We start from the raw sequence: 115,343 nt of genomic DNA on the forward strand, positions 1-115,343 counted from the left end.
TTTTATATTCAAACTACATCAAATGATAGCGCGTTAGTTACTAATGGATTTAGTTTAGCTCCGGAAGTTACTTCTGATGGTTACCAAAAGATTGGTATTTATATAAATCAGAACTCTAATCAAGTTGGTTTGGTTTTTAATGGGGTAAATAAAGGGTATTTTGCAACATTCCCTTCTAAACTAGATAACCTGTATTTTTCATTAACCTCTAATTTTTATGATTTAGCAGCAACTGATGCGAACAAAGATGTCTCTATCGAGTTCCTACTTGATAGATCGAAAATTACACAAAGTTATCCAACTGGTACCAAAGATATTTGTGGAGTAGCTTTGTAAAAAGTCCATCAAATTAAAAGACTCCTCGCCAGCCACTTTCGAGTGGCTTTTTTATGTCTAAACGAAAAGTGAAATGAACAGAAAAAAATAATATAAAAAAGTTATTCCTTTGTGTAAAAGCCCTCTGATGAGGGCTTTATTATTTTCTTAAAAATTAGAAGATCAGATCGTTTGTCGAGTGATTTATCAACTTTTAATCTATTGATAAACATTATTTTCCTTTTCAAGCCATGTGAGTTTTGACAAAATGCAACACGTCACAATGGTCAATTCAATTCTGACAATAATTTATAGTTTTGTTAGGATTTTGCATGCACCATATTTATTTCTATTTAATTCAAATGTTTGGAAGTAATTTCTAATGGAAACACAATATAAGGTGTTATGTGTCTGTTTAGGAAATATTTGCCGTTCTCCTACGGCTGAAGTGGTTTTTAGACATTATTGTGATGCACATCAACTTAATGTAATTGTCGATTCTGCTGGAACGAGTAATTATCATCCAAATAAAGCACCAGATCAGCGTAGTCAGCTGCACGCTAAAAAAAGAGGCTATGACTTATCCTCTTTACGTGCAAGACAGCTTTCAACTCAAGACTTTTTAGAATTTGATTTGATTTTGGCAATGGATCATCAAAACTTTGATGATATTCATGACATGCTACAAAGTGCGGTTTCTCAGTTTGGGACTCATCAAATTCGTGCAAAAGTAGCTTTAATGAGCGAGCATGATCCCCAATATCTGCAACAAGCCTTACCTGACCCTTATTATGGCGGAGCTGAGGGCTTTGAACGTGTACTCAATCAATGCGAGTCCAGTAGTTTGGCGTGGATTAATATTTTAAAAAAACAATTGAATGTTTAAGAGTAGGTTTTTCAATACAATGCAAATTCAAAATCAGGTACAGCTTAAGCCATTCAATACTTTGAGTTTAGATGCAACAGCGTCTCACTATACCAAAGTCCAAACTATTCAGGATATTGAGAAAGCTCTGGGTTTTGCTGAAGAGCATAATTTAAATGTACTTGTATTATCGGGCGGTAGTAATATGCTACTGCCGCAACAGATCAATGCGTTGGTTATTCATCTAGATATTCAAGGTATCGAAGTTTTATCGAACGATGATGACTTTGTTCGAGTTAATGTTGGTGCAGGCCAAGTCTGGCATGATTTCGTTTTATACAGTACTCAGCAAAATTGGTTTGGCTTGCAAAATCTCGCACTTATTCCAGGCTTAGTCGGTGCTTCACCAGTACAAAATATTGGTGCTTATGGGGTAGAAGTAGGTGAGTTTATTGAATCGGTACAAGTATATGACCGTAAACTTAAACAAACTCAGACAATTTTAGAAGCAGATTGCCATTTCGCCTATCGTCATAGCATTTTTAAAGATGATCCGAACCGTTACATCATTACGCATGTGACTTTTAAATTGCTTAAACATCCCCATTTAAAGCTTAACTATGGTGATTTGAAGCAAGCAGTTGGAGATAATCAGACTGCCGAGAACTTACAAAATCAAGTCATTCATATTCGTCAAAGTAAGCTCCCTGATCCAAAAGAATATCCAAATGTGGGAAGTTTCTTTAAAAATCCAATAGTTAATCCTCAAGAATTTGAGCGCTTAGTCACACAATTCTCAACAATTCCACATTATCCTCAAGCGAGTGGAAACGTTAAAATTGCAGCAGGATGGTTAATTGATCAGGTGGGTTGGAAAGGTAAACAACTTGATATGGTGGGTATGTTTCACAAACAGGCATTGGTTTTGGTCAATTATGCCAATGCATCTCTTACTGATGTAAAGAAAACTTATCAGGCTGTACAACATGATGTTGATCAGCGTTTCCATATTATGTTAGAACCAGAGCCTGTGCTTTATAACAATTTAGGTTTAATTGAAAATCATACGGAATAGTTTTATGCCACAAGTACACTTAATGGTACGTTTAGTACAAGTAGTCACCGTGCTATTTTTACTATTGGGCTGTTTCGTGGTTTTTTTATATTCGCCGTTTTATTCAAAATTAATTGTAGCTGGACTTAATTATTTTGTACCGGTTGATGTTAATCAAGTCGCTGCTGAAAGCCAGAGACAGGCTGCATTAAGTGAGCATGACAATTTAGAACCAGGCTCAAATCTATGGATTGCTCGTCAAGCATATTTAAAGCTGACTGAAAAAGCTTTACGTGAAAAAAAGACAACAGATCTGACCTATCTTCAAGAAAACTATAAGGCTTTGCAGCAAATTATTCTTTTAGAAGAAAAGGAACAAGATTCAGAGGCAGCCGCTTCCGTAACTGTTCCTTTAGTGGTTAGAAACTCAGAAATTGATGCGGCAGATGAAGCAAGCAGCCCAGTTGACGAGTCACTTTTGATTAGTAGCTCTGAAAATAAGGCACTTACAGAACAATATACAGAGTTCTTGGCAAGAAAGCCTGAAGTACCAGAGCATCAAAAAGCTGTCAGTGAACCTGAACAGAAAATTGAGTATGTCCGTAAAAACCCAATACCAGTCCAGTCTAAAAAGTTATCAGAACCTTATGCAATTGTTGTATTGGGTGGCGGATTAACCTTAGATAAAAATGGTAAAGATATTGTGGTTAATGGCTACACGCGCTTACGCTTGGAAAAAACTTTAGAAATTGAAAAACAAAGTCATCTTCCTATTGTGCTTAGCGGTGTTGAAGCGCCTTATATGCAAACTTGGTTAAAAGAGCGCGGTGTGGAAGCAAAACTATTAGAAAAACGTAGTATGAATACATGTGAAAATACACGATTTAGCTCTCTGTTGCTTCAGAAGAAAGGAGGCGCTCCGACGGTTATGTTGGTTACTGATGAATATCATATGCCGCGTACACGTCGACTATTTGCCTTAAATGGTATAGAAACGATTCCTGTTGTAGCTCCAATGCCAACACCACTTACACGCTGGCAACCAAGTGTGCAAAATTACGATCATAGCCGCCGTGCGAATTATGAATTACTTGCGACAATTCGCGACATGTTGTTTGGTTCAAGCGATTGTCGAGAGGTACCTTAATGTCAGATATCCCGTTTCTCAATCCTGCTGTATTAAAACAATTAGATTTACCGGTCCCGAACCGTGATCTCACACCACAGGTTTTAAGTCCACTCAATTTAAATACACTAGAAGAACCATCTCGCGATTTACTGGCCTATCGCAAGTTGTATGGCTTACATTTACTTGAATGTGACCATTGGCAAGGCTATGTTCAAATGCCACTATTTCGCTTACATGTGCAGGTTTTCAAACCTAAAATAGACAAAATACAAGGTACTGTCTGTTTATTACATGGTTATCTTGAGCATAGCGGTATTTATCAGCCAATCATCCGTGAAATTCTTGAACAAGGTTTCAGTGTAATTACCTATGACTTACCTGGTCATGGCCTCAGTAATGGTTCACCGGCAAGCATTCAAAATTTTGACCACTATCAACAAGTACTGATGGCGGTTTACCAATATGTGAAACATGCAGATCAGTTGCCTAAACCTTGGGTTGGAATTGGGCAAAGCACGGGCGGGGCAATTTGGATGCATCATTTATTAGAATATGCTGAAAAACGCCAAGATCCGATTGTAGATAGAGTCTTATTACTTTCTCCTCTGATTCGCCCAGCAAAAACCGCATGGTGGCATAACCCAGTCGGGTTAGGCATTATTCGTCGTATTAAAAGACAGGTTCCGAGACACTTTAGACGCAATAATCATAATCCGGAATTTTTGCGTTTCATTCGTTTAAAAGATCCGTTGCAACCTCGGATGATGGGGATGGACTGGATTTTGGCAATGTCAAAATGGATGCAAGAAATGGAAGAACGACCCGCTTGCCGTATCCCTGTTTGGCTTGCACAAGGTGCTCTTGATCAGACGGTTGATTGGCGTTACAACATTGAATTTATTCGTCGTAAATTTAGGCTTCAAACACTATTAATGCTTGAAGAAGGTTCACATCAATTAATTAATGAACGTGCAGATATACGTGCGGCTTTAACAGGATTGATTCCAGCCTTTTTACATGCGAAACCAAAACATTTTTATTATTAAAAAATAATGCATCTATCCAATAATTTTGGATAGATGCATGACTTAATCTATGTGCCTTATTTTGAATTTTGGTAAAGCTGCATGAAGTTTTTATAAACTGAAGATTGCTTTTGTGGACTATACATATTGCGTTCAATCGTTCCTTTATCCGTTTTTATTAAAACGTTTACATTTTGAGCATTTTTAAACTCTTGTAAGAATTGGCTTGGAATAATAAAGAACGTAGTTGAATGTTTAGGCACTAATCGACTTACATTCGTTTTTTCAGTCGCTTGAGCGGGTTGATAAGTAAATCGTTTGCCATCAATATCAAATATTAACTCGTTAATATCATAAAAGTTATAACTACTACTTAAATGAACATCTACGCGCAGCTGATCTTTTTGATTCTCGTTCCATTTAACGAGCAAGCTAGGACATAATTCAGTTGGTAAACAGTTGAGCTGACCAGCTGTCTTTACTACTGTAGGAGCTGTTGCTTTATCTGTACCAAATTGTGTGGTGCTGCAAGCCGTTGTAAGTAGACAAGAACCCAATAAAAGTAGAGATTTCTTCATCATATAAATTCCAAGATAGTATGTTTAATATTATTTATGTTAAGGCCAATAATTTTGACATAAATTAACGTGTAGTTGGGCTTAAAAATACAAATGGTTTTGCAACTTTAAAAGAAGAAGTAGCATCACCTGCATAGATATGGCTTTGATCGGGCCCTAAATCAAGTCTACGCGTTTTACCATCTTTAAAATTAATCTTTTTTAAATCAACCCAAAATACATTTGGTGATAGGGCAGATTCGAAAAATAGAGCATCTGTTTATGATCGGCCACAGTTCGCCAACGAGTCGAAGAGATATTAGGTTCTTCTTGAGTATTTAGTCCATAGGGAACAGACGCATTTCGAATCACACTAAATACAGAGGCTTGAGCCTGTTTACTATCATCATTTTTGGGAATTGCATTAATATAAAATGATGCGCGTGCAAAGCGATCAGATGCTCGGTTTGTACCAGGAAGCATGATCGTTCCACCAATTTGTTTCCAATATTCGGCAAGTGCGAGTTGCTTATCGAAAGTAGGTGAGTTAGTCATGACTTGATAGTTGCGACTATGGTGAATAATCTGCTTTCCACCAATATATTCAATAATTGCACTATCACCTGTTTTATCAGAAATGGATAAATGTAAAGTGGTAAGCCTTGATTCACCTGGAACATTGTCGGTAACAATGGTGTAAGGTTCTTTTTCTAAAGCTTTGACAGCCTCATCTACAGTTGCAAAATTATCGAGCACATATTGTGCCCAAGCAGCAATGCTTAGTAATGGTTTATTAGATTTTTTTACATCTGGATATTGAGATTCTACTAACCATAAAATATTGGCAACCAATCCAGCTTCATTCATGCCATCTGTTGTGGAAACTTCATAACCTGTAGCAATCACACTTCCATATTTAGACGTCCATTTTATTGAGTTGGAGCCTGCACTACCATCACGCGTAATCCCGCTTGGCATAATCCATAAATTTGTACCCGTATCAACTTTCCAGTCCATCGAACGAGCAGTAATAATATGTTGGTCATTGCCTAAATATACAGCGCGTGTACAAGCAACAGCATAGCTACTTAAGCCTACCGCCAGTGCAACAAAAGAAGAGATGAATGTTTTTTTCAACATGATGAGATACCTTCTTGTTATAAGCATTAAAAAGTTTTTATTAAATAAAATTAAAATGTGTACGTTATTTATACTTTTATATTAGGTGAAAAATCAATTAAATACAAATTAAAAGGAGAGTGAAATTTAATTAAAAATCACATATTAGTTTTAATCATGGAAGAGCATCACACTATAAATGTAATGCTCAAATTATAGGATTAATATAAATTAGAAATGATTGGCATCAGCCATATTCCACATCCGATAATAAAAATTATCATCGTCATTATTAAGTTCAGATTGTAAAAGTTCACCTTCTTTTAAGAAAAAATGCAATTGAGCATAGTTCTTAATTTCACGATCATTTACTCGCTGAGCCAAATGATGGGCTTTAATATCCGAAGGATGACGTAAACCTGCGGCAGCAATCATTTCAGATAATGCATGCAAGGTATTTTTATGAAAATTAAATACCCGTTCTGATTTAGTTGGTACATCAATTGCTTTTTGGCGGTCTTTATCTTGGGTTGCAACACCTACAGGGCACTGGTTAGTGTGACAGCTTTGTGCCTGAATACACCCAACAGCAAACATGAAACCACGTGCTGAGTTAACCCAATCTGCACCTAGTGCAAAAGTACTGGCGATATCGAATGCACTAATAATTTTACCACTCGCACCAATCTTAACTTGATCTCTTAGTCCCGCACCGACAAGTGTGTTATGGACAAAGCGCAAGCCCTCACGTAATGGCGTACCAATATTATCGCTAAACTCAATTGGTGCTGCACCTGTACCGCCTTCAGAACCATCAACCACAATAAAGTCAGGAACAATTTTTGTTTCAAGCATTGCTTTAACAATACTCATAAATTGCCAAGGTTGACCAATACACAGTTTAAAACCAACTGGTTTACCGCCAGATAATGTGCGCAACTTCTGTAAGAAATGCATCATTTCAATTGGGGTAGAAAAGCTAGAATGCTTTGCAGGAGAAATACAATCATGATCGCGAGAAACGCCGCGGATTTCGGCAATTTCTGCGGTAATTTTATGTTTAGGTAAAATACCGCCGTGGCCTGGTTTAGCACCTTGTGAAAGCTTCAGCTCAATCATTTTGATCTGTGGTAATTGGGATTGTTTGGCAAACTTTTGCTCGTCAAATTTCCCATCTACGGTACGGCACCCAAAATAACCACTGGCAATTTGCCAAACAATATCACCGCCATTTTCTAGATGATAAGGGCTTAAACTACCTTCGCCAGTATCATGATAAAACCCACCTAGCTGCGCTCCTTTATTTAATGCACGAATTGCATTGGCACTTAAACTACCAAAGCTCATGGCAGAAATGTTCATGATTGACGCGCTATAGGGTTGAAGGCATTGAGCATTACCAACCTGAATACGGAAACTCTTTGGATCTGCTGGTGGGCACGGGCTTATTGAGTGGACAATAAAGCGATAGTTTTCTTGATAAACGTCAATAATTGAACCAAAAGGTTTATCTGCATTTTCATTTTTAGCGCGTTGATAAACTAGACTTCGTTGCATACGCGAAAAAGGTAGAGCATCTTGATCCGCTTCAATAAAGTATTGACGAATTTCTGGGCGTATATCTTCAAACAAAAAACGGAAATGCCCCATAATTGGGTAGTTTCTTAAAATTGAATGTTTATTCTGCAAAACATCATAAAGGCCTAATAGGCTTAGTGCACCCGTGAGTACCCATAAACCGTTAAGTAGAGTATCTGAAATAAAATAATAGATACTATGAGGTGTATATACCGTACGAAACCATGTAATGCTGAGTGCAGTAAAAATACATAAGAACCAGAGAGAATGGCGTGAAAAGAATGTATTGAGAAATTTATGTCGAATGATTTGTGCTGGACTCGCCATATTGGAACAAATTCCTAATGTTTTACTGGCACATACCTTGCCAAGAAGCAAGTAAAACTACAAGTATGGAATTGTTAGTTTTAGGGGGCAAAAAAGAGTACATTCAAAGGTTCGCTCGGTTTAGAAATATATTTTTAAATAGAAAGTATTTTGACTATAAATAATATTTAATCTGAAGCTATTGGAGTTAAGGTAAGTTATCAAATTTTTAATTATAAAGTTAATGGTTTTTTTTAATGTTTAGTTATACTGAAAAATATATTTTGTTAAATTAACTTCTAAAAAGCTATATATAAACTAAATGTAAATTTAGATTTATTTAAAAATGGAAAAATTGTTTGAATGCTATTTGTACATTTTTGGTTTAATTAAGACTGTGCTATTTAATTATTCTTTGCTAATATAAATAAATTGAAATAATATTTTTTAATAGACATTACTACAACTATATAAGATTCTAAAAATTATTTAAGGACTGAAATGAATTGGAAATTATTAATATACTCTATTCTTCTAACAGGAGTCTTTTTCTTAACTTTAATGTTCTATTTAGGTTTTGATTTAGATACTTTTAAAAAAGTCGCTCTAATACAAAGTTTGTTAGTAGCTGCGGCTATCATATTTGACTCTATGGAACGAAAGAATAATCCAATTTTTCCAGGATGTATCGTTTATCCCTTAATTGGTATTGTATTCGTTTTAGGGTTTACGCCTATTTTAGAGTTTTTTGCTGAAAGACCAAAAGGATTTCATAGTTGGGATATTAGGAATATGTTTGTGATCAACTCTAGCGGTGCAGACTATCAATTTGGGGAACTGGCTTGGTATGGCAAAGCTTATATACAGTTAGGTTTTGCTATGGTTGGTGGATTTCTTGGCTTATTTTTTCATCTAATTTTTAGAAATAGTTAAGCTAATGCTAACCTCTTCTGGTATGTGAAAAGTTGTTTTAATTACTGAAAATTCTTAAAAAATCCTAGAACTGTTATAAGTTACTTAGATTTCTTATTCATAAAATATTGTTTTCTTATTCATTTAAAATATATAGGATAATCAATAGCTTATTTTTTGTTCTTATTTTTTTGACCAATAGTTAAAAAATTATAAAAGACTAAAAGTGATGGTAAATTTTAACTAATGAAAAGCTATCATTTTTTTAGTAAAACTAATAAAAGATAAATAAAAGTATCGAAAATTCATATAAAAAGTGTAATAAACCATAAAAATTTTTCTAATTGAGAAATTCATCAGAAGTTGAATTATTAATTGATATTTAAAATGAAACTTATGTTAGTATTTTTGTTGTTTTTTTGTATTATGCGCGGTCAGTAGAGTAAAAAAATAACGCTTTGAAAAAACAATCAGAAAAGCTAGTGATTGTGATGGGGAAGGCTAGTTTTTACATCTATTAATTTTATTGGCGTAATGTAAAAAAGGTTTTTTACCATGAAAAAGTCTCTCATTTGTTTACCAGCAATTGCTATGGGTTTAATGTCTATCACTGCAGCAAATGCTGCAACAGCAACAGGCACCTTGACTGTTAAAGCAACAATTACAAATAGCTGTGTATTGAATACTTCAGCTACAGGTACAACAGCTAACGCAGTTTTAGATTTTGGTACTTTAAGTTCTCTTGCTAGCAACGTCGATGCAGATACTACAACGACAGGTGGTACGGCCATCAAAGTTTTATGTAACAACACTGTGCCATGGACTTTGGCTTTTGATGCCGGCAAAAATGCTCAAACAACTCAACGTCGTATGATTGGTGGCGCAACAAGCAACGAATTTATTCCTTACAACCTCTTCTCTGACACTAACCGTGCAACAGCAATTGGTATTTCAAGTACTGCATATAGTGGTACTGGTACTGGTGCTCCACAAGCAATTAACGTCTATGGTCGTATCCCTGCTGGCTCAACTTTGCCAAGTGCAGGTAGCTATGTTGACACTGTAACTGTAACAGTGACTTATTAATTTTTAATAAGTTTTATTGTGTCATTGCTAGCTCTTGATTGAGAGAGCTAGCCTAATTTGAGAAAAGTAGTTCTGGGCAAATCATGAGAAAAAATATCTTTGCTATTACAAGTTTATTGTTATTTTTGCCTAGTATGCTGAACGCTGCATCAATTCGTCTTTCGCCTGTAAGTGTTGAAATATTAAATGATCAATCGGCGTCCTCAATTAGTTTATATAATCAGTCAAATGAAAGCACTGATTTGCAGGTACGTGTATTTGAATGGCGCCAAAATGCCGGGCAAGATCAATTAATACCTACAGATGAGATCGCGGTTAGTCCACCGTTTTTAAAATTACAACCTAATGATTCTTATAATTTACGTGTAGTTAGAATTAATCCAGCACCAGTTTCTGGTGAGCAAACATACCGTATTATTATTGATGAACTACCAAAACCGATTGATAACCGTAAAGCGGATCAAGGGATTAATGTACTACTACGTTCGTCATTGCCACTATTTGTCGTAAATAAAGATGCAATTACTAAACTTACTTGGTCAATTCAACAAGAGCAAAATATTTCTTCTCTTATGATTAGCAATGTTGGCAATCGACATGCACTTTTAAATAATTTAATGCTTGTTGATGTGACAGCAAATAAAAGCTATGCCATTAAAGTAAATACGGTGAATGGTTATATTCTTGCTGGCAAAGCAAGAAATTTTAATATTAGCCCTGATTTTAAATTTCAAACGGATCATAAATATAATATTTCATTGAATATTAACGGTAAGCAAACATCTCTTTAAAGAGGCACACATGAAATATCTCGTAAGTGCCTTATGTGTTATGTATTTGCCGATTCATGCTTTTGCTGAATCATTGCAAGATAACACCAATATTGCTTTACCAAGTATTCCGGAAGTTACAAACTCTTCTCATCAGGTATTCAGTTCTGATAAGGCGTACACACAGCTTTTTTTAAAGATTTCTATTAACTCGAATATTTCAACAGATTTAATCTCGGTACACCAAGATCAAGATGGAAAGCTGTATATTCGTGCTCGTGACTTAAAAGTTTTAAGGGTAAAAATGGATGAACACACTCCAGATAGCCAACGGGTGTGTATTAATGAGCTAAAAGGAATTCAGTTTAAATATCTTGAGAATGAGCAAGCTTTAAACTTACAAGTTCCGTCGAACATGTTGACGGATTATTCAGTTGACTTAAATGGCCAGCAGATTACCAGTCCTCATTTACTAAAAATGAAGCCTTTAAACGCAGCCATTTTGAACTATAGCCTGTATCACACCCTGACCAATGACGAGAATGTTTTCTCCGGTTCGGCAGAAGGGATCTTTAACAGCGCAATCGGTAATTTTTCATCAGGGGTTTTATACAACGGCAGTAATGAAACTAGTTATAGCCATGAAAAGTGGGTGCGTCTGGAAAGTAAGTGGCAGTATGTAGACCCTGAAAAGATCAGGATATATACCTTAGGAGACTTTATTTCCAATAGTTCTGATTGGGGGAATAGTGTACGTCTTGCTGGTTTCCAGTGGTCGAGTGCTTACACCCAACGTGGTGATATTGTCACTTCGGCATTACCACAATTTTCTGGCTCGGCTGCACTGCCTTCGACATTAGATTTATATGTTAACCAACAAAAGATTTATTCAGGACTTGTTCCCTCAGGTCCGTTTGATATTAAGCAGCTACCGTTTATTTCCGGAAATGAAGTCACGCTTGTGACCACCGATGCAACGGGTCAGCAGAGCATTACCAAACAAGCTTACTATTTTTCATCTAAAATTTTAGCAAAAGGCATTAATGAATTTTCAGTAGATGTCGGTGTTCCACGTTATAACTATGGGCTGTATTCGAACGATTATGATGATGCCACCTTTGCTTCGGGTGCGATTCGATACGGCTATAGCAACTCACTAACCTTAAGTGGTGGTGCAGAGGCTTCTACAGATGGGCTATCAAATCTGGGCACTGGTTTTGCCAAGAACCTGTTTGGTTTTGGGGTAATTAATGCTGACATTGCAGCGAGCCAGTATAAAGATGAAAACGGTTATTCTGCCTTGGTTGGTTTAGAAGGACGGATTAGTAAGAATATTTCGTTTAATACCAGTTACCGTAAAGTCTTCGATAACTATTTTGACCTTGCCCGTGTCTCTCAAATTCGATATTTAAAAGATAATCAAACAGATGCTGAACCCAAAAACTATCTAAGCTACAGTGCGCTGGCAGATGAGATTTTTAGGGCAGGAATTAACTATAATTTTTATGAGGGGTATGGAGCTTATCTGGGTTATAACCAGATTAAATTTAGCGACAACTCTTATAGGTTAGTCTCTGCCAATTTAAGTGGAAGTCTGAACAAGAACTGGGGATTTTATACCTCAGCGTATAAAGATTATGAAAATCACAAAGACTATGGCATTTACTTTGCGCTGCGTTACACACCGTCTACCCGAGTTAATGCGATTACAAGTATTTCTAATGAAAGTGGTAAAACAACATATAGACAAGAAATAAATGGATTTAGTGACCCACAAATCGGTGCATTTGGATGGGGAGGCTACGTTGAGCACGATCAGGATGCCAATCAAAACAATGCATCTATCTATGCATCTTACCGTGCCCGTGCTGCTTATCTGACAGGTCGATATAACCGAATTGGAGATAACGATCAGGTTGCACTTTCAGCGACAGGATCGTTGGTTGTGGCAGCAGGGCGGATTTTTGCAGCTAATGAAATTGGAGACGGCTACGCGGTCGTGACCAATGCTGGACCACAAAGCCAAATTCTAAATGGTGGAGTCAACCTAGGAGCGACTGATCGAACCGGTCGATTCTTAATTTCAAATTTAAGACCTTATCAGCTTCATCATATCTATCTAGACCCATCATATTTACCTTTAGAATGGGATGTCACATCAACTAACCAAACAGCATTCGTAGGTTATCGCCAAGGAACCTTGGTTGACTTTGGCGCTCATCAGGTCATTTCAGGATTAGTCAAACTTGTTGATTCGAATAACTCAGCGTTATTGCCAGGTTATAGCGTTCGAATTAATGGACAGCAAGATGGGGTAGTTGGCTACGATGGTGAAGTATTTATTCCAAATCTATTAAAACAAAACAAACTTGAAGTAGATCTTCTGGATCATGGTTCATGCCAAGTTAATTTTGCGTATGAAAATAAGCAATACAGTGCTAAAAAGTTGGGGCCTTATGTATGTCGATAACTACTGTCAGTCATAGTTTTTGGATGAAGGGTAAAAAGCTTTCATTGGCCATAAAGTATATTTTAGCAATTGTTCTGTCTTTTATATTATATGCATTTTTTAGCTCTGCACATGCGGCTTGTACGGTAACTGGAACGACTAATAGTACGTATACCTATACGGCTGCCACAATTAATAGTGATGCAAACATCAACTTTTCTGGCACGATTAGCTGTCTTGGTGGGCGTACTACTCCTGAAATTTCAGCTTATATGTGTATGAAAACCGTATTTACGGGAAACACGAACGCCAATAATAGCGTTTCATTACCTTATACGGTCACTGCAAATGTAGGTGGCGCAGGTTCTTTTACCACAAATCAGACCTCAAATGTTTGGTATGGACCAGTGAGGACAGTCGCTTCAAATAATATTATTAATTACTCTGTAAATGTAAAAGTCCCAGCCCGCATTGGTTCGCTCATTGCATATCCTAAAGGTACATATACTGGTACGGTTCAGCTTTTTTGGGACATGCAGGCAAGCTCTAGTAGTGTCTGTGAAGGTAATAGCGGAGGCGGTTGGGATTCAGGTAATACCACTATAACGGCTAATTATGTTGTACCGAGTTTATGTCAATTAGATTCAACATCAAATGTTGATTTTGGCAATATTAATGATATTGGTTCGACTAGTCGTGATTACACTGCGCAAGGTGCTGTGAATACGACTTGTAACAATGGAACGCCATATAGTATTTACTTGGGGGATGGAAATAACCGTATTGCTGGAGGTTTTAGACGTATGACAAATGGTAGTAGTCAATATATTCCCTATCAGCTATATCAGAACTCGACTTATAGTACGGTATGGGATACTACAGGTGGTGTAACCGCGGTTGGAGGTTCTGGAGGTGTTTCCAAAACAGGCTCGGGCAATGCTCAAAGTACAAATGTGTATGGAAAAATTCCGCAGGGCACAACTATTTCAACGACTCCTGGTAACTACTCAGATACGATAGTTGTTACAGTAACTTATTAATTATCTGTTGGAATTTGATATTGAGTATCTTTCTGGTGCTGGGTTGGTAATGTGAATATCCGTGAGTTTGATATTAGATATTTAAGCTAAACTTAATTTGAAAATTTAGTTCTATCTAAATAGTGATCTCTATAAATTTGATGTTTAATTGTTCTAATTTAAAGGAAGTAGAAAAGCTTTTACAGAAAAGATAGTTGAAAAAAAGACGGTTAACGGTAATGTTGTTTTAGGATAAGTAAAAACAGAAAAAGACAAATTAAAAAAATAAGAAAAAACATCTGATGAATAAATACCTTATGAATATTAAATGTATTTTTACACAAGTTAACACATTGTACAAATTAAATTACAGTTCTCTTAGCTTTATTTAATCTTTCTTATCAATAAAAAAGCTTTTAGGGTAAAGCTGGTTATTAATAAATTAGTTATTTGTACTGCAAAACAAAGTGTTAGAATTGTAGGGTTGGGATGTTTTGATATATACAATTATCTCGAATTTTAACCTATTGAAAATACAAGGGTTTACCACTTGTTCCAACCACTTACAATCCAAACTAGACTCGGCGGATTCTACTTTTTCTATTATTCCATTGTTGGCACATTTATGCCTTACTGGAATTTATATCTTCAAGATCAAGGGTTTAATTATCAAGAAATTGGTGTTTTATCGTCAATTGCTATTGTAACGCGTTTCTTTGCACCATTGGTATGGGGATGGATTGCTGACAAATCTGGTAAGCGAATGCTATTAGTACGGTTGGCGACTTGGATGGAATCATGTATATGGTTGGCTATTTTTATAGTTCCCAATACGTTTCAATCCATTGCTTTACTCATGCTTATTTTTAGCTTCTTTCAAAATGCTATTTTAGCTCAATTTGAAGGGGTTACTTTATTTTGGTTGGGCGATCAAAAAGCTAAACTTTACGGCAAAATCCGTAAGTGGGGATCTGTTGGATTCATTGTGGGTGTTTTCGTTATTGGTGCACTTCTAGAAATAGTACCTATTTCGATGCTTCCGATTTTATTATTAATTATTGCTTCATTGGCATTTATTTGGTCTTTCACAATTCGAGAACCGGATGGTGCGCCTACCTCACAAAAGCAGTTAGAGCCTTTACTTCCCGTACTTAAGCATCCGACAGTAGCTGCATTTTTTTCCATTGAATTTATTTTACTTTTTTCGCATGCGCCTTTTTATAGTTTTTATAGTAATTTTCTAAAATCTTTGAATTTCAGTACCACTGAAATTGGATTTTTATGGGCTATGGGTGTTTGTGCAGAAATTTTTATGTTTTCAATTGCTCCAAAGATTTTTCAACGTTTTTCGTGGCGTAGTTTAGTGATTGTGTGTTTACTAGTGACGAGCATACGCTGGATGTTAGTTGCACTATTTTCACATTATTTTGTTGGTCAACTTTTTACACAATGTTTGCATGCTTTTAGTTTTGGTCTATTTCACTTAATTGCGATGCGAGTTATTTTTCAAAATTTCTCGGCTGGACAACAAGGGCGTGGACAAGCGCTTTACAGCACCATGTGGGGCTTAGGTGTGGCTTTTGGCAGTGTTCTGGCTGGACATTTTTGGAAAATTCTTTCCGGTGAAATCATCTTTATGTGTGCCAGCTTGGTTGTACTCTTAGGCTTATGCTTTGTAATGTGGCTTCCTAAACAAATTGATTCCTCAACGGCATAAGCTCGAAATAATGAAAAAATAAGGTATTTATATTGAAAAAAGCAAGTAAATATAAAATTGTTTGATGACTTGTTGTAGAACGTTACAGTTGAAAAATATTGTTTTTATATGGTTATGAACCAGTGAATTTGTCAAAAAATATGCTAACTTAAGTTCATGCGTTTAATGATTAATAAATCTATGAAAAATATTTATATTATTGGATTATTGTGGGCTTGTTCTGGTTTAGCTGTGGCAGAAACGGCGACTCAGCAGCCAGCCGAACAACCCGTTCGGACAGCAAGTAATCCTAATGCTATACGTATTGTTACGCGTCCTGAAATTATGGGATTATGGGGGATGGAAATTCCAAATAATAAGAAATGTGTGGAATATTATAATTTCCGTAGCAGTAATGATGTAGTGATCAAAAGTGGTCAAGAATGGTCATATGGCTTATATGAATATCAACCGTCAGATGATCCTAAAGAGCAGTTAGCTGCTTTAGTCATGCAAATTAAATTTGATAATAATAAAATGGATTGTTCTGGACAGAAACAAGATCAAACAGGTGATGTTTCTCAATATTTTGTACAGTGGAAAAATGATCATACTATTAACTTCTGTTCAACCGCTAAGGGGGAGCAGTGTTTTGCGACTTTGCGTAGAGTACTACCATAAAGTAATAGATATAAAAAAAAGCCTCTTATTTATAAGAGGCTTTTTTTTATTATGCAGTTTCAGCTTTCTTCTTTTCTTCCAATTGCTTTAGCAAGTGTTTTTCAAGATAATGGATGTCCATTGCTTGAGAGCAGAAGCTCTTATCTTGCAAAATAAGATCTTTATGCAGAGGAATATTGGTTTTAATTCCTGTAAGGATCATTTCATCTAAAGCTTGACGCATACGTGCAATTGACGTTTCACGGTCTTTACCATGAGAAATCAGTTTGGCAATCATAGAGTCATAGTAAGGTGGAATGCTATATTCTGGATAGATATGAGAGTCTAAACGAATACCCGCACCGCCTGGCGCATAGAAACTTTCAATTTTACCCGGTGAAGGTAAGAAAGTTGTTGGATCTTCTGCATTGATACGACATTCGATGGCATGTCCTTGAACTTTGATATCTTCTTGTTGAAGTTCTAGTCCTAGGCCGCCTGCAATACGTAGCTGTTGTTCAATAATGTCAACACCAGTCACCATTTCAGTAACAGGGTGCTCTACCTGAACACGAGTGTTCATTTCAATAAAGAAGAATTCGCCGTCTTCAAATAAAAATTCAAACGTACCAGCACCACGATATTGCATTAGCTGACATGCATGAACACATGCTTCTAAAATATCAGCTCGAGCTTGTTCTGGTAGGTTTGGTGCAGGTGCTTCTTCTAACACTTTTTGGTGACGACGTTGTAATGAACAGTCGCGGTCATATAAATGAATCGCATGACCATTACCGTCACCAAGAATTTGAACTTCGACATGGCGAGGTTTTTGTAAAAAACGCTCCATGTATACAGTATCGTCACCAAACCACATTTCTGCATCGCGTTGTGCTGCTTGAACTGATTCAAGTAGTGTATCTACACGCTCAACAATACGCATACCACGTCCACCGCCACCAGATGCCGCTTTAACAATAAGCGGGAAACCGATTTCTTTAGCTTCTGCTAAGGCATTGTGGATGGTTACAGCATGGTCGCAACCCGGTACAGTAGGTACGCCTGCTTTTTTCATGGCAACAATCGCAGAAACTTTATTCCCCATGAGACGAATATGTTCTGGGCGAGGGCCAATAAAAGTAAAGCCTGAACTTTCTACAATTTCAGCAAACTCAGCATTTTCTGAAAGGAAACCATAACCAGGGTGAATGGCATCAGCACCAGTAATTTCTGCAGCAGTAATAATTGCCGGGATATTTAAATAGCTATCACTACTTGCGCCCGGACCAATACATACTGCTTCATCAACAAAACGTAAATGCATCAAATCCTTATCAGCATCTGAATAGATACCAACAGTCTTGATTCCTAATGTTTTGCAAGCCCGGGTAATTCGTAAAGCGATTTCACCACGGTTTGCAATTAAAACTTTTTGCAACATAGACGTCCCCGAGGTAATTACGCGCGATAACGGAATAAAGGTTGACCGAATTGGATAACATCACCATTTTTCACTAAAATTTCTTCAACCACGCCACTTTGAGTTGCTTCAATTGGGTTCATGATTTTCATTGCTTCAATAATACCCAAAGTTTCACCAGCAGATACAGTTTGACCTACTTTAACAAATGGTGCTTCGCCTGGGCTTGGAGCAGCGTAGAACACGCCAACCATTGGAGATGGTTCAACTGCTCCACGTGGTGTTTTTGCAACTGGTGCTTCTGCAACAGGAGCTGCCGGAAGTGCTACACCAGCCGCAGCAACGACTGGACTACGACGAGTTAAAGCGATTGATTGATCACCTTCTTTAACTTCAATCGCTTGCAAGTCAGACTCAATCATTAAATCGATGAGTTTCTTAATTTTGCGGATATCCATGGGCGACTATTCCTAAACTAGTTTGGGTTAGATGGTTGAATTTTTTCAATGGCGTAATCGAGTGCAAAACTATAGCCTTTTGCACCTAGACCACAAATTACGCCAATTGCTTTATCAGATAAATAAGAATGGTGTCTGAATGCTTCTCGTGCATGAACATTCGACAAATGTACTTCAATAAATGGAATGGCAACGCCAAGTAGAGCATCGCGTAGAGCAACAGAAGTATGAGTGAGGGCGGCAGGGTTAATAATAATAAGTTTTACGCCTTCAGTTTGTGCCTGATGAATACGGTCAACAATGGCACCTTCCCAGTTGCTCTGGAAAGTATCTAATGTAATTGATGCGCGTTGAGCTTGGGTAATAAGTTGTTGGTTAATATCACCTAAGGTAAGATGACCATATACTTCTGGTTCGCGTTTTCCCAGCAAATTCAAATTCGGTCCATGAATCACCAAAATGGTCGAACTCATTCAGATTGCTCCAGCTCTAAAGTTGCAAATATTCTTTGCAAGATGTCTGCAAAGTTTGCTTATTATGGCATATGTTTCTACAATTTTTTTATAATTTGTTTTAATTGTCGCAGAAATGGTACGCCAAATTCGGCTTATATATTGTAAATTTTGCGATGATTTAGCAATGTTAAAAAATGACAAAATTTCAAGTAATTTAATGAAGCTTATTTTAAACTGAATTGACAAAAACAGTTCATGTATTTTGTGTAACGGCTGTAGAGTTCTCTTCAATTACGAGTAGCTCACTCCATCGGGTTAGATAGTTTTTTGAACGGTGACATTGTTTCATATGCCAAGATGGGCTACGCGAATGATAGCCCACTTGTAAATAATGACTACCGAATCGATTACGGACTGTACTTAGTGTTTTCATGAGTTGTTGTCTTTGCTGGATCAACTCAAGAGGTTGCCATAAATCATCAATGTGATGTTGACGGGCGTGCAAACCACAAAATAAAACTCCAATCTTAATATATTTTTTATTTTCTTTATATAAAACATCAATTTGTTGCATTGCTGCTTTGGTTAATATGCATAGATCATCTGTTGCATAAGTTAAGCCAATTGCTTGAGATGACGCTTTTTTATAAGGTGGTTTATCTGTTTTTTCATAAAGCATGACTTGAATGCACGCACAGAGTTGTTCTTGTTTCATTAAACGCCGATGAGCACGATTGAGATGGAAGATAAGCGCTTGTTTAATAATCTCAATGCTGGATAAAGCTTGAGCGAAACTTCGTGATGCTAAAATTCGTTTTGTTAGGATGGCAAGATCATCAAGTTGAATGCAGGATTGGCCTTTTAGCTCACGAATGGTACGTGCCATAACCACAGAAAAAGCTTTGGCTAGATGGTATTCATTGGCAAAAGTTAAGTCTAGGCATGAATAAATTTCATAGCTTCGTAGTTGTTTGACCAATTGGTGGCCAATTCCCCAGACTTCTTTAACAGAAGTTTGTTGCATGAGGTCTTCAAGAAGTAGGGGATCTAAAGTAGTGAAATTACAAATCCTATTAAAGCTTTTAATTTTTTTAGCATAGTGATTGGCTAACTTGGCCTGAGTTTTTGAATATCCAATGCCAATACAGCAAGGTAGGCTTAACCATTCATCTAGCGTTTCTACGACTTTGCCACAATAAGAATCGATATCTAGAGATTGGAGGTAAGGCGTAAGGCGGATAAAGCACTCATCAATAGAGTAAGCCTCTAAATCATCGGATGAGAAAAACTCCCCAAGAACCGAAAAAAAGCGACGAGACATCTCGGCATATAAAGTGTAGTTGCTTGAATAGACGTGTACGCCTGCTTTGAGAGCTTCTTCTTCAATTTGATACCATGGGGTTGCCATCTTTATACCCAAGTCTTTTGCTTCTTCGCTGCGTGATACAACGCATCCATCATTGTTAGAAAGTACCACAACAGGCAAACCAAGAAGTTTGGGATTAAATAGTCGCTCACAACTGACATAACAATTATTAATGTCTACAAGCGCATAAATTTCTCGATGTGAAATTTCCACTATGATTTCCCCCTTAAAAATATTGGTAAAGCCACATGCATGAATTGAGTTTCATAAACACGATGTTGAAAGTGTTGGGAGAAAATCACATCTTGAATATGTAACAAAATCAAGTTAACAAAATTTCTGGTAGAAAGCTAGGGGAGTCCCGACAGTTGGTTTCAAGTCGACAAAAAAAAATAGAAAGCTTAAATAATTTTCAAATAAAAAAAGGAGACCGTACTAGATCTCCTTTTTTGTGACACATGCTATCTAATTTTAATTACCATTTATGACTATAAGAAACTTTAAGCGTTGCCCCATTTGCCACCAAATGACTAGTGTTATTGCCAGATCTTAATAATTGACTGTAGAGAGGGTAGTATTTGCGGTTAAACATGTTCTCTAAACCAATCGTCACAGTGTCTTTTTTGTTAAGCGCAAAGCTACTGATTAAATCGGCTGTTGTATAAGTTTTTACATCATAGCGACCAAAACTATTTTTGCCATTTAAGCGGTAATCTTCTGAACCGAAGTAAGTTGCTTGTAGGTGGTTCGTCCAAGTTTCAGTTGGGCTATAAGAAACGTAAGCTGTCAGTTTTAATGGTGGAATGCGGAAGCCTGTCATGTCTTGTTCAGCACCGTTTTGAGGTTTTTCACGGCCTTTCATCCAAGTAACGCTACCACCAGTTCCCCAAACATTAGCATCGTCAAGGTAGTCAAAAGTTGCTTCCACACCAGTGACTTTCTCTTTTGTTCTAGTCATATCCAAACTATTACTTACTGGTTGCACGGCACCAAGGTCAGAAGTAGAGTGGAAGACTGCTAAACTTGAAGAGAAATTATTGAAGCTTCCTTTCCAGCCCAACTCATAGTTATCAACTTTTACAGGTTCTAAGAATGACGAGCTAAGGTTAAAACCTGTGCTGGCATTACGAATGACTACACCAACATCAGGCAACTGAAAACCTTGATTAAAAGATGCATAAATCGAGTGTTGGTCATTTGGAGAGAAAGTCACATTAGCATTGTATAACCATGCATCAGCTTTCACTTTTCCACCCTGAACTGTGTAAGGGTCGGGCTTACCTAATTGTGATAATGGGACAAAGCTATCAATTTGGGCATAGCTGTCTTCATAACGCGTACCAGCTTCAGCCGACCATTGGTCATTAAAGCGGTGTTTTAACTGTACAAAGCCACCCACACTTTGTGTGGTAAGTTCAGGTAAATAAATAAGTTTGCCAGTTTTTACAAATTCTAGGCCACCAGATTGGTCATAAATATCAGGATCGAAAGTATCTAAAGGCATTTCGCTTTTTTCGCGGCTAAAGTCACCACCCCAAACCAATGAGGTATCACCTAAAAACTCAAGGGGTGTGGTCACAGTTAAACGGCTACCGAGTACGTTATTTTCTTGAGAGACCTGATCCACTTGTCCACCACGTGGGCTGACTTGATTTACAGGAACACGTGCATCAAATGGTGAGAAACGAGTAAAGAAGTCGCGGTAATAAATTTGAGCATCAACCTTATTACCAAACAGGTCTTTATGGTTATAGGTTAAATTGTAGATCTGGTTTTCGTTTTTAGTCTGGTCTTTAAGCTTTAAGCCTTTAATTGCTTTGGCTGGTACAGTTCCGGCAGGGGTATTCTTAACACTTATGTCAGATGCATAATCTGAGTCTTGCTCGGCATTATAGTAGTTTGCGGCGAATTGTAGGTATTGGTTGTCATCAATATGGTAACCCAGCTTACCGCCTACGCTGTAGCCGTCAGAATCATATAAATCGCCCTGACTTGGTTCCGGTGCAACACGGTCACCACTTGCATCGTACGGACTACCAATACGTTGATAACCAAAGTCGAGCGCATAATCAAAAGCGTTAAAGCTGCCTGTGAAATATTGATGAATATCGCCACTTAAAGCATTAGAACGGAAATTTGTTAAAGGGGTTTGAAGTCCAACGACCATTTTTGCTGTAGGTTCGCCACCCGCAGCTTTAGTGGTAATTGAAATAATACCGCCAGAAGCACCGCCACCATAAATTGCATTACTCCCTCGGATCACTTCAATATTCGCAATGCTTTCAGGGTCAATTGAGGAAAGTCCTCTTGATGTGTCGCGTGTGAGGTTCATTGGAACGCCATCGACCAAGATGAGGGCATTACGACCACGCAAAGTTTGACCATAATCGGTAATGGTTCGGCTTGAGTCAGACAGGCCCGGTACAGCTTTTGCTAAAACGGTTGCAATACTTCCAGAGGAACCATTTCTTAAAAGTTCAATTTGTTTTTCATCTAGCTTGGTAACTTGCTTTGCAAAAGTAGAAAGTTCATCTGCGCGTGAAGCGGTAATTGTAATTGTAGGGAGTGCTTCAGGCTTTTTTTCAGCATCTGTTGTCTCAGGAGAGGAGGCTGCAAAAGCTGAATTTGAGAGAAAGATGGCTCCACCAAGTGAAAGAAGTGGAATGATATTTTTAACTTCAGACTTTCTTTTAAAAAGTTTATTACTTTTTATCTTATTTACCATTTTCTCGCCCTGAGAATGATTTTAAATTGAGCGAATTATAAATGAGAATCATTGTAGTTAACAATATTATTAATTGCTTAAAAATAATATATCTGAAATTTATTCAATAGATTAGGGGAATAGATATTTATTCCCCACAATATTTGAACAGTTATGAGATTTCCTTATAGGCATTCAAATGATTTTGATGCGCACGGCGAATAATGCTTCGGTCATCACCGAGCACAAAAAGCTGAGCAGATTGTTGTTTCCAACCCGCAATATCTTCCGGTAGTCGGGGAATTGCACAGAAATGCTTATTGCTCATTTTTGTCTTTGCATACATCTCTTGAACTTTATCTTTGACCTTCGGATGGCTGGTTTGCCACGGCATTCCCATAGATTGGGGAAGGTCAACAGCACCTTCAAGAATAATATCGATGCCTTCGACTTTTAGAATTTCATCTAGCTGTTCTAGTCCTTCTAAGCTTTCAACCATAGCAATCACAATGGTGTCGTTTGCAGCATGTTGAACAAAACTTGCTAAATCATCAATGCCATATTGATTTATCTTGTCGAATTCAATCCTCTTTGTCCAAGCGGCATATAGTGGCAATAGTTCACAGCCTCTTGTGCTTGCTGAGCCTTTTCAATACGTGGAAACACAATGCCCGTTACTCCTGCATCGAGCAGAGGTAAAACTAGGTGGTTAGTGTTAGTCAGGAACGAGAAGAAAGCATTGAGGAGGCTAAGTTTCTATTTATTTTGTTAAAAATTATAAAATAACTGTAATTTGTATCACATTTAATCAAGATAAATTTATCTGATCCAGTTTTACATTGATCAGTATTTTAGGAAATTTAAGGTTGAATTTTGTAGTCTGACTAATTTGACTTCATTCTACTGTGTGAAAAAAAATGAAAGTTGTTAAGGGAGTGTAATTTTTTATTATTGAATGTAAATAATAATAATTATCATTTGTATTTGTAATTAAGTATGTATATTCTCCATAGGTATTTATCCCTCCACAGAGTAATCCTGATGAGATCAATCACAAATAAAATTGCCTTGCAGCATTTAGTGAACTCATATTTACAAGAAACAGGTCATGGACGCTTTCTCTCTTTAACAGAACAATCCCCTCATTTAACAGAAAGAGGTAAGGGTAAAGTTTTACTGAGTATCCCTTTACACGCAATCAATGGGGTTCTTTATGCACCGATTGAGTATTTCAGTCAGGTGGGGCGACACCGTTTTGCTGACTTGCCGTGGGTCGAGCGGGAAGGTCAATATCTGGCACTTAGCCCTGTAAATATTGCGTCAAATCTACTGGAAAATTTAATTGAACAATCCAAAGCTCAGCAACTTGATGCATCTTCATTGCTAGAATGTTGGATTCAGAGTCACAGAGCACTGCAGCAATTTCTCAGTCATCGTGAACCAGATTTTGATCAGATTATAGCAAAACAGCAAAATTTTATTCAGAGTGAACAGGCATTGGTTCTTGGCCACAGCATGCATCCTTCACCTAAAAGCCGTCAGGGTTTTGTACAGGATGACTGGAAGATTTTTTCACCTGAAACACAAAATACCTTCAAAATGCAATTTCTATATGTGCACCCAGAACATATTGCTTCGGACAATGCACATAAAATTGATATTCCTACACAGTTCAAACATGATTTAGAACCATATTTCAATGCGTTTCACCGAGCTAAAATAGCCCAGTTTCCTGAATATGCATTGTTGCCTTTACATCCATGGCAGGCACGTTATCTAAAGGATAAGGACTGGTATCAACAGCTTCTACATGAAGAGAAATTGATTGATTTTGGCGCGCTAGGCTGGGATGTCAAAGCAACAACTTCAGTACGTACGCTGTACAGTGAGCAATCACCTTGGATGTTCAAGGCATCTATGACTGTGGCTGTGACTAATTCAGTTCGGGTTAATCTCTATAAGGAATGCCACCGTGGTTTGTTGAGTTATCAGCTGTGGCATGATGATTGTCTAAGTGAATTCAGGCAGCGAAATCCGAACCTTCAGGCTTTGAGTGATCCTGCTTGGATTGCATTGAAATTTGATGATCAGGTACTAGATGAAACCATCTGTATTTTGCGTGAAAATCCATTTAAAGTCAGTGATGATGTGACTTGTATTGCTTCATTGTGTCAGGATCATCCTGTATTAGCAAAAAATCGTTTCAGTGAAATTTTTGCAGATATTTCAAAACAAACAGGCCAGTCTCAGTCACAAGTTGCCTTGCTATGGTTTGATCGCTTCCTAGAAATGACTATTCTACCATTGATGGAGTTGTATCATGAATATGGAATGGCTTTTGAAGCACATCAACAGAATACCTTGATTGAACTGGAACAGGGTATGCCTAAAACAGTATGGTTTAGGGATAATCAAGGATTTTACTATATCCGTGAGCTTGCCACAGAAATTTTGAAACATTATCCGACATTGGCAACAGATGGTCAGGCAGTGTGCCCATTGTCACTGGTGGATGAGCGTTTCCGTTATTACTTTATTGGTAATACCTTATTCGGTCTGATTAATGCCATAGGTATGACTGGCGCCGTTCAGGAGCAACAATTAATTGAAATGCTGCAATCTTACCTGTTGCAGGCCTATCAGAAATATCCTGAAAGCAATTTATTAAAGACTGTTTTACATCATGAAACTTTCCCTTATAAAGGCAATATGATGACACGTCTGTATGAGTTGGATGAGTTACAAGCTGATATTTCTCAGCAATCAATCTATGTTGATTTAAAAAATCCACTCTATGTTAGACAAGTTATTGAGGAGGCCGACTATGCTTGATTTCATCGGTGTTGGTCTGGGGCCTTTTAATCTAAGTCTTGCTGCGTTGGTGAATCAGCATGCTTCATTGAAGTATTGTTTCTTTGAAAAACGGGAAAATTTTGACTGGCATGCAGGATTACAGCTACCAGGTGCGATGTTGCAAGTCCCTTTTATGGCCGATTTGGTTAGTTTGGTTGAGCCGACAAGCCCTTATAGCTTTCTGAACTATTTAAAGGCACAGCAACGTCTCTATAAGTTTTACTTCCGTGAGAATCTGTATATTCCACGCAAAGAATATAACCATTATTGCCAGTGGGTCGTACAGCAGTTGCATGATCTACATTTTGGTCAGCGAGTGGTGGACGTTGCTCCAATCTCTGGAGGTTTTCAGGTGATTGCTGAACAGTGTGGGCGATTGTCCATTCATCAGACCCGTAAACTGGTATTGGGGGTGGGAACGGTGCCGCGATTACCCAAACCATTACAAGCAATTTCAGAACAAACTGCATCTTGTCTGCACTCTTCCAGCTATCTACAGCAGTGTACCGATAATCTTTCTGGTAATGTGGTACTGATTGGCTCTGGTCAGTCTGCGGCGGAAATCTTTATTGATTTATTTGATCAGCAAATTTCATCAGAAACAGGCAAGCCTAGATTCCATTTGTATTGGTTGACCCGCTCCGCAGGTTTTTCACCCATGGAAAATACACCATTGGGTCTGGAAAGCTTCAGTCCAGATTACATGCGTTATTTCTACCATTTACCAGAAGCTCTCAAGGATACTCTGCCAACTGCACAAGCCCACTTGTACAAGGGCATCAGTAGCAGAACTATTCAGGAAATCTATGAGCGCCTTTATCACCGTAGTATTGGACAAGCGGATACCTGTGTGACTATTGCTGGCAACTATCAGTTGGAGAATGCACAGTTACATGGTCCGAATAATATTCAACTTGAATTTTTACAGATTCAGCAACAGCAGATGTTGAAAATCCGGGCAAGTACCGTGATTGCAGCAACGGGTTATCAATATCCTGCACAGACGTTCTTGAATAAGCTAAATGACGGGATTGTATTAGATACCCAGCAACGCTGGAAAATTAGTGAGCATCATCAACTGCAGTATCAAGGAGATGGTGAGATCTATATACAGAATACCAGTCTCCAACACCATGGCGTTGGTACTCCAGATCTGGGATTGGGTGCATTCCGTTCTGCAAGGATTGCCAATCAGATTCTGAAAGAAAACTATTTTGATGTAGACGGAAAACAAGGCTTTCAGGATTTTCAGCTGGGTAGTCAGGCCTTGACGACTGAATTCCAGATAAATAATTCCCGAACAAATACAGTCATGCCGCGTCCCTCTAGGAAAACCGATGATCAGTATTTAAAAGTCATGAGCAAATAACACAGGGGACAGGAGATGGCTGAACAGCCACAACCACTGTTGCAAACAGAAAATCCTGTATCTTCAGGGTTACAACGTTGGGTGATGATCTGTGTGATGTTGGGGACTGGCACCGTCAGTATAAACAACAGTAGTTTTAACCCCGCTATTCCTCAGTTGATGCATGATTTTCAGATTAATGAAACAGCAGTCAGCTGGGTGATGGTTATTTTTCTGCTGAGTATGAGCCTGAGTTTATTGCTCACAGGTTATTTGAGTCAGCGATTTGGTAAACGTCAGGTATATCTGACTGCGCTGATAGTCTTTGGTTTGAGCTCGCTGTATGGTGCTTTTGCAGAGCATTTTGAAACTGTACTGCTGGTTCGTGCCTTACAAGGCTTTTCAAGTGGATTAATGATCCCATTGTCTCTGGGAATTATATTTATGGTAACTCCGCCTGCCCAGCGGGGTGCTGCTACAGGGCTATGGGGTGCCATGATCATGCTGACTTTGGCATGTGGACCCATGCTGGGTGCACTGGTTTTGGTGTGGTGGAACTGGCAGGCGTTGTTTTTATTGAATGTTCCGCTGGCGATCTTTGCATTATTGATGGGGTTAAGGTGGTTGCCGTCACAGCAGACTAATGTGAGATTGTTGCGTTTTGACTGGAGTGGTTTTGTACTGCTTGCTGTGGGTATTGTAGCGTTGCTGCTCAGCTTGAGTGGAATTCAGCAGTTGAGTGATATCCAAACGCTTGAGTTTCTGCTGTTGTTCAGTACAGGTATTGCGGCATGTTGCGGCTTTTTCTTGTTCAGTCGTAATAAGCCCAATGCTTTAATTGACTGGCAACTATTTACCAATAGTGGTTTTAACTACAGTGTCATTATTTCAGTTGTGCATACCATTGGACTGTTCATTACCTTACTCCTGATCCCACTACTGTTACAGAATACTTTAAAACTCAGTCCAGTGTGGACAGGGCTGATTTTGATGAGCAGTGCACTGACCACCAGTCTATGTAGTCAATGGGCGGGTAAATATCTCGATCAACATGGTGCCCGACAATTAATCTGTTTTGGTCTTCTGTTGACTGTTGCTGCATTTGCTGGTCTGGCATTGATTTCTGGCACACATGTTATATCCCTGATGTTTTGTATGATCTTGCATGGGCTGGGATTTGGTTTGTCCTATATGCCAGCGACAACAGCAGGGTTAAATAGTCTTGAAGATCAGGAACTGGTAACTCAGGGAGCAGCTGTTAATAACTTACTGCGGCGGATCTGCGCTGCAATTGCTGTCGTGATTGCTGCACTCTATCTGCAAATTCGTACACACAATATTTCATATTCACCAGAACTCGCAATTGCTCAAATTCATGCAATACGGGAACTGTTTTTGATCTGTGCAGGAGTGATGCTGTTGGCATTACCCGCTGCATGGAAGTTTCCGAGTCAAAAGCAAGCGGACGTTTTGGTCCAAAATCAATAAAGGTAAAAATAATGGGTAATTTACATCCAGCACTTTCTACGACCACACATTCTGTGAATGCAAGCACTTTGGCTTGGCAGCAGCCTGATCAAGCCACGATGAAAAAAGTTGAACAGCGTGTGATCAAACAATTGCTACAGGCATTGATTTATGAAGAGGTGATTCCAGCCCAGTTTGAGGATGGTGTTTTTTATATAAATGTGATCAATCCACAAGGGCAATCGGTACGTTACATAGCTGCAGGACAGCGACATCTCAGTTTTGGGCTAGTACGCATGAATGCTACAGATGTTATCCGTGAAGATTATCAGGGTCAGAAAACGGTTGCACAGTTGAATTTAGTGATTGATGAGGTTATCCGAAGTATTCCACAGGCAGCCCAGATTGATGGTTTTATCAGTGAATTGAAGCGAACTTTTATTCATGATGTGCAGTCTCAGCACTGCCAGAATGAGTATGCACTACCAGCAGCACAATATAGTTATGATGTGCTGGAAACCTATCTGATGGATGGCCATCCCTATCATCCTTGTTATAAATCCCGAGTGGGTTTTAATCTGCAGGATAATCTGAAATATGGGGTTGAATATGCACAACCTATTCATCTGGTGTGGATTGCAGTACATCAGTCCATACTTTCCCATAACGCATCCAGTCATTTAAATGCGGATGATTTCCTGCAGCAGCAGTTGACTGAACAGGATCAGCAAGAGTTTACAAAGGTTTTGGATCAGCAAAAAAATGCAGATGAGTATATTTGGTTACCCGTTCATCCATGGCAATGGGAAAATACTATTGTGCATGTGTTCTTTAAGGAAATTGCTGAACAGAAGATTGTTTATCTGGGACGAGGGGAATATGCCTATATTGCTCAGCAGTCACTGAGAACACTGACCAATTTACAACATCCTGAAAAGCCTTATATCAAAATGTCCATGAGTCTGACAAATACCTCAAGTTCACGGATATTGGCGACACATACAGCAATGAATGGGCCGTTAATTACAGACTGGCTACAGGGTTTAAAAAAGAACAGTGAAATTGCCCAAAAACTGGATTTTGATATTCTTGGTGAAGTACATGCCTCAGCAGTGGATTTCACTCGTCTGCCTGAATCACATGCTAAACAGGCATATGGAACTATTGCCAGTCTGTGGCGTGAAAGTGTTCAGCAGTATCTAAAATCTGGTGAAGACGCTATTCCTCTGAATGGAATTGGTCATGTTCAGCAGGATGGGAAGTTGCTGATCGCACCTTGGCTGGATCAGTATGGTGTGGATGCATGGGTTGGGCAATTGCTGTCTGTGGTTATTCAGCCAATTCTATATTTACTCTTTGCTGAAGGAATTGGAACTGAATCGCATGGTCAGAATATTATTTTGGTTCATCGTAATGGCTGGCCAGTACGGATCATTTTAAAGGATTTTCATGATGGAGTACGCTTCAGCCCTGATCATCTGACCCATCCTGAAGCTTTTCCGACCTTGCATGCATTACCCGCGGAACATGCGAAAGCTAATCGCATGTCATTTATCCTCACGGATGACCTAAATGCAGTGCGAGATTTTAGTTGCGCTTGTCTATTCTTTGTTGCATTGAGTGATATCGCCATAACACTACAACAGCAGCTTGACTTTAGTGAGCAGGTCTTCTGGCAAAAAGCAGCAGATATTATTCATCATTTTCAGCAGCAATATCCTGAACACCAGTCACGCTATGCAGTGTTTGATGTCTTTGCAGAGCAATATTGTATTGAATCGCTAACCCGCCGCCGCTTATTCGGTGATGGTGATGTACAGATGCGTTATGTCAATAACCCTCTGTTCCATTTCCGTCAGCTTGTTTAGGGGGGGATAAACGAATGAATACCATGGTATTTTCACCTGCCGTTTCAGGGCAGGAGATATTGATGGATTTGGTCAATAGTCTACTTGCTGAGCAATATATTTCAGAATCGGAGATCCTGACAAAGGATCAGGCTCAACGCCTATGCAGACAAAGATTTCAGCATGGCTTTGAAACACTTTTCGACAGTTATACAGCTGGGGAGTATTTTGCAGTTTTATTTAATTCTGCGCAGACTGAGTGCTTGATTCTATCGCTGAAACAGGGTTTGAAACAGCGTTGGCAGATGCATGTTGGAGCATCGATCTGTAAGCTTAGCATGGATGAAGTACAGGGTTATTATGTTCAGAAACTAAGTGCATTGCAGTTATTTGACTTCATGCAGCAATTACAGTGCTTCAACTCTGCTGATACATCAAAACTGGCAGATTTTCGTGCAGATTTAAAACAGGCAATGCTGCATGCAGAATTGTCTCAGCAACATCAATTGTCCTCTTCAGAGTGGTTAACGCAGCATCCCGCAGACTTATTTATACAGCTGGAGCAGTATGCCGCTTTACGGGATCGCCCCTATCATCCGCTGGCCAAATTAAAGGACGGTTTTAGTCCTGATGAATATCAGTATTTCAGTCCTGAATTTGCTCACGATATGCATGTTCACTGGGTTGCAGTAAATAGAGAAAAGTTGGTCTATGGAAAGGATGTTACCGAGATCAGTAGGCAGCAACCTGCTCGTATTTTTCTGAATGCGGAACAGTTCCTGATGTTGAAACAGGAATGTGATGAAAAAGCGCTGGGGGATGGTTATTTGGCGATTCCCCTACATGCGTGGCAGTTCAAGCATGTGCTGTCCGACAAATTTTCTGAAGAGTTGCGCCATAAGGATATTATCCCCTTAGCGTTCCAGTCTAGCGGCTGGTACGCCAGTTCGTCACTAAGAAGCCTTCTTTCAGCGACACAGCCACAGGATAGTCTGAAATTGCCACTTGCGGTTAAGTCACTGGGTTCATTGCGTTTTTTACCAATTGTAAAAATGATCAATGGGCAAAAGAATCAGCAACTGTTGCAGCTTGCTAAGGAAAAAGATGAGGTATTGAAAAGACGTCTGTGGTTATGCGATGAAAATCAATGGTGGGCTTATCTTCCAGAACAACAGGAGAATTTAACGCCAGATAATTTAATGCTGTTCAACGAACGACCGATGCATCTCGCTGCACAGCGCCGTAGAATTCCTGCTGAGTTGTTACAAGCACCTTATCAGATTATTCCTATGGCTAGTTTAGGGCAACTGATGGATGGGCAGGGATGTGTATTTGATTTGATTCTAAAATGGCAGAATTTAACTGTTACACCACAGCATATCTACAATACTTTTGCTGCATTATGCCGTGATTTCTTTGAGGTAAATTTGCGCCTGTTCCGTCTTGGTCTGATGGGTGAAATTCATGGTCAAAATATTTGTATTGTACTGGAACAGGGGCAGTTCGCTGGTTTCATGCTCCGTGACCATGATTCTGTCCGTATTTATCAGCCGTGGATGCAGCAGCAGGGCCTGCCTGATCCTGAGTACCTGAGTCCACATGATTTTCGTATTACGTTGTATCACGACAGCGTGAAAAGTTTGATTCTCTATCTGCAGACACTCGGTATACAGGTCAATCTGGCCAGTATCTTGGAAACTGTTGCAGAGTTCTATCAGGTTGACTCGGCTGATTTATGGCACGTATTGGCTCAGCAGTTACAGCAAGCGCTGGATGATGTGCCATTTACGGATACGGCCCGCGCTGAATTAAAGCATATCCTGTTTGATAGTGAGTTGTGGCCATATAAGCAACTGATCCGTCCGCTACTTGAGCAAGATAATCGGGTGGGAAGTATGCCAAGCAGTATGGGAACTGTGCCGAATGTATTCAGGAGTGTTGTTTAATTTCATGAATAGAGAAAACTCAGGCGTGCAGTCAAAGATTGCAGTATTGAATATTGGGTCTGATTTTAAAATGACAGAATCTGATATACCAGTACTTAGGCAGTTGCTGGCTGAACGTCTGAATATTCAATTTGATGTGCTGCCTGTAGAGGGCCAGCAGATACTGAGTTTTACAGATCTGCTAAATCCCTCTGCATGTCTGACAGCATTAAATGATTTTGGTTCCCGTGTGGGTGCAGTGAATTTAACCTGCACTACATCCATGTTCATTAAATACTGGGCTGTTCCTCTGTTATTCCCATATTTTTATGCACTGAGTTCTGAGGAAATTGATTTGCCATGGGAAATATCCTGTATTTCCACAGTATTGCCTCCTGACTGGTATTGGGACAGAACACTACATCTGATTAATCTGCCTCAATTACAGCATGGGGTCAGTAGAAAACAGCAATCTTTTGAAGGATATGTGCGATTTATACTGGATGACCTGCAAAAGTTATTTGATGTCCTCACCCGTATAGGGAAAGTACAGAAATTTTTGTTGTGGGAAAATACTGCATTACGAATTCTGCAATTTTACGACATGATGAACAGAAAAGGGGGGAGCCAAGCTTTCCTCAGCCGTATCCAGTTTCAACGGCAGTTTTTGATAGATTTACCTGCATCTGATCTGGGCCTAAAACAGAACCCATTTTATTTACTGGATCAGAGTCGGCAGCAATCGTCCACGACCTATCAACGTAAAAAATGCTGCTTTTATTTTCAGTTACCTGAAGCACAGAAAGAATATTGTGCAAGCTGTCCATTACTGAGACAGGATGAGCACAGAGGTCAATACTCATGCAAGACCAGTTAAATAATTTAATCCAGAGCTATGCAGGTATTGCCAGCTCAACCATTGGTCATGTACTGGACCAAGGGCATTTACCACAGATTCATGCGATTAACCAAATTGGGCATGCTGTGGGGCGAGTGCGTACGGCTACATTGCATTCAGTCAATGGTATGGCACTGCGTCAGGCTTTGCTGAACAGCCAACCGGGTGATGTACTGGTTATTGATGCACGTCAGTTGGAACATCGTGCCTGCTGGGGAGAACAGCGACATCGCGCTGCCATATATCATCAGCTTGCCGCTGTAGTGATATTGGGTGCTGTAACGGATGTAACTGCTTTAAGAAACATGAAGGTCCCCGTTTTTGCTTCATCGGTAAGTTGTCTGACTACACGTCAGCAGGGAGAGTGTGTAGTGGAGTTTGACCAGCAAATACAGGTGGGAGATACCTGTATTTCCCCTGGCGACTTAATGGTTGGAGATGCTGATGGTGTGTTTATTTTGAGTCCAGATATTGCCCATCATCATCTTGAGCAGTTTCAGCAAATGGAAATCCAAGAACGGCAGAAACGGGATCAGTTTTTTAGCGAACATTCAGCACAGGATTATTACCACTTTATTGCATCTGCATAAAATTGAATTGAGGAAATATTTATGATGACATTATCTTCACAGCTGTTGGATGAGTTCCATTACGAGGAAAGAGGAATAGCCTATGGATTAAGGGCTGTGCAACTCCAGCAGGATTTTCCATTATTGTATAAATGGATGCATGAACCTCATGTGATTCCCCAGTGGCAGCTAAATAAACCGGAGCTTGAACTGGCAGTTTATTTTGAAAAGATGATTTGTGATGATCATCAGCGGTTATTTATTATTACGATTGAACATACTGATGTTGGTTATCTTGAGATATATGAAGCCAAGCGTGATCGGCTGGCGCTTTATTATGATGCTGATGACTCTGATCTGGGCTGGCATATTTTATTTGGTGAAAAACATGTGCTTGGGCAAGGGCATTTCAGAGCTGTTATGCGCATGATGAGTTATTTTATTTTTGAAAATTCAACTGCCAGTAGAATAGTGGGTGAGCCGGATGAAAATGTAAAATCTTATGCCTATATTGCAGAAGATATTGCTTATCAAGCGCAGAAAAAAATAAAGATGTTAGAAAAAACAGCAGTTCTATATCATTGTTATCGAAATGAATTTTACTCACGCTGTGGAAGTTATCGGCAACGTGATGGACTAAATGAATCAGAAATGAAAGTACAGTAAAATATAATAAATCAACAACTTAATTTTTTATCTCAAATAGTCAGGACCAGTTTGATATACAGCATCATTTTTCATAATCATATGCTCTTACATACCATCTTAATCCATGATCGATTAAAGAAAGAGGGGCAAGTTTTTTTTGGGAAAACCTAAATCAGACTGTTAAAAAAAGTCGAATTTTAATATCTGTATTTCTCTCTAATAGAATAAGAGAGGCTACATGAAATTGTGAAAAATTGATTGATAATTAACCGTTAAACGTGACAAATCATTAAAAAAGTCCAGACACTAGGGTTGGACTTTTTATTAAATAATAAGGCATATTACGTTAATTATAGAAAATTTAGAACAGACTCTCCCAGTTCTAAATTTAATAATTTATAGTATAACTTAGCACAAAAGTACGACCTTCGGCTGGGATTGCTAACAATGAGTTAGCATTGGTTACTGCTGCTTGTTGGGCGAATACAGTTTTATATTGATTTCCCCATAGATTATAGACACCAAAGTCCACACGACCTTTCGCCACAGGGAAATGTGCTAATACATCCATGGTTGTATAACCTTTAATCTCTGCTGCGCTATTACTATCACTCAGTCCAGCTGATTTTAACTCTAGATCGTCTTTATAAGCTTTATCAGTTCCTTTGATCGCAAGCATTTGAGCACGTACACCATAGCCTGCCGTATTATTCCATTCGGCAAACAACGTACCTTTCATTGGTGAAACTGCAAAAGCATTTAACTCATGCCAATTATTGGCTCCATCCTTGTACTGGCCTCTTGTATAACCTAAAGTCCCACCTACCTTATAATTTTCCATGAATGGGTAACTTACTGTTGCTTCAGCCCCATAAATTCGCTGGTCGGTATCAACAACATTTACAGAACGATCCGAGTTAAATTGAACGACTTTATCAGAAGTATTATAAAAACCTGTTAGGCCCAAATTTAAACCTTTATCTTGGTTCAAGCGCCAGCCTAGTTCATAGCTATTCACAGTGATCGGAGCAATACCAGACGTAGTTAAGGTATATGCTGCAACATCACGTAATACACGTTGCACATCTGGATAACTGTAGCCTTGTGAAAAGTTAGCATAGACTTGCTGAGCATCATTGAGTTTATAGACAGCGCCTAGGTTAAACAGGAATTTATCTGAATCTGTAGAGTCTTCAGCCATTAATGTATATGGCTTACGTGCAGTTAAATAGCTGTCTGTGTCCGCTTGAACATATTGGTAACGCACTCCAGCTTGAATATTAAGCTGATCTGTTACTGCATAGTCCCCTTGTATAAAGGTACCAATATTCTGAATTTCAGTATCTGGTCCTGAGCCTTGTTTTTCTCCAGTTGGGGTATAAACTAAACCATTATTGCTTGGTATGTAGTAGTCCGCCCACTGATGATCTTTTTCCCAGTCATAGTCTAAGCCATAAGTTAGTTTTAAATCACGGTCAGCAACAACAAGATCAGACTGTAAAGTTGAACGAATACCTGCATAATCCACATTTGATTGACTTTGCTTTACACTAACACCGTCAGCTGAATAACCATAAGGTACAAAGCGTGACTTCTCCTTTCGATAGTAAGCTTCCACATTCAGAACTTGACCTAAGAAATCCTGATTTTGGTACTGTGTATTAAAAGCATAACGTTCAGTAAACGGCTGATTATCTAAGCTCCAACCTTTGACAGCTTTGTAAGATGGATCTGTTTTTGTGAGTAAATAAGAATAATCAGGTCCATATTCTGTATCTTGCTCATCTTTATAATACTGAGCCCCAAAACTAAGAGTCTGATTATCTGTTAAATTAAAGTTAACACGACCATTCACATCAATGGTGTCGGTATCCATAGTGCTACCCTGCCAAGGGCTTAATGAAATACGATCCCCATTACCATCAAATTGAGAACCTCGATTGGTATAGTCTATGCCAAGAAAACCGTCGACTTTATCATTTGAAAATGAAGCCGTTTGGCCAACTTGATAAGCCAGACTATCACCGCGGAAATTATCGGCCGATGTCACACCTAATTTTGTTTGAAAGCTAACAGGCTTAGACTTGTCAGCACGTTTGGTAATAATATTAATAATTCCGCCAGTCGCACCTGAACCATAGATACTGGTCGCACCTGAAACTACCTCAATATGATCAATCATATTTGGGCTAATACTATTCAACTGACGTGCTACATCACGTGAGCCCGTTTGTGATACGCCATCAATCATCACCAGTACATTACGTCCACGCATAGTTTGACCATAATTACTACTCGTTCCACTGCTTGGTGCTAAAGATGGAATTAGTTGTGCCAAAACATCTGCAACTTTACGACCTGGACCAGCCTGTTGCGCAATTTCATCAGCAGAAATGGTTTGAACTGTTCCCGCAATTTCAGAAATGCTTTTGGGTGTACGTGTCGCTGTTATCACAATTGTCGGAAGTTTAGCTTCAGCATTTTGTGATTCAGTAGTTGTTTTAATTGAACCATCGGCATAAAGATGGGTACAAATTGCTGTTGTAAGGAAGCAAAGACTGAAGTGTGACAAGCGCATTGTTATTCCCAATTAGTAAGTATTAATATTGATGCAAATAGTATTCATTATCATTACAGATGTAAATCGTAGTCATTACTATTATGGATATAAAATCTTTATTGGTTATTTAACATGGTAAGCCCCCCTAAAAATACAGGGTTATGCGATTATGGACGCCCTAGTGAATTTTCCAGCTTATAAGGGGCGAGTGGATTTTGGAATTTATAACGTGTGGAATAAAGACTATCGCACGGTTTATAGCCAGCAGTCAGAAATTACCTTCTCACCTGTGTCTAGTATGCGGGCACAAGGGCATACCTTTGGTTTGAGTTATACTTTTAATTATTAATTGATTTTAGCTAAAAGCTGGTGCTGAGTGTTTAATTTTCACTTATCACCAGCTTTTTTATTATTTATATAATTCAAATTTTTAACTGGATGTAACTATCGCCATGATCGTGGTTCAAAGCTGTTTAGTTTCCCCAAATCTCAGCAACTACTACGATTCACAAGCCAAATAATTTACAGCCACGTCAACAGTACGAGATGCACATGTTGGCTATTAGTTTGAATTGTAAGAATGATTAAGAGAGGGGATTTTGATCAAGTGTCAGTTATTGATATGAAAATGTCTGAAAATGATACGTTTAGATGGATATGATCATGTCCATAAGCGCTATATTTTAAATGGATCAATTGAGTCCAAAAAGTATAGTAATGCGTGTTTCGCATTTTGTCTTATGGGTCTTTCAAGCTGTCTTTTATATAAAAGACAGCTTTTTTTTGTTGATTGATAGGGCCTGTTAGACGAAATTAAGCTGCTTAGCTTGTTCATAAGCCGCAAGATTGATGCATTTATGACCCAGTGCGTTGATTTGCGTTTGGTCTAGTTGAAGGTCATCCCACTTCTGCATTTGCTGAAAGAGCCAATAAAAGTCTTCTACTTTCGGAAGAGCGCTTTCTTTTACCAAATGACGGACAATATTCTGAATCATATAGTATTTGTCGACATGCACTTCTTCTGAGCAATGAAAACGAACAATTCCAAATTCGACCAATAATTTTAAAATTGGAGCAAAGTCTTCTAGTTCGCTAAGTTCTTGCTGAGCTTTCATAATTGCAGCGGTGAGTGCAACCAGCGTTTCTGGATGCTGTTCAGCCCATTCCTGCGTTACGGCTAAAACCTTGTCAGCCACAGGTGGAATAATGTTCTGGCTTGAGCAAATCATTTTACTTAAACCAAGAAGCTCGCCCTGAGTATTCCAAGGTTCTCCGACACAGAAACCATCAATCACATGCTTATCTAGTGCTTCGACCATATAAGGTGGTGGTAAGGTTTTGAGCTGAATCGATTGAGCGAGTTCAGTGTTTGCTAAAGCTAACCATTCTCTTAAACAATAATGATGAATGGAGTGCTTAAACACATGTGCTAAAGAAAGGGAATGACCTTGTTCAATGTAATGCACCACTTTTTGCGCCGTTACTTGAGCTGTATCATTTTCTTGAAGTTTAAGTTGATGCGTTAATTTTTGGCTTAAGCTGATAAATGCACGATTTTCACTCAAAACTAGTGAGGTTTGCAGTGGCGTACCAATCTGATCTGATCCTACTGCGGCCGCAGGTAACATTGCAGATAAGCAGTGAGCTGCATCTAATAAACCAAAAGCAAGGCGGTCGCGAAGACTTGCCCATGAAGCTTCTTTAACTAAAGTAACATCGAGCCCTACTTCGTCAAAGAAACCTCTTTGTTTTGCCCAAAGCAATGCAAGACAATCAAGCAAAGGAATATAGCCGAGTTGTAACTGAGTCTTTTCTAATGTGCTCATTTATTCATCCTTTAGTTGATTGCCAAGTAGTTTTTGGGCGTCAAGTAAACGCCGCGCCATTTCTCCAATCGTGATACGGTGGCTCATGGCATTTTTTCTGAGCAGCTGGAATGCTGTATCTTCAGGAAGGCCATGGAGTTGCATAAGTAAAACTTTGGCTTTTTCAACATCTTTACGATCAGCGAGTTTAGTTTGAGCATCTTTTAAATCTCCTTCGAGCTTTTTGTGTTTTTTATATTGCTCAATGGAGATTTCTAAAATGGTATGTAAGCGGGCAGGGTCTATGCCATCAACAATATAAGCAGTCACCCCCGCATCTATGGCTTGTTTGATTGTGTCTTTATCTGAATTTTTCGTGAACAGAACGGTAGGAAGGTCATAGCTACTGACACAGCTTTCAATAATGTCACGGTGAGGATGGTCCATATCAAGCAAGATCACATCAGCTTGTAAATGTTCCAGGCGAAAGATATTCAAGTGGTCCAAAGTAAGGCAAGCGACCACTTCAAAATCATTTTCAAGCAGACTTTTTCTTATATAGTCGGCTCGCGCATGATCATCATCAATAAGGGCTATTTTGAGTTTTGGCATAAGTTCAGAAAATCAGGCTAAGAAAATGCGCCAATTCGACGCGTTTTTTGTTATCAGTTTTTTAAGCAAGATTAGTGCCATCGAAAACTAAAGAAAAAATCAAGCTTTAATGGCACTTTAGCATGGCAAAGTATGGAGCTGATCAATCTTGGTGCAAAAACACGATTCATTTTGTAGCAAGGCGTATTTTTATTTAAACCATATAAGTGTGCAGTGATAGAGCAGGGAAAATAAGACTCAATTCTTTATGTGCATATTAAAAATCATTATCTATATGAAATTAAATATAAAAAATATTATCTTATTAAGTTTTTAAAATATTGGCATGCAAAGTGCTTACTTAATTACAGGTCGAAGACGACCATGAGTTTTAAAGACGGCCAACGATGTCCGTTCTGATCGAGTTTGTGAGTGCAACCGTACACACAAAGAAGTTACGTTCAGTCGGAGTGAAGGTCATGTCTTTATTTTTATTGCATAAAAAAGTTACATCTGAATTATTTAAATTTTCAGTTCCAGCGATGCGAGCCTTCTCTATGAGGGGGCTCGCTTTTTTTATTTCTTTTTATGACTTTGCTGTGCATTGGGCGTCGTCAACGAGTGAAAAAAATTGGTTTCAAGCAGCTACATGCTTCGTGATGTTGATTCGCTTCTCGGTAGAGCACAAAGCAAAAGAACAACGTCTATTTGAGAACGCAATAACGCAGCTTAAAAGCAACGTGATTTGAGGAGAAACACTATGAAATTAGTAATGATTGGTCATGGTATGGTGGGCCACAAATTCATCGAAGCCATTTTAGAAAAAGCAGATGATGAACTGGAAATCACTATCCTCGCGGAAGAACCTCGTATCGCGTATGACCGCGTACATTTGACTGAATATTTTTCGGGGAAATCGGCAAAAGATTTATCTTTAGCTCGTTTTGACTTTGCTGATGCTCATGGCATAGACCTGCGTTTAAATACTAAAGCAACTGCAATTGATACTGCTGCACAAACAGTAACAACCAATCATGGCGATGTGATTAGCTATGACAAATTGGTGTTGGCAACAGGCTCGTATGCATTCGTTCCTCCAATTTCGGGTAATGATCGTGAAAACTGCTTTGTTTACCGTACCATTGAAGACTTAGATGCGATTCGTGCAGCGAGCTTGAACGCTAAAACTGGTGTGGTTATTGGTGGTGGTTTGCTCGGTCTTGAGGCAGCCAAAGCATTACGTGACCTAGATTTAGAGACACATGTTGTTGAGTTTGCTCCACGTTTGATGGCAGTTCAAATTGATGATTTGGGTGGTAAAGTTCTACGCCGTAAAATTGAAGATTTAGGTGTAAAAGTTCACACGCAAAAGGCGACTCAATGCATTGAATGCGGTGATAGCACAACACATGTCATGAAGTTTGCTGATGGTAGTGAACTTGAAGCAGATATCATTTTATTCTCGGCAGGCATTCGCCCACGTGATGAGTTAGCACGTAACAGTGGTCTGGCGATTGGTGAACGTGGCGGTATTGTAATTAATGATTACTGCCAAACTTCCGATAGCAACATTTACGCAATTGGTGAATGTGCGCTTTGGCAAAACAAAATCTATGGTTTAGTTGCACCGGGCTATGACATGGCGCGTATTGCAGCAAAACATGTGCTAGATGAAGAGTGTAATTCTTTTACTGGTGCGGACATGAGCACCAAATTGAAATTGATGGGTGTTGATGTTGCATCTGTAGGTGACGCGCATGCCATGACTCCGGGTGCATTAAGCTACTTCTATACAGATGAGCATGCACTGGTTTATAAAAAGATTGTTGTAAATGCAGACAAAACCAAATTGCTTGGCGCAGTTTTGGTGGGCGATGCCAAAGAATATAACGACCTTTTACAAATGATGTTAAACGGTCTGGATTTACCTGAAGTGCCTGAAAGTTTAATCATGCCGGGCTTTGAGCAATCAGCAGGAAAATCTGGTGGTAGCGGTGTGGATTTGCTGCCTGACAGTGCGACTATTTGTTCATGTAACAACGTATCAAAAGCAGACATCTGCCAGGCAATTAGTGATGGCTCGACTTCTTTAGGTGCATTGAAGAAATGCACCAAAGCAGCAACAGCATGTGGTGGTTGTGCACCATTAGTGACTCAAGTATTGAAATCTGAGTTACAACGTCAAGGTGTAACCGTTAACAACCACATTTGCGAACACTTCCCGTACTCTCGTCAAGAGTTGTATCACTTGGTTCGTGTCAATGAAATCAAAACTTTTGACGACTTAATTGATCAACATGGTCATGGTTTAGGGTGTGATATCTGTAAACCTGCTGCTGCTAATATCTTAGCATCTTGCTGGAATGACTTCGTACTTGAACCAAGTCATGCAGGTCTACAAGACAGTAACGACTACTACTTGGGTAACATCCAAAAAGATGGTTCTTACTCGGTCGTACCGCGTATGGCTGGCGGTGAAGTGACTCCGGATGGTTTGATTGCGATTGGTCAAATTGCCAAGAAATATAACCTCTATACCAAAATAACTGGTGGTCAACGCGTTGACATGTTCGGTGCGCAAGTTCATGAGCTTCCATTTATTTGGGAAGAATTGAATGCCGCTGGTTTTGAATCGGGTCATGCATACGGTAAGTCTTTACGTACTGTGAAATCTTGTGTCGGTAGTACTTGGTGTCGTTATGGTGTAGACAACTCAGTTGGTTTAGCGATCGAGCTTGAAAATCGCTACAAAGGTTTACGTTCACCACATAAATTAAAAATGGCGGTGTCTGGCTGTACACGTGAGTGTGCGGAAGCGCAAGGTAAAGACGTGGGTATTATCGCGACTGAAAAAGGCTGGAACCTTTACGTGTGTGGTAATGGTGGTATGAAACCGCGTCATGCAGAATTGCTTGCATCTGACCTCGATAAAGAAACATTGATTCGTTATATCGATCGTTTCTATATGTTCTACATCCAAACCGCAGACCGTTTACAACGTACTAGCGTATGGCGCGACAACATGGAAGGTGGTTTGGACTACCTTAAATCTGTGGTGGTTGATGATTCTCTTGGGTTGGCTGCTGAGCTTGAACGCCGTATGGAACATGTGATTGGCACATATCAAGATGAATGGCGTACTGCGGTAGAAAATCCTGAAGTTCGTAAACGCTTCCAAACTTATATCAATGCAAGTGCCAATGAACAGGCCGATCCACACATTCAATTTACGACTGAACGTGGCCAAATCCGACCATTAACAGACGTTGAACGTTCAGAAGACCGTATTCCAATGGTTGAAGCATAAGCAGGAGAATTTCTATGAATATTGTACAAGACAAAAATATGCTTCCTGATGGCCAATGGATTGATGTGTGTGCACTAGATGATTTAACCCCAAACACTGGCGCTGGTGCGCTAGTGGGTGATCAAGCAGTTGCAATCTTCCGAGTTGGACATGAAAAACGCGTTTATGTGCTGAGCAATAAGGATCCATTTAGCCAAGCCAACGTCATGAGCCGTGGGATTATTGGCGATTTACAAGGTGAGCGCGTAATCGCATCACCAATTTATAAACAACACTTTAGTTTGGCTACTGGTCGCTGTTTAGAAGATAAAGACCAGAAACTTTCAGTTTATCCAAGCAAAATTGTTGATGGTCGTGTTTTGATCAACCCCGTGCCACAAAAAACTTATATTACCAATACAGGTGTGTCTCAAGACAAACTTAAACTAGTACTGATTGGTAATGGCTTGGCAGGTATGCGTTGCCTAGAAGATTTACTCGACATGGCACCAGATCGTTATGAAGTAACGGTGATTGGTGAAGAACCTTGGGGTAACTACAACCGTATTATGTTATCTCCAGTTTTATCTGGTGAAAAAACCATTGAAGACATTATGCTGCACCCACCGAAATGGTATAGCGACAAAGGCATCAAATTTATTGCAGGCGACAAAGCTGTAAAAATTGATCGCCCACGTAAAGTGGTTTACACCGAAAAGGAACAAACAGTTGATTATGACCGTTTGATCTTGGCAACTGGTTCGGCGCCATTTATTCCGCCAGTCCAAGGTGTCGATTTAAAAGGTGTTTTAACCTTCCGTGATATTTATGACGTTAACACCATGATTGAGTACTGCGGTTCAAAAACCAATGCAGTGGTGATTGGTGGTGGCTTACTTGGTTTGGAAGCAGCTTACGGTTTAAAGCAACGCGGTATGAATGTGACCGTATTGCATTTAATGGACCGTATTATGGAGCGTCAACTCGACGGCCGAGCTAGCCAGTTACTTCGTCATAGCATTGAGCAAAAGGGCATTAATATTATTACCGAAGCTAATACAGAAGCATTGGTAGGTGATGAAAATGGTCATGTAAAACAGATTCGACTAAAAGACGGTACTGTTTTAGATGCAGACCTTGTGGTCTTTGCAGTCGGTATCCGACCAAATATTAGCTTGGCACAAAGTGCAGGTTTACGCTGTAACCGCGGCGTATTGGTGAATGACACTATGCAAACCTTTGACCCAAGTATTTATGCTGTGGGTGAGTGTATTGAACACCGTGGGCAAACATTTGGTCTGGTTGAGCCATTATGGGGCCAAGCCTTTATCTGTGCAACGCACTTGGCTGAGCATGGTAGTTTGACCTTTAAGGCACCGACTGTACCGACCCAGTTAAAGGTCAGTGGTGTCGATGTATTTTCTGCCGGCAATTTTGAACCGAAAGATGATTATGAAGACATTATCCTGAACGATGAAAAACGCCAGATTTACAAACGCATTATCATTCAAAGCGATCGGGTAATCGGTGCAGTATTGTTTGGGGATACTGAAGATGGTATGTGGTATGCAGAGTTAATCGCAGATCAAACCCCTGTTTCTTCATTCAGAAATAAACTGTTATTTGGTCGAGATTTTGCATTAAAAAATGCAGGCTAAATAGGGAAAGGAGCAGTTATGAACAGTATTCCAAGCGTTGAAATCGATAGCTCCGATCATGTGGCAAAAACAACTAAAACAACATGTCCATATTGTGGTGTTGGTTGCGGTGTCAGTGTACACGTTCAACAAAAACCTCAAGGGCCTGTGGTTCAAGTTGAGGGGGATGCAGAGCATCCTTCCAACTTTGGACGCTTATGCATTAAAGGTAGTCGTCTTGCGGATACTTTGGGGTTAGAAACACGTGTTTTACAGCCAATGATGGGACGTAAGTCTCATCGGACTGTAACTACATGGGACGATGCAATCGATAAGATTGCCGATAAATTTCAGTCATGTATCGACAAATATGGCCGTGACAGCATCGCCTTTTATGTTTCAGGACAATTGCTTACTGAAGACTATTATGTCGTTAACAAATTTGTAAAAGGCTATTTAGGTACAGCCAACATCGACACTAACTCAAGATTATGTATGTCATCAGCGGTGGCTGGACATAAACGTAGCTTTGGTGAAGATCTTGTACCAGCAAGCTATGAAGATTTTGAACACGCAGACATGGTGGTATTGGTAGGTTCCAATACTGCATGGTGTCATCCGGTACTTTATCAACGGATTATGCAGGCAAAGAGCCAAAACCCAGATATGTTTGTGGTGGTGATTGACCCACGCTTTACTAGTACATGTGAACAAGCCGATTTACATTTGCCGATTTTACCTGGCCAAGATGTCGCCTTGTTTAATGGCTTATTTCAATACTTATATCAAAATGGTCATGCCGATCAGGCTTTTATCGATACCTATACCGAAGGCCTACAAGAAGTTTTGGCGAGCAGTCAGCCAGAAACTGATATGGAGTATGTGGCAAAGCGGACAGGAATTGCGCTAGAGAAGTTACAGCAGTTCTTTGAGAAATTTGCTCAGACAGAAAAAGTGGTAACCCTATTTTCAATGGGTGTGAATCAATCTACTCAGGGTGTAAATAAAGCCAATAGTATTATTAACTGTCATTTACTCACTGGAAAAATTGGCAAACTGGGTGCAGCACCGTTCTCAATGACAGGGCAACCCAATGCGATGGGTGGCCGAGAAGTGGGTGGCTTGGCAAATATGCTAGCAGCTCACATGGATTTAGATAACCCACTGCATCAAAAAGTCGTGCAAACCTTTTGGGATAGCCCATTCATTGCTAATCAAGCGGGCTTAAAAGCAGTTGATTTGTTCCGTGCTGTTGAATCAGGAAAAATTAAAGCCATCTGGATTATGGCAACTAATCCTGTTGTGAGTTTGCCTGATGCAGACCAAGTCAAACGTGCATTAGAAAAATGCGAGCTGGTCGTGGTGTCAGATATTTGTGCAGATACCGATACGACAGCATATGCTGATATTTTACTTCCTGCTTTGGGTTGGGGAGAAAAAGACGGTACTGTAACTAACTCTGAACGCCGTATCTCTCGTCAGCGTGCTTTCCTGCCTGCTCCAGGTGAAGCAAAAGCAGACTGGTGGTCAGTGAGCCAAGTTGCGAAAAAATTAGGCTTTAATGGTTTTGACTTTGCGGGCCCTAGTGACATCTTTAATGAGCATGCGGCACTATCCGCACAAGATAATGTAGATATAGATGCGCGTGAAGAAAGTAGTATTTTTCGTTATTTCAACCTTAAAGGTTTGATGAACTTAAATGCTGCTGAGTACGATGTTCTGCAACCTCTACAATGGCCAGTGTGGGATAAAACCCAAGATGCTAAAGCCGTTCAGCAACTGTTTGGCAAGGGCCAATTTAGCTATAAAAATGCGAAGGCAAAACTGATTCCAACGGCCGCAATTGATCCGGTTCATGCAGTTTCAGAAGACTATCCACTCATTTTGAACACTGGTCGTATTCGTGATCAGTGGCATACTATGACCCGTACTGGCTTGTCAGCAAACTTAACCAGTCACCGCGCAGAACCGTTCTGTGAGATTCATCCGAGCGATGCGCTAAAGTTTGGTGTGCGTGATCAAGGTTTGGTTGAAGTTCGTTCAAAGTGGGGAAGTTGTGTATTACGTGTGACATTCTCATCAGGTGTACGTCGTGGGCAAATTTTTGCACCGATTCACTGGACTGAACAAGTTGCCTCCGATGCCCGCATTGGTAAAGTCGTTAACCCAGAAGTTGATGCAATTTCTGGTGAACCTGAGTTTAAACATACACCTGTCACCATTCAGCCGTTCTATACCACTTGGCAAGGGGTGCTCTATGTTCGTGAAGGATATGATTCGCATATCCAACAATCGCTACATCACTGTGCATGGTGGACTAAGGTCAAAATGGTTAAAACCAACCGTTATGAACTTGCAGACCGCCAAACTTTTCATGATACTCAAAAGAACCTGAAAAATTTCTTGCCATTTGCCGATGAAACTTTTGAATGGTTAAGTATTGAAGATATCTCTTCACAACTGAGTCATAGCGTTATTTTGAAAGATGGCATTGTAATTGCAAGCTTATATATTGCACCGCCAGATTTATTGCCAGACCGTGATTGGGTAGCGAGTCTGTTTAAACGTGAGCGTTTAAGTGCCTTGCACCGCAAAGCTTTGCTAGCGGGCATGCCAATGTCTGCTACAAATAATGATGGGCCTTTAGTGTGTAGTTGTTTTAAAGTGGGTAAGAATAAAATTATTGAAGCCATTAAAACGCAAAATATTACTCATGAAAAACAGGTCACTGCTTGTTTAAAAGCGGGTGGGAACTGTGGTTCATGTTTACCTGAAATCCGTGGCCTGATTAAAGCTTGCCAACAGGAGGTGGAAGTGTGAATAAGGGATATCCCGTAACTGATCTGGTCATTCTGGCGGGTGGACAAGCCCGCCGTATGAACGGTTTAAATAAGTTGTTGCAGCAATTTGATGGTGAACCCCAACTTCTTAAAATTCATCAAAAATTAAAACTATCAGTGTCTGAAATTTGGGTGAATAGTCATCGCGACTACTCCATCTATCAGAGTATTGTGCCAGATATTAAATGTTTTCAAGACGATGCTTCTGGATTTTTCGGCCCACTGATGGGTATGAAAAGTGCGTGGTCACATGTAGAAGCAGATTATGTTTTGTTTATTCCCTGTGATGTGACCTATGTACCAACACAAGTCGTTGCCAAATTACACAGTGCACTTAGGAAAAATAAACAAGCTCAAGCCGCTTATGTGTCAATTAATGGAGATGCCTTGTACCCATTTTGTTTGTTAAAGCGTGAAAGTCTAATCACGATAACAGAGCAAATTGAAAAACAACGCTTAAGTTTGAAAGAGTGCTTTAAGCTTTTACATGCACAAGTCGCCATATTTCAAAAACAAAATTTATTTTTTCATAGCATCAATTCTCTAGATGAGCTTCAGCAATACAAACAAATCACAGCATTTAAAGAAATTTTTACAGCAAATTAACGATGTATTTGAATAGCTTTTAACCTTACATTGGTCGTGCGAAAAACGTTTTTAATATTTGTGCCGTTGACTATTTATTATATAAGTTCTATTTTGGAACTTGTTGTTTTAGTTCCATCCATATGCATAAAAATAAAGGGAGTCAATCGAAATGGTAGAAGCGCTAAAGGAAAACAAAACGGATGTTACCGCATGTATTTTGTGTTCAAGAAATTGCGGGTTAAGTGTCGAAATTAAAGATAATCAATTTGTCAAAATTAAAGGTAATCCTGAACATCCATTTTCACAAGGCTACATTTGTCAAAAAGCTGCAAGATTACAGCATTATCAGCAGCATGCAGACCGTTTGACTACGCCATTAAAACGTCAACCAGATGGTTCATTTCAAGAAATTAGTTGGGACAATGCTATACACGAAATTGCCGAACGTTTAGTTCAGATTAGAGATAATTTTGGCGGGACCGCTTTTGCTTCTGTTGGGGGCGGTGGTCAGGGTAATCATCTCGGTGCAGCTTATGGGCGTCAACTTTTGTTGGCTATGAAAAGTTATTATGCTTACAACTCTCTTGCCCAAGAAAAAACGGGTGATTTTTGGCTGAATGGACGTTTATTTGGAAATCAGGCCTGCCATACGACAGAAGATGTTGAATACGCTGATTATGTTCTTTTCATTGGTACAAATCCGTTTCAGGCACATGGAATTCCAAATGCACGAGACACGCTAAAGCATATTAAAAAAGACCCCAACCGTACCATGGTGGTATTTGACCCACGTGTTACCGAAACGGCAAAGCAAGCAGATATTCATGTGCAGTTAAAACCTGGAACAGATGCTTTTTTAATGTCGGCCATGATTGCCATTATTATTAAAGAACAACTTTATGATGCGAAGTTCATTGAACAGCATACACAAGGGTTTGAAGAGGTAAAAACAACTTTTAGCCGTGTCCCGATTGAAGAATATATTGCAAAAGCTGATGTACCAGTCGATTTGATTTATCAAGTGGTGAGAGATTTTGCAAAGGCTAAAAGAGGCTGTGTGCGCATCGATTTAGGTATTCAGCATACTTTAAATACGACATTAAACGGATATTTAGAAAAACTACTGTATTTATTGACCGGAAACTTTGGAAAACAAGGCACCAATAATTTACACACTTGGTTTATTCCAATTTTAAGCGATACCGATGAAAGAAAATCGAAATATCGACGTAGTGTTTACCATAAAATGTTTCCCATCTCAGGTCTTTTCCCACCCAATATTTTACCTGACGAAATATTAAAAGCAGGCGAAAAACGAATTCGCGCAGTTTTTGTGGATAGTTGTAATCCTTTATTAACCTATCCCGATACACCTGCATACGAAAAAGCATTTAAAGCTCTAGATTTACTGGTTGTGGTCGATGTTGCTATGACAGAAACCGCTCGGTTAGCAGATTATATTTTACCGGCACATACTCAGTTTGAAAAATGGGAATTTACAGGTTTTAATCTTGAGTTTCCTAAAAACGGTTTTCACCTGAGACATCCGGTATTTACCGCCCAAGGCAATACGTTACCCGAAGCAGAAATTTATACACGATTACTTGAAGCCATGAAGGTCATTCCTAAAAGCTTTGCAGTGTTAGAAAAAATAGCTGCGGTCGACTCGAAAAAAACAGCCTATTTACCTTATCTGTCGGCTTTGGGTTTAACTTTTGCTCGACATAAAAAATACATTCCTTTTGCAGCTTCAATTCTCTATCGCACTTTAGGTAAACATTTAGAAAACTCAGCTGCTTCAGTTGCTTTTTTATTACCTCTGTCTATTCAATATGCTGTTTTACATACCAAAGCGGTGCGCCGTGCAGGTTACAAAGGTAATCCTTTAACGTTAGGTGTTCGTTTATTTGAGCAAATTTTAAATCAGCGTTCAGGTGTGGTGTTATCACAACATGAATATGATGAAATGTGGAAGCTTGTGGCATACAAAGACAAAAAAATACGTCTGGTTATTCCCGAAATGTTGAATGAGTTGGCAAATTTAAAAAATCATCAATTTAGTATTGAAGAGTTTCCTTTCATACTTTTGTCGGGGGAACGCCGTAGTTATAACGCTAATCAGATTTACCGTGACCCTGCATGGCGAAAAGTAGATGCAGAAGGGGCTTTACGAATTCACCCTGAAGACGCAACAAACTTGAATGTAGCAGTAGGAGATCAACTCAAATGTATCTCACAACACGGAGAAATTCAGGTAACCGTAGATTTTGATGAGGGTATGCGAAAAGGTGTTGTGTCACTTCCACATGGTTATGGCATGCGCTTTCAAGGTGGCGAGCCAATAGGGCCACAATTAAATCTTCTGGTGTCTGGTGAACATTGTGATCCTTTATCTAAAACGCCGTACCATAAATATGTACCCATCCGTCTAGAAAAATGCTAGAAATAATGTAGGGCATACAAGAGATTGACGTCGCACTAAATTTGTACAGCTTTAAAATTTAAGACGAAAATTGGACGACGTTAATCTTGCTGATACCCATAAAAAACTATGGATGATAAATAGAATTGGAACAAATTTTGCTTAAACAGCACAGCACTATTGAAGAGCAAATTTCTATTTTAATTGCTCAGAAAAAGTGCCAGCAATATTTGAACTGTTCTCGATATGAGTGCAAATGATGAAACAATATCACTCTGAAAATACACCTTTGGTTCTTCAAGACCAATATGGCCGTATAAAGCGAAAGCTACGTATTTCCATAACTGATCGCTGTAATTTTAAGTGTGTATATTGCATGCCTGAACATCCTGAATGGTTGAATAAGCAAGATCTGCTTGGTTTTGAGGCACTGTTTCAATTTTGTCATTTTATGGTGCAACATGGTGTTGAAAGTATCCGCATTACAGGCGGCGAACCATTAATGCGTCAAGGCATTGTGCATTTTGTTCGTGAGTTACAAGCTTTGAAAGCGTTAGGCCTAAAACGTATTTCAATGACTACAAATGGGCATTACCTTGCAAAATACGCTAGGCAGTTAAAAGATGCAGGATTAGATGACCTAAATATTAGTTTAGACAGTCTTGATGCTATTCAGTTTAAAGAGCTAACCAAGAAAAAATTAGAACCTGTTCTCGAGGGTATTCAGGCTGCTAAAGATGTCGGATTACCATTCAAAATTAACTGCGTACTGATGAAAAATAAAAACGATGATCAGATCTTACCGATGGTTCAATGGTCAATCGCCAATCATATTCCTTTACGCTTTATTGAGTTTATGCCACTTGATGGCGATGCGCTTTGGTCAAGTAAAGATGTAGTGAGTGAGGCTGAAATTTTACAGGCTTTGCAACCACATTATTCAGTAGAGGTTGTCGAACAACAGCATGAGCCAGCACGCCAATATCTAATCAATAATAGCTACTCTCTTGGAATTATTTCCACAATCACTCATTCATTTTGCCATCAATGCGACCGTATACGGTTAACTGCACAAGGCGAACTCTACAACTGTTTATTTGCACCGCAAGGTCTCAATATTAAACCGCAGCTTCAATCATTATTACGTGCACGTACTACTGCTGATCATGCAATGTATATTCAACAGTTAACAGATATGGTTATGCCGTATATTTGGCACAAAGCAAAAGGCTTTCATGCTTTACAACATCAACAAACCCGTAAAATCAGTATGCATATGCTTGGGGGATAAATGCAGCAATCTATCCAAATTAAAATCGAAGCGTTTGGTGCAATTGAAAAATTGCTTCCTCAAAACCTTTCGTTGGTTTGTCCCAATCATATTTTGGTTAAAAATGTATTAGATGAAATTGTTTCATTACATCCAGAATGTACACAAGCCATGGAAAAATGTGCATGTGCGATTGGCGATAATGTCATAACGAGACAATCTACTTTAAGTGAGCCATGTACTTTGGTTTTATTGTCACCAGTTGCAGGAGGGTGAATCATGCGAGATTTTGCACGTATACAAGAGCAGGCTTTAAGTTTAGATACTTTTGATTCTATCCAATCATTTCCTGAATGTGGTGGAATCGATATTTTTATAGGTACGGTTCGTAATCACCATGAGGGTAAAGCTGTTAAAGCGTTGAAATATACGTCATATAAGCCACTTTCTGAAAAAATGATACGTGAAATTGAACTGGAAATTGAGAAAAAGTATCAGGTATCTTATGTGCGGGTCGTTCATCGGATTGGTCATCTGGATGTAGGTGAGACAGCCATTATTGCGATTGCTTATGCAGCCCATCGCCGTGAAGCTTTTCAAGCATGCGAGGAAGCGGTTGAGCGAGTGAAGCATGAAGTGCCAGTTTTTAAAGAAGAGTTCTTTACAGACGGTACGAGTCATTATGTAGAAGGCTGTTGTATTCGCAAAGATGCACCAAAAGAACACAAGCATCACCACCATCATGCCGGCCATGCACACTCACACTGAAATATGTACGTCTAGGATAAATAATGAAAAACGTAGGAATGAAGCCGGAAAGTTATCGTGTTGCTGAAGCACAAGCGATTTTATATGCGCCTCCACATTGTATTGAGCTATTAAGACAAGGTAATACTGAAAAGGGGGATGCATTAAAAACTGCACGTGTGGCAGGAATCTTGGCAGCCAAACGCACCGATGAGCTGATTCCTTTGTGTCATCCACTGCCGATTTATCGTGCAGATGTTGAATATGAATTAGAACATGATTTTGTAAAGATTATTACCGTGGTCGAAACGATTGGCCCTACTGGGGTAGAAATGGAAGCCCTCACGGCTGCAAGCCTTGCAGGTTTAACTATTTACGACATGTTAAAACCACATTGTGAACCAGAAGAACTCTGGATGGATCAATGTAAACTGCTTAAGAAAAAGGGCGGGAAATCGCACTTCAAACGTATTCTTCGTCAACCCGTTTCGGCAGCGGTCATTGTGTTATCTGACACCGTTGCAGCCGGTAGAAAACCCGATACAGCCGGAAAGTCTGTGGTAGAAACTTTAACTGAAGCAGGATTCGATCCGATTCATTATCAAATTTTGCCTGATGAAGCAGATGTTCTAAAAGATTTAGTGCTTGAGCTGAGTAAGTCATATGCTTGCATTATGACGGTGGGTGGAACCGGAATTGGTAAGCGTGACATTACGGTTGATACGCTAGAGCCACTTCTTGAGCGTAAGCTAGACGGTTTAATGGAAGCTGCACGATCTTTTGGACAAAAACGCACACCTTATGCTGCAATGTCACGTGGGGTAGCAGGTTTTATTGATCGCTCATTGGTGGTGACTTTACCGGGAAGCCGTGGTGGAGCAAGCGAATCAATGGCTGCCATTTTACCAGCACTCGTTCATATTTTTGATGTGTGCCGTGATTTACCGCATCCGGGAGGCTATGAATAATGTCAGGTTGTGGTACAGAGCGTGGATTAATTAGTGTAGATGAAGCACTTGAGCTGATTGTTAAGCAGCCAAAAAAGTTGGGTTCGATTAACCAAGTTCTTCAAAACAGTCTAAGCAGATATCTCGCTAAAGAAATTTATTCAGAAATTAATCTGCCGAGCTTTTCTCAAAGTGCTGTAGATGGTTATGCACTTTGTAGCCATGCGGAAGATTTAAATAAACAAAAATTTCAGGTTACTGGTGAGATTCGTGCAGGAAGCGAAAGCCATGACACCCTTCATGAAGGTCAGGCTATTCGTATATTCACAGGCGGTAAAATTCCAGAAGGAACAACACATGTTGCTCGGCAGGAAATTGTATCGGTTCTTTCGGCCCAAGAAATTTGTTTAACTGAGCATATACGTCCTCAAGCTGATATTCGATTTACAGGTGAAGAAGTCCAGAAAGAACAATTGCTGGCACAAACAGGCCAATTTCTTAATATTGGAAGCTTGGCTGCCTTAAGTATGGCAGGTGTGCAAACTGTTGAAGTTTTTCGTACACCGAAAGTTGCTGTTTTGGTGACTGGTGATGAAGTTGCAGAAACGGCAGAAGATCTTGTCGACGGCAAAATCTTTGATGCAAATGGGCCATTATTAAAAGCTTGGTTTGAAGATTATGGCTTGGATGTTGAACTGATTCATGTGGCAGATGAGGCAGAGCAAGTCACACATTACTTTAATCAGTTAAAAGACAGCCATGATGTCATTATAACGACAGGTGGAGTCTCTGTAGGTGATTATGACTTTGTACGACCATGTGCTTTTGAGGTTGGTTTTGAACAAATCTTTTGGAAAGTAAAACAGAAACCTGGCAAACCATTGTTCTTTGCTGAATATTCAAACCCAGAAACAGATCATTGTTGTTATTTGCTCGGTTTGCCGGGTAATCCCGCTGCAGTCTATGTGTCTATGCAGGTGTATGGTAAGACATTACTAGATACCCTACAGGGAAATCAAGCAGGGCCAGAGTGGTTTAGTGCGATTTTAGATCATGATTTAAATGAAGATGCGCGTGAACGTTTTTTACGAATGTATGCTTATTTTGAAAATGGTCAGCTTAAAATAAAAAGTCTGGCAAAACAGCAATCGCACATGCTGAGTAACTTAATGCAGGCCAATTGTCTGGTTCGTATTCCGGCAGGCGTAAAACTAGAAGTAGGCAATATATTAAAGGGTGTATTTATTTCAAACTAATTATAAAAGATGATAAATATGACTCATTATGAAAAATGAGTGGGTTATATTTATTTAGCAATTTTTAATAATAACTTTTTCTTTTTTCATAATGAAAATTTTTTTATAAAGTGGATAAGAAGTTATTTTTATAATGAATCTTGCATAAATCGTAGTAAGTGGTTTAGGGTATAAACAATAGGGCCGTTGGGCTAGGAAAATTCGAGGAACGCATAAAGATGAAATGGGATGACATCGGTGATCAACCTTGTTCGGTTGCTCGTATGCTATCAGTGATTGGCGATCGATGGACGATGCTAATATTACGTAATGCTTTTATGGGAATACGACGTTTTGACGATTTTCAAAAATCATTAGGCGTAACTCGTCATGTCCTTTCAGATCGTTTAAAGCGTTTGGTTGAATATGAAATATTAGCCAAAGCTCCTTATTTTGATCGTCAAGAACGCTTTGAATACAAACTCACTGATAAGGGCTTTGAACTTTATCCAATTATCTTGTCTATGGCGAATTGGGCAGATAAATGGATGGATCAAGGTTTAGGTAAGCCTTTGGAATACCGTCATAAAACTTGTGGACACAAGTTTGAACCAGTTATGGTATGTTCGGTCTGCCGTGAGCCTTTACATGCAAAACAAGTGCAAGTCTCAGCTGGACCGGGCTATTTTGCATATATTGAACAAAAACAGAAACAAGCTTAATTTTTCTCTCTATAAATTATGAAGACTCTTGTTGAATAGCATCAGCAAGAGTCTTATAAATATGTTCGTGATTTGACTGCGCTACATTAAATCGTATGAATTGACCTGCATTAGAAGCTTGGCTAAAAGCATTGCCTGGCGCAAGAATAACATTATGATTAATACAATATTTCGCAATTTTTGAAGCTTCAATACCCTCTGGCAAATGACACCAAACAAAAATTCCAGCTTGAGGTTTAATCCATGGCTTTATACCCAGAGGTTCAAGTTTTGTAATGGTATCGTGCATGGCTTTTGCTAAACGAACTTTTAGTAATTCTATATGTTTACGATAAGAGCCATCTGTTAAAGCGGTAAGCAAAACTTCAGCAGAAACACCATTGTGAGAAAAACTTGTGGCAATTTTTAGGTCGGTGAGCTGATCCATCCATTCAGGTTTGGCAATAATATAACCACAGCGAATAGACGCTGATAATGTTTTAGAAAAGCTTCCAATAAAAATTACGCGTGAAAGATTATCTAAAGCCGCGAGTCTAGGTGCTGGTGTATATTCAAAATCTGAGAAAATATCGTCTTCAACTACAATTAAGTTAGATTGCTCAATCAATTTTAAGAGTTGGTGTGCCGTAGAAAGAGAAAGCGTTGCTCCAGTTGGATTGTGAATTCCTGAGTTGGTGATATAAAGACGTGGGTTATAAGTATCAATTGCTTCTTTAAATGCTTCTAAGTCGGGACCTGTTGGTGTGTACGGGATACCAATAACCTTGACTTGATGAACTTTAAGCAATGCATGAAAGTTAAAATAACAAGGATCATCAATCAGAACGACGTCATCGGGCTTTAGTAAAAACCGGAAAACTAAATCGATCGATTGAGTACCAGAATCTGTTAAAAGTACTTGATTCAGATTTGCATCTATTCCTTTTGATTGTGCACGCCTTGCTAATAAATCCCGTAAAGGTGGTAATCCTAACGGGGTTGAATAACCCATTAAACAAGCGTCTGAACTCCTTGCAGCTGCCCTTAATCCTTTACGAATACTGTCTAATGGCATCCAATCATCGGGTAACCAACCGCAGCCGGGCTTAAAAACATCTGCTTTCGCTTCCAAAGATTGACGTGAAATCCATAATGGGTCGACTGAACGATCTAATTTAGGGCTTAATTCACTTAATGATAGAGGTGCGAGCGGACCAACAATATAAAAACCCGATCCAGTTCTTGATTCGATTTTGCCTAAAGCAATTAATCTTTCATACGCTTCTACAACAGTTGATACTGAAAAACCCAAATCATTTGCTAACTTGCGAACAGAGGGTAAGCGTGCTCCGGGCATTAAAGATCGATTTTTTATTTGTTGCTCAATCTCTGAAATGACAATTTCAATTTTTGTTTTGCTCTGGTTCACGGGCTTACAATCTCAACTGTAATGGTTATAAGTACATAACAGTTCTTTTAAATTGTACTGCTTTGTATCTGGTTTAATCACCTTAGCACAGCTTAAATTCTTCGTATAGTGACGGAGAAAATTATGAATAAGTTTATGAATGGCTGGGTAAATGGTTTTATTGGCGTGGCTATTTTTGCAGGGTCATTACCCGCAACACGTGTAGCTGTAATGGGATTTGAACCGGGCTTTCTAACCGCAGCACGTGCGGCAATTGCTGGTATTTTAGGACTTATTCTTATATTGGTTTTAAAACAAAAGAAACCAGCCAAACAAGATTGGTGGCCTCTTGCCATTGTTGCTATAGGGGTGGTGATTGGTTTTCCGTTATTTACCGCCCTCGCTTTGCAATATATGAATGCAGCTCATTCAATTGTCTTTGTTAGTCTTTTGCCGCTTGCAACTGCAATATTTGCTGTACTGAGAGGTGGAGAAAAGCCGAATCAATTTTTCTGGATATTTGCAGTCTTGGGGAGTGCGGTTGTTTTCGCTTATATGTTTTTTATTTCTGGTGATACATCACTTGGAATAGGGGACTTTTATATGTTGATGGCGATTATTTTCTGTGGCTTTGGCTATGCAGAAGGCGGTGTACTTTCAAGAAAAATAGGCGGGTGGCAGGTCATTTGTTGGGCGCTCATTTTATCATTACCCTTCATGCTGTTTCTTACTATTTTTTATATGCCTACTTCTTTCCAGAATATATCGGCATCAGCTGTAGTTGGCCTCATTTATGTGTCTTTGTTTAGCATGCTAATTGGTTTTTTCTTTTGGTATAAAGGACTTGCCCAAGGTGGTATTGCTGCGATTAGTCAACTACAACTCTTACAGCCTTTAATGGGGCTAGCCATTGCGGCAGCCTTATTGCATGAACATGTGAGCTGGTCGATGTTGGTGGTTACAGCAGCAACCCTTTTATGCGTCGCTGCTGCTAAAAAGTTTGCTTAGCTTTATAAACAATTTGCTGGTTTAGGAACACCTGCCAAACGACTTAAATGGCGGGCAACTAAACCAGTATTAAATTGTTGCTGCAACACGGCATTATTAATATCTGGACTTACTGTTTTCATTAAAAATTTAATGAGTGGGCGAGTTGCTGGAGAGTGCCCAAACTGTTGATAAAACTGACGCACAGCAGCTAAAACTTCAAAATGCCAATCGGTTAGTTCAAGATCAAGTGACTTGGCAAGCTCTTGTGCAACTTCAGGATTCCAAGTTGTATAATCAACCAAATGACCATCTTGGTCTAATTCTAAATTCATGAAACTAGCCTAAATCTATTATTTAAGAGAAATACAGCGTTTAAACGTTAAAACCAGATCTGCAAATTGATCATAGTCGAGTACATTCATCTGAGCTAAAGTATCTGCATCGAGTAAATCTTTTTCGATACTTAAGCATGAAACACTTTCAAACTGTTGAATCATTTCAGTTGAAAGCCGTGCAACAGAATCACCCATAAAAATAATCTGGTCACCTACCTGATAAAGATGACCTAATTCATCAATAATATTCGGTGTATTGTGATAAGTAGATTGCACGAGATAAAGTGTTGATGGATTCATTAAAATTACACCTTCATCTACCAATATAAGACATGGTCAAAAGATTGAATGAACTCATTATTTAATTGAATGAATTCGAGCTCTTGTTCTGTTTGTTGAACAAAAGGATTTTGTTGATTTTTGCTTTCGATAAGAATGGGGCTTAAATCATAAAATTCAAAGCTTTCGACCATATTTGATGCTACTTTGAAGATATGATGAAACTGGTTAAAGCTCAGGTCATTTTGCAAGAGACTAAGAGCAGCATCTTTCAATAATACTTTGACTGGCGAGCCAAAGGTTGCTAAAACCATAGTAGCGGAAAGGCTTTCATTGATTTGAAGACTAGTTAAGTTGGCTTGGCTTAAAATGACGAGTACAGATTTCACACAATATACCTTTTAAAAGCAACAATCTAAGCAAACAAAGTAACTTAAAATTGAATAAGACGAGATGCTGACTGTACCGCATCAGCAAGTTCACCTAACCCGACGAGTTGAAAGTCTTTGGCAAGGTTGTAATGAGTAAGGTGATGGCGACTGGCATTTTCTGCATCGGTAATACCACGAGCGAGGGCAGCACTCACACATACAGGAAGTCGAATCGCAAGCTTTTGCCATTCATGCGTTAAATTACGCTGGTCGTCAGGAACCCATTGAAAATCATTAGCAACCTGCACGCCGTCTTGGTAAAAGAATACACGAAAGTCTTCATTTTTACTTTTGAGTGCCTGAGCAAGTCCTAACGCATGCCAAGCATGAATGGAAGTAGGAGCAGAGGTAATTAGTAGTAATGTACTCATTAAGAATTCACTATGGTCATACGTCTAAATGGGCGTAGATGCATTAAGAGAAAGGTAAGTATACAATGATTTTAGTGACAGGTGGTTTAGGCTTTATCGGTTCACACATTGCTTTGAGTCTAATGGCCCAAGGGCAAGAAGTGGTAATTGTCGATAACTTGGCTAATTCGACCTTGCAAACGCTGGAACGGCTAGAGTTTATTTCTGGTATGTACGTTCCATTTGTTAAACTTGATGTACGTAATACACCTGCATTGAATAAGGTCTTCGAGCAATATTCAATTGATGCAGTTATTCATACTGCTGGGTTTAAATCAATTGAAGAATCTAATCTTAAACCTCTTGAATATTATAATGATAATGTAAGTTGCATCATGAGTTTACTGCGTGCCATGCAACGCACAGGTGTTCGTCACTTTATTCAGCTGTCAAGCCTTGCTGCTTATGGAAAATCTGGTTTGCAATTAAGCGAAACAGAAGAATTTAATTACACTTATCCTAATCCTTATATTAAGTCTCAACAGATGATTGAAGAAATCATCCGTGATACTTATAAAATTGATCATGAGTGGAAAATTGCGATCTTGCGCTTATCTAATATTGTAGGTGCATTTGAACATGGGGTACTTGGAGAGTATGTCGCACAGCTCCCTAAAAATATTGTACCGCTTGCGATGCAAGTTGCAGCAATGCAACGCGATTTGATTGAATTACAAGATCAAGCTGAAACATCAGACCATACGACTGAACGCAGTTTTCTACACGTTTTAGATGTGTGTGAAGCTGTAACTGCAAGCTTACATTGGCTGCGTAATCAAACACATTGTTGTGAGGCATTCAATATTGCCCATGACCAAGTTCACTCTATTCGTCAATTACTAGATGAAATTTCACAAGTAACTCAAGCCGAAATTGCGACTCAACCTGCGATTTATAAGCATGTTGAGTTAGGTCAGGTTGGGGCAAATATAGAAAAAGCAAAAACATTATTGCAATGGACACCTAAACGCTCGTTAAAACAAATGATTGAAGATGAATGGCGCTTTTATCAAAATACATTAAATGGAAGATAAGATAATGATTCTTATTTACAATAATGGAATGCTTGAGTACGATATTAAAAATTAACTAGCCAGAGCAAATACTTGCTTCAGCCCGTAAGTTCTTTAACCAGACAACTGAGGTTTCTATGCAAACACGAATTGAACATGACACTATGGGTGAGATTGAAGTTCCGAATGAAGCATTGTGGGGAGCACAGACTCAACGCAGCTTACAGAACTTTAAAATCGGGCAAGAACGATTACCACGTGCCATGATTCGAGCAATGGGGCTAGTAAAAAAGGCTGCTGCGATAACCAATGCTGAACTTGAACAGTTACCGCAAGATTTGAGCCAATATATTGTGGGCGCGGCTGAAGAAGTAATTGATGGTAAATGGGATTCACAGTTTCCTTTAGTTGTATGGCAGACTGGTTCTGGTACGCAAAGTAACATGAACTGCAATGAAGTGATTGCAAATATTGCAAACCAAAAATTAGGTCAAGCATTAGGTGCCCAAAAGCCTGTACATCCAAATGACCATGTCAACCGTGCGCAATCAACAAACGATTCATTTCCAACGGCAATCCATGTTGCTGCAAGTTTGCAAATTAATGAATTACTCATTCCTGCCGTAGAACAACTTAAAGCGACTTTGCAAAAGAAATCTGATGAGTTTCAATCTATTGTTAAAATTGGTCGTACCCATTTACAAGATGCAACGCCATTAACTTTAGGTCAAGAATTCAGCGGCTATGTATCTCAGCTTGAACATGGTGTAGTGCGCTTACAGCAAGCTTTAAGTGGTTTATATGAATTGCCACTAGGTGGTACTGCAGTAGGTACAGGGTTAAATGCACATCCTGACTATGCAGTGAAATCAGCTGCTCAACTTGCATTGCTTACAGGCTTACCGTTTGTGACTGCTCCAAACAAATTTGAAGCACTTGCAGGACGTGATGCTGCTGTTTTTGCTTCTGGTGCATTAAAAACGCTTGCGGTCAGTTTAAATAAAATTGCGAATGATATTCGTTGGTTGGCAAGTGGGCCACGTTGTGGTTTTGGTGAAATCCGTATCCCAGAAAATGAACCTGGTTCAAGCATTATGCCGGGTAAAGTCAATCCGACACAAAGTGAAGCAATGACGATGGTTGTTGCACAAGTGCTTGGAAATGATACGACCATTAATGTGGCAGGTGCTTCAGGTAACTTTGAATTAAACGTATTTATGCCAGTGATTGCTTACAACTTATTGCAGTCTATTCAGTTGCTTGGTGATGCGTGTAATAGTTTTAATGATCACTGTGCGGTGGGAATTGAGCCTAATCAGGATAAAATTGATTACTTCTTACATAACTCTCTCATGTTGGTAACCGCTTTAAACCCAGTGATTGGTTATGAAAATTCTGCAAAAGTTGCCAAGACTGCCTATAAAGAAAATAAAACTTTAAAGCAGGTCGCTGTTGAGCTTGGCTTGGTTACGGCAGAGCAATTTGATGAAGTGGTTAAACCTGAAAAAATGGTTTCACCAAATAGTAAATAATCTCCTCTAATAGGCTTTTTTATTGTCAAATACTTCTGTAATATCCGCGAGTTGCTAAGTACAACAAAAGTCCTGAATGATCAGCGCAAAAAATCATAAGGGGAAGGCCTGCTTGAAAAAGTGGGCTTTTTTTATACCTTGAAATGTTAGTGTCATAACTAAACCTTATTTTTGCTACGTTATTTTATTCTAAGCTCCAATAAATGAAACAGACTAAATCAATAGTTGTTTTAGCAATAACAGCTTGTACCTTGTCCGGTTGTCTACAAATGTTTCCACCTACTGTAGCTGAGGTGAATCCTGGTGTTTACCAACTTCATGCTAAAAGTAATGCATTTGGTTCAAGAGAAGCTTTGAGGTCAAAGTTAATCGGGAAAGCAGAGGAAATATGTAAAGATAAAGGTTTTGATGAGTTGGATAGCAATAACAAAATCGTAAATCATCATACTGTCTATAATTCAGGACTGCTAATTCCAGTAAATACCAAAGCAGCTGTTTTGAAAGTTAAGTGTAAAGATTAATTTAAATACAAGTTAGCCCATGGGAGAGTTAGTTCTCTCAGACATATGACGGTATAAGAAACCCGACTAAGTATCGACTAATGGCGGGGTTTTTTATTGTTAAGTATTTCTGTAATATTTATATATTAGTTTAGCGCTGAATGATTAGTGCTAGAAATCAAAAGAAGGGCGGATCTTTTTTTCGCTAGCTTCATTTCTGCTTGAGAAGAGGAAGTGAGCTTTTTTATTATTTAAGAAAAAACATAATTTTTTAGATGGAATTTAAATAGTGATGTACACAATTAGATATGTTCATCGGAACAATACTTACTATATTGCTTCGAATATCGAAGGGAATTTTATTATTCTTGAGTCAATTGATTCAGAATTCCGTATGGGCCATCAAATTTCTTATGATGGTGAGAAGGTATTTAACCTTACTTTAAATGATGAAACTGATGCAGTCATTAAACTACAGAGTGATGAAAAAACAGCATATGAATACTTACTGTCAGTTAAATAAATTAGTTTTTTAGTATGAAGTATTTCTGTAAGAACTAGGTAAGAGTAAAAGGTACTTCACAGAATAAAAAAGTTAAAAAGCTTTATTTCTTTTGAAAAAGCTATGGTATGGTTAATCACGCTTTAATTATGGGCAGTTAAAATAAATGAACTGTTTTTTGAATAAAATCACCACAACCACCACGACCTTTAAGGAAGGCTGTGTGTGATTTTTTTATTAAAGTGACTTAATAAGATAACCAAACCCAGCCAATAATGGCTGGGTTAATTTTTCTCTGTTCATTATTGGTTTTACAGAGAAAGATTATGAAAAAACTCAGTAGTAACTCAAAATCGGCTTTACTCGTCATTGATATGCAAAATGGCTTATTTAACGGTGAGCCTAAGCCACATAATGTCAAACTTGTACTTTTAAATATTCTTAGCCTTATTGAATATTGTCGTTTGAATGATAGACCAATTATCTTTATTCGGCATGTCGGTGAGAAAGGTACACCATTAGATCCAAACGGCCCGAACACTCAACTAATTACAGACTTATCTTTTAATCCACATAAAGATACAGTCATTGAAAAAATGTACCCTAGCAGCTTTAAAAATACTGTTTTAAAAGAAGTATTAGAGAAACTTGATATTGATGAAATCATAATTACTGGAATGAAAACTGAATATTGTATTGATACTACTGTTAGGGCTGCTTCAGAGTATGGATATAAAGTGACACTAATTTCAGATGCACATACAACAACTGATTCAGCAGCTTTAAATGCTTCGCAAATCATTGATCATCATAACCAAGTTTTAAACAATGCTTTTGCTCAGTTAAAAACTACAGCAGAGTTCATTTCTTCAGTTTAGTTTAGAACTAGGGCGAACAACTTTATTAAAAAGTTTTATTAGCTGTATATCTCTTACGGCATAAGAAGCCCTGCTAAAGACAAGTTATTGGTGGGGTTTATAGCGATGGCAAGAATTGAGTCTGCATCAACAAAGAGCTCTTTTCGGAGGGCTTTTTGTCAAGAGGGTGTAAGTTTCACTAATTAATGGCGAATTAGCGTTGAATAAGCTGTCATAATTGTTAAAATGCGCACCTTGTCCTGTTTTTATATTGTTTTTGTTTTGCATCTATTTTACGAGATTTAAAATAAAGAAATTAAAAACAGAAGCTTAGCTAAGGATTTTTGAATGCTCTCTATTTATTTGACAGATACCCAACAACATGTGCAATTTAATGATTATCCTGGTGATCAGCCTGTTAAGTTTCTGTTAAATCTTAAAAAGATTTTCCCAAGTACAGGTGATCTGTTATTGCCAGTTTTACCTGATGATAACGATCTAGAAAATGTAACGTGGGAATCAACTTCTGAAGATTTTGATGTCTTTAAAAAGCTATTAGCTGGATGGGGTGTTATTGAACTACGTTTAAATGCAATTACGGCTTATAAAGATAAAAACTTTGCGAATGAGTTAGTGAAACAAGCTCAAGCGAAACGCAAAAAAACTGCCCAAAAAAATCATGAACTCTCTTTGGTTGCACTTGATTATATTTTTATGCACGAAGTTCACGCATTGATTGATGCAGAGCTGGTCACTATTGGTGAGAAATTTTATTTACCGACCTTGCGTGAGCAATGGAAAGGTACAGTTTCAGACCCAGTGCTCAATGGAAAACTCTAATTAAACACAAAAGGTGAATTCATAAAGATTCACCTTTTTTATTTTTATAATTAAATTAATGATTTATAAATTGCTAATTGCTGGTACAAAAGTTTACAAGAAAAGAATGCGTTTTTTTTAAAGTGGCAGATACATTGCTTATATAAATACAAAATTATTGCGGGAGAGAGGTTCGAAAGAACCCGCCGAAGGAGCAACAAGCCCGGAAACTCTCAGGCAGAAGGACTGTAATAATTAAAAAATCTGGAGAGAAGCTTAGATTTATAAGAATTGAAAATAATAACTTATAAATTATAAACTCACCGAAGGGGAAGATCTAAACGTTAAAAGGTAACGTTGGGGTCGAAACTCTCAGGTACCAATGACAGATGGGCTGTACTGATGAAATGTTTTGCATTTCTGAGGAGTCTGTTATGCCACATGTTATTGTGATAGGTGCGGGAATCACAGGGGTTACCTCTGCCTATGAATTATCGCAACTGGGTTATCAAGTCACAGTGATTGATCGACATCTATATCCTGCAATGGAAACATCATTTGCCAATGGAGGGCAATTATCGGCTTGTAATGCCGAAGTATGGAACCAAAAAGCCACTGTAGTTAAAGGCTTTAAGTGGATGAGGCAAAAAGATGCGCCGCTACTACTGAATCCTTCATTTAGTTTGCATAAGTATAGTTGGCTGGTTGAGTTCTTATCCCATATTAAACACTATGAAGCTAATACGATCGAGACGGTCCGATTGGCATTACTCGCCCGTAAGCGCTTGTTTGAAGTTGCAGAAAAAGAGCAACTTCAGTTTGATTTGGAGAAACGTGGCATTCTTCATATGTATCATAGTAAGGCCGATTATGAGATCGCTAAACAAGTCAATGATGTCTTGAATAAAGGTAAATTGGAACGCTATTCAGTTTCACCTGATGAAATGAAAAAGATAGAGCCATCGTTAACGGGTGAATATTTTGGTGGTTATTACACACCAAGTGATGCAACGGGGGATATCCATAAATACTCAACCTCTTTGGCTGAAAAGACTAAACAATACGGTGTTGAGTATAAATTTGGTTTGGAAGTCACAGATATTAAGTGTCATCCAGACAAAGTGATCGTAAGTTGTCAGCCAAGCGCAGAGCATCCTTATCTTGTTGAATCCGATAGCATCCAGATTGAAGGTGATGTGCTTGTGGTTTGTGGTGGTGTAGGAAGTTATCAACTCGCCGATATGATTGGTGAGCGAGTAAATGTTTATCCAGTAAAAGGCTATTCAATTACCGTGCAATTAAAAGATGAGCAAAGTGTAAAGAATGCACCGTGGGTAAGTTTACTAGATGAAAGTGCTAAAATCGTGACTTCTCGTTTAGGTAAGGATCGGTTGCGCGTGGCGGGAACTGCTGAATTTAATGGTTACAACCGTGATATACGGGCTGATCGTATTCAACCCTTAGTAAATTGGGTAAACCGTAACTTTGATATTTCAACTGAGCACGTGGTGCCTTGGGCGGGTTTAAGACCTATGATGCCTAATATGCTACCTGTGGTGAAGCAGTCTAAACAACCGCGAATTTTCTATAATACCGGACATGGGCATTTAGGGTGGACTTTGTCTGCGGCGACAGCAGTTTTAGTGGGTCAGGATATTGCTCAAAAATATCCGGTCTAGAAAGTAAAAAGCCAGTGTTTAAACACTGGCTTTTATTTTAAGTATTAAATTAATCATATAATCGGTAGATTCCGCTAAAGCGTTCACAGCCTTTTTGTTGGGTTTTCACATTAAGTAAAGCTTTTTGAAAATTAAACTGATATTTACAGTTGTGCTCATTGTCTAAAATTTCACTTTTTTGTTCAGGCGAACTATAGGCCATTAAGGAAATCGTTTGTGTTTCTTTACGGTTATTTGGATTGCGGTATGCGATTCCTTCAATCTTGATTTTATCCTTTGCAAGTTGATGGACTTGAATGTGAACAGGTTGTGCAGCTATACGTCCATTTTCAAACTTAAGATAATGTTGGGTAAGCGTTTGCTTAAGTGATGCATAAAAATTTAGGTCATCAGTACGTAAATCAAACTGTTGCTGAACGCATGTATTACTCTTGCATTGCTGAGTATGTTTAGACCATAACTTTTGTGTATCCTGTAAAAGCTGTAAGGGGGCATCAGTAACTAAATATGCGGAAAGATATTTATTATCGAGTTGTTTCTTCGATTCACTAAATGTTTTTGAGCAGATTTTAAGCTCAGTTTCAGAGTTGGAGCAGTCTATTGATTCTGCAAAGACAAGAGATGAACATAAACAACTCAGTGTCACGGCAAAACTTAATCTTTTCAATTGATTCATATCAGTATTAGACAGCATGATCGCTTATACTTTCAGTCTACTTTGCTAGGTGTACTATAGCGAAACAGAAAGGCTGAATACAAGATTTCTTAAGTTTTTATGGAAGGTAATAGTTATATGGTTGCTCAAATTCGAATTGGACAAGGAATGGATGTACATGCCTTTGAAGCGGGGAACTTCGTTACATTGGCTGGCATTCAAATTCCACATACACATGGCTTGAAAGCACACTCTGATGGCGATGTGGTACTTCATGCTCTGTGTGATGCTTTGTTAGGTGCTTTGGCACTCGGAGATATTGGACAACACTTTCCTGACACTGACCCAGAATACAAAGGCGCAGACAGTCGAGTATTGTTAAAGCATGTTTACCAACTCATATTGGATCGCGGTTATCAGTTAAATAATGCTGATATTACGGTGGCTTGTGAGCGTCCCAAATTAGCTAAGCATAATTTGGAAATGCGTCAAAGCATTGCTAATGTTTTAAATGTAGATGTTAATCAAATCAGTATTAAAGCGACGACAACCGAAAAACTTGGGTTTACCGGTCGTCAAGAAGGTATTTTAGCTACAGCAACTGTTTTAGTCTCTCATCACACTAAGTGATCGACCTGTTGCAAAGACTGTTGAAGCTCTAGAGTTGCCTTACGGCCTTGTAGCTGTAAGGTAATGCTATGAATAAGCCCTGTCCAAGTTTCATTAGGTTCCCAAATTTCATGGAGTAAATCTTGAGAAGTAGGCATGTCCATATTCATATAAAACTGTCTATAGACATACATGAGGCAACTAGAGCGATCGTTTTTAGTACAGTGAATCCAGACAATTTCATTCTGGACTAAATGATCAATAAGATCGAGTACTAATAAACATTGCTCGGCAGATGGAGTCTCCCAGTCAATTGGAATATGGATATAATTTAAACCGAGGTCTAAACAAATACGATCTTCATTTTCAATATGATTTGGTGCGTTACTTAAAGCGAGATTAATGACTGTACTGCAACCATATTCTTTAATCAGTTTCAGTTGTTCGATTGAGGGTTGAGCTGAACTAAATAAGTGCTCATGAATAACAGAAAAAGTAGGGATTTGAGCTAATGATTGTTCAAGAGTGGTCATGATCGTACTCAGCAAGAGTGAGTTTGGCTTATTGTGTTCAATGTTATACACGATTATATATGAGAGATAAAATACGGCTTGCTTATATATTCATCAGCCTAAACAAGAATATTAAAAAAATTATACTAAACAAAAGAAGTAATTTAGAAAATAAAAAAACAGCACGATAAAAGTGCTGTTTTTAAAGAAAGAAATTAAGCTTATTTTAGATGTTCATTTAGTAAAAATTCCATCAAGGCTTTTTGTGCATGTAGGCGATTTTCAGCTTCATCCCAGACCACTGCATTTTTATGGTCTAGCATTGTTTCAGAAATTTCTTCACCACGATGGGCAGGTAAACAGTGCATGAACAAACAGTCAGGATGAGCAAATCCCATTAATTTTTCATTGACTTGAAAAGCAGCAAAGGCTCTTTCACGAAGCTTCTGTTCTTCTTCTTGTCCCATGCTTGCCCATACATCTGTCACAATGAGATCAGCATTTACAGCAGCGTCTTCTGCATTGTCAAAAACTTCAACACAATGACCAAACTCTGCTAGAAATTCAGGTTTAGGCTCATATCCTTTCGGCGATGCAATTTTGAGTTTAAAGCCCATCATGTGTGCAGCTTCAATATATGAGTTGCACATATTATTGCCATCACCAATCCAAGCAACAGTTTTGCCTTTAATGCTACCGCGGTGTTCATTATAAGTCTGTAAATCTGCAAGTAACTGGCAAGGATGATGGTCATCTGTCAAACCGTTAATAACAGGAACTTTTGAATACGATGCAAAACGTTCAACAATGTCATGACCGAAAGTACGAATCATCACAATATCAAGCATACTTGAAATTACACGTGCTGAGTCTTCAATCGGTTCACCACGACCTAATTGTGTGTCGCGAGGCGATAGAAAAATCGCACTACCACCAAATTGATTAATGCCTGCTTCAAAAGAGATACGTGTACGCGTGCTTGATTTCTCAAAAATCATTCCCAATACTTTACCAACAAAAGGTTGGAATACCTTATTGTCATGCTGCATTTTTTTAAGCTCGCTTGCGCGTTCTAAAATGCGATTAAGTTCTAGAGTGGATAGATCACGTAAAGTCAGGAAATGTCTTAGAGCCATGTAGCTACTCCATAATAATTGTTATGAAATACAACAATTATCTGTTGTTGGCTGGGTGGATGTGGAAAAAAAGAAGTCTACTATACTATAAGCATTTTAAAATGCAAAAGAATTAGACTTTATGGTGGCCCTTGAGGAAAATATCTACGCAATATTCAATATAATCAATAGCTTCTTTCTCATCTGGTAGAGCGGGCATACCCATAATCATACGCCATTCAATATCGCGTAAAATCCCAAAATACATGAGTGAAGAATAATAGGGAGAATTGCATGTAATTTCCCCTGATTTATCTGCAGACTCTAATGCTTGGGTAAGCGTGTTTTGTAAATTGTGTACCCATTTGTCATATAGGTATTGTATGAGCACAGTATTATACTCGGTCTGTTCGATAATAAGTCGTAAAAAAGCAACATGTTCGGGTTGAATAATGTGAACATAAACACGATTGAGTGTTTGAATAAGATATTCTCTTAAAGTACTTTTTTCTGGTTGGAATGGAATACATACATCTTTAAAAAACATTTCACGTTTATGATCACAAATAGCGGCAAAAAGCCCTTCTTTATTGCCAAAATATTTGTAAATAGAAGCCTTAGAGCCACCGGCATGATTAACAATGTCATCAAGTGAAACGGCATCATATCCTTTTTCCAAGAACAGCTCGGTCGCGCTTAACAGAAGAGCTAAACGACGTTCAATACCGCGGCGTGTTTGAGGTTTTTCACATACTGAATGATGTGACTCAAGGACTGAATCATGCATAAAATTTAATAACAACGACTAACTTTGCTTATTTAGTATAGCAAAACTATCTTTAAGGATGGTCATCACTATTTTTTTAGATCAACTGCTGAACAGTAAATAAAATAGCTTTAAAATTAACTTATATAAAATAGTTGTTTAGATCTATTTTTAGGGTGCTCTAATGATGTAACCTGATGTTCATTTTTAAATTTAATAAAAAAATAAAGCGGCTAAGACAACCTTAGCCGCTTTTAATTTAGGTAATAAGCTTTTTAGGCTTCAGTTTGGGTAACCTTATGTTCATCTTCTTCATCATCGTCAGCAGAATCCATTCCAAGTTCTTTTAACTTGCGAGTTAAGGTGTTGCGGCCCCAACCCAGTAATTCTGCAGCATGGCGTTTGCGTCCACGCGTTTGTTGTAAGGCAGCGTTAATTAACGTGCGCTCAAACATTGGTGTAGCGATGTCCAAAATCTTCATTTCACCATTCTTAAGTTTTTGAATTGCCCATTGATTTAGTAGTTCATCCCAATGGTGTAAAGAAATGCGTTCAAATGAAGGGGCAGGTTGTCCAGCATCAGTATTCTTTTGCAATGGAACCTGTTTGAGTTCAGAAGGTAAATCTTCTGGATACACTTCACGCCCGGTGATCATTACAGTTAACCAGCGGCACGTGTTTTCAAGTTGTCGAACATTGCCGGGCCATGGCAACTGTTGCATATAGTCTGTTGTCTCGGTACGTAAGATTTTTGGACTTACGCCAAGCTCTTTACCTGCACGCGCAAGAAAGTGCTGAGCAAGCATTGGGATATCTTCGCTACGGTGAGCAAGTTTAGGAATGTGAATGCGGATCACATTTAAGCGGTGATATAAGTCTTCACGGAAGCGACCTTCGTTTACCAGCTTTTCTAAATCCTGATGCGTTGCTGCAACGATTCGAACATCAACTTTAACTGGGATATGTCCACCTACACGATAAAATTCACCGTCAGCGAGCACACGAAGTAGTCGAGTCTGTGTTTCAAATGGCATGTCACCAATTTCATCAAGGAATAGTGTTCCGCCATTTGCTTGTTCAAAGCGGCCTTGATGCTGAGTGTTTGCTCCTGTAAAAGCGCCTTTTTCATGACCAAACAACTCGGTTTCAATCAAGTCTTTTGGAATTGCAGCCATATTTAAAGCAATAAAAGGCTTGGCACGGCGTGGGGAGTGCTTGTGTAAAGCATGTGCAACTAGTTCTTTACCTGTACCTGATTCACCATTAATTAAAACGGTAATATGAGATTGAGATAAACGGCCGATGGCGCGGAAAACCTCCTGCATTGCCGGAGATTCACCAATAATTTCTGTTGATTGAAGAGGTAAAGCGGTTTTTGTAGCTTCTTGCTGTTGTAGCTTGTTGATATGCAGGATTGCACGATTTACTAAAGCTAAAGCTTCATCAATATCAAATGGCTTTGGTAAATATTCAAATGCACCTGTTTGATAACTTGAAACAGCAGATTCTAAATCGGAGTGTGCAGTCATAATAATGACAGGTAAATCTGGATGAGTGTTTTTGACTTTAGATAAGAAAGTTAACCCATCAATCCCAGGCATGCGTATGTCAGTTAAAATGACATCGGGAGCGTCATGATGCAAACGTTCAAGCGCAGTTTGAGCTTCTTCAAAATTGGTAACATCAAAACCCTCTTCTTTAAAGGTCTTTTCCAATACCCATCGCATGGCGCGATCATCATCAATAACCCATATTTTATTTCGCGACACGGTCTGACTCCCAAGGTAAATATAAGCTAAAAATAGTTTTTCCAGGAACAGATTGGCATTCAATCATTCCGTTATGTTGATGCATAATATTCTGTGCAATACTCAGGCCAAGCCCAGTACCTTTTGCTCGTCCAGTAACCAATGGATAGAATACTGACTCCAAAATACTTTCAGGAATGCCTGGTCCATTATCTTCAATGTCGACTCGAACGGTGGATCGATTCAGTACACCATTAATCGTGACAAGACGCTGTATTCGCGTACGTAGAATTAACTCTGGTTCCTGATCTATAAAAAATGCTTTGTTTTCTGTAATGGCTTGAATTGCATTTACACTAATATTGAGCATAACCTGTATTAACTGATCTCGATCGGCATTAACATCGGGTAATGACAAATCATAGTCACGTATAATTTTAATTTTCTTCTTTGTCTGGTTTGCAATAAGAGAGCGTACTCGTTCTAAGGGTTCGTGTACGTTAACATTTTCATAGCTTGGTAGTTGTCTAGAACCTAACATGGTATCAGCCAAGTTGGTTAAACGATCTACTTCATTAATGATGACATCTGTGAATTCTGCATAAGTCTTATCATTTAAACTACGAGCGAGTAACTGGGTTGCTCCCCGAATACCTGCAAGTGGGTTTTTAATTTCATGTGCAACACCACGCACGAGTTGTCTAGCGACCTGATGCTGTTGAACCAGATTTTCTTCTTTTGAAATCTTTAACATGCGATCGATTGGATTAAGCTCAATCAACAGTAATGGATGGTAGCTTTTACCTGCATTTAATTGAGAAACTGTGTAATCCACATGGAGGTCTTTAAAGTTGACATTAATGACAGCTTCTCGACGCGTATAGGGTTGTCCGGTTTTTATGGTGTTTAATAAAGCTTCATGTGTATTAAAAGTATCGTCGGGGGCATGAAGCAAGTTTAAAACGGGCTGCCCTGAAGCACGGAGCAAACTAATGTCAAATAGTGCTTCACAGGCTGAATTTAAATAAAAAATGTTCAAGTTACTATCGATTAATAAAATCGCAGTAGTTAAATTGTCTACCAATAGGCGATAGTCGATAGGGTTGTGTTGATCCATTAGCGAATCGTTCCTGTCTTAAAATAGCGCAATGGCATCTTCTTGGTTATCGGATTTTCACCGTTATAGAACATGAACGATGCAAAATATACGCCAACTTTGTTTATGGGTTCTTTTAAAGTTTTAAGGTACTTAAAAACGCGCTGAAATCGTTCTTTCTATCTTTTGATCAAAGCAGATGGCTTAAGTTTAGATAATAACATGATCTAAATTGGTGCAAAGATGGGTTTTGGTGCAAATGTTGGTTGTATTTTGGTGCATTACACAAAGAGTAGGCTTTCCACCTATGCTTGAGACAAGAAAAGACATACAATACGCGCATTCAAGTGGAGCGCAGATTCATGAAGACCCCCAAAGTCGGTTTTGTTTCTTTAGGTTGTCCTAAGGCATTGGTAGATTCTGAACGAATTTTAACTCAGTTAAAGACTGAAGGTTATCAAGTTGCATCAGATTATGATGGTGCTGATTTAGTAGTTGTTAATACCTGTGGTTTTATTGAATCTGCGGTACAAGAGTCGCTAGATGCAATTGGCGAGGCCATGAGTGAAAATGGTCGAGTGATCGTTACTGGATGCTTAGGTAAAGATGAAGATAAAATTCGTCAAATGCATCCAAACGTTTTAAAGGTTACTGGTGCAGCAGCTTATCAAGATGTGATGGAAGCTGTACATGAATATGTACCAGCACCACCTAAACATAATCCGTTTATTGATTTGGTTCCTGAACAAGGAATTCGCTTAACACCAAAGCATTATGCCTACTTAAAAATATCTGAAGGATGTAACCATCGTTGTACCTTCTGTATTATTCCAAGTATGCGTGGTGACTTGGTTTCTCGTCCAGTCGGTAGTGTATTAGAAGAAGCTGCTGCACTTAAAAGAGCAGGTGTTAAAGAAATCTTGGTTATTTCTCAAGATACATCAGCTTATGGCGTAGATACCAAGTACAAACTTGACTTCTGGAATGGTCAGCCTGTTAAGACAAAATTCTTTGACATGTGTGAAGCTCTAGGCCAATTAGGCATCTGGGTGCGTCTACACTATGTTTATCCATATCCACATGTGGATGCGGTAATCGATTTAATGGCACAAGGTAAAATCCTGCCATATCTGGATATTCCATTCCAACACGCAAGCCCACGTATTCTTAAATTAATGAAGCGTCCGGCTCACAGTGAAAATACACTAGAAAAAATTAAGTTGTGGCGTGAAAAATGTCCTGATCTTGTGATCCGCTCTACTTTTGTGGTGGGTTTCCCAGGTGAAACTGAAGAAGACTTCCAGCTGTTGCTTGATTGGTTGGTTGAAGCTCAACTTGATCGTGTGGGTTGTTTTACCTATTCACCAGTAGAAGGCGCTACGGCAAATGATTTGCCAGATCATGTGCCAGAAGAAATTAAACAAGAGCGTTACGAGCGCTTTATGCAAGTCCAGCAAGAAATTTCTGCTGCCAGATTGCAAAAACGTATTGGTCAAACGATGACTGTTTTGGTCGATAGTTTAGAAGATGAATATCCTGTTGCCGTTGCACGTTCTTATGCTGATGCTCCGGAAATTGACGGTAATGTGTTTGTAGAAGATATCGATAAGAACACTATTCAACCGGGCGATATGTTGGAAGTCGAAATTACCGATGCGGATGAATACGATTTATTTGCAAAGTTAATTAAAATTAAATCGGTTTAATCGAAATATATTAAAGAGCATTCAGTTTAAGAGGTTTTGGAGCAAAGTCATGGCGGAAACAATTAGCCCTCGTTATTCACGTATTCTATTAAAATTATCTGGTGAGGCATTATCAGGTAATAAAGACATGGGTATTGATGCCCAAGTTTTAGATCATATGTCCCTTTCAATTGCACACTTGGTTGGCTTGGGTGTACAAGTGGGTATCGTTGTGGGTGGCGGTAATTTGTACCGTGGTAGTCAGTTGCAAAAAGATGGCTTGGTTGGTCGTGTAACAGGCGATCAAATGGGTATGCTTGCAACTGTAATGAATGGCTTAGCTATGCGTGATGCTTTAGTTCGTCGTAATATCAGAACTCGTCTTATGTCTGCATTGCCAATTGGTACAGTAGTAGAGTCTTATTCAAGTCGTGATGCGATTCGTCATTTGAGCCAAGGTGAAGTTTGTGTTTTTGTTGCGGGCACAGGAAATCCATTTTTCACAACGGATACAGCGGCATGTTTACGCGGAATTGAAATTGAAGCCAATTTGATTTTAAAAGCGACTAAAGTAGATGGCGTTTATAATAAAGATCCAAGTAAATTTGAAGATGCTGTTAAATACGATCATTTAACCTTTGATCAGGTGTTAGATGAAAAACTTGGTGTTATGGATTTGACCGCTATTTGTTTATGTCGAGACCATAATGTGCCATTGCAAGTTTTTGATATGAATAAATCAGGTGCGTTATTGTCAGTAGTAATGGGTGAAAAAGAAGGGACGCGCGTTACTAAATAATGTACGTGTTACCTAAAGCTCTTTATACTAGCGCTAAATTAAATTTGTTAAATATATCTTTGAATAAATAAGTAAGGTAGATCATATGATTAACGATCTGAAAAAAGACAGCGAACAGCGTATGTTAAAAACTCTAGAGTCTTTGGAGCTAGGGTTTGCTAAAGTTCGTACCGGCCGTGCACACCCATCAATCTTAAATGGTGTAATGGTTCCTTACTACGGTTCTGATGTGCCTTTAAATCAAGTAGCAAACGTGGGTATCGAAGACTCTCGTACACTTATTGTTCAGCCATTTGAGCGTACAATGGTTTCAGCTATTGATAAGGCAATCCGTGAAAGTGATCTTGGTTTAAACCCGATTACAGCAGATGCAATTCGTGTACCTTTACCAGCATTAACTGAAGAAACGCGTCGTGATATGCAAAAAGTTGCGCGTAATGAAGCTGAAAATGCAAAAGTTGCGATTCGTAATATTCGCCGCGATGTATTGGGTGATATCAAAGCATTGTTGAAAGAAAAAGAAATTTCTGAAGATGATGAGCGCCGTGCAGGTGATGATATTCAGAAAATTACTGACAAATATGTTGCAGAAGTAGACAAGCGTCTTGCAGCGAAAGAAGCAGAATTGATGAAGGTCTAATTTTTATGACCGATTCTGAAGAGTATCATCTTCCCAAGCATGTTGCCATCATTATGGATGGCAACAACCGCTTTGCAAAAAAAAATCAAATGCAAAAAGGTGATGGCCATCGGGAGGGTAAAAATGTTCTCGATCCTATCGTTGAACATTGTAAAAAAACTGGTATTCGTGCTTTAACTGTTTTTGCATTTTCAAGTGAAAATTGGAATCGACCGCAGTATGAAGTCGATCTGCTTATGAAGCTTCTGGAAGAAAGTATTCATGAGCAAATACCTCGCATGAAGAAATTTAATATTGCTTTGCGTTTTATCGGTGATCGTTCTCGATTATCCTCACACTTAGTTGCCTTAATGGAAGATGCAGAGCAACAGACAGCACACCATGACACTATGACTCTAACTATTGCAATCAGCTATGGTGGGATGTGGGACATTGCAAATGCAGCAAAACAGGTTGCTCAAGCAGTTGCCCGTGGTGAATTTGGTGCTGATCAAATAAATGTTGATTTGTTCGAAAAATATGTCAGTCTAAACGATCTGCCGGCTGTGGACCTATTAATCCGTACAGGCGGAGATTATCGCATATCTAATTTCTTGTTATGGCAAGCAGCTTATGCGGAACTGTATTTTACGGATACTTTATGGCCAGAATTTACAGTAAAAGAGTTCGATCATGCCTTGAATGTTTTTTCTGGGCGTGAACGTCGTTTTGGCAAAACATCTGAACAAATTCAGCAAGAGAAAATAGAGAATTTATAATGTTAGAGCGGATTGTTACCGCATTGGTACTTGTTGCAGTTGTTTTAGGCTGTATGTTTGCTACGCAATCACATTATCCAATGTTGGTTCTTATGATTGTTGCAGCAGGGGTTGCGGGGTATGAATGGTATAAATTAATGCCTCGCGAAACTGCAAATGCTGTTAAACCCAAAGCTTGGTGCTACGGTCTGCTTGTTGCATTTGTTTCAGGTGTTGCCCTATTTTTCCATGATATTGCATTACTTTTGTGGTCTGCTTCAATTTTGACTTGGATTGTAAGTGTATATTGGGTTAAGTCATTTCCCGAATTTGATGGCTGGTATAACGCGACCTTGTATGTGATTGGCATAATTTTAGTCTGTGCTGCGGTAACCTCAATTTTTGTAGTATGGCAGAGCTCACCATGGTGGTTAATGTATCTGTTCTTGCTCGTATGGGGCGCAGATAGTGGTGCTTACTTTGTTGGTCGCAAATTTGGGAAAAGAAAACTAGCTCCGACTGTAAGCCCTAACAAATCAGTGGAAGGTTTGTACGGTGGTATTATTACGACCGTAGTAATAATGTTGGTTGTGCAATATCATTATCTAAATTTAACTTTAATTCAGCAAATTCTGTTTCTTATATTGTCATTAATTACAGTATTTGGTTCAGTTTTGGGTGACTTATTTGAATCAATGATTAAACGTCGTGCCGGTATTAAAGATTCTGGTCGTGTTCTACCTGGTCATGGTGGTGTTTTAGATCGTATTGATTCTTTACTTGCTGCAGCCCCGATCTTTGCAACGGGAATGTATATATTAAAACTTATTGGTGTAGATTTATAGATGACACAATCTGTTTGCATATTAGGTGTAACCGGTTCCATTGGTCAAAGTACCTTAAAAATTTTAAATCAACATCCTGATAAGTATTCAGTGTTTGCAGTTTCAGCTCATAGCCGAATTTCTGAGTTGGTTGAAATTTGTAAACAGTTCCAGCCAAAAGTTGTGGTTGTTCCAGAGCAAAAAGTTGCCGAATTAACAGCTCTATTTGCAGATAATAAATTACAAAATATTGAAATTCTGGTTGGTCAAGATGGTCTGGTAAGTATTGCTTCTCATCCAGATGTTGATGTTGTTATGGCCGCAATTGTTGGCGCTGCAGGTTTGTTGCCAACTCTGGCTGCTGTGAAAGCTGGCAAGCGTGTATTATTGGCGAATAAAGAAGCTTTGGTTATGTCTGGTGAAATCATGATGCAAGCAGCACGTGATCATCAGGCGTTGTTATTGCCAGTAGATTCCGAACACAACGCTATTTTTCAGTCATTACCTCATAATTATTTAGAAGCCGAAAGAAATGGGCAACCACAGCAGGGCGTATCTAAAATTTTATTAACAGCCTCTGGTGGCCCTTTTTTAAACCATTCTTTAGAGCAGTTAAAAAAAGTTACTCCTCAGCAAGCCTGTAAGCATCCTAATTGGTCTATGGGACAGAAAATCTCAGTTGACTCGGCTACTCTTATGAATAAAGGGTTGGAGTTGATTGAGGCATGCCATTTGTTTTCAATATCTGAACATTTTGTTACAGTTGTTGTTCACCCACAAAGTATTATTCATTCTATGGTGCAATATGTTGATGGCTCAACATTGGCACAAATGGGTAATCCAGATATGTGTACGCCAATTGCGCATGCTTTAGCATGGCCTGAGCGTTTACAGACTAATGTTCCTGCTTTAAATTTATTTGAGTATTCTCAGCTTAATTTTCAAGCGCCAGATATCCAAAAATTCCCAGCACTTGATTTGGCACGTCAAGCAATGCGTGAGGGAGGTTTGGCACCTACTATTTTAAATGCCGCAAATGAAGTTGCTGTTGCTGCATTTTTAAAGGAACAAATTGGATTTACAAATATTCCACAAGTGGTAGAACATACTTTGCAAAAATTGGAAAATTCAGTTGCTGAAAATATTGAGTGCATTTTAGATAAAGATGAAATAGCACGAAACGTAGCACAGCAATATATATCAAGTATAGGAGGCTGAAATGAGCGCATTATTTATGATTGCAGCAGCAGCTCTTTTACTTGGTCCTTTAATTGCAATCCATGAGTTCGGCCATTACTGGGTGGCACGAAAACTAGGTGTTAAGGTTTTAGTATATTCGATTGGTTTTGGTCCTACCTTACTCAAATGGACATCAAAAAAATCTGGAATCAAATACCAGCTTTCAGCTTTACCATTGGGTGGCTATGTCAAAATGCTCGATGAGCGTGAAGGTAATGTTGCAGAGCAGGATTTACCTTATGCATTTAACCGCCAAAAACCATGGAAACGTATAGCAATTGTTGCAGCTGGCCCCTTAATTAACTTGATTTTTGCTGTCTTACTTTTCTGGATCTTATTTTTACCAGCACAAGAACAACTAAACACTAGAGTTGGTAAAGTCATACCAAACTCACCAGCAGCAACTGCACAAATGCAAGTAGGTGACAAGATTATCGCGGTTGATGGAAAAGAAACGCAAACTTGGGAAAAACTTAACTTTGCTTTGATTGATCGGGTAGGTGAAACTGGTAATGTAAATATTGATGTAGACCGTGCAGGTACTGAAAAAAATATTGTTTTACCGATTAAAGATTTCTTAAAAAACCAGAATGAATCAGCTTTAGATGTGTTAGGTTTTTTACCATATCGTCCTGTTATTCCCGCTGTTATCACTGAATTGACTCAAGATGGAGCTGCAATTCGTCAAGGAATGAAAGTAGGCGATCGTATTATTTCAATTAATGGTCAAGCAATGAAAGACTGGTTTGATGTTGTCGAGGTAGTACAACATTCTCCAGAAAAATTACTCAATATTGATGTTTTACGTAATGGTCAATTAGTTCATTTGCAAGTCATGCCTCAAGGGAAGAAGGATAACATGGGGCAAGTGGGCGGTGTTTTGGGCGTGAAAAGTGATGCAGGAAAAATTACAATTCCTGACGAATATAAGCAAACAATTCAATATACTCCAATACAAGCTTTCGAGATGTCACTAGATAAAACTGGTCAGATCTCTAGCATGATATTGAGTTCAATAGTAAAAATGGTTAAGGGTTTAATTGGTTTAGAGAATCTTTCTGGACCAATTACAATCGCGAAAGTAGCGGGACAAAGTGCAGAAATGGGATGGCAGACTTTTATCTCATTTATGGCTTTAATGAGCGTAAGTCTTGGAATTTTAAATTTATTACCAATTCCAATGCTAGATGGTGGACATCTTGTTTATTACATTATTGAAGCTATTCGAGGTAAGCCTGTTTCTGAACAAATACAAATGTTTGGTCTAAAAATTGGTATGGTACTGCTCGGTAGTATGATGCTTTTGGCTTTATTTAATGATTTTATGCGTTTGTAAACGTATATGGACTTATAACTTACTGGAAAAAACTGGCATGCGGCACACACATTTTTTAATGCCTTTGGCACTTGTTAGCGCTATGGCGGCGGTACAACAAGCATATGCAGCTGATGATTTCGTTGTTCGAGATATTCGCGTAGATGGTTTGGTCCGTCTTACTCCTGCAAATGTTTATACTATGTTGCCAATCAACAGTGGCGATCGCGTTAATGAGCCAATGATCGCAGAAGCAATTCGAACATTGTATGCCACTGGACTTTTTGACGATATTAAAGCATCAAGAGATAACGATACTTTAGTTTTTAATGTCGTAGAGCGCCCAATTATTTCAAAGCTTGAATTTAAGGGTAATAAACTTATTCCTAAAGAGGCATTGGAACAAGGTCTCAAAAAAATGGGAATTGCTGAAGGCGAAGTTTTCAAAAAATCGGCTTTGCAAACAATTGAAACTGAATTAGAGCAGCAATATACCCAGCAGGGTCGTTACGATGCTGATGTAACTGTTGATACGATAGCTCGTCCAAATAACCGTGTTGAACTTAAATTAAATTTTAATGAAGGTACAGCCGCTAAAGTTTTTAATATCAATATTATTGGTAATACTGTTTTTAAAGACAGCGAAATTAAACAAGCCTTTGCAGTTAAAGAAAGTGGTTGGGCTTCTGTTGTAACCCGTAATGACCGTTATGCGAGAGAGAAAATGGCAGCGAGCCTTGAAGCTTTGCGCGCTATGTATCTTAATAAGGGTTATATCAATTTTCATATCAATAACTCGCAGCTTAATATTAGTGAAGATAAAAAGAACATCTTTATTGAAGTTGCTGTAGATGAGGGTAGCCAATTTAAATTTGGACAAACCAAATTTTTGGGTGATGCACTTTACAAGCCTGAAGAATTACAAGCTTTAAAAATCTATAAAGATGGCGATACTTATTCACAAGAAAAAGTGAATGCTGTTAAGCAATTGTTATTGCGTAAATACGGTAATGCTGGTTATTACTTTGCAGATGTGAATATTGTTCCACAAATTAATAATGACACAGGTGTTGTTGACTTAAATTACTATGTAAACCCAGGTCAGCAAGTTACTGTACGTCGTATTAATTTTACAGGTAACAGTAAAACTGCCGATGAAGTATTACGTCGTGAAATGCGTCAAATGGAAGGCGCTTTAGCGAGTAATGAAAAAATTGATCTGTCTAAAGTTCGTTTAGAACGTACAGGATTCTTTAAAACAGTTGATATTAAACCAGCTCGTATTCCAAACTCACCAGATCAGGTGGATTTAAACGTAAATGTTGAAGAGCAACATTCGGGGACTACAACATTAGCTGTAGGTTACTCGCAAAGTGGTGGTATCACGTTCCAAGCAGGTTTGAGCCAAACTAACTTTATGGGAACGGGTAACCGTGTTTCAATCGATTTATCTCGTTCTGAAACTCAAGATTACTATAACTTAAGTGTTACCGATCCTTACTTTACAATTGACGGTGTAAGCCGCGGTTATAACGTTTATTATCGTAAAACTAAACTTAATGATGACTATAACGTTAATAACTACGTTACCGATAGTTTCGGTGGTAGTTTAAGTTTTGGTTATCCAATTGATGAAAATCAAAGTTTAAGTGCTTCTTTAGGTGTTGATAATACTAAGGTAACGACAGGTGCATATGTATCGACATATGTACGTGACTACTTATTAGCAAATGGTGGAAAAACCACCTCAACAAGCACGTATTGTCGTGTTGACCTTGTTCAAGATAAGACAACTGGTTTATATAATTGTCCACCTGGGGAAACTTCTGATCCTTATGGAAGTGCATTTGAAGGTGAATTTTTTACATACAACTTAAATTTAGGTTGGTCATATAACACATTAAACCGCCCAATTTTCCCAACTTCTGGTATGTCACATCGTGTAGGCTTAGAAATTGGTTTACCTGGTAGTGATGTTGACTATCAAAAAGCAACTTATGATGCTCAGGCATTCTTCCCTATCGGTAGTACAGGTTTTGTACTTCGTGGCTATGGTAAGCTTGGCTATGGTAATGATTTACCATTCTATAAAAACTTCTATGCTGGCGGTTATGGCTCTGTTCGTGGTTATGATAACAGTACCTTGGGTCCGAAATATTCAAGTGTAAATTTACAAGAAGAAGGTAAAGATGACTCTTCTCCGGAAGAAGTTGGTGGTAATGCTCTTGTACAATTTGGTACTGAGTTAGCTTTGCCGTTACCTTTCAAAGGGGACTGGACTCGTCAAGTGAGACCAGTCATTTTTGCTGAAGGCGGTCAGGTATTTGATACCAAGTGCGACGTTGGTTCTTATTCTATGCTTATGAATGGACAAAAAATAGCAGATGCAAAAAAATACTGTGAAGATAACTATGGTTTCGACTTAGGTAATATGCGTTATAGCGTAGGTGTTGGTTTCACATGGATCACCATGATTGGACCATTATCTCTTAGCTATGCATTCCCTCTAAATGATAAGCCTGGTGATGAAACCAAAGAGATCCAGTTTGAAATCGGTCGTACTTTCTAAGTACGACTTGACTAAACATGAAATAAGGACACAAATTTAAATGAAAAAATTAAATATATTAATGTTAGGACTAGGTCTGACAGTTTCTGCTATGACTAACGCTGCGGGTTATGGTGTTATTGATCTTGCAAAAGTTGTTGAAAACAGTGCTTATTTGAAACAACAAAACGCAAGTTTAAATCAATCAGTTAAACCTACAACAACTCGTCTTGAGCAGTTGGGCAAAGAGTTAGAAGGTCTTCAACGTCAAGCCCAAACTCAAGGGCAAAAGATGAAAGAGGATGATATTAAAAAGCTTCAAGCGCAATATCAAACAAAACTCAATGAATTTAACTCGACTCAACAAGGTTTGCAGTCTAAAGTCCAAACTAGTTTGCAAGGAATGAACTCAACTTTTGAGAGTCGTGTGAAGCAAGCAGCTGAACAATTACGAAAAGAAAATAATCTTGACTTCATTTTGAATAAAAATTCAACCGTTGCCTATGACGCTAAATATGATTTAACTGATAAAATGATACAAAAGGTTAATTCAATGAAATAAATTAATGAAAGTGCAACATTATCGTTTAGATGAACTAGCTCACCTCGTAAATGGTGAGCTAGTAGGTACGGGTAGTCTTCAATTTATAAACTTAGCAAGTTTAGAAAATGCTGAAACTCATCAGATTGCTTTCGTGAATGGCGAAAAGTATATTGATCAAGCAAAGGCTAGCCGTGCAGGTGCGTACATTGTTACAAGCCTTATTAAAGAACAGCTCACTGACAAACAAAATTTTATTATTGTTGATAATCCTTACTTAGCTTTTGCCATACTTACTCATGTTTTTGATAAAAAAATCACATCGGTAGGTGTAGAAAGTACGGCTCAAATTCATCCTTCGGCGATCATTTCTGAAACAGCATATATTGGTCATTACGTAGTAATTGGCGAAAATTGTGTGGTCGGTGATAACACGATTATTCAGTCTCATACTCGACTGGATGATAATGTGGAAATTGGAAAAGATTGTTTTATTGATGCTCATGTCACCATTACTGGTGGATCTAAGTTATCTGACCGTGTACGAGTTCATGCAAGTACTGTAATTGGTAGTGAAGGTTTTGGCTTTGCGCCATATCAAGGAAAGTGGCATCGCATTGCTCAATTGGGCTCAGTTATTATTGGTAATGATGTTCGTATTGGTTCAAATTGTAGTATTGATCGAGGTGCACTCGACAACACAATTTTGGAAGATGGGGTAATTATTGATAACCTTGTGCAAATCGCGCATAACGTTCATATTGGTTCAAATACAGCTATCGCTGCTAAATGTGGAATTGCTGGTAGCGTTAAAATTGGCAAAAACTGCATTCTAGCAGGGGCTTGTGGTGTGTCAGGGCACCTTTCTATTACCGATAATGTGACTCTGACAGGAATGTCAATGGTCACAAAAAATATTTCTGAAGCTGGAACTTACTCTTCAGGAATTGGATTATTTGAAAATAGTCATTGGAAAAAGACAATTGTACGCTTGCGACAATTAGCAGATGTGCCATTGACCCAAATCACTAAACGACTTGATCATATACAAGCTCAAATAGAGTCTCTTGAATCAACCTTTAATTTGCGTAAATAGAATATTATGACCGAGTCAACTACACCTAAATTTGCCATCCCTGAATTACCAATGCAGATTCAAACGATTCGTCAATATTTGCCGCATCGTTACCCATTCTTATTGGTTGATCGTGTGACTGAAGTTACTGACAATAGTATTGTTGGTTATAAAAATGTTTCTATCAATGAAGAGTTCCTACAGGGACATTTCCCAGAATATCCAATTATGCCTGGTGTTCTAATTGTAGAAGCACTAGCTCAAGTTTCAGGTGTTCTAGGGTTTATTATGAACAATGAAACACCAAAACCTGGTTCTTTATTCCTCTTTGCTGGTGCGGAAAGAGTTAGATTTAAAAAACAAGTAGTTGCCGGTGACCAACTTGTATTAAAATCTGAATTAGTAATGCAAAAACGCGGTATCTACAAATATAACTGTACGGCTACCGTTGACGGTATTGTAGCAACAACCGCTGAAATTATGATTTCACACCAAAAAACAGAGCAGGCATGAGCAATCACGACTTAATTCATTCTACGGCCATTATTGATCCATCTGCAGTGATTGCTCCAGATGTCCAGATAGGACCTTATTGCGTTATCGGTCCAAATGTGACGATTGGTGCGGGTACTAAACTACATTCACATGTCGTAGTGGGTGGTTTTACCAAAATTGGTCAAAATAATGAGATTTTCCAGTTCGCAAGTGTTGGTGAAGTTTGCCAAGATTTGAAATATCAAGGTGAAGAAACTTGGTTAGAGATTGGTGATCATAATTTAATTCGTGAGCATTGCAGTTTACATAGAGGAACTGTGCAAGATAATGCTTTAACTAAAATAGGAAGTCATAACCTATTGATGGTTAATACACATATTGCACATGATTGTATTGTTGGTGATCATAATATTTTCGCGAATAATGTTGGTGTTGCCGGACATGTACATATAGGTGATCACATCATTATTGGTGGTAATTCTGGCATTCATCAATTCTGTAAAATCGATTCTTACAGTATGGTGGGTGGAGCATCACTAATTTTAAAGGATGTACCAGCTTACGTTATGGCTTCTGGTAACCCAGCCCATGCATTTGGTATTAATATCGAAGGAATGCGTAGAAAAGGTTGGTCTAAAAATACAATTCAAGGTCTCAGAGAGGCTTATAAGTTAATTTTTAAATCAGGGCTTACCTCTGTTCAAGCTGTAGAGCAGATTAAAAATGATATTCTTCCGAATGTTCCTGAAGCTCAATTATTAATTGACTCTGTTGAACAGTCAGAACGTGGTATTGTGCGCTAAGACAATATATTAAAAAAAGACACTGCAATATGCAGTGTCTTTTTTTTGCTTAAAATTATTATTTATTAAAAAATTTAGCCTCTTCAGATTTTGGATACTGACTTAAAATTTTAGTTTTATATTGGTTTGCTAAAGCTGTATTTTTATCGACATCTTTAACAATGCTATAGAGTTGATAAAGAGCACGAGGAGCTTTACTAGAATTTGGATATTGAGTTGCTACTACATTGTAGTTCTTTTTTGCCTCATTGTAGTTTACCGGATCAGTTGCTAAATTAAATTCAGCTAACCAAAAGTAAGCATTTCCCGTATAAACACTATTTGGGTGATTTTTAATAAAGTTTTGCATTGGAGCGATGGCTTTTTTTGCGCCACCTTGCTTATAGGCATCTAAAGCTACAGTGTAAGCAGCCTTTTCAAGCTCTACTGGGTTTGATTGATTTTGTGCTGGTGGTTGAGATGCTTCTGGTTGTGGAGGAGGAGTGGAGGAGGGGCTGCTTGTTGGAGTAGCATTTACTACTTTATTATCTACTGTGGAGGTTTCTGTGCTTGCCGTAGCTGGAGTGTCACTGTTTGCAGGATTATCTGATGGTGCACTTTCTGGATCAATTTTCTGATTAAGTAGCTCTAAACGTTGATCTAGGTCAGTATAACGATTAGATAAATCTTTTTTCAATTGTTCAATATCGTTTGATTGCTCTTCTAATTGTCCACGTAAGGCACGTACATCATTCTCTAATTGTTGGTTTTTTTGCATTAACTCCCAGTTTAAATTACTAGGTACCGAAACATTATTAGAAGGAGTGTTACTTGGATTGCCACCGCTTTGGCTTAAACCGCGAGACTCAATTGGAATGTTGGCATAGAGAGAGGTAGTGCTCATTAAGGCAATAAATAATAAAGAATGCTTCATCAATCGCATGAGTATAGGTCCATAATTTTATGTAAAAGCCAACTTGAGAAAGGAATATATAAACTATTCACTTAACTATCTAAGGTTTTAATTGGTTAATGCAATTAAAACAGCTAACAATATAAATGCAAGAATAGTTTACAATCTTCAAGCATATTTTATCCAAAATAAGATACAAGAAAGAATAAAGGAGAGAGAAGAATAGAAAGTTATGTATTTTTGCTGATGAATTAATCAATCGAAACATAAACTTGCTTAAAACTGGGAAGAAGGCTTGCATCTCTTTTAAAAATCTCTATACTTTGTCTGGCAATGGTAGCCCTGCTGGTGGCTTCGCAATTGTACTCTGTGAACCCCGCCAGGACCGGAAGGTAGCAACGGTAGCAGATCTATGATGTGCCGAAGTTTTGCTAGTGGGGCTGCCACCATTCTTATTAGTCCACTTTCCGTTGGACTGCTTTAATAATTACATCTAAATCAAATCCTCTATATTGTAAAAATCTAATCTGTTTTGCTTTAAGCTTTGGATCTTTTTCCACTTCTTCACCAAATTTTTTCACTTTGAGCTCATACGCTTGCTCTACCCAATCAATATCATGAATTTCATCTGCAATTAAATCATTTTCAAGCTGTTTGGTTTTTAAAGCTTGTTGAATGCGTTTTGGTCCTCTACCTTTACGAATTTGGCTAGCAAGCATTTGTTCAGCAACACGTTGATCACTTTGATAATTTTGTTCAGATAGCTCTTCAACGAGTTGCTTAACCTCTTCTGGGTTCTGAGCATAACGAGTCAATTTTTCAGTAAGCTCTGCTTTGGAATAATCCCGACGAGTCAATAAAGCAAAAGCATAAGAGCGTAAACGCTGTCCAGTAAGCGGGGCTCTTTGTTGAGACTGTTCTTCAGTTCTTTTGAACATGTTAGGATTCCCTTGTAAAAAAACGCCCCGAAGGGCGTTTTAAGGCTTATGAATAATTAAGATTCTAATAAAAGATCAGCTTCTTCTTCATCTTCAACTTGAGCAGTATTAGTACCTGTTGTTAACAGTTGTTCACGGATATTACGTTCAATCTCTCCAGCCATTTGAGGGTTCTCTTCAAAGTGGCGAATAACATTGTTCTTACCTTGACCAATTTTATTACCTTGATATGAATACCAAGCACCTGCTTTTTGTACGATATCTTGCTGTACAGCTAAATCTACAAGTTCGCCTAGCTGGTTTGTACCTTTACCATAGAGAATTTGGAAAAGAGCCTCTCTGAAAGGAGGAGCCATTTTGTTTTTAACAACTTTAACTCGAGTTTCAGAGCCGACGATTTCATCGCCTTCTTTTACTTGCCCAATACGGCGAATATCTAAACGTACAGAAGCGTAGAACTTCAACGCGTTACCACCAGTCGTGGTTTCAGGGCTACCAAACATTACCCCAATCTTCATACGAATCTGGTTAATGAAAATAACCATACAGTTTGAGCGTTTAGCATTACCAGTAATTTTACGCAGTGCCTGACTCATTAAGCGAGCTTGTAAGCCCATATGAGAGTCACCCATCTCACCTTCAATTTCTGCTTTAGGGGTAAGAGCAGCGACTGAGTCGACAACAATCATATCAATTGCGCCAGAACGAACTAGCATATCCGCAATTTCGAGAGCTTGTTCACCGTTATCAGGCTGCGATACAAGCAAGTTATCAATGTCTACACCGAGTTTACGCGCATATTGTGGATCTAATGCATGCTCTGCATCGATAAATGCACAAGTACCGCCAGCTTTTTGACATTGTGCAATCGCTTGTAGAGTCATTGTGGTTTTACCAGAAGATTCTGGACCATAAATCTCGACAATACGGCCTTTTGGTAAACCGCCAATCCCCAATGCAATATCTAAAGTCAAAGAGCCTGTAGATACAGCTTCAACAGCTTGAACAGTGTTGTCACCGAGACGCATCACCGTATTTTTGCCAAATTGTTTCTCAATTTGACTTAGCGCGGCTTGTAATGCTTTGCTTTTATTCTCATCCATCTCAAAAACCTCAATACTCTATGTTCATCACGTTTAACCCAAGTGGATGCATTGAATCTCAACTTGTTTCACTAGGTTAATAGTGACAGATTTTTTCTATAGCTTCTATGTGTTGTATGTGTGTGTGCGACACAACTCGACGTTTTTATTCATCATCGTATGACCAATTTTGATCATTCTCCTGTTTAAACCGAATAATTTGTCGACGATCCTTTTTACCAGGTCTATGGTCAGGTCGAGCTAGATTATGCAATTTTCGTTGGGATGCAATCAACTCCCGTCTAGCAATACTCACTTCGGTTTCTTCATAAAGTTGCTGTGCAACTGGCGCTGGGCCACGTGTATTAGAAAGCGCTTTTATCACAACAGTTTTTTTATCAAACCCTTGCTGAATAATAAGCTCCATTCCCACTCGGATTTCTTTGGAAACTTTTACACGTTCATTATTGTGATGTACCTTACCTCCTTCGATTGCTGCTTTAGCAATTGAACGAGTTTTAAAAAAACGAGCAACCCATAGCCATTTGTCAACACGCATGGTCTCTACAGCATCGTTTTCACGCAATTTTGACATCATTATCCTTTCTATCAATTTGATTCAAAATAGACAGCAATTCTGTAAGTCGATCTAGAGCTTTATATTCTAAATCTTGATGCTGTCTTATATCCTTTAGACTTGAGGGCTGTGAGATAGTAAACAAGTGTTTAATACCAAATTTCTCTGCCGTTTTTAACACGGGAGTCGTATCGTCAATAAAAATTGTTTCATCTGAATTGAAGGGGTGTAGTCGCTGGAGTTCTTTCCAAAAATTAATATCTTCTTTTGCATACCCTATTTGTTCGCTTGATATGATTACATCAAAAAAATGTTCGATTGCAATATTATCGAGTTTTAAACGTAAACTGGCGCGATCAGCATTGGTAACTAACCAACAAGAATATCCTTGCTCTTTGAGTTGCTGTAGAAGCTCAAAACATCCTGAACGTGCTTGAATTTTACATTGAAATTCTTGTTGTAATTTGAGTACATCAACGCCTACTGTTTTAGTCCAATAGGTTGATGAATACCAAACAAGAGTGTGCCGATGTGATTGATAAAACTGATATAGCTTTTTTTTGCTCTCGGCGAGTGGAAGTTGATGTATTTGTGCATGTCTCATGGGGAGACATTCATTCCAAATGAAGTCATCGAAGGCAAGATCTAATAGTGTTCCATCCATATCAAACATGACAATCTTAGACATGATTCAAAAATCTCCAAAGACTTTCAAAGCACAGTTTTTTATTTAATATATTCATATAACCCTTAAAAAATAATAATTTATGAGTGTTTTGTGGCATTCAAAGAAATTCAAAATTCAACAAAGTAATTCATGCAACAAAAATTAATGTGTACATAATATTATAGCTGGCATGGACAGTAGTTAGTCTAGAATTGTACCGCGTAATTTTGCATAAAAAAAAGAGTAATGGAATGGTTTTGATGAGAAAAGATTTTTCTTTTAGTTAAAGTAAAAAGGAATGGATTGGATTTTATAAATTAGATATTTAAATCGTGCTGTACGTTTATGTGAACCATATTAATGATCGTTATTTTTGCTTACATACGATACTTTTTGATAAACAATATATAAATTGAAGAATACTCAATTAGCGCTATATTGAAAATTATCCTAATAAGAATTTAGAGAAGGCAATGAAAATTGGATTTATTGGAGGAGCCAATGATGGCATAGTCATTAATGCTGCTGATGGCCTCGATACTTATAAATTGGAATGGCACTATAAAGCTGAGAAACACTGTGAAACTCAAATAAATGAAGGTGAGTGGCAGCCTAATTTAGGACTTAATGGTCCTGAATATGATTACTATAATTTATTAATCTTAAGAAAAAATAAAGAGGCTAAACTCTTCTATGTGCTCACCAGTATGGAGAAGGAAGAAATAGCAACTAAAATCAATGAATATTGGGAGTATTCAACCTCTGTTGGTTATGATTTTGATGACTAGGTATTTCTTTCACAAGATATTTCATAAAGAACATGTGCTCTTAATTCGTGATGGAGGGGGACTTTGGGGTGATCAAAGTTTTTAACTTTTTGCATTCCTATGCGCTCCATTACAGCTTGAGATGGTTTATTAAGAGTAGCTGTGAACGAAACGATTTTATCTAAATTAAGTACATTAAAAGCATAGTCTAAAACTGCTTTTGCTCCTTCGGTAGCATAACCTTGTTTCCAGAATTCTTTTGCAAGTCTCCAACCAATTTCGACACATGGAGAAAAATCAAATTGCTCAGGTTGGTTGTGTAAACCAATAAACCCGATAAATTGATGGCTTTCTTTTAACTCTACTGCCCAAAAGCCCCAACCATTTTCATCAATGAGAAGTGAAATCTTCTGGATTAAGTTAAGACTTTCTTGAGGTGTTAGAAGGCTTGGGAAAAATTGCATGATATCTTGATCTAGGCCCATTTTGATAAAAGGTTCAAAGTCACTTTCTTTCCATTGTCTTAGGATTAGACGCTCAGTTTCAATCATAGAATAACTCTTTAATAAACGATAACTTTTTCATAAGAAGGTTAAAGCGGTTTCTGCACAATCTTTTGTAAAATGATTTTGGAATTAATACTGACGACACCTTTAATTTTGTTTAAGGTATTAATGACAAAATGGGAAAACGAATTTAAATCTTTAGTCGCAACGTGCAAAACATAATTAGATTCGCCTGTAATAATATAAGCATTAATGACTTCATCAAAATTTTTGATCTGACTTAAAAAAAAGTTGTGATCGTTTTCGGTTAATTGTGCAAGTTTAATTTCAACAATTGCCTCAATTTTTATGCCTAATTTTTCATAATTGACTTTTGCCTGATATTTTTCGATTACTCCATTTGTCTCTAAAATTTTAACGCGTCGATGACAAGCCGATGCTGAAAGATTAACGAGATCGGCAAGTTCTTGATTACTTAACCGAGCGTTATCTTGCAAATGCTTTAAGATTTTTAGATCGATTGCATCTACATTCATTTTAGAATTTCATCCGGATTTTTTAATTGTATTTAGAATTTTATACGAAAATTAAAGATTTTAATCAAATATTATCGAATAAATCATAAGAATTGCCATGATAAAATTCTAAAACAAAGGAAATGTTGAAATAGGTGAAATAACAAATGATTACTCATGAACAGTGTCTCTATTGGGATCAGGAAGATGAACTCAAAAAATTTAAAGAGGAATTTGCGCTTCCAAAAGAAGTGATTTATTTAGATGGTAATTCTTTAGGTGCGAGACCGAAGAAATCATTAGATGTCGCTCAGCATATTATTTCCCAAGAATGGGGAGAGGACTTAATTAATAGCTGGAACAAAGCAGATTGGTGGGGTTTACCTACTCGACTGGGCGATAAAGTAGCTAAACTTGTTGGTGCAGAGCAGGGTGAAGTTGTTATTTCTGACTCTACTACTCTGAACTTATTTAAAGTTTTATCAGCTGCGGTAAAAATTCAAGCCGAGAAATTTCCAGAACGTAAAATTATTGTGGCAGAAAAAGATGCTTTCCCAACAGATATTTACATTATTGAGGGTTTCATTGATTTAATTCACCAAGGTTATCAAGTTGAATTGATTGATGGTGTAGATGATTTATCACGCGTATTAGAAAAGCATGTAGCAGTAGTTGTACTTTCTCACGTGAATTATCGGACCGGATATTTCTATGATATGGCATCTATTAATCAACAAATTCACTCTAAAGATGCTTTGATTATTTGGGATTTATGCCACTCAGTTGGTGCCGTTCCTATGGATCTAAACCAGAGTAATAGTGATTTTGCGATTGGATGTACTTATAAATATTTAAATGGTGGCCCAGGTTCTCCTGCTTTGTTATGGGTAAATCAAAAGCATCGTGACCAGTTTTGGCAACCTTTATCGGGTTGGTGGAGTCACAAGAAGCCATTCGATATGGCACAGCATTATGAGCCGGCCAATAGTATCCGTCGTTACCTATGTGGAACTCAGCCCATCATTTCTATGAGTTTGATTGAATGTGGTGTCGATATTTTCTTGCAAGTGGATATGCAACAAATACGCGAGAAATCTCTTAAATTAACTGATTTGTTTATTCAACTCGTCCATCAGGAATGTGCACAGTTTGGTTTTGAACTTATTACACCTTTAAATCATCAATATCGTGGTAGCCATGTGAGTTATCGCCACGAATATGGCTATGAAATTATTCAGGCACTCATTACTCGAGGCGTGATCGGTGATTACCGAGAGCCAGAAGTATTACGTTTTGGAATTACTCCCCTATACCTAGGTTTCGAAGATGTTTGGAATGCTGTACAGCATCTTAAGCAGATTATGTTGAATAACGAATGGAAAAATGAGCGTTATTTGGTTAGAGGCGAAGTGACCTGATATTCAGGAATTAAAATCAGCAAAAGGCTAGGAGGGCCTATGAGTAGCTTTGATGAAATACAAAATAGAGAAGCGGGCTTACATAAGAAATTATCCGCAAAACAAATGGGAATGATTGCAATTGGTGGAGCGATTGGGACAGGATTGTTTATGGGAAGCAAGTTTGCAATCAGCTTTGCTGGCCCAGCTGTCATTGTAAGCTATGCGATTGGTGGCTTAATTGCATTTGCTATCATGGCTTGTTTAGCTGAAATGACAGTTCAGCATCCCACTTCAGGTTCCTTTGGAGCCTATGCAGAACATTATATTAGTCCACTTGCCGGGTTTTTAGTCCGTTATTGCTATTGGGCATGCATTGTATTAGCCGTGGGCACAGAAATCACAGCAGTTGCTGACTATATGAAATTATGGTTCCCACATGTTGGTTCTTGGATCTGGATTGCTTTTTTTTCAATGACCTTGCTGGTAGTAAATGCATATAGTGTTAAGGCTTTTGGATTGGTTGAATATTGGTTTTCGACCATTAAAGTTTTTGCCATTATTGTATTTATTCTTTTGTCTATTGGCATCTTGACTCAAAGTCATGAAGGTACAGGGCAAGTTATTTCCAATTTAACTGAGCATGGTGGCTTTTTTCCCCATGGCTTTAGTGGAGTCTGGATTGGGGTCATTATTTCAATATTTAGCTATTTAAGTATCGAAATGATTGCTGTTGCGGCAGGTGAAGCTAAAGATCCAGAACAAGCTGTTAAAACAGCCTTTAAAAGTACGGCTATTCGGTTAATTCTGTTTTACTTATTGTCTTTATTTTTAATTGTAGCACTTGTTCCTTGGACGGATTTAATTGGTACTGAGGCGACTAGTCCTTTTGTAATGGTAATGAAGATTGTAGGTATTCCATATGCAGACAGTATTTTAAATTTCATTGTAATTGTCGCAGCTCTATCGGCTATGAACAGTATGCTCTATATCTCAACACGTATGTTGTTTAGCTTGTCACGAGCTGGTGACGCACCGAAACTCTTTGGGCGCATTAGTAGCAATGGTGTACCCGTTAACGCGCTGCTCTTGTCTGCTGTTGGTATTGGTATTGCGAGCATTGTTTATACGATTAATCCTGCGTCAGCTTTCCCGATCATGATTGCTCTATCCATGTTTGGGGCGTTATTTACGTGGGGTAGCATCTTTGTTACCCACATGTTTTTTAGAAGAAATATGGCGCAACAAGGTTTACAGTTAAAGTTTAAAGTTCCTGCTAGTCGGTTAATTTCTGTGTTGGGATTAATTGCAATTTTAAGTATTACCGTTACGACTTGGTTTACTAACGAATTTAAGTCAACTTTACAATTTGGTGTTCCTCTAATTATCGTTCTTACATTTTTCTACTATTTAAAACGCTCATCAGCCAAGCTCTCTTTAAGTGCTCATGAAGAATCATTAAAGTGAGAAAAGCATGAGACCATATGATAATGCGACTACTGTGGCTAATGAGGATGAGATGCTGACTGACTTTCAGCTAAGAAGCTTGGTGAGCTATCAAAAATATAGACATATCAGAGATATTCAATATGGTGTTCATCCCAGATCAACTTTGGATTTATTTCCTGTAGAACAGGCGAATAAAACCATTATTTTTATCCATGGTGGATATTGGCAGTGGTGTGAGAAATCAGATTTTGCATTTATCGTGCCTCATGTTTTAGCGCAAGATGTCCAATGTATTTTGTTGGAATATGATTTGGCACCACAGAGTAAAATTGCAGATATTGTGGCGCAAGTTCATCAAGCTCTCGATTTCATTGCAGAGCAAGAGTGGATAACTGATGAGGTTGTGTTGGTTGGCCACTCAGCTGGAGCACATCTTGGCGCATTAGTTGTAAGCCATCCGCTCATATCTGAGATGGCCTTATTAAGTGGAATTTATGATTTAGAGCCAATACAAAAGACTCATTTAAATCATGCGCTGAATTTGACAAAAGAAGATATTTTGAAATATAGCCCAATTCATCATAAAGAGCAGATTGACACCCCATGCACAATTTTATGTGGAGAACTTGAACTCGAAGAATTGAAATGGCAAAGCCAAAATTATTTTGAAAGTAAAAAAGATCAAGAACAGAGGTTGATATCTTTTAAGCTTATTCCTCACATTAATCACTATACGATTTTAGAGTATTATTTTAGGCATATATTAAGTTAAGTATTTGAAAAATAATATATGCAATATTGTTTTATAAAATTCTTAACCTAAGCCGATCATAAGATGAATGTGAGATAAATCACAACTTATCCTGATTTTTACAGAAAGTGTGAGTTGTTCTTGACCTGAATATAGAACTTAATTAGATTAAAAAGATAGTGCTTTCTCACTAAGCGACAAATTGCTTAGCTGTTGTTTAGATGAGTTTTGAAGTCCGTAGCTTCCCAAGATACGGACTTTTTTATTTTTTAATTATAAGTAAAATATTATAATTATTTTGGATGATATTTAATTCTATTAAAAACTATTTTAAATTTTATCCAATTCTTTAATATTTGATGAGTGTTATAAATATAATTTAAAAAACATCTTCATCAATTTGTAATATCTCTTGGTTAAAGTAAAAGCAGAAAAACAAAAAGAGAAAAATATAACGAATAATTAAATAATAGGTAGTGTTCTTATGTGGATAGATTGAGTCGGCTCTATGGGTTGGCTTTTTTATTTAAAAAGGAGCCTTTATGAAAGTACAATATTTTGAGGGTGGGATGTATGTACATATGTGTCCGGCTTGTGGGCATCTCCACTATATTCCGGTAGAGCATCCCTTTTCTAATGGGAGTCAGTGGTTCTTTAATGGTAGTCTTGAAAAACCAACATTTAATCCGAGCATAAGTATTATTGGGCGTTGTTATTATTTTATAGAAGAAGGTTTTATTGAATACTCTCTTAATTGTAAACATCATTTAGCGGGACAGAAATTGGAGTTGCCTGAACTAAAAATCAAGAATAATTTATAATTAAATAATATATTTATAATTTTTTTGAAGTAATATTTTTTTACGTATTTGATACTGAACCTTTATAGTTAAAAAAATTGTAAACCTCTTCTGGTTGCTGATTTATTTAAAGTCTGAAATAATTTTTATAAATAATTGTTTTATTATATTTTTATGGATATCTGGAAATTTTTGCGAAGTTTTAATACAGTTGGTACCTATCTTGCACTTTCTACTTTTATATTATTGGTAATGATTATATATTTTTATATTATAAATCCTTCTTGAAGTTTTATACTCAAGAATAATAATTAATCTTTAAACCCAAACCTATAATTCTCTGATTTTTAGAATTGGTTCACATTTTTGATCTAAAAAAGATACTAGCGTTGTACAAAACAAAGTTTTATGAAAATATGATTTAGTTTTGATGTAGGGAGAGGCCATTCAAAATTTCTTACCAAAAATGTTTTAATTCTTAAATATAACGACAGTACAAATCATAACAACGATGTATGAATAAAAGATATGGAGATTTTTCATGAAGTTTTGCCAAGTATCGGCTGCTTTCTTAACATTGGCCGCCGTCAATCTAGTCCATGCAGCACCAAACACAACCAGTTCTTTACTAGATTCTTCTCAAGCAAAGGGAATTATTAAAAACCAATATATTGTTATTCTCAATAAAGATGCTGGTCCATCTATAGATTTCGCTCAGAATATTGCTAAGCAACATGGCGCTAAGGTCTTACAGTCGTATGACACTGTACTTAAGGGTTTCGCAATTTATTTACCCGATACAGCGGCTACTGCTTTTGTCGAAGCAATGAAAAAAAATCCGCAAGTACTATCTGTAGAAAACGATATAGTCATGAAAATTGATGCCACTACTCAGAGTAATCCGGATTGGGGACTAGATCGTATTGACCAAAAAGCTTTACCTTTAAATTCTGCTTATTCATATTTACAGACGGGTTCTGGTACGACAGCTTATATTGTTGATACAGGTATATTGTCTAGCCATCAACAATTTTCTGGGCGGGTATTAAGCGGGTATACCGCAATATCGGATGGAAATGGTACAACTGACTGTAATGGGCATGGTACACATGTCGCAGGAACGGTTGGCGGAAGTACTTATGGTGTTGCTAAGAATGTAAATTTGGTTCCAATCCGGATTTTAGGATGTGATGGCTCTGGTGCATCTAGTAATGTGATTGCTGGTTTAGATTGGATATTAAAAAATGGTAAAAAACCGGCTGTTGTGAATATGTCATTAGGTGGGGATGCGAGTACCTCTTTAGATAGTGCAGTTGAAAATTTATTTGATAATGGTTATGTAATGGTCGTGGCTGCTGGAAACTCAAATACTGATGCTTGCAGTGCCTCACCAGCAAGAGTAAGTAAAGCACTTACAGTTGCTGCTACAGATAATACTGATACGCGAGCCAGCTATTCTAATTATGGAAGCTGTGTTGACATCTTTGCACCCGGAAGCCAAATTAATTCTTCTTGGATAGGAAGTAATACGGCTACTAAAGTTCTAAATGGAACATCGATGGCTACGCCACATGTTGCAGGTGTCGTTGCTGAAATGCTGCAAAGCACACCCACTGCGACACCACAAACCATCTCTACTAATCTTTTAAATCAAGCAAGTAGTAATGTGGTAAAAAATCCATCTGGTAGTCCAAATCGTTTGTTGTATAAATCTCCTTAATAAAAAATTTAATCTGTAGATCGTAAAAGGTCCCGAAGGACCTTTTTTAAATTTTAGCGTGAGTACCATATTTATCAATCATGATGGAACTGGCTTCATTTAAACCACGTACAGTAACTTTTATGCCATTTTTTTGAAATTTATTGATGGCCGAATCAAGCATTGCTACTGAAGTTACATCCCAAATATGTGAGTGTGTAAGATCTATAATGACTTCTTTTATATCTTCCTTAAAGTTAAACCCTTGCATGAACTTTTCAGAAGAACTAAAAAATATTTGTCCTCTTAAATCATACACACGCGTTTCACCTTCAAAGAATGTATTTACATGAATATCATTTTCAAGTTTATTGGCTAAGAACAACGCGGAAAGTAAAACACCGGTTAATACGCCTAGTGCTAGGTTATGGGTAGCCACAACAACAATGACAGTTGCAATCATAACAACATTGCTACTTTTAGGATTCGCTTTAAAGTGAATCAGCGATTTCCATTCAAAAGTACTGATTGACACCATAATCATGACAGCAACAAGAGCTGCCATAGGAATTACTTTTAGCCAATCACTTAAAAATACAACTAAAATCAGTAAAAATATGCCTGCACAAAATGTAGATAAGCGTGTGCGACCACCAGATTTTACATTAATCATGGATTGACCAATCATGGCACAACCGGCCATTCCTCCCATAAAACCTGAGGCAATATTGGCAATCCCTTGACCTTTACACTCTTGGAACTTATCGCTTGGAGTATCTGTCATTTCATCAACAATTGTTGCTGTCATCATTGACTCAAGTAAACCAACAGCAGCAAGGGCTAATGAATAGGGAAGAATAATAAGCAGTGTTTCTAAATTAAAAGGAATATCTGGAATTAAAAATATAGGTAAGGTATCTGGTAATGATCCCATGTCACCCACTGTTCGAACATCAATACCTAGAAAAATGGCGAGTAGTGTAACGACGACAATACAAATAAGAGGGGAAGGAAAAAACTTTCCAATTTTGGGGACATAAGGGAATAGGTAAATAATTGCTAAACCAATTGCTACCAATAAATAGACATGCCACGTCACGTTTACCAATTCTGGCAGTTGAGCCATAAAAATGAGTATGGCGAGGGCATTAACAAACCCAATAACGACTGATTTAGAAACAAAACGCATGAGTTTGGCGAGTTTGAAATATCCAGCTAAGATCTGTATGGCGCCAGTTAAAACAGTTGCTGCAAATAGGTATTGAAGTCCATGGTCCTTTACCAGTGTAGTCATGACTAGAGCCATGGCACCCGTAGCTGCCGAAATCATAGCGGGACGACCGCCTACAAATGAAATAATGACTGCAATACAAAAAGATGCATATAACCCAACTTTCGGGTCTACACCAGCAATAATTGAAAATGCAATTGCTTCAGGAATTAAAGCAAGACCAACAACAAGACCAGAAAGAATATCTGCACGGACATTAGAGAACCATTGTTCTCGGACATTCGTTAACATGAGGGGGATAGCCTATAGTTCTAAATTTTGAAAAGGCTAGTGATGTGATATATCAACACAAGCGACTACACCACATCACTAAACAGTGATGAGTTATTTACAATGAATAAGAGTAAATAAACTTAAGGTGGCGTAAGTGTCATGGGGATAGCGAATTTGAGGCTTCTAAAAGTGGCCGAAGAATAGCATAAGTTTTTAAGGTTGACTAACCTGAGCTTAGGAAGTTTGCATAGCAAAAACCTTATAATTGAATGCTTTTCATCATTGGGTCTATGAAATTTTTTAAGAAAGGATACTGATCTGCATTCATGGTTAATAGCGATATTGTGCTAACTTTAGAAGACCATTTCAAAAAACATTAAGATATAAAATTAATTGAGCATGTATAAAAATAGATCAAAATTAGCTTTAAGTTACTCATCTTAAAAAGACTTTGTAAGAGTGTTTATCCATTTTTAATAGCTACTTTTATGCAACAGAGCCTTTCAGAAATTTAGATTTTAATAGGTTCGTTATTCATCATAATACAAATCATATAGAGAACTCGTACAAACCCTTTATTAACGGTTTAAAAATTCTCGGAAAATTTTGACAATTTATAAGGTGGACATATGAATAAACATTTATTGGCTAAAATTACTTTATTAGGTGCTGCTCAGCTACTTACGCTCAATTCAGCATTTGCTGATGTCCCTCTTACTCCATCTCAATTTGCTAAAGCGAAAACAGAAAGCTTTGACAAGAAAGTTCTTCTATCTAATTTAAATAAGCCACATGCTTTGTTGTGGGGACCTGATAATCAAATTTGGTTAACGGAGCGGGCAACAGGTAAGATTCTAAGAGTGAATCCAGAGTCGGGCAGTGTAAAAACAGTTTTTCAGGTTCCTGAGATTGTAAATGATGCTGATGGACAAAACGGTTTATTGGGTTTTGCCTTTCATCCTGACTTTAAAAATAATCCTTATATCTATGTTTCAGGTACTTTTAAAAATCCGAAATCTACAGATAAAGAATTACCGAATCAAACTATTATTCGTCGATATACCTATAACAAAGCAACAGATACTCTTGATAAACCAGTAGATTTATTAGCAGGATTACCTTCATCGAAAGACCATCAGTCGGGTCGCCTTGTGATTGGTCCAGACCAAAAAATTTACTATACGATTGGTGATCAGGGGCGTAACCAGCTTGCTTATTTATTCTTACCAAATCAGGCACAACATACGCCGACTCAACAGGAACTGAGCGGCAAAGACTATCATACCTATATGGGTAAAGTATTACGCTTAAATCTGGATGGAAGTATTCCAAAAGATAATCCAAGCTTTAACGGCGTAATTAGTCATATTTATACGCTCGGTCATCGTAATCCACAGGGCTTAGCATTCACTCCAAATGGTAAACTGTTGCAATCTGAACAAGGTCCAAACTCTGATGATGAAATTAACCTCATTGTCAAAGGTGGTAACTATGGCTGGCCAAATGTAGCGGGTTATAAAGATGACAGCGGTTATGCTTATGCAAATTATTCGGCAGCAACCAATAAGTCACAAATTAAAGATTTAGGGCAAAATGGAGTAAAAGTAGCGGCAGGTGTACCTGTGATGAAAGAGTCTGAATGGACTGGTAAAAACTTTGTACCGCCGTTAAAAACTTTATATACCGTCCAAGATACCTATAACTATAATGACCCAACCTGTGGGGATATGACCTACATTTGCTGGCCAACGGTTGCACCGTCATCTGCTTATGTCTATAAGGGAGACAAAAAAGCAATCTCTGGTTGGGAAAATACCTTATTGGTTCCATCTTTAAAGCGTGGTGTTATTTTCCGTATTAAGCTAGATCCAACTTACAGTGCTACTTATGATGATGCTGTGCCGATGTTTAAGAGCACTAACCGTTATCGTGACGTGATTGCAAGTCCAGATGGGAATGTTTTATATGTATTGACTGATACTTCCGGAAATGTCCAAAAAGATGATGGTTCTGTAACGAATACATTAGAAAACCCAGGATCTCTGATTAGATTTACATATAAAGCTCAGTAAAACAGGCTATTAAAAAACCGATCTACATAAGATCGGTTTTTTTGAGCTTCAGAAAAACTATTCGGTTACGACTAATACCGGTAAATGAATTTCTCCTAAAAGAGCTTGAGTCACACTTCCTAAGAAGAACTTTTTAAACCCTTTTCGACCATGAGAACCAATGACTAACAAGTCTGCTTTGAGTTCGGTTGCTGCTTTAATAATTTCTGTGTGGATTGTTTGACCCTCAACAATTTTTGTCTCAACATAAATTCCATGTTGGCTAAATTGTTCTTTCGCTTGGTCTAAAATACCCTGAATCGATGCTCTAGCTTTATTAAAATAATCCTGTGCTAATTCTGTACTATCAATGAATTCTACAGAAATGAAAGGATCTATAGTAAGCGCATATACTAGAGTCACTTTACTACCAAAGGCCTTAGCAAGTGCTGCTGCATGATTGACAGCAATGAGTGAAGTAGGAGAACCATCGACTGGAACCAAGATATGGTGATAACTCATATATTGCTCCTTATTGTCCTATGACAATGTATGGTGTTAAAACACCGACTTATTATCTTTGTGCTTATATTATGAACAATTTTTAAAAAGTTATTGTTTATTTTTAGTATGAATAGAGGCGAGAAAGTTTATTAAAGATTTTATCTTAAAGCATTGTAATGACTTTCTAGGTAGGGTTGATTCTGTTTGAGAATTGAAATGACTTGATTAGCGTCTATAGCGGACTCAAACAAGAATCCTTGACCTATACTATATCCAAATTGTCGAAGTAGTTCTTCTTGTTCTGGAGTTTCAATCCCTTCGGCGATGAGCCCCAGTGATAAATTTGGAGCGAGTAAACCAATGGCTTGGACAATCGCATAAATTGATGGGTCATGTTGCATCTTTTGTATAAAACTACAATCTACTTTTAAGCTGTCAATTGGATAATCGCGAATATGGGTGAGCGATGAAAAACCAGTACCAAAGTCGTCTAGTGCAATACTTACGCCATGCTGCTTTAATTTATTAAGTGCTCGGATCACATATTCTGAACCTCGATCGCCAAGCATATGTTCGGTGACTTCTATTTCAATATAATGTGTCGGTATTTGAAATTGATTGATCTTTTTCAAAAGTTTTTCAGCATAGTTGTCTCTTAAGAACTCAACTGGGGCAGCATTGAGCGAAACAGGAAGAGGTTTAATACCAAGATCTATCCATTTGGCGATGTCACGTAAAACTTGATGTTGCATAGTTTCACCGATCTTACTCGCTAAATTATAATCTTTAAAAGCCTCTGCAATTTGTGCAGGGTAACCTCTTTGAGCTGAAGTAGTATGCCATCGTAATAGAGCTTCAAAACCTACAACACGATGAGTTCTTAAATCTACTTTGGGTTGGTAGTAGGGCTGGATGGTATGATGGCGAATAAGCTGGCGTGCTAAATTAAGTTGAGATGCGACTGTTTCGGTCATTTGCATCATGCAGGGATCGTACATGCGAATACCACCACGACCACGCGCTTTTAAGTCATGCAAGGCCATATCTGCGCAACTTAGTAAACCTGACTGGTCTACGGCATCTTGAGGATAAATTGCACAACCAATACTCATACCACCATTTAGCACATTACCTAAATAGGTAATAGGTTGATTTAACTGCTGAAGCAAAATGGCTGCTAGGTCACGTACATCATTTTCAGATTTGAGGTTATTAATAATAACTGCAAACTCATCTCCACCCAGTCGTGCAACAAAACATCTTTCATCATCAACACAATGACTAAACCGTTTGGATAAAACTTTTAAAAGATGATCGCCTGCGCTATGCCCTAAAGTGTCATTAATATGCTTAAAATGATCAAGATCAATTAATAGTAAACCTACGCTTGTTTGGCTATCTTTTGAATATGCAAGGGTACGTTTAAGTTGAAATTTAAATGAGCGCCGATTACATAATCCAGTTAGGTCATCTCTTTCACTCATATTTCTAAGCTGATTTTCTGTCAAATGCTGTTGAGTAACGTTACGTGATACACAAAGTATTTGTCCGATTTCACCATTTTCTCGATGAATCGGGGTCAGCATATTATCCCAATATTCGGGGTCCTGATCTGGTAAACAGCTCATTCCAGCAAATCTGGCAACTTTGCCTTGAAGTGCTTTTTTTAAAGCGACGCGTCCACGTTTACGAATATGAGGTGGTAAAAGCTCAAGCCATTTCATTCCAAATTCTGTTTCATCAACAGGAACGCCTAAAGCGAGGCATCCTGATTTATTCATATGAGAAACTGTGCCATCAACATTTAATACTTTAATGCAGTCAACACTGATGTCTAACATTTGATTTTGTATTTCAATATTCTTTTGCAAGTTTTGTTGTTCTTGAATATCGTGATCAATATCTAAAAAGCTGACATACCATTCACTGGCTAAAGAAGAGCCGCGATATTTGGATGCCTGAATAGAAAGTTTGCACCATCTATATTGATTGCCACTTTGTAAAAGTCGGCATTTTAATTCTATTCTTTTTTGCAGGCGAATTGCTTCGAGCCATCTATTTTTGACTTCGTCTAAATCGACAGGAGATATAAAATCTAACCATTGCTGAGGTAATGGAGAAAAAGTATCCTGCCAATATTCTGTACACTCTACATTGCAATATAATATCAAGCCATTTTCATCACTTACCCATGTTGGTAGTGGAATTTGCTCAACAATAAAATGCTTTTGGGTGTTGTTCGACATTGAAGTCATAACATGCCTAGAAAGATTGTATGGGGTTAATCTATTTATAAGTCATTATTGTAATCTTTCTGTAGTAATCAAAACAGCAATAAATAAATTTAAACTGTCTTTTTTTTGAACTAAAATTGAGGTGTTAAATATATTATATACTTAATATTTAATTTATGTTTTTGTTATTTATTGATTTTTATCTGTGTTAAGTTAAAAAAAAGATTTATGCTTATTTTTGTAAAAAACTTATTAAAACAGAAACTTATAATTGTCTTTAGATACTTATCTTAATAAAATTAATGAAAATAAATTATAAAATGATGAGAAGTAAATTGTGATGGTTAAAATTTTAATAACTCAAATTTTAACCATAATATATAAAGAGGGGCAGGTTTAAAAAAGTCTAGATAAATACAATAACCACCATTAAGTTTACAAAAGTAATATAAAATAAAGGCTTATATTATCGTAAAATTCTTTTTATCAAGAAGGATATATATTTCCTTTTTGTGCATTTTATAGCCTACATTTTCCCCAAGATGTAGGTTTTTTTTATTCCTAATTTTTGATTTTATAATTTCAAACTATTAAAAATAAAAAAAGCCAAATGGCTTTTTTATACAGTTTCAGGTTTTTTCAACTCTTGTTGAATGTAAAGATTCATATAGTATTGTTCAATATAATCATCTGCATAGTTGTTTGCTAAGGTTTTGGTTGCCACTTGTTCATGTTTTAAATAGCAGTTTAATTCGAGGTCTTTTTCAAGTACCCACCATTGACGGTTAATACGGCGCACTTGAAACTTGTCACTTTTGTATTTTCTTTTAGCCATTTTCAAAAATTTGCTATTCAGTTATTGAAAGAGAATTTCTACTGGAGTTAAGAGCTCAAGTCAACAGATGTGAAGTTAATTGATTATTTTATGTAGGGTATTGTTTCTATCAATGCTTAAACGAGGCATTAAAATAGAAAAAGCTCTCCTGACAGAGAGCTTAGTTCTTACTGACGAGTAAAACATCTATTCCATTTTTAACGAGAAAGATTTTTTAAAAGTAATTTTAAACTTTCCATCATTTTTTCTAATTGCAATGGGGTGATACCTTCGAATGATTGCTCGAGTACTACGCTGGTTAGATCATTAATCTTATTGATCATTTCAGTACCTTTTTCTGTAAGTACCACGCGGGTGATTCGACCATCGGTCTGACAAGAATAAGTTTCAACTAAACCTTCATCTTTTAAACGATAGACAATTTTAGTCGTCGTCGACATTTTTGAAATAATCATGTCTGAAAGTTCAGAAACACTCGCATGAGGCTTACTACTTAAAGCCAACATAATGCGTCTACGTGAGTTATCTAAACCATATTTTTTTAAAGCATTATCAATATTTTGTACATACTGAGCATGTACTTGAGTAATCCAATAATATGGAAAATCTTCAAGAGTAAAAGATTCTGTTGTAGGTAAAAAACGCGCATACTTCTTTGTCATTGACTTTTCCCCATACCTTGGTGGATCGCATTTCTGGTGAACTATCTTTAATAGTTGAAAAATATAGTTTCATCAAGCAAGTTATAGCAGGACTTTACTTGCTGAGCAAAATTTATATAGCTAAATTTAACAATGACATGGTTTAGTTACCTTTGTTTTGATAAACATCCCTATACTTTGCACAAACTACAAATACTTTTCTTCTATAGTCAAAGTTTGTTGAAAGTTAATGTGACTTGATAAGTCATAGTCATTAATTCCTTAAAATCTTTGAACAGATATACAAGATTGCATCTAGGCTTGCTTGATCGTTAATTAAACGATATTGGCTTGCAAACGCATCGTAGAAAAAAAATTATGATTTGACCGTGGCATTGAACGAGATAGTTTTTGTCTCTAAAGTCATAACTATGAAAAATCAAGATATTTAAATATAAAATATTTATTAATATCAATATCTTAACTTGTTTTTTTGTTGATGAAATTTACCATACATTTAACATGAATCATCTATTATTTAGCAAAATAAAATGGGTTTGTTTAGTAACTTATTAATTTTTTTATATAAAATTAAAAAACTAGTTGAATGATTAGCGTTATAAATTTAGTTTTTTTGTCTATAAATTATATTTTAATAACTATTACTTAAGAAATTGCTTAATTGTTAGGCTGATGAATTGTATTTCAATTGTTATTTTTTGTTTCATTTATTATAGTTCGCATTCCAATAATTACTGATAAATCTTTTGGTTTCATGATGAAAAAATTATTACTTACTTCTTTGATTGCTTTAACTTTGGGAATAAATGGTTGTGCAACTATTGTTTCAGGTTCTTCGCAAACACTGACTTTTACTAGTGTACCTGAGTCTGCAACAATTGAGATTAAAAATCGTAAAGGTGTGAAAATCCATACTGGGCAAACACCAGCAACAGTAAGTTTGAAAAAGGGGGCAGGCTATTTCAAACCTGAAAGTTATCAGGTAACTTTTAATAAAGCTGGTTATCAAAGCAAAACCGTAGAAGTTACCGGAACATTGAGTGGTTGGTATTTTGGTAATATTCTTTTTGGTGGTTTAATCGGGATTTTAATTGTAGATCCTGCAACAGGTGCTATGTTTAAATTAGCTCCAAAAGATATAAATACAGTTTTAGAATCTCAGAATTTATCTGCTAAATCGCAAAAAGAACCAACTTTAACTGTTATGTTAGCAGAAGAAGTACCTGCACAGATTATGGCAAGAGCTACTCAGATTAAGTGATATAAGCGCTATTAAAACAGATTGTTGAATAGTATTTAATTTTAAAAAAGGGAGAATTAATATTCTCCCTTTTTTATTATGCAGTGGTCACAATTTTTTCTTCTACTTTTTTCTTAACGATTGCATAGCTTATTCCTGTAACCATACTACCAGCAGCAATTGCAGCAAGGTAGAGCCAAGCATGATTAATTGCATTGGGAATTAAAAGAACAAATACACCACCATGAGGAGTAACTAATTCGCAATGGAATAATGCAACAAGTGCTCCAGTCACAGCACCACCTAAAATACAAGTCGGAATAACGCGCATTGGGTCTTTAGCTGCAAAGGGAATAGCACCCTCGGAAATAAAACATAACCCTAATACGAAAGCAGCTTTTCCGGCATCTTTCTCTCCTGTACTAAATTTATTTTTAGCCACGAAAGTCGCAATAGCCATACCAATAGCAGGGACCATACCACCCGCCATTGTTGCTGCCATAGGCATATAGGTATTTGTTGTCAGTAATCCGACAGTAAAAGCGTAGGCTGCCTTATTGATTGGGCCACCTAAATCGATACACATCATGCTTGCTAATATAATTCCCATTAACACGGCATTTGTTGTACCCATATTATTTAGGAAGTCTTTCATGAGCTCGAAAATATGTGCTACAGGCTGTCCAACCACATAGAACATAATAAGGCCAACAAATAGTGTACCTAATAAGGGAATAATCAAAATCGGTTTAAGTGCTTCTAGACTAGTAGGAAGTTTGAGTTTTTTTGCAATAAAAAGTGCGATATAGCCCGCAAGGAAACCTGAAACGATGCCGCCTAGAAAGCCTGCTTGTAATTGAGAGGCGAGTAAGCCGCCGATTAAGCCAGGTGCGAGGCCAGGGCGATCAGCAATGGAATAGGCAATATAACCTGATAACATCGGGACCATGAGCATAAATGCAGCGGCCCCAATTTGTTTTAATATGGCCGGTAAACTTCCGGCTTGCTCAGCAGCATTTAAGCCAAAGCATAGGGATAGGGCAATTAGAAGGCCACCAGCCACCACCATAGGTAACATATAAGAAACACCTGTTAAGAGATGTTTATATACGCCAACTTTTTCGGTTTTATCCTTGTTTTCTGATGATGTTTGTTGCTTACCTTGATCTAAAACTTGTGCATTACTAATCGCTTCAGCAAAGGCTTTATCTGTTTGCTTTAATGCAAAACCAGTACCGCATCGGTAAACACGCTTGCCCACAAAACGGTCTGTATTAACTTCAATGTCAGTAGCAAGAATCACGATGTCCGCTTCAGCAATAGCTTGAGCTGATAAAATATTTTTTGCACCAACGGAACCTTGTGTTTCTACTTCAATATCATAACCAAGTTTTTCTGCACCTTGTTGTAATGCTTCAGCAGCCATAAAGGTATGGGCAACACCTGTAGGGCATGCAGTGATTGCAACAAATTTAGTTGCTTTATTTGGCGATGGCGTATTATCACTCTGCCAATCTTGAGCTGGCTTTAAATTATCTAAGCCAGCTTGAAAAGCTGAATGAGCATCATTTTTGATTTCTTCAATGCTAATTAAAGATAAAGGGTGTGTACCAAAAATATTAAGATTTTTCGGACGTTGTCCAATAACAATCACTTGATCAAAGTTTTGATTTTCTTCGAATTCATCGAGCGAAATTATGTTATTTTCGTAACCCCGTTGGGATGCTACCTGTGCAAGCTTTCGAGCTAAAATCAAAGCATTGACTTGCTGTTGCGGACTATTAATGACAAATAATAAATGTTTAGCAGTTGGCATCAGATTCGCTCAATGAATTGATTGTAGTTTGGGCTTTTAATTGGTTTAGCATTTCAGCATTTGGAATACGAAAGCCAATTTGTGTTACAGCATGGCTCGCAATTGCCGTAGCCGTTTTCAATGTTTCTTCGGCAGAGAAGTTATTTATTAAGCCGTGAATCATGCCAGCTAAAAGAGAGTCACCCGCACCAACGGTACTTTTAACGATCACTTTAGGGGCTTGGGCATGTAGTGGATGTGTTTCATGTAGCCAGTTTACACCGTCTTCACCCATCGAAATAACGACATGCTCAATTTTAGCTAAGTTTTTAAAAAGCTTTTTTTGCTCGACATAGGTCGTGGCAGGAAGCTGATAGCTTTCTACTAACTCATCGGTGTTTGGTTTAATCATCCATGGTTGGCATTCAATTGCAGCGACTAACGCTTTACCACTTGTATCAAGAGCAACTTTTTTACCCTGTTTTTGAATGAGCTTAATTAGCTTTTGAAACTCATCAATACCAAAACCTTGCGGAAGGCTACCAGCAATAGCAACGACTTCTATTTGTGGCAAAATCATTTCGATTTTTTGGAATAGGTCCTTTTTATCTAGTTCAGATACTAAAAATCCTTTTCCATTTAAATCGGTCATACGGCCGGAATGTTCAGCAATTTTTATATTTTGGCGCGTTTCACCCTGAATATAAATAAATTCAGATTGAAATTGAACTTGCTCAAAATGTGTATCAAAAATCTGTCGATTACTAGTTCCTAGAAAACCGGACACAATAACATCATGTCCTAAATCTTTTAAAACTTGTGCAACATTAAGCCCTTTTCCAGCAGCATGAATCTCTACAGATTCTTGGCGATTTACTTCACCTATCTGCAACTCATTGAGTTGTATCGTGACATCAATTGCAGGATTTAAAGTAATTGTTAAAATTTTAGCCATTACCATTCCTAATCTTTACAGTTCTTGTTCGGATAACTGACGTACAGCAGGGGCGCTATCACATTCAAGTGCACGCTGTGCAAGTATTTGAGCTTGGCTGTAGTTTAGTGTACGAATCTGTGCTTTTACCAAGGCAATACTATTCGGTGACATACTGAGTTCATCTACACCTAATCCCATAAGAATAGGTACAGCTTTGGGATCAGCTGCTAGTTCACCGCAGATTCCTACCCATTTGCCATGTTTGTGTGCAGCTTTTACTGTTTGATCAATCAATTGCAAAATACTTGGATGAAGACCATCTGCTTCAGCAGAGAGGATAGGATGGCCACGGTCAATCGCTAAGGTATATTGAGTTAAGTCATTTGTTCCAATACTGAAGAAGTCCACTTCTTGCGCAAGAATAGGAGCAAGTAATGCGGCAGAAGGAACTTCTATCATAATGCCAACTTGTAAGTTCGCACATGTATATGCAGCTTTTACTTCATCAAGAATTGCTTTAGCAGCACGCCATTCTTCTACACGGCCAATCATTGGGAACATGATTCTTAAAGGGCGATCATCTGCGGCTTTAAGCAAAGCAGTAAGCTGTTGACGTAATAGCTCAGGTCGTCTTAAGGTTAAGCGAATGCCTCTTAGTCCTAAAAACGGATTTTCTTCTTCTGCAATTGGTAGGTAAGGCAGAGGTTTATCGCCTCCTACATCTAAAGTGCGTACTACGAGAGGACGACCAGCAAGTGCATCTAAGACAACCCGATAATCTGCTTCTTGGGCTGCCTCATTTGGTGCGCTGCTATGAGCCATAAAAACAAGCTCTGTTCTAAGCAGGCCAATTGCTTCCGCGCCACATTCTACTGCGTGGGCTGTGGCTTGAACTTTTCCTAAATTGGCTGCAATTTCGATTTGATGTTGATCTAGAGTAATCGCAGGTTCTTGGCAGTGGCGTTCAGCCTCTTCACGAATTTTTTGTTGAAGCTCACGTTCTTGTTTTGCGTGTTCGATTTGTTGAGCAGTTGGATCTAAAACGAAAGCTCCCGTGTCTCCATTAATTAGAAGAGAGCTTTTCTGCTCAATGTCCAATACTTGATCCCCAGCACCAACAATGGCAGGAATACCTAAAGCACGCGCAACAATAGCACTATGGGCACTAGCACCGCCAACAGCTGTTAAAATACCAGCAACACGATCTTTATTAAGGCGAGCCACATCACTTGGTCCCACATCATACATAATTAGGATATAAGGCTCTTTAGGTTCTTCGATGATAACTTCACCACAGAGTTGAGCCAAAACTCGATCACCAATATCACGTAAGTCTGTAGCACGCTCAGCCAGTAAACGGTCTGGTAAAGCCGCTTGCTCTTTAGCTGCTGCTTCAATATGTTCATGCCAAGCAGCAGGGGCAGAAAGGTTTAAGTTAATCTTTTGATAAACACCATTAATGAGATCGGGGTCATCAAGCATTTCTAAATGTGCTTGGAATATTTGCTTAATTTCAGTAGCTTCAGATTTCGCAATAACTTGGTGAATATTGTTTTTAACTGCATGAAGAGCAATATCAAGTTTCTCTTTCTCAGCTTTAACACTTAAACCCATACGTTCATATTGATAAACTTTAGGTTTAATGACATGTACTGGGCCAAAAGCTAAACCACTAGAAGCTGGAATACCTGTATTTGTACTCAATGTTTTTGGTAGTGATGTTACTGTTTGAGGTAGTTGGTCTTCTTTGGTATCTGAAGAGAGTAGCGGTTCAATTTCTTCCCCTAAGCCTTGTTGTACTGCCAAAATCACTTTATCTAAAGCTTCTACTGCATCTGTTCCCGGTTCTGCAATGAAACGTAAAGTTTGACCTCGTTTACATCCTAAAGCCAATAAGCGAGTCAAACTCTTAGCTGAAACAAAACTACCTTCATCTACTGCGACTTGAATATCGCCTTGAAAAGTTTTTGTTAAGTTCACTAAATGAGTCGCGGGTCTGGCATGTAATCCATGTGCATTGGCCAATACAACTGAGCGGTTTGGCCAATCGGGAATCACTTCCGCACCAATAATTTTAGCAATTTCATTTGGTGCTTGGGTTTGATCTAATTGAGCAACTTGTTCTGGATTAAATAAAATATCAATCAGCCGATTAAATCTTTGGCTATCTAACTGATCATTTGCAGCAACACAGACTAAAGTATTTAGTTTCTGCCCGTTTACATCTAAAGGATGACGTGGTTTTACAATACTAATAGCTGGTTGTTGAACAAACTGATTACTAGAAACAGACCAGATCTGGTCTTGCAACTGAATGACTTGCTCTGGATCTAGAGAACTTAAGAAACCGCATTTTACGAAATTCTGTTTTTTAAGTACTTGAGTTGCTGCCCAAAACAAATCTTCAATATCTTGAGCTTCAATTTCAGTTTGAATTAAATTTTCATGTAGTGTTAAAGATAATGGTTGAGCTTGTAATAGTTCAATAATTTGCTCAGGTTGTGATGCATTTTTTACTTGTTCACTTACATCGTGCATTAACGCTCTAGTTAATATTTGTAATACTTGTAAATGTTCATCGGATTTTGCTGCAATAACAACAGCTAAATAAATCGTATTTTCCCCATCCCATATTATTCCTTCTGGAAAATGGGCTAAACGAATACCAGTTTTTAAAATAAATTCTCGTGACTGAGGAGTCCCATGTGGGATTGCAATTCCCTGGCCTAAATAGGTCGCACTTTGCTGCTCACGATTGATAAGTCCTGTTATATAGTCAGGAGTAACCAACCCATCTTTCACTAATATATCTACTAGACACTGTAATGCATGTTGTTTATCAACAGCATGTTGATTCATATGAATATGTTGAGGCTCTAGTGCTAGCATAATTATCCTTGAACAATTTCTTTGGCTTTAGCTAAAACAGAAAAAAAGAAGCTGTTTGTATTAAAATAGGTTAGTTTAACCGTTTTTAAACAACAGCTTCAGATAAATTACCATAGCAGAACTTTAAAGCTATATCGACGTATTTACGTAAAAAAATGCTCGTTTTTAATACAAAGAAGTGAATGTCGAATATATTTTACTTTCTTGTGATAACTATAAATTTAATAAGATTATTTTATAAAAGAGAAGGGCGTTTTAATAATAAAAAAAACCTCTAAACCGGATTACTGGTATAGAGGCAAAAAGTAAATGATGAATTGAAAATTAGTATTGAATTTCTTGCTCTAAAAGAGGCCAGATCTTTTGATGTGATTTTTTAAACATTAACATGTGTCCGATTGATTTATATCCGAGTTTTAGAGGGTTTAGTTCTAGCATTTTAGTAGATGCATTAGGATATAAACTTAATAATTCTTCAACGTTCTGTTGAGTGGCAATTTCATCGTCACTTGCCCAAATCGAAGTAATCGGGCAAATAATTTCAGTATGAAAATCCTGAAAGACAGTTTTACCTATGGCATTTTTTACATAGCCTGGGTTGCTACAAAACTCTCTCCATTGTTGAGCAACTTTTTTAGGCAAGTTTTCACCCATCCCAATAAATTGAGTAGCGCCATAACCTTTTAAAGTACTAGAAATTGGAAAGATAACCTTAAACATGACAGGTGCCAGAAACTTGGTTTTACCTTTAAGACCTTTTACGTTGCCAGTAGAACCTGCTATCGCAACAACTTTTGCTACTTTGCGAAAATTAGGCACAATTCCTAACAGTTGCCCACCAGCACTATGGCCAAGAAGAGTAACTTGTTCTGCTTGTGTTTTTTCTAATAAAGCATCAATTGCACAAGGAATATCAAGCGTTCCCCAATCATTAATACTTGCTTCACTTTGCTTTAAAGGTCCATGCAATGAGTCTCCAATTCCACGGAAATCAAAACTTAATACTTCATAACCTTGTTGGCTTAACCATGTAGCAAAAGAATGATAAAAATTTTTGGTAATACCAGTAGCTGGGCAAATCAAAACAGGATTTGCCGATTTTTTTGATTGAGCTGGATAAAATTGTGCAGCAAGTTGATAACCATCTTCGCAGGTTATCCAAAATGATTCAAAAGTGTTATCCATAATATTAAGTAATGATTAGCTTGTTGATGGCTTTAATTTACATGAGTTCTAAAATGATACTTGATTAAAATGTGACTATAAAGTCAGGATTTATGCTATACAGCTCATTAAATTTTAATAAAACGAATAATTGGGAAAAAGATGGATTTACCGAAAGCTGTACAATTAGCGATTGTTTTTAGTGGCATATTTTTATGGATAGGAATGTTAACAGGGGTATGGAAATATTGGCAAATACGCCGTTCGGAATTAAGTCGTGCACATTATTATGTGGATATTGCTCATCGAAGCAGCTTACTTTACGCAGCTGCTAGCTTAATTCTTGCTGTGCTAAGTTATTTTACTGTTTTAAGCGAAAATATTACTTTGTGGTGTGTGTTAGCAAATCTCTTGTTTTTTAGTTTTTCAATTTTAGTTTATATCGTACATGGGTACTTACAGGACACGACAAATCAATTTAGACAACCCCATCGGTTAGGTCGTTTTAACCTACCTTCATGGTTAATGTCTTTAATGATGGTTGCATTGATTATTGCTGAATTATTAGCTACAGCTATTTTAGTTATGGGAACAATTTTTTTATTTTTAGGTATATAAAAATGGATGATCACTCATCCATTTTTTTAATCTTACAATTATTGTTGACTAAGACGTCGTTTAGCTAATTTTCGCATCTTATGATCGACAAAGGCCCACAGACAAAATATGAAAGAAACAACCATCGCATACATAAAGTATTCGGGTTTCAGATTTCCTTTGATCATACCTTGAAACAGTAAAGTCAGCATAAGAGCAAGCGGCGTTACTCCATACACAACTGAATCTTTGCTGTTCAGAGTGTTAATGAAGACTTGTTTGTTGAAATGTAATGATGACATCTCCATCCCTCCTTGTGGTGGTACTAAAACCTAATGTTTTAGTCAAGAATTTGTTTTAAGTTTAATGTTGTACTTCTATTTTTCATACAATTCAATAGCGAATAGCAATTTTTTTGAGCAGTTTTATAAAAAACTCTATATTTATAAAAGCTTAAGGTATTAAAAAAGTAAATATTAAATATTTTTGTTTGAAATACTTGTTCTTTTAGGAAAGAGAGATTACTTAAGTGAAAAGTGTAATAATTTCTCTTTCCTATCATTTTATTTTAGCTATTTTGCTTTTTAAAAAATGTGTCAATTGCGTGTTGAGCAATTTCTGCATCTTCAAAAGATTGAACACCTGATACACCAATAGCACCTAAAATTTCACCTTCATAAATAATCGGTTTTCCACCTTCTAGCATCCCTTGAGCGCGGGGCATACTTAAAAAACCAAGACGTCCACTTTGCAGAAGTTCTTCGTAAAACTTTGAGGGTCTACCTGATATTGAAGAGCATTTCGCTTTTTCTAAGCATAGATGTGAACTTAAAGGAGAGGCGCCATCTAAACGTTTCATGAGTAATAGAGAGCTTGTTTCATCAACAATCGCAATGCTGACTTTAAAGTTATGTTCAATTGCATATTTTTGAGCTTCTTCCATTAAAAACTCTGCATCTGCTAATGTTAAGTAATATTTAGTTTTCATTGTTGCTCTTCTTTCCTGAGTAAGCTAAAAATTATTTTAGTGTAATTTTACAGTAAAAATTAATTATATCTATTGTTGATTTGTCATTAAAAGCTAGGGTGGAAATAAAATGCTGGTTGGGTAAACACAGCATTCTATTCAATATATAAAATCATGTTTGGATAAAACTCGATTTCAAAAAAGCCGCTAGATTAAATGTTTTTGAATTTAACTTTGTCGATAATTACGGTAATTACAAGAACAACTAAAGATGGGATCAACCAAGCTAGGTTCTGTTCATTTAATGGTAAATGTTGAAGAAATTCAGGTAAATAATTACTGAAACCTGCCACTTTAAGACCATCAATAATACCGAAAATTAAAGCAACACTCGTTACTGAACCGACAATAAAAGAAGGTTTGTGCCAAAATTTCCAAAAGAAGCTCAGCATAATCACCACAATTGCAGGTGGATAGATTGCACTTAAGACAGGTACTGATATAGCAATTAGTTTAGTTAAGCCTAGGTTCGAAATAATGAAAGAGAAACCAACTAAAATAAATACTAAAAGCTTATATGGTAATTTCGTTAACTGAGCAAAGTACTCACCACACGCACAAGTTAAGCCAATTGCTGTAACCATACATGCTAAAAAGATTAGTCCAGTTAAGAATAATGAACCCATATTTCCAAAAGCATGCTGTACATATGCATGTAAAATTACTGCACCATTTGCTGCATTTGGTGCTACTTCATGACTACCTAAACCTAATTTAAATAAGCTTAAATAAACTAAAGTAAGACCAACACCTGAAATGAGACTGGCAATAATTGCATAT

Annotated in this window: 104 protein-coding genes, 1 other RNA gene, 3 pseudogenes and 1 riboswitch (2 of these 109 running past the window's edge); of the genes and pseudogenes, 66 read left to right on the plus strand and 42 right to left on the minus strand. The window is 37.9% G+C overall.

From position 1 onward, the window contains the following. From RMB13_RS06040 to RMB13_RS06060, 5 genes are all read left to right on the plus strand, one after another. A protein-coding gene (locus RMB13_RS06040) for a DUF4882 family protein (RefSeq protein WP_311084689.1) crosses the window boundary here: on the plus strand, window positions 1-336 show its final stretch. It extends 438 nt beyond the left edge of the window; the window shows 336 of its 774 coding nt (coding positions 439-774); its start codon lies off the left edge, out of view; it ends in the stop codon at window positions 334-336. 361 nt (window positions 337-697) lie between these two features. Next, entirely contained in the window at window positions 698-1,201 is a 504-nt protein-coding gene (locus tag RMB13_RS06045; protein WP_311084690.1) for a low molecular weight protein-tyrosine-phosphatase, read from the plus strand. A 19-nt stretch (window positions 1,202-1,220) separates the two neighbouring features. Next, window positions 1,221-2,255, plus strand: a complete 1,035-nt coding sequence (gene murB / locus RMB13_RS06050) for a UDP-N-acetylmuramate dehydrogenase (protein ID WP_311084691.1) — start codon at window positions 1,221-1,223, stop codon at window positions 2,253-2,255. Between the two features lie 4 nt (window positions 2,256-2,259). Beyond that, window positions 2,260-3,381 carry a YdcF family protein gene (locus RMB13_RS06055; RefSeq protein ID WP_017392177.1) on the plus strand — a complete coding sequence of 374 codons (1,122 nt, stop codon included), beginning with the start codon at window positions 2,260-2,262 and terminating at the stop codon, window positions 3,379-3,381. Beyond that, a complete protein-coding gene (locus RMB13_RS06060; protein ID WP_005039886.1) occupies window positions 3,381-4,409 on the plus strand; it encodes an alpha/beta hydrolase in 1,029 nt (342 codons plus the stop codon). The genes RMB13_RS06055 and RMB13_RS06060 overlap by 1 nt, the downstream gene beginning before the upstream one ends. A gap of 56 nt (window positions 4,410-4,465) precedes the next feature. Here RMB13_RS06060 and RMB13_RS06065 read toward each other — a convergent pair whose 3' ends face one another. The 3 genes and pseudogenes from RMB13_RS06065 to RMB13_RS06075 all read right to left on the minus strand — a co-directional run bounded on the left by RMB13_RS06065 (window position 4,466) and on the right by RMB13_RS06075 (window position 7,969). After that, on the minus strand, window positions 4,466-4,969 hold the full coding sequence (locus RMB13_RS06065) for a hypothetical protein (protein WP_005039888.1): 504 nt from the start codon (window positions 4,967-4,969) through the stop codon (window positions 4,466-4,468). 61 nt (window positions 4,970-5,030) lie between these two features. Further along, window positions 5,031-6,085 (minus strand): annotated as a pseudogene (locus RMB13_RS06070) (linear amide C-N hydrolase). A 210-nt stretch (window positions 6,086-6,295) separates the two neighbouring features. After that, window positions 6,296-7,969: an FMN-binding glutamate synthase family protein gene (locus tag RMB13_RS06075; RefSeq protein ID WP_003652279.1), complete on the minus strand. Its 1,674-nt coding sequence runs from the start codon at window positions 7,967-7,969 to the stop codon at window positions 6,296-6,298. A 480-nt stretch (window positions 7,970-8,449) separates the two neighbouring features. Here RMB13_RS06075 and RMB13_RS06080 point away from each other — a divergent pair, with 480 nt between their 5' ends. The 7 genes from RMB13_RS06080 to RMB13_RS06110 all read left to right on the plus strand — a co-directional run bounded on the left by RMB13_RS06080 (window position 8,450) and on the right by RMB13_RS06110 (window position 16,561). Continuing rightward, window positions 8,450-8,881: a hypothetical protein gene (locus tag RMB13_RS06080; protein WP_311084692.1), complete on the plus strand. Its 432-nt coding sequence runs from the start codon at window positions 8,450-8,452 to the stop codon at window positions 8,879-8,881. 534 nt (window positions 8,882-9,415) lie between these two features. Next, window positions 9,416-9,946: a spore coat U domain-containing protein gene (locus RMB13_RS06085; protein WP_198495582.1), complete on the plus strand. Its 531-nt coding sequence runs from the start codon at window positions 9,416-9,418 to the stop codon at window positions 9,944-9,946. A gap of 83 nt (window positions 9,947-10,029) precedes the next feature. Continuing rightward, window positions 10,030-10,737 carry a fimbria/pilus periplasmic chaperone gene (locus RMB13_RS06090; protein WP_311084694.1) on the plus strand — a complete coding sequence of 236 codons (708 nt, stop codon included), beginning with the start codon at window positions 10,030-10,032 and terminating at the stop codon, window positions 10,735-10,737. A 40-nt stretch (window positions 10,738-10,777) separates the two neighbouring features. Continuing rightward, the gene (locus tag RMB13_RS06095) at window positions 10,778-13,186 is read left to right on the plus strand and encodes a fimbria/pilus outer membrane usher protein (RefSeq protein ID WP_311084768.1); all 2,409 of its coding nucleotides are present in this window, start codon (window positions 10,778-10,780) and stop codon (window positions 13,184-13,186) included. A gap of 23 nt (window positions 13,187-13,209) precedes the next feature. Then, a complete protein-coding gene (locus RMB13_RS06100; RefSeq protein ID WP_409070788.1) occupies window positions 13,210-14,205 on the plus strand; it encodes a spore coat U domain-containing protein in 996 nt (331 codons plus the stop codon). Window positions 14,206-14,734: 529 nt separating this feature from the next. Further along, entirely contained in the window at window positions 14,735-15,901 is a 1,167-nt protein-coding gene (locus RMB13_RS06105; RefSeq protein WP_311084696.1) for an MFS transporter, read from the plus strand. 156 nt (window positions 15,902-16,057) lie between these two features. Beyond that, window positions 16,058-16,561: a hypothetical protein gene (locus RMB13_RS06110; protein WP_003652266.1), complete on the plus strand. Its 504-nt coding sequence runs from the start codon at window positions 16,058-16,060 to the stop codon at window positions 16,559-16,561. 49 nt (window positions 16,562-16,610) lie between these two features. Here the strand turns inward: RMB13_RS06110 and accC are convergent, their stop codons facing one another. The 6 genes and pseudogenes from accC to RMB13_RS06140 all read right to left on the minus strand — a co-directional run. After that, window positions 16,611-17,981 carry an acetyl-CoA carboxylase biotin carboxylase subunit gene (gene accC / locus RMB13_RS06115; protein WP_003652264.1) on the minus strand — a complete coding sequence of 457 codons (1,371 nt, stop codon included), beginning with the start codon at window positions 17,979-17,981 and terminating at the stop codon, window positions 16,611-16,613. A 17-nt stretch (window positions 17,982-17,998) separates the two neighbouring features. Next, window positions 17,999-18,418, minus strand: a complete 420-nt coding sequence (locus RMB13_RS06120) for a biotin/lipoyl-containing protein (protein ID WP_003652263.1) — start codon at window positions 18,416-18,418, stop codon at window positions 17,999-18,001. A 17-nt stretch (window positions 18,419-18,435) separates the two neighbouring features. Further along, window positions 18,436-18,891 carry a type II 3-dehydroquinate dehydratase gene (aroQ, locus tag RMB13_RS06125; protein WP_003652261.1) on the minus strand — a complete coding sequence of 152 codons (456 nt, stop codon included), beginning with the start codon at window positions 18,889-18,891 and terminating at the stop codon, window positions 18,436-18,438. Window positions 18,892-19,126: 235 nt separating this feature from the next. After that, entirely contained in the window at window positions 19,127-20,452 is a 1,326-nt protein-coding gene (locus RMB13_RS06130; RefSeq protein WP_311084697.1) for a Y-family DNA polymerase, read from the minus strand. 262 nt (window positions 20,453-20,714) lie between these two features. Beyond that, window positions 20,715-22,964 (minus strand): TonB-dependent receptor, encoded by a 2,250-nt coding sequence (locus tag RMB13_RS06135; protein WP_311084698.1) that lies wholly within the window; start codon window positions 22,962-22,964, stop codon window positions 20,715-20,717. 151 nt (window positions 22,965-23,115) lie between these two features. Next, window positions 23,116-23,660: pseudogene (locus RMB13_RS06140) on the minus strand (HpcH/HpaI aldolase family protein); the annotation flags it as partial. Between the two features lie 324 nt (window positions 23,661-23,984). Between RMB13_RS06140 and RMB13_RS06145 the strand changes: the two are divergent. Genes RMB13_RS06145 through RMB13_RS06180 form a run of 8 tightly spaced genes read left to right on the plus strand, consistent with a single transcriptional unit; the run spans window position 23,985 to window position 34,516 of the window. Then, entirely contained in the window at window positions 23,985-25,775 is a 1,791-nt protein-coding gene (locus RMB13_RS06145; RefSeq protein WP_005039918.1) for an IucA/IucC family siderophore biosynthesis protein, read from the plus strand. Further along, on the plus strand, window positions 25,768-27,165 hold the full coding sequence (locus tag RMB13_RS06150) for a lysine N(6)-hydroxylase/L-ornithine N(5)-oxygenase family protein (protein ID WP_281830843.1): 1,398 nt from the start codon (window positions 25,768-25,770) through the stop codon (window positions 27,163-27,165). The genes RMB13_RS06145 and RMB13_RS06150 overlap by 8 nt, the downstream gene beginning before the upstream one ends. A 15-nt stretch (window positions 27,166-27,180) precedes the next feature. Then, window positions 27,181-28,632, plus strand: coding sequence for a DHA2 family efflux MFS transporter permease subunit (locus RMB13_RS06155; protein WP_311084699.1), 1,452 nt, complete (start codon window positions 27,181-27,183; stop codon window positions 28,630-28,632). 11 nt (window positions 28,633-28,643) lie between these two features. Further along, entirely contained in the window at window positions 28,644-30,479 is a 1,836-nt protein-coding gene (locus RMB13_RS06160) for an IucA/IucC family protein (protein ID WP_311084700.1), read from the plus strand. A 14-nt stretch (window positions 30,480-30,493) separates the two neighbouring features. Then, window positions 30,494-32,404, plus strand: coding sequence for an IucA/IucC family protein (locus tag RMB13_RS06165; RefSeq protein WP_311084701.1), 1,911 nt, complete (start codon window positions 30,494-30,496; stop codon window positions 32,402-32,404). Then, window positions 32,382-33,260: a (2Fe-2S)-binding protein gene (locus tag RMB13_RS06170; RefSeq protein WP_311084702.1), complete on the plus strand. Its 879-nt coding sequence runs from the start codon at window positions 32,382-32,384 to the stop codon at window positions 33,258-33,260. The genes RMB13_RS06165 and RMB13_RS06170 overlap by 23 nt, the downstream gene beginning before the upstream one ends. After that, window positions 33,245-33,871 carry an RraA family protein gene (locus RMB13_RS06175; RefSeq protein WP_311084703.1) on the plus strand — a complete coding sequence of 209 codons (627 nt, stop codon included), beginning with the start codon at window positions 33,245-33,247 and terminating at the stop codon, window positions 33,869-33,871. The genes RMB13_RS06170 and RMB13_RS06175 overlap by 16 nt, the downstream gene beginning before the upstream one ends. Before the next feature lie 21 nt (window positions 33,872-33,892). Continuing rightward, window positions 33,893-34,516, plus strand: coding sequence for a GNAT family N-acetyltransferase (locus RMB13_RS06180; RefSeq protein ID WP_311084704.1), 624 nt, complete (start codon window positions 33,893-33,895; stop codon window positions 34,514-34,516). A gap of 370 nt (window positions 34,517-34,886) precedes the next feature. Here the strand turns inward: RMB13_RS06180 and RMB13_RS06185 are convergent, their stop codons facing one another. Then, complete coding sequence (locus RMB13_RS06185; protein ID WP_311084705.1) at window positions 34,887-37,076, minus strand: TonB-dependent receptor; 2,190 nt, start codon at window positions 37,074-37,076, stop codon at window positions 34,887-34,889. A 130-nt stretch (window positions 37,077-37,206) separates the two neighbouring features. Between RMB13_RS06185 and RMB13_RS06190 the strand changes: the two are divergent. Together RMB13_RS06190 and RMB13_RS06195 are read left to right on the plus strand one after the other, a co-directional pair. Then, window positions 37,207-37,407: pseudogene (locus RMB13_RS06190) on the plus strand (hypothetical protein); the annotation flags it as partial. Window positions 37,408-37,745: 338 nt separating this feature from the next. Further along, a complete protein-coding gene (locus tag RMB13_RS06195; RefSeq protein WP_080632082.1) occupies window positions 37,746-37,865 on the plus strand; it encodes a hypothetical protein in 120 nt (39 codons plus the stop codon). On the opposite strand, the gene RMB13_RS06200 is transcribed toward RMB13_RS06195, so the two are convergent. Together RMB13_RS06200 and RMB13_RS06205 are read right to left on the minus strand one after the other, a co-directional pair. Further along, window positions 37,862-38,884, minus strand: a complete 1,023-nt coding sequence (locus RMB13_RS06200; protein ID WP_311084706.1) for an ABC transporter substrate-binding protein — start codon at window positions 38,882-38,884, stop codon at window positions 37,862-37,864. The genes RMB13_RS06195 and RMB13_RS06200 overlap by 4 nt on opposite strands. Further along, window positions 38,885-39,475, minus strand: coding sequence for an ANTAR domain-containing response regulator (locus RMB13_RS06205; protein ID WP_003652246.1), 591 nt, complete (start codon window positions 39,473-39,475; stop codon window positions 38,885-38,887). 386 nt (window positions 39,476-39,861) lie between these two features. Between RMB13_RS06205 and RMB13_RS06210 the strand changes: the two genes are divergently transcribed. The 12 genes from RMB13_RS06210 to RMB13_RS06265 all read left to right on the plus strand — a co-directional run bounded on the left by RMB13_RS06210 (window position 39,862) and on the right by RMB13_RS06265 (window position 55,148). Beyond that, window positions 39,862-40,203 carry a hypothetical protein gene (locus tag RMB13_RS06210; RefSeq protein WP_003652244.1) on the plus strand — a complete coding sequence of 114 codons (342 nt, stop codon included), beginning with the start codon at window positions 39,862-39,864 and terminating at the stop codon, window positions 40,201-40,203. 11 nt (window positions 40,204-40,214) lie between these two features. Continuing rightward, a complete protein-coding gene (nirB, locus tag RMB13_RS06215; protein ID WP_311084707.1) occupies window positions 40,215-42,761 on the plus strand; it encodes a nitrite reductase large subunit NirB in 2,547 nt (848 codons plus the stop codon). Between the two features lie 14 nt (window positions 42,762-42,775). Next, entirely contained in the window at window positions 42,776-44,398 is a 1,623-nt protein-coding gene (gene nirD, locus RMB13_RS06220) for a nitrite reductase small subunit NirD (RefSeq protein WP_199989698.1), read from the plus strand. Between the two features lie 18 nt (window positions 44,399-44,416). Next, window positions 44,417-47,197: a molybdopterin-dependent oxidoreductase gene (locus RMB13_RS06225; RefSeq protein ID WP_311084709.1), complete on the plus strand. Its 2,781-nt coding sequence runs from the start codon at window positions 44,417-44,419 to the stop codon at window positions 47,195-47,197. Continuing rightward, on the plus strand, window positions 47,194-47,823 hold the full coding sequence (locus tag RMB13_RS06230) for an NTP transferase domain-containing protein (protein WP_311084710.1): 630 nt from the start codon (window positions 47,194-47,196) through the stop codon (window positions 47,821-47,823). The genes RMB13_RS06225 and RMB13_RS06230 overlap by 4 nt, the downstream gene beginning before the upstream one ends. A 151-nt stretch (window positions 47,824-47,974) precedes the next feature. Continuing rightward, window positions 47,975-50,248, plus strand: a complete 2,274-nt coding sequence (locus RMB13_RS06235) for a molybdopterin-dependent oxidoreductase (RefSeq protein ID WP_311084711.1) — start codon at window positions 47,975-47,977, stop codon at window positions 50,246-50,248. Window positions 50,249-50,477: 229 nt separating this feature from the next. Further along, complete coding sequence (moaA, locus tag RMB13_RS06240) at window positions 50,478-51,518, plus strand: GTP 3',8-cyclase MoaA (RefSeq protein WP_311084712.1); 1,041 nt, start codon at window positions 50,478-50,480, stop codon at window positions 51,516-51,518. Then, window positions 51,519-51,773, plus strand: coding sequence for a hypothetical protein (locus RMB13_RS06245; protein ID WP_005039954.1), 255 nt, complete (start codon window positions 51,519-51,521; stop codon window positions 51,771-51,773). A 3-nt stretch (window positions 51,774-51,776) separates the two neighbouring features. Further along, window positions 51,777-52,265 (plus strand): molybdenum cofactor biosynthesis protein MoaE, encoded by a 489-nt coding sequence (locus RMB13_RS06250; protein ID WP_311084713.1) that lies wholly within the window; start codon window positions 51,777-51,779, stop codon window positions 52,263-52,265. Window positions 52,266-52,288: 23 nt separating this feature from the next. Continuing rightward, complete coding sequence (gene moaCB / locus RMB13_RS06255; protein WP_311084714.1) at window positions 52,289-53,212, plus strand: bifunctional molybdenum cofactor biosynthesis protein MoaC/MoaB; 924 nt, start codon at window positions 52,289-52,291, stop codon at window positions 53,210-53,212. Beyond that, entirely contained in the window at window positions 53,212-54,447 is a 1,236-nt protein-coding gene (locus tag RMB13_RS06260; protein WP_311084715.1) for a molybdopterin molybdotransferase MoeA, read from the plus strand. The genes moaCB and RMB13_RS06260 overlap by 1 nt, the downstream gene beginning before the upstream one ends. 218 nt (window positions 54,448-54,665) lie before the next feature. Further along, the gene (locus RMB13_RS06265) at window positions 54,666-55,148 is read left to right on the plus strand and encodes a helix-turn-helix domain-containing protein (protein WP_003652226.1); all 483 of its coding nucleotides are present in this window, start codon (window positions 54,666-54,668) and stop codon (window positions 55,146-55,148) included. Window positions 55,149-55,164: 16 nt separating this feature from the next. Here the strand turns inward: RMB13_RS06265 and RMB13_RS06270 are convergent, their stop codons facing one another. Then, window positions 55,165-56,556, minus strand: a complete 1,392-nt coding sequence (locus tag RMB13_RS06270) for a PLP-dependent aminotransferase family protein (protein WP_311084716.1) — start codon at window positions 56,554-56,556, stop codon at window positions 55,165-55,167. Window positions 56,557-56,679: 123 nt separating this feature from the next. Here RMB13_RS06270 and RMB13_RS06275 point away from each other — a divergent pair, with 123 nt between their 5' ends. Then, window positions 56,680-57,543 (plus strand): DMT family transporter, encoded by an 864-nt coding sequence (locus RMB13_RS06275; RefSeq protein ID WP_311084717.1) that lies wholly within the window; start codon window positions 56,680-56,682, stop codon window positions 57,541-57,543. A 2-nt stretch (window positions 57,544-57,545) separates the two neighbouring features. On the opposite strand, the gene RMB13_RS06280 is transcribed toward RMB13_RS06275, so the two are convergent. From RMB13_RS06280 to tusD, 4 genes are read right to left on the minus strand one after another with little or no spacing between them, the layout of a single operon-like run. Further along, window positions 57,546-57,857: a TusE/DsrC/DsvC family sulfur relay protein gene (locus RMB13_RS06280; protein ID WP_311084718.1), complete on the minus strand. Its 312-nt coding sequence runs from the start codon at window positions 57,855-57,857 to the stop codon at window positions 57,546-57,548. An 18-nt stretch (window positions 57,858-57,875) separates the two neighbouring features. After that, window positions 57,876-58,160 (minus strand): DsrH like protein, encoded by a 285-nt coding sequence (locus RMB13_RS06285; protein WP_311084719.1) that lies wholly within the window; start codon window positions 58,158-58,160, stop codon window positions 57,876-57,878. Window positions 58,161-58,177: 17 nt separating this feature from the next. Then, a complete protein-coding gene (locus tag RMB13_RS06290; protein ID WP_080027289.1) occupies window positions 58,178-58,528 on the minus strand; it encodes a hypothetical protein in 351 nt (116 codons plus the stop codon). 44 nt (window positions 58,529-58,572) lie between these two features. After that, the gene (gene tusD, locus RMB13_RS06295; RefSeq protein WP_017388211.1) at window positions 58,573-58,941 is read right to left on the minus strand and encodes a sulfurtransferase complex subunit TusD; all 369 of its coding nucleotides are present in this window, start codon (window positions 58,939-58,941) and stop codon (window positions 58,573-58,575) included. Between the two features lie 65 nt (window positions 58,942-59,006). Here tusD and RMB13_RS06300 point away from each other — a divergent pair, with 65 nt between their 5' ends. The 7 genes from RMB13_RS06300 to RMB13_RS06330 all read left to right on the plus strand — a co-directional run bounded on the left by RMB13_RS06300 (window position 59,007) and on the right by RMB13_RS06330 (window position 65,882). Next, window positions 59,007-60,014 (plus strand): UDP-glucose 4-epimerase, encoded by a 1,008-nt coding sequence (locus tag RMB13_RS06300; RefSeq protein ID WP_003652214.1) that lies wholly within the window; start codon window positions 59,007-59,009, stop codon window positions 60,012-60,014. Between the two features lie 116 nt (window positions 60,015-60,130). Beyond that, window positions 60,131-61,525 (plus strand): class II fumarate hydratase, encoded by a 1,395-nt coding sequence (gene fumC, locus RMB13_RS06305; RefSeq protein ID WP_311084720.1) that lies wholly within the window; start codon window positions 60,131-60,133, stop codon window positions 61,523-61,525. A gap of 203 nt (window positions 61,526-61,728) precedes the next feature. Further along, entirely contained in the window at window positions 61,729-62,046 is a 318-nt protein-coding gene (locus RMB13_RS06310) for a hypothetical protein (RefSeq protein ID WP_311084721.1), read from the plus strand. Window positions 62,047-62,317: 271 nt separating this feature from the next. Beyond that, entirely contained in the window at window positions 62,318-62,548 is a 231-nt protein-coding gene (locus tag RMB13_RS06315; protein ID WP_004643124.1) for a hypothetical protein, read from the plus strand. Window positions 62,549-62,853: 305 nt separating this feature from the next. After that, on the plus strand, window positions 62,854-63,405 hold the full coding sequence (locus tag RMB13_RS06320; protein ID WP_311084722.1) for a cysteine hydrolase family protein: 552 nt from the start codon (window positions 62,854-62,856) through the stop codon (window positions 63,403-63,405). Window positions 63,406-63,732: 327 nt separating this feature from the next. Beyond that, a complete protein-coding gene (locus RMB13_RS06325; RefSeq protein WP_092707038.1) occupies window positions 63,733-64,224 on the plus strand; it encodes a hypothetical protein in 492 nt (163 codons plus the stop codon). 150 nt (window positions 64,225-64,374) lie between these two features. Then, a riboswitch (glycine riboswitch) is annotated at window positions 64,375-64,462 on the plus strand. A 175-nt stretch (window positions 64,463-64,637) separates the two neighbouring features. Further along, on the plus strand, window positions 64,638-65,882 hold the full coding sequence (locus RMB13_RS06330) for a D-amino acid dehydrogenase (protein WP_311084723.1): 1,245 nt from the start codon (window positions 64,638-64,640) through the stop codon (window positions 65,880-65,882). Between the two features lie 49 nt (window positions 65,883-65,931). Here RMB13_RS06330 and RMB13_RS06335 read toward each other — a convergent pair whose 3' ends face one another. Then, window positions 65,932-66,576: a hypothetical protein gene (locus tag RMB13_RS06335; RefSeq protein WP_311084724.1), complete on the minus strand. Its 645-nt coding sequence runs from the start codon at window positions 66,574-66,576 to the stop codon at window positions 65,932-65,934. 99 nt (window positions 66,577-66,675) lie between these two features. On the opposite strand from RMB13_RS06335, the gene ispF reads away from it, so the two are divergent. Beyond that, on the plus strand, window positions 66,676-67,167 hold the full coding sequence (gene ispF / locus RMB13_RS06340) for a 2-C-methyl-D-erythritol 2,4-cyclodiphosphate synthase (protein WP_133746778.1): 492 nt from the start codon (window positions 66,676-66,678) through the stop codon (window positions 67,165-67,167). Here ispF and RMB13_RS06345 read toward each other — a convergent pair. From RMB13_RS06345 to glnL, 5 genes are all read right to left on the minus strand, one after another. Beyond that, window positions 67,155-67,679, minus strand: a complete 525-nt coding sequence (locus tag RMB13_RS06345; RefSeq protein ID WP_004643117.1) for a protein tyrosine phosphatase family protein — start codon at window positions 67,677-67,679, stop codon at window positions 67,155-67,157. The genes ispF and RMB13_RS06345 overlap by 13 nt on opposite strands. 200 nt (window positions 67,680-67,879) lie before the next feature. Further along, a complete protein-coding gene (gene argF / locus RMB13_RS06350) occupies window positions 67,880-68,794 on the minus strand; it encodes an ornithine carbamoyltransferase (RefSeq protein WP_005039975.1) in 915 nt (304 codons plus the stop codon). A 112-nt stretch (window positions 68,795-68,906) separates the two neighbouring features. Then, on the minus strand, window positions 68,907-69,560 hold the full coding sequence (locus RMB13_RS06355; RefSeq protein WP_311084725.1) for a TetR/AcrR family transcriptional regulator: 654 nt from the start codon (window positions 69,558-69,560) through the stop codon (window positions 68,907-68,909). 254 nt (window positions 69,561-69,814) lie between these two features. Next, a complete protein-coding gene (gene glnG, locus RMB13_RS06360; RefSeq protein WP_005039979.1) occupies window positions 69,815-71,308 on the minus strand; it encodes a nitrogen regulation protein NR(I) in 1,494 nt (497 codons plus the stop codon). After that, window positions 71,295-72,404 carry a nitrogen regulation protein NR(II) gene (gene glnL, locus RMB13_RS06365; RefSeq protein ID WP_003652188.1) on the minus strand — a complete coding sequence of 370 codons (1,110 nt, stop codon included), beginning with the start codon at window positions 72,402-72,404 and terminating at the stop codon, window positions 71,295-71,297. Before glnL ends, glnG begins: the two co-directional genes overlap by 14 nt. A 341-nt stretch (window positions 72,405-72,745) precedes the next feature. Here glnL and rimO point away from each other — a divergent pair, with 341 nt between their 5' ends. The 12 genes from rimO (at window position 72,746) to lpxA (ending at window position 85,084) form a co-directional block, all read left to right on the plus strand. Then, window positions 72,746-74,089 (plus strand): 30S ribosomal protein S12 methylthiotransferase RimO, encoded by a 1,344-nt coding sequence (gene rimO / locus RMB13_RS06375; RefSeq protein ID WP_005039981.1) that lies wholly within the window; start codon window positions 72,746-72,748, stop codon window positions 74,087-74,089. Between the two features lie 49 nt (window positions 74,090-74,138). Further along, a complete protein-coding gene (pyrH, locus tag RMB13_RS06380) occupies window positions 74,139-74,867 on the plus strand; it encodes a UMP kinase (RefSeq protein ID WP_003652185.1) in 729 nt (242 codons plus the stop codon). Between the two features lie 85 nt (window positions 74,868-74,952). Further along, a complete protein-coding gene (gene frr / locus RMB13_RS06385) occupies window positions 74,953-75,507 on the plus strand; it encodes a ribosome recycling factor (protein ID WP_004791853.1) in 555 nt (184 codons plus the stop codon). 5 nt (window positions 75,508-75,512) lie between these two features. Continuing rightward, window positions 75,513-76,265 carry a polyprenyl diphosphate synthase gene (gene uppS, locus RMB13_RS06390; protein WP_005039983.1) on the plus strand — a complete coding sequence of 251 codons (753 nt, stop codon included), beginning with the start codon at window positions 75,513-75,515 and terminating at the stop codon, window positions 76,263-76,265. Next, window positions 76,265-77,089 (plus strand): phosphatidate cytidylyltransferase, encoded by an 825-nt coding sequence (locus RMB13_RS06395; RefSeq protein WP_003652182.1) that lies wholly within the window; start codon window positions 76,265-76,267, stop codon window positions 77,087-77,089. Before uppS ends, RMB13_RS06395 begins: the two co-directional genes overlap by 1 nt. Further along, entirely contained in the window at window positions 77,090-78,286 is a 1,197-nt protein-coding gene (gene ispC, locus RMB13_RS06400) for a 1-deoxy-D-xylulose-5-phosphate reductoisomerase (RefSeq protein WP_311084726.1), read from the plus strand. Window position 78,287: 1 nt separating this feature from the next. Then, window positions 78,288-79,643 (plus strand): RIP metalloprotease RseP, encoded by a 1,356-nt coding sequence (rseP, locus tag RMB13_RS06405; RefSeq protein WP_281830775.1) that lies wholly within the window; start codon window positions 78,288-78,290, stop codon window positions 79,641-79,643. A gap of 37 nt (window positions 79,644-79,680) precedes the next feature. Further along, complete coding sequence (gene bamA, locus RMB13_RS06410) at window positions 79,681-82,191, plus strand: outer membrane protein assembly factor BamA (RefSeq protein WP_373878389.1); 2,511 nt, start codon at window positions 79,681-79,683, stop codon at window positions 82,189-82,191. A 40-nt stretch (window positions 82,192-82,231) separates the two neighbouring features. Beyond that, complete coding sequence (locus RMB13_RS06415) at window positions 82,232-82,732, plus strand: OmpH family outer membrane protein (protein WP_281830770.1); 501 nt, start codon at window positions 82,232-82,234, stop codon at window positions 82,730-82,732. A 4-nt stretch (window positions 82,733-82,736) separates the two neighbouring features. Beyond that, the gene (gene lpxD / locus RMB13_RS06420) at window positions 82,737-83,807 is read left to right on the plus strand and encodes a UDP-3-O-(3-hydroxymyristoyl)glucosamine N-acyltransferase (protein ID WP_005039996.1); all 1,071 of its coding nucleotides are present in this window, start codon (window positions 82,737-82,739) and stop codon (window positions 83,805-83,807) included. 6 nt (window positions 83,808-83,813) lie between these two features. Further along, window positions 83,814-84,299, plus strand: coding sequence for a 3-hydroxyacyl-ACP dehydratase FabZ (fabZ, locus tag RMB13_RS06425; protein ID WP_003652176.1), 486 nt, complete (start codon window positions 83,814-83,816; stop codon window positions 84,297-84,299). Continuing rightward, on the plus strand, window positions 84,296-85,084 hold the full coding sequence (lpxA, locus tag RMB13_RS06430; protein ID WP_003652175.1) for an acyl-ACP--UDP-N-acetylglucosamine O-acyltransferase: 789 nt from the start codon (window positions 84,296-84,298) through the stop codon (window positions 85,082-85,084). The genes fabZ and lpxA overlap by 4 nt, the downstream gene beginning before the upstream one ends. 58 nt (window positions 85,085-85,142) lie before the next feature. Here the strand turns inward: lpxA and RMB13_RS06435 are convergent, their stop codons facing one another. Further along, window positions 85,143-86,006: a YbgF trimerization domain-containing protein gene (locus RMB13_RS06435; protein ID WP_311084727.1), complete on the minus strand. Its 864-nt coding sequence runs from the start codon at window positions 86,004-86,006 to the stop codon at window positions 85,143-85,145. A 313-nt stretch (window positions 86,007-86,319) separates the two neighbouring features. Between RMB13_RS06435 and ffs the strand changes: the two genes are divergently transcribed. Beyond that, an RNA gene (ffs, locus tag RMB13_RS06440) (signal recognition particle sRNA small type) lies at window positions 86,320-86,416 on the plus strand. 15 nt (window positions 86,417-86,431) lie between these two features. On the opposite strand, the gene RMB13_RS06445 is transcribed toward ffs, so the two are convergent. The 4 genes from RMB13_RS06445 to RMB13_RS06460 all read right to left on the minus strand — a co-directional run bounded on the left by RMB13_RS06445 (window position 86,432) and on the right by RMB13_RS06460 (window position 89,261). After that, window positions 86,432-86,914: a regulatory protein RecX gene (locus RMB13_RS06445; protein WP_005040002.1), complete on the minus strand. Its 483-nt coding sequence runs from the start codon at window positions 86,912-86,914 to the stop codon at window positions 86,432-86,434. A 56-nt stretch (window positions 86,915-86,970) separates the two neighbouring features. Beyond that, window positions 86,971-88,017 (minus strand): recombinase RecA, encoded by a 1,047-nt coding sequence (gene recA / locus RMB13_RS06450; protein WP_005040004.1) that lies wholly within the window; start codon window positions 88,015-88,017, stop codon window positions 86,971-86,973. Window positions 88,018-88,162: 145 nt separating this feature from the next. After that, complete coding sequence (locus tag RMB13_RS06455) at window positions 88,163-88,591, minus strand: RNA-binding S4 domain-containing protein (protein WP_005040006.1); 429 nt, start codon at window positions 88,589-88,591, stop codon at window positions 88,163-88,165. Further along, window positions 88,575-89,261: an HAD-IA family hydrolase gene (locus RMB13_RS06460; protein ID WP_005040008.1), complete on the minus strand. Its 687-nt coding sequence runs from the start codon at window positions 89,259-89,261 to the stop codon at window positions 88,575-88,577. Before RMB13_RS06460 ends, RMB13_RS06455 begins: the two co-directional genes overlap by 17 nt. Window positions 89,262-89,713: 452 nt before the next feature. On the opposite strand from RMB13_RS06460, the gene RMB13_RS06465 reads away from it, so the two are divergent. Continuing rightward, window positions 89,714-90,028 carry a hypothetical protein gene (locus tag RMB13_RS06465; protein WP_005040011.1) on the plus strand — a complete coding sequence of 105 codons (315 nt, stop codon included), beginning with the start codon at window positions 89,714-89,716 and terminating at the stop codon, window positions 90,026-90,028. Here RMB13_RS06465 and RMB13_RS06470 read toward each other — a convergent pair. Together RMB13_RS06470 and gigD are read right to left on the minus strand one after the other, a co-directional pair. Continuing rightward, window positions 90,025-90,558, minus strand: coding sequence for a GNAT family N-acetyltransferase (locus tag RMB13_RS06470; RefSeq protein WP_005040013.1), 534 nt, complete (start codon window positions 90,556-90,558; stop codon window positions 90,025-90,027). The two genes, RMB13_RS06465 and RMB13_RS06470, sit on opposite strands and share 4 nt — an antisense overlap. 41 nt (window positions 90,559-90,599) lie before the next feature. Next, a complete protein-coding gene (gigD, locus tag RMB13_RS06475) occupies window positions 90,600-91,049 on the minus strand; it encodes an Lrp/AsnC family transcriptional regulator GigD (protein ID WP_005040015.1) in 450 nt (149 codons plus the stop codon). A 146-nt stretch (window positions 91,050-91,195) separates the two neighbouring features. On the opposite strand from gigD, the gene kynU reads away from it, so the two are divergent. From kynU to RMB13_RS06505, 6 genes are all read left to right on the plus strand, one after another. Further along, window positions 91,196-92,446, plus strand: a complete 1,251-nt coding sequence (kynU, locus tag RMB13_RS06480; RefSeq protein WP_005040017.1) for a kynureninase — start codon at window positions 91,196-91,198, stop codon at window positions 92,444-92,446. Between the two features lie 39 nt (window positions 92,447-92,485). Beyond that, window positions 92,486-93,892: an amino acid permease gene (locus RMB13_RS06485; protein WP_005040019.1), complete on the plus strand. Its 1,407-nt coding sequence runs from the start codon at window positions 92,486-92,488 to the stop codon at window positions 93,890-93,892. Between the two features lie 7 nt (window positions 93,893-93,899). After that, window positions 93,900-94,646: an alpha/beta hydrolase gene (locus tag RMB13_RS06490; RefSeq protein WP_311084728.1), complete on the plus strand. Its 747-nt coding sequence runs from the start codon at window positions 93,900-93,902 to the stop codon at window positions 94,644-94,646. A gap of 521 nt (window positions 94,647-95,167) precedes the next feature. Beyond that, on the plus strand, window positions 95,168-95,446 hold the full coding sequence (locus RMB13_RS06495; RefSeq protein ID WP_056480589.1) for a DUF6527 family protein: 279 nt from the start codon (window positions 95,168-95,170) through the stop codon (window positions 95,444-95,446). Window positions 95,447-95,599: 153 nt separating this feature from the next. Beyond that, on the plus strand, window positions 95,600-95,713 hold the full coding sequence (locus RMB13_RS06500) for a hypothetical protein (RefSeq protein WP_227558541.1): 114 nt from the start codon (window positions 95,600-95,602) through the stop codon (window positions 95,711-95,713). 253 nt (window positions 95,714-95,966) lie between these two features. After that, entirely contained in the window at window positions 95,967-97,145 is a 1,179-nt protein-coding gene (locus RMB13_RS06505) for a S8 family peptidase (RefSeq protein ID WP_311084729.1), read from the plus strand. Between the two features lie 46 nt (window positions 97,146-97,191). Here the strand turns inward: RMB13_RS06505 and RMB13_RS06510 are convergent, their stop codons facing one another. Then, window positions 97,192-98,646: a SulP family inorganic anion transporter gene (locus tag RMB13_RS06510; RefSeq protein ID WP_311084730.1), complete on the minus strand. Its 1,455-nt coding sequence runs from the start codon at window positions 98,644-98,646 to the stop codon at window positions 97,192-97,194. A 611-nt stretch (window positions 98,647-99,257) separates the two neighbouring features. Between RMB13_RS06510 and RMB13_RS06515 the strand changes: the two genes are divergently transcribed. Beyond that, window positions 99,258-100,700, plus strand: coding sequence for a glucose/sorbosone family PQQ-dependent dehydrogenase (locus RMB13_RS06515; RefSeq protein ID WP_311084731.1), 1,443 nt, complete (start codon window positions 99,258-99,260; stop codon window positions 100,698-100,700). A 57-nt stretch (window positions 100,701-100,757) separates the two neighbouring features. Here the strand turns inward: RMB13_RS06515 and RMB13_RS06520 are convergent, their stop codons facing one another. From RMB13_RS06520 to RMB13_RS06535, 4 genes are all read right to left on the minus strand, one after another. Next, on the minus strand, window positions 100,758-101,201 hold the full coding sequence (locus tag RMB13_RS06520; protein WP_005040033.1) for a universal stress protein: 444 nt from the start codon (window positions 101,199-101,201) through the stop codon (window positions 100,758-100,760). A 140-nt stretch (window positions 101,202-101,341) separates the two neighbouring features. Then, a complete protein-coding gene (locus RMB13_RS06525) occupies window positions 101,342-103,438 on the minus strand; it encodes an EAL domain-containing protein (protein ID WP_311084732.1) in 2,097 nt (698 codons plus the stop codon). 598 nt (window positions 103,439-104,036) lie between these two features. Then, window positions 104,037-104,252, minus strand: coding sequence for a hypothetical protein (locus tag RMB13_RS06530; RefSeq protein ID WP_311084733.1), 216 nt, complete (start codon window positions 104,250-104,252; stop codon window positions 104,037-104,039). A gap of 197 nt (window positions 104,253-104,449) precedes the next feature. Beyond that, window positions 104,450-104,914 (minus strand): MarR family winged helix-turn-helix transcriptional regulator, encoded by a 465-nt coding sequence (locus tag RMB13_RS06535; protein ID WP_002121027.1) that lies wholly within the window; start codon window positions 104,912-104,914, stop codon window positions 104,450-104,452. 757 nt (window positions 104,915-105,671) lie between these two features. Between RMB13_RS06535 and RMB13_RS06540 the strand changes: the two genes are divergently transcribed. After that, on the plus strand, window positions 105,672-106,175 hold the full coding sequence (locus tag RMB13_RS06540; RefSeq protein ID WP_311084734.1) for a hypothetical protein: 504 nt from the start codon (window positions 105,672-105,674) through the stop codon (window positions 106,173-106,175). A gap of 76 nt (window positions 106,176-106,251) precedes the next feature. On the opposite strand, the gene RMB13_RS06545 is transcribed toward RMB13_RS06540, so the two are convergent. From RMB13_RS06545 to RMB13_RS06560, 4 genes are all read right to left on the minus strand, one after another. Next, on the minus strand, window positions 106,252-107,970 hold the full coding sequence (locus tag RMB13_RS06545; RefSeq protein ID WP_311084735.1) for a fructose-specific PTS transporter subunit EIIC: 1,719 nt from the start codon (window positions 107,968-107,970) through the stop codon (window positions 106,252-106,254). Next, on the minus strand, window positions 107,957-108,904 hold the full coding sequence (pfkB, locus tag RMB13_RS06550) for a 1-phosphofructokinase (RefSeq protein ID WP_311084736.1): 948 nt from the start codon (window positions 108,902-108,904) through the stop codon (window positions 107,957-107,959). Before pfkB ends, RMB13_RS06545 begins: the two co-directional genes overlap by 14 nt. Window positions 108,905-108,919: 15 nt before the next feature. Further along, window positions 108,920-111,775: a phosphoenolpyruvate--protein phosphotransferase gene (gene ptsP, locus RMB13_RS06555; RefSeq protein ID WP_311084737.1), complete on the minus strand. Its 2,856-nt coding sequence runs from the start codon at window positions 111,773-111,775 to the stop codon at window positions 108,920-108,922. A 324-nt stretch (window positions 111,776-112,099) separates the two neighbouring features. Further along, window positions 112,100-112,960 (minus strand): alpha/beta fold hydrolase, encoded by an 861-nt coding sequence (locus RMB13_RS06560; protein WP_311084738.1) that lies wholly within the window; start codon window positions 112,958-112,960, stop codon window positions 112,100-112,102. 141 nt (window positions 112,961-113,101) lie between these two features. Between RMB13_RS06560 and RMB13_RS06565 the strand changes: the two genes are divergently transcribed. After that, complete coding sequence (locus RMB13_RS06565) at window positions 113,102-113,557, plus strand: hypothetical protein (protein ID WP_311084739.1); 456 nt, start codon at window positions 113,102-113,104, stop codon at window positions 113,555-113,557. A 38-nt stretch (window positions 113,558-113,595) separates the two neighbouring features. On the opposite strand, the gene RMB13_RS06570 is transcribed toward RMB13_RS06565, so the two are convergent. The 3 genes from RMB13_RS06570 to brnQ all read right to left on the minus strand — a co-directional run. Then, window positions 113,596-113,838, minus strand: a complete 243-nt coding sequence (locus RMB13_RS06570) for a hypothetical protein (protein WP_311084740.1) — start codon at window positions 113,836-113,838, stop codon at window positions 113,596-113,598. Between the two features lie 266 nt (window positions 113,839-114,104). After that, window positions 114,105-114,524: a heme-binding protein gene (locus tag RMB13_RS06575; protein WP_311084741.1), complete on the minus strand. Its 420-nt coding sequence runs from the start codon at window positions 114,522-114,524 to the stop codon at window positions 114,105-114,107. Between the two features lie 191 nt (window positions 114,525-114,715). Beyond that, window positions 114,716-115,343, minus strand: the end of a protein-coding gene (gene brnQ / locus RMB13_RS06580; RefSeq protein WP_311084742.1) for a branched-chain amino acid transport system II carrier protein. 674 nt of this gene lie beyond the right edge of the window; 628 of the gene's 1,302 nt are visible here — the last part of the coding sequence; the start codon falls outside the window, past its right edge; the stop codon is at window positions 114,716-114,718.

This window comes from Acinetobacter sp. V102_4, assembly GCF_031799005.1.
Taxonomy (GTDB): domain Bacteria; phylum Pseudomonadota; class Gammaproteobacteria; order Pseudomonadales; family Moraxellaceae; genus Acinetobacter; species Acinetobacter calcoaceticus.

Excerpts from the sequence above, each read along its gene's own strand:
- RMB13_RS06045 (WP_311084690.1), top strand. The coding sequence starts at position 698 with ATGGAAACACAATATAAGGTGTTATGTGTCTGTTTAGGAAATATTTGC.
- murB (WP_311084691.1), top strand. The coding sequence starts at position 1,221 with ATGCAAATTCAAAATCAGGTACAGCTTAAGCCATTCAATACTTTGAGT.
- RMB13_RS06055 (WP_017392177.1), top strand. The coding sequence starts at position 2,260 with ATGCCACAAGTACACTTAATGGTACGTTTAGTACAAGTAGTCACCGTG.
- RMB13_RS06060 (WP_005039886.1), top strand. The coding sequence starts at position 3,381 with ATGTCAGATATCCCGTTTCTCAATCCTGCTGTATTAAAACAATTAGAT.
- RMB13_RS06065 (WP_005039888.1), bottom strand. The coding sequence starts at position 4,969 with ATGATGAAGAAATCTCTACTTTTATTGGGTTCTTGTCTACTTACAACG.
- RMB13_RS06075 (WP_003652279.1), bottom strand. The coding sequence starts at position 7,969 with ATGGCGAGTCCAGCACAAATCATTCGACATAAATTTCTCAATACATTC.
- RMB13_RS06080 (WP_311084692.1), top strand. The coding sequence starts at position 8,450 with ATGAATTGGAAATTATTAATATACTCTATTCTTCTAACAGGAGTCTTT.
- RMB13_RS06085 (WP_198495582.1), top strand. The coding sequence starts at position 9,416 with ATGAAAAAGTCTCTCATTTGTTTACCAGCAATTGCTATGGGTTTAATG.
- RMB13_RS06090 (WP_311084694.1), top strand. The coding sequence starts at position 10,030 with ATGAGAAAAAATATCTTTGCTATTACAAGTTTATTGTTATTTTTGCCT.
- RMB13_RS06095 (WP_311084768.1), top strand. The coding sequence starts at position 10,778 with ATGTATTTGCCGATTCATGCTTTTGCTGAATCATTGCAAGATAACACC.
- RMB13_RS06100 (WP_409070788.1), top strand. The coding sequence starts at position 13,210 with ATGAAGGGTAAAAAGCTTTCATTGGCCATAAAGTATATTTTAGCAATT.
- RMB13_RS06110 (WP_003652266.1), top strand. The coding sequence starts at position 16,058 with ATGCGTTTAATGATTAATAAATCTATGAAAAATATTTATATTATTGGA.
- accC (WP_003652264.1), bottom strand. The coding sequence starts at position 17,981 with ATGTTGCAAAAAGTTTTAATTGCAAACCGTGGTGAAATCGCTTTACGA.
- RMB13_RS06120 (WP_003652263.1), bottom strand. The coding sequence starts at position 18,418 with ATGGATATCCGCAAAATTAAGAAACTCATCGATTTAATGATTGAGTCT.
- aroQ (WP_003652261.1), bottom strand. The coding sequence starts at position 18,891 with ATGAGTTCGACCATTTTGGTGATTCATGGACCGAATTTGAATTTGCTG.
- RMB13_RS06135 (WP_311084698.1), bottom strand. The coding sequence starts at position 22,964 with ATGGTAAATAAGATAAAAAGTAATAAACTTTTTAAAAGAAAGTCTGAA.
- RMB13_RS06145 (WP_005039918.1), top strand. The coding sequence starts at position 23,985 with ATGAGATCAATCACAAATAAAATTGCCTTGCAGCATTTAGTGAACTCA.
- RMB13_RS06150 (WP_281830843.1), top strand. The coding sequence starts at position 25,768 with ATGCTTGATTTCATCGGTGTTGGTCTGGGGCCTTTTAATCTAAGTCTT.
- RMB13_RS06155 (WP_311084699.1), top strand. The coding sequence starts at position 27,181 with ATGGCTGAACAGCCACAACCACTGTTGCAAACAGAAAATCCTGTATCT.
- RMB13_RS06160 (WP_311084700.1), top strand. The coding sequence starts at position 28,644 with ATGGGTAATTTACATCCAGCACTTTCTACGACCACACATTCTGTGAAT.
- RMB13_RS06165 (WP_311084701.1), top strand. The coding sequence starts at position 30,494 with ATGAATACCATGGTATTTTCACCTGCCGTTTCAGGGCAGGAGATATTG.
- RMB13_RS06170 (WP_311084702.1), top strand. The coding sequence starts at position 32,382 with ATGTATTCAGGAGTGTTGTTTAATTTCATGAATAGAGAAAACTCAGGC.
- RMB13_RS06175 (WP_311084703.1), top strand. The coding sequence starts at position 33,245 with ATGCAAGACCAGTTAAATAATTTAATCCAGAGCTATGCAGGTATTGCC.
- RMB13_RS06180 (WP_311084704.1), top strand. The coding sequence starts at position 33,893 with ATGATGACATTATCTTCACAGCTGTTGGATGAGTTCCATTACGAGGAA.
- RMB13_RS06185 (WP_311084705.1), bottom strand. The coding sequence starts at position 37,076 with ATGCGCTTGTCACACTTCAGTCTTTGCTTCCTTACAACAGCAATTTGT.
- RMB13_RS06195 (WP_080632082.1), top strand. The coding sequence starts at position 37,746 with ATGGATCAATTGAGTCCAAAAAGTATAGTAATGCGTGTTTCGCATTTT.
- RMB13_RS06200 (WP_311084706.1), bottom strand. The coding sequence starts at position 38,884 with ATGAGCACATTAGAAAAGACTCAGTTACAACTCGGCTATATTCCTTTG.
- RMB13_RS06205 (WP_003652246.1), bottom strand. The coding sequence starts at position 39,475 with ATGCCAAAACTCAAAATAGCCCTTATTGATGATGATCATGCGCGAGCC.
- RMB13_RS06210 (WP_003652244.1), top strand. The coding sequence starts at position 39,862 with ATGTCCGTTCTGATCGAGTTTGTGAGTGCAACCGTACACACAAAGAAG.
- nirB (WP_311084707.1), top strand. The coding sequence starts at position 40,215 with ATGAAATTAGTAATGATTGGTCATGGTATGGTGGGCCACAAATTCATC.
- nirD (WP_199989698.1), top strand. The coding sequence starts at position 42,776 with ATGAATATTGTACAAGACAAAAATATGCTTCCTGATGGCCAATGGATT.
- RMB13_RS06225 (WP_311084709.1), top strand. The coding sequence starts at position 44,417 with ATGAACAGTATTCCAAGCGTTGAAATCGATAGCTCCGATCATGTGGCA.
- RMB13_RS06235 (WP_311084711.1), top strand. The coding sequence starts at position 47,975 with ATGGTAGAAGCGCTAAAGGAAAACAAAACGGATGTTACCGCATGTATT.
- RMB13_RS06245 (WP_005039954.1), top strand. The coding sequence starts at position 51,519 with ATGCAGCAATCTATCCAAATTAAAATCGAAGCGTTTGGTGCAATTGAA.
- RMB13_RS06250 (WP_311084713.1), top strand. The coding sequence starts at position 51,777 with ATGCGAGATTTTGCACGTATACAAGAGCAGGCTTTAAGTTTAGATACT.
- moaCB (WP_311084714.1), top strand. The coding sequence starts at position 52,289 with ATGAAAAACGTAGGAATGAAGCCGGAAAGTTATCGTGTTGCTGAAGCA.
- RMB13_RS06260 (WP_311084715.1), top strand. The coding sequence starts at position 53,212 with ATGTCAGGTTGTGGTACAGAGCGTGGATTAATTAGTGTAGATGAAGCA.
- RMB13_RS06265 (WP_003652226.1), top strand. The coding sequence starts at position 54,666 with ATGAAATGGGATGACATCGGTGATCAACCTTGTTCGGTTGCTCGTATG.
- RMB13_RS06275 (WP_311084717.1), top strand. The coding sequence starts at position 56,680 with ATGAATAAGTTTATGAATGGCTGGGTAAATGGTTTTATTGGCGTGGCT.
- RMB13_RS06280 (WP_311084718.1), bottom strand. The coding sequence starts at position 57,857 with ATGAATTTAGAATTAGACCAAGATGGTCATTTGGTTGATTATACAACT.
- RMB13_RS06285 (WP_311084719.1), bottom strand. The coding sequence starts at position 58,160 with ATGAATCCATCAACACTTTATCTCGTGCAATCTACTTATCACAATACA.
- tusD (WP_017388211.1), bottom strand. The coding sequence starts at position 58,941 with ATGAGTACATTACTACTAATTACCTCTGCTCCTACTTCCATTCATGCT.
- RMB13_RS06300 (WP_003652214.1), top strand. The coding sequence starts at position 59,007 with ATGATTTTAGTGACAGGTGGTTTAGGCTTTATCGGTTCACACATTGCT.
- fumC (WP_311084720.1), top strand. The coding sequence starts at position 60,131 with ATGCAAACACGAATTGAACATGACACTATGGGTGAGATTGAAGTTCCG.
- RMB13_RS06310 (WP_311084721.1), top strand. The coding sequence starts at position 61,729 with ATGAAACAGACTAAATCAATAGTTGTTTTAGCAATAACAGCTTGTACC.
- RMB13_RS06315 (WP_004643124.1), top strand. The coding sequence starts at position 62,318 with ATGTACACAATTAGATATGTTCATCGGAACAATACTTACTATATTGCT.
- RMB13_RS06320 (WP_311084722.1), top strand. The coding sequence starts at position 62,854 with ATGAAAAAACTCAGTAGTAACTCAAAATCGGCTTTACTCGTCATTGAT.
- RMB13_RS06325 (WP_092707038.1), top strand. The coding sequence starts at position 63,733 with ATGCTCTCTATTTATTTGACAGATACCCAACAACATGTGCAATTTAAT.
- RMB13_RS06330 (WP_311084723.1), top strand. The coding sequence starts at position 64,638 with ATGCCACATGTTATTGTGATAGGTGCGGGAATCACAGGGGTTACCTCT.
- RMB13_RS06335 (WP_311084724.1), bottom strand. The coding sequence starts at position 66,576 with ATGCTGTCTAATACTGATATGAATCAATTGAAAAGATTAAGTTTTGCC.
- ispF (WP_133746778.1), top strand. The coding sequence starts at position 66,676 with ATGGTTGCTCAAATTCGAATTGGACAAGGAATGGATGTACATGCCTTT.
- RMB13_RS06345 (WP_004643117.1), bottom strand. The coding sequence starts at position 67,679 with ATGACCACTCTTGAACAATCATTAGCTCAAATCCCTACTTTTTCTGTT.
- argF (WP_005039975.1), bottom strand. The coding sequence starts at position 68,794 with ATGGCTCTAAGACATTTCCTGACTTTACGTGATCTATCCACTCTAGAA.
- RMB13_RS06355 (WP_311084725.1), bottom strand. The coding sequence starts at position 69,560 with ATGCATGATTCAGTCCTTGAGTCACATCATTCAGTATGTGAAAAACCT.
- glnL (WP_003652188.1), bottom strand. The coding sequence starts at position 72,404 with ATGGATCAACACAACCCTATCGACTATCGCCTATTGGTAGACAATTTA.
- rimO (WP_005039981.1), top strand. The coding sequence starts at position 72,746 with ATGAAGACCCCCAAAGTCGGTTTTGTTTCTTTAGGTTGTCCTAAGGCA.
- pyrH (WP_003652185.1), top strand. The coding sequence starts at position 74,139 with ATGGCGGAAACAATTAGCCCTCGTTATTCACGTATTCTATTAAAATTA.
- frr (WP_004791853.1), top strand. The coding sequence starts at position 74,953 with ATGATTAACGATCTGAAAAAAGACAGCGAACAGCGTATGTTAAAAACT.
- uppS (WP_005039983.1), top strand. The coding sequence starts at position 75,513 with ATGACCGATTCTGAAGAGTATCATCTTCCCAAGCATGTTGCCATCATT.
- RMB13_RS06395 (WP_003652182.1), top strand. The coding sequence starts at position 76,265 with ATGTTAGAGCGGATTGTTACCGCATTGGTACTTGTTGCAGTTGTTTTA.
- ispC (WP_311084726.1), top strand. The coding sequence starts at position 77,090 with ATGACACAATCTGTTTGCATATTAGGTGTAACCGGTTCCATTGGTCAA.
- rseP (WP_281830775.1), top strand. The coding sequence starts at position 78,288 with ATGAGCGCATTATTTATGATTGCAGCAGCAGCTCTTTTACTTGGTCCT.
- bamA (WP_373878389.1), top strand. The coding sequence starts at position 79,681 with ATGCGGCACACACATTTTTTAATGCCTTTGGCACTTGTTAGCGCTATG.
- RMB13_RS06415 (WP_281830770.1), top strand. The coding sequence starts at position 82,232 with ATGAAAAAATTAAATATATTAATGTTAGGACTAGGTCTGACAGTTTCT.
- lpxD (WP_005039996.1), top strand. The coding sequence starts at position 82,737 with ATGAAAGTGCAACATTATCGTTTAGATGAACTAGCTCACCTCGTAAAT.
- fabZ (WP_003652176.1), top strand. The coding sequence starts at position 83,814 with ATGACCGAGTCAACTACACCTAAATTTGCCATCCCTGAATTACCAATG.
- lpxA (WP_003652175.1), top strand. The coding sequence starts at position 84,296 with ATGAGCAATCACGACTTAATTCATTCTACGGCCATTATTGATCCATCT.
- RMB13_RS06435 (WP_311084727.1), bottom strand. The coding sequence starts at position 86,006 with ATGCGATTGATGAAGCATTCTTTATTATTTATTGCCTTAATGAGCACT.
- RMB13_RS06445 (WP_005040002.1), bottom strand. The coding sequence starts at position 86,914 with ATGTTCAAAAGAACTGAAGAACAGTCTCAACAAAGAGCCCCGCTTACT.
- recA (WP_005040004.1), bottom strand. The coding sequence starts at position 88,017 with ATGGATGAGAATAAAAGCAAAGCATTACAAGCCGCGCTAAGTCAAATT.
- RMB13_RS06455 (WP_005040006.1), bottom strand. The coding sequence starts at position 88,591 with ATGTCAAAATTGCGTGAAAACGATGCTGTAGAGACCATGCGTGTTGAC.
- RMB13_RS06460 (WP_005040008.1), bottom strand. The coding sequence starts at position 89,261 with ATGTCTAAGATTGTCATGTTTGATATGGATGGAACACTATTAGATCTT.
- RMB13_RS06465 (WP_005040011.1), top strand. The coding sequence starts at position 89,714 with ATGAAAATTGGATTTATTGGAGGAGCCAATGATGGCATAGTCATTAAT.
- RMB13_RS06470 (WP_005040013.1), bottom strand. The coding sequence starts at position 90,558 with ATGATTGAAACTGAGCGTCTAATCCTAAGACAATGGAAAGAAAGTGAC.
- gigD (WP_005040015.1), bottom strand. The coding sequence starts at position 91,049 with ATGAATGTAGATGCAATCGATCTAAAAATCTTAAAGCATTTGCAAGAT.
- kynU (WP_005040017.1), top strand. The coding sequence starts at position 91,196 with ATGATTACTCATGAACAGTGTCTCTATTGGGATCAGGAAGATGAACTC.
- RMB13_RS06485 (WP_005040019.1), top strand. The coding sequence starts at position 92,486 with ATGAGTAGCTTTGATGAAATACAAAATAGAGAAGCGGGCTTACATAAG.
- RMB13_RS06490 (WP_311084728.1), top strand. The coding sequence starts at position 93,900 with ATGAGACCATATGATAATGCGACTACTGTGGCTAATGAGGATGAGATG.
- RMB13_RS06495 (WP_056480589.1), top strand. The coding sequence starts at position 95,168 with ATGAAAGTACAATATTTTGAGGGTGGGATGTATGTACATATGTGTCCG.
- RMB13_RS06500 (WP_227558541.1), top strand. The coding sequence starts at position 95,600 with ATGGATATCTGGAAATTTTTGCGAAGTTTTAATACAGTTGGTACCTAT.
- RMB13_RS06505 (WP_311084729.1), top strand. The coding sequence starts at position 95,967 with ATGAAGTTTTGCCAAGTATCGGCTGCTTTCTTAACATTGGCCGCCGTC.
- RMB13_RS06510 (WP_311084730.1), bottom strand. The coding sequence starts at position 98,646 with ATGTTAACGAATGTCCGAGAACAATGGTTCTCTAATGTCCGTGCAGAT.
- RMB13_RS06515 (WP_311084731.1), top strand. The coding sequence starts at position 99,258 with ATGAATAAACATTTATTGGCTAAAATTACTTTATTAGGTGCTGCTCAG.
- RMB13_RS06520 (WP_005040033.1), bottom strand. The coding sequence starts at position 101,201 with ATGAGTTATCACCATATCTTGGTTCCAGTCGATGGTTCTCCTACTTCA.
- RMB13_RS06525 (WP_311084732.1), bottom strand. The coding sequence starts at position 103,438 with ATGACTTCAATGTCGAACAACACCCAAAAGCATTTTATTGTTGAGCAA.
- RMB13_RS06530 (WP_311084733.1), bottom strand. The coding sequence starts at position 104,252 with ATGGCTAAAAGAAAATACAAAAGTGACAAGTTTCAAGTGCGCCGTATT.
- RMB13_RS06535 (WP_002121027.1), bottom strand. The coding sequence starts at position 104,914 with ATGACAAAGAAGTATGCGCGTTTTTTACCTACAACAGAATCTTTTACT.
- RMB13_RS06540 (WP_311084734.1), top strand. The coding sequence starts at position 105,672 with ATGAAAAAATTATTACTTACTTCTTTGATTGCTTTAACTTTGGGAATA.
- RMB13_RS06545 (WP_311084735.1), bottom strand. The coding sequence starts at position 107,970 with ATGCCAACTGCTAAACATTTATTATTTGTCATTAATAGTCCGCAACAG.
- pfkB (WP_311084736.1), bottom strand. The coding sequence starts at position 108,904 with ATGGCTAAAATTTTAACAATTACTTTAAATCCTGCAATTGATGTCACG.
- ptsP (WP_311084737.1), bottom strand. The coding sequence starts at position 111,775 with ATGCTAGCACTAGAGCCTCAACATATTCATATGAATCAACATGCTGTT.
- RMB13_RS06560 (WP_311084738.1), bottom strand. The coding sequence starts at position 112,960 with ATGGATAACACTTTTGAATCATTTTGGATAACCTGCGAAGATGGTTAT.
- RMB13_RS06565 (WP_311084739.1), top strand. The coding sequence starts at position 113,102 with ATGGATTTACCGAAAGCTGTACAATTAGCGATTGTTTTTAGTGGCATA.
- RMB13_RS06570 (WP_311084740.1), bottom strand. The coding sequence starts at position 113,838 with ATGTCATCATTACATTTCAACAAACAAGTCTTCATTAACACTCTGAAC.
- RMB13_RS06575 (WP_311084741.1), bottom strand. The coding sequence starts at position 114,524 with ATGAAAACTAAATATTACTTAACATTAGCAGATGCAGAGTTTTTAATG.